The organism is Pseudoalteromonas sp. Cn5-37 (genome assembly GCF_021532495.1).
Taxonomy (GTDB): domain Bacteria; phylum Pseudomonadota; class Gammaproteobacteria; order Enterobacterales; family Alteromonadaceae; genus Pseudoalteromonas; species Pseudoalteromonas simplex.
On record NZ_JAKGBA010000011.1, the window covers coordinates 1 to 104,695 of the forward strand.

The 104,695-nt window shown below is 42.2% G+C and carries 81 protein-coding genes, 2 pseudogenes and 1 riboswitch; of the genes and pseudogenes, 46 read left to right on the forward strand and 37 right to left on the reverse strand.

From position 1 onward, the window contains the following. On the forward strand, window positions 1–200 hold a 200-nt coding region (locus tag L1266_RS13565; protein ID WP_235377705.1), incomplete at its 5' end, for a transposase. Between the two features lie 182 nt (window positions 201–382). On the opposite strand, the gene L1266_RS13570 is transcribed toward L1266_RS13565, so the two are convergent. The 5 genes from L1266_RS13570 to L1266_RS13590 all read right to left on the reverse strand — a co-directional run bounded on the left by L1266_RS13570 (window position 383) and on the right by L1266_RS13590 (window position 5,908). Next, the gene (locus L1266_RS13570) at window positions 383–1,084 is read right to left on the reverse strand and encodes a hypothetical protein (RefSeq protein WP_235377706.1); all 702 of its coding nucleotides are present in this window, start codon (window positions 1,082–1,084) and stop codon (window positions 383–385) included. Window positions 1,085–1,175: 91 nt separating this feature from the next. Continuing rightward, entirely contained in the window at window positions 1,176–2,453 is a 1,278-nt protein-coding gene (locus L1266_RS13575; protein ID WP_054552242.1) for a LysM peptidoglycan-binding domain-containing protein, read from the reverse strand. Window positions 2,454–2,571: 118 nt separating this feature from the next. After that, window positions 2,572–3,111: a hypothetical protein gene (locus L1266_RS13580; RefSeq protein ID WP_235377707.1), complete on the reverse strand. Its 540-nt coding sequence runs from the start codon at window positions 3,109–3,111 to the stop codon at window positions 2,572–2,574. Window positions 3,112–3,196: 85 nt separating this feature from the next. Next, a complete protein-coding gene (locus tag L1266_RS13585) occupies window positions 3,197–4,501 on the reverse strand; it encodes a sensor histidine kinase (protein WP_235377708.1) in 1,305 nt (434 codons plus the stop codon). Window positions 4,502–4,504: 3 nt separating this feature from the next. After that, window positions 4,505–5,908: a sigma-54-dependent transcriptional regulator gene (locus tag L1266_RS13590; protein WP_235377709.1), complete on the reverse strand. Its 1,404-nt coding sequence runs from the start codon at window positions 5,906–5,908 to the stop codon at window positions 4,505–4,507. Window positions 5,909–6,138: 230 nt separating this feature from the next. On the opposite strand from L1266_RS13590, the gene L1266_RS13595 reads away from it, so the two are divergent. The 4 genes from L1266_RS13595 (at window position 6,139) to L1266_RS13610 (ending at window position 11,319) form a co-directional block, all read left to right on the forward strand. After that, window positions 6,139–7,392: an efflux RND transporter periplasmic adaptor subunit gene (locus tag L1266_RS13595; RefSeq protein WP_054552245.1), complete on the forward strand. Its 1,254-nt coding sequence runs from the start codon at window positions 6,139–6,141 to the stop codon at window positions 7,390–7,392. Window positions 7,393–7,403: 11 nt separating this feature from the next. Then, window positions 7,404–8,105 carry an ABC transporter ATP-binding protein gene (locus L1266_RS13600; protein WP_054552246.1) on the forward strand — a complete coding sequence of 234 codons (702 nt, stop codon included), beginning with the start codon at window positions 7,404–7,406 and terminating at the stop codon, window positions 8,103–8,105. A 1-nt stretch (window position 8,106) separates the two neighbouring features. Then, a complete protein-coding gene (locus L1266_RS13605; protein ID WP_235377710.1) occupies window positions 8,107–10,503 on the forward strand; it encodes an ABC transporter permease in 2,397 nt (798 codons plus the stop codon). 369 nt (window positions 10,504–10,872) lie between these two features. Next, window positions 10,873–11,319, forward strand: a complete 447-nt coding sequence (locus L1266_RS13610; RefSeq protein WP_194442506.1) for an REP-associated tyrosine transposase — start codon at window positions 10,873–10,875, stop codon at window positions 11,317–11,319. Between the two features lie 293 nt (window positions 11,320–11,612). On the opposite strand, the gene L1266_RS13615 is transcribed toward L1266_RS13610, so the two are convergent. Next, the gene (locus tag L1266_RS13615) at window positions 11,613–12,140 is read right to left on the reverse strand and encodes a sugar O-acetyltransferase (RefSeq protein ID WP_235377711.1); all 528 of its coding nucleotides are present in this window, start codon (window positions 12,138–12,140) and stop codon (window positions 11,613–11,615) included. Window positions 12,141–12,295: 155 nt separating this feature from the next. Here L1266_RS13615 and L1266_RS13620 point away from each other — a divergent pair, with 155 nt between their 5' ends. The 3 genes from L1266_RS13620 to L1266_RS13630 all read left to right on the forward strand — a co-directional run bounded on the left by L1266_RS13620 (window position 12,296) and on the right by L1266_RS13630 (window position 16,257). Beyond that, window positions 12,296–13,066: a DeoR/GlpR family DNA-binding transcription regulator gene (locus L1266_RS13620; RefSeq protein WP_188729327.1), complete on the forward strand. Its 771-nt coding sequence runs from the start codon at window positions 12,296–12,298 to the stop codon at window positions 13,064–13,066. A 95-nt stretch (window positions 13,067–13,161) separates the two neighbouring features. Continuing rightward, the gene (glmS, locus tag L1266_RS13625) at window positions 13,162–14,982 is read left to right on the forward strand and encodes a glutamine--fructose-6-phosphate transaminase (isomerizing) (RefSeq protein ID WP_235377712.1); all 1,821 of its coding nucleotides are present in this window, start codon (window positions 13,162–13,164) and stop codon (window positions 14,980–14,982) included. Between the two features lie 99 nt (window positions 14,983–15,081). Next, complete coding sequence (locus L1266_RS13630) at window positions 15,082–16,257, forward strand: alpha/beta hydrolase-fold protein (protein WP_442960604.1); 1,176 nt, start codon at window positions 15,082–15,084, stop codon at window positions 16,255–16,257. Between the two features lie 19 nt (window positions 16,258–16,276). Here L1266_RS13630 and L1266_RS13635 read toward each other — a convergent pair whose 3' ends face one another. The 4 genes from L1266_RS13635 to L1266_RS13650 all read right to left on the reverse strand — a co-directional run bounded on the left by L1266_RS13635 (window position 16,277) and on the right by L1266_RS13650 (window position 23,939). After that, complete coding sequence (locus L1266_RS13635) at window positions 16,277–16,495, reverse strand: hypothetical protein (RefSeq protein ID WP_138619583.1); 219 nt, start codon at window positions 16,493–16,495, stop codon at window positions 16,277–16,279. Between the two features lie 239 nt (window positions 16,496–16,734). Next, window positions 16,735–19,950, reverse strand: a complete 3,216-nt coding sequence (locus L1266_RS13640; protein ID WP_235377713.1) for a S41 family peptidase — start codon at window positions 19,948–19,950, stop codon at window positions 16,735–16,737. Between the two features lie 157 nt (window positions 19,951–20,107). After that, window positions 20,108–21,481 carry a 5-methyltetrahydrofolate--homocysteine methyltransferase gene (locus L1266_RS13645; RefSeq protein ID WP_235377714.1) on the reverse strand — a complete coding sequence of 458 codons (1,374 nt, stop codon included), beginning with the start codon at window positions 21,479–21,481 and terminating at the stop codon, window positions 20,108–20,110. A 28-nt stretch (window positions 21,482–21,509) separates the two neighbouring features. Next, window positions 21,510–23,939 (reverse strand): TonB-dependent receptor, encoded by a 2,430-nt coding sequence (locus tag L1266_RS13650; RefSeq protein WP_235377715.1) that lies wholly within the window; start codon window positions 23,937–23,939, stop codon window positions 21,510–21,512. Window positions 23,940–24,079: 140 nt separating this feature from the next. Between L1266_RS13650 and L1266_RS13655 the strand changes: the two genes are divergently transcribed. The 4 genes from L1266_RS13655 to L1266_RS13670 are packed head-to-tail and all read left to right on the forward strand — an operon-like array spanning window position 24,080 to window position 25,686. After that, window positions 24,080–24,583: a ZrgA family zinc uptake protein gene (locus L1266_RS13655; protein ID WP_194442499.1), complete on the forward strand. Its 504-nt coding sequence runs from the start codon at window positions 24,080–24,082 to the stop codon at window positions 24,581–24,583. Beyond that, a complete protein-coding gene (locus L1266_RS13660; protein ID WP_194442498.1) occupies window positions 24,580–25,047 on the forward strand; it encodes a Fur family transcriptional regulator in 468 nt (155 codons plus the stop codon). The genes L1266_RS13655 and L1266_RS13660 overlap by 4 nt, the downstream gene beginning before the upstream one ends. Before the next feature lie 45 nt (window positions 25,048–25,092). Further along, window positions 25,093–25,506 carry a MerC domain-containing protein gene (locus tag L1266_RS13665; protein ID WP_235377716.1) on the forward strand — a complete coding sequence of 138 codons (414 nt, stop codon included), beginning with the start codon at window positions 25,093–25,095 and terminating at the stop codon, window positions 25,504–25,506. Between the two features lie 36 nt (window positions 25,507–25,542). Continuing rightward, a complete protein-coding gene (locus tag L1266_RS13670) occupies window positions 25,543–25,686 on the forward strand; it encodes a hypothetical protein (RefSeq protein WP_235374010.1) in 144 nt (47 codons plus the stop codon). A 31-nt stretch (window positions 25,687–25,717) separates the two neighbouring features. Here L1266_RS13670 and L1266_RS13675 read toward each other — a convergent pair whose 3' ends face one another. Next, complete coding sequence (locus L1266_RS13675; protein ID WP_171040424.1) at window positions 25,718–25,963, reverse strand: DUF3297 family protein; 246 nt, start codon at window positions 25,961–25,963, stop codon at window positions 25,718–25,720. Between the two features lie 279 nt (window positions 25,964–26,242). On the opposite strand from L1266_RS13675, the gene L1266_RS13680 reads away from it, so the two are divergent. Together L1266_RS13680 and L1266_RS13685 are read left to right on the forward strand one after the other, a co-directional pair. Continuing rightward, a complete protein-coding gene (locus tag L1266_RS13680; protein ID WP_235377717.1) occupies window positions 26,243–28,327 on the forward strand; it encodes a TonB-dependent siderophore receptor in 2,085 nt (694 codons plus the stop codon). Next, the gene (locus tag L1266_RS13685) at window positions 28,317–29,462 is read left to right on the forward strand and encodes a DUF1624 domain-containing protein (RefSeq protein WP_235377718.1); all 1,146 of its coding nucleotides are present in this window, start codon (window positions 28,317–28,319) and stop codon (window positions 29,460–29,462) included. The genes L1266_RS13680 and L1266_RS13685 overlap by 11 nt, the downstream gene beginning before the upstream one ends. A 60-nt stretch (window positions 29,463–29,522) precedes the next feature. Here L1266_RS13685 and L1266_RS22420 read toward each other — a convergent pair whose 3' ends face one another. The 5 genes from L1266_RS22420 to L1266_RS13720 all read right to left on the reverse strand — a co-directional run bounded on the left by L1266_RS22420 (window position 29,523) and on the right by L1266_RS13720 (window position 37,795). Continuing rightward, complete coding sequence (locus L1266_RS22420) at window positions 29,523–34,463, reverse strand: S8 family serine peptidase (RefSeq protein ID WP_328260426.1); 4,941 nt, start codon at window positions 34,461–34,463, stop codon at window positions 29,523–29,525. Window positions 34,464–34,623: 160 nt separating this feature from the next. Next, entirely contained in the window at window positions 34,624–35,808 is a 1,185-nt protein-coding gene (locus L1266_RS13705) for an ATP-binding protein (protein WP_235377719.1), read from the reverse strand. A gap of 6 nt (window positions 35,809–35,814) precedes the next feature. Then, complete coding sequence (locus L1266_RS13710; RefSeq protein WP_054552263.1) at window positions 35,815–36,525, reverse strand: response regulator transcription factor; 711 nt, start codon at window positions 36,523–36,525, stop codon at window positions 35,815–35,817. Beyond that, window positions 36,525–36,908, reverse strand: a complete 384-nt coding sequence (locus L1266_RS13715; protein ID WP_054552264.1) for a DUF3019 domain-containing protein — start codon at window positions 36,906–36,908, stop codon at window positions 36,525–36,527. The genes L1266_RS13710 and L1266_RS13715 overlap by 1 nt, the downstream gene beginning before the upstream one ends. Continuing rightward, on the reverse strand, window positions 36,908–37,795 hold the full coding sequence (locus L1266_RS13720) for a MipA/OmpV family protein (protein ID WP_235377720.1): 888 nt from the start codon (window positions 37,793–37,795) through the stop codon (window positions 36,908–36,910). Before L1266_RS13720 ends, L1266_RS13715 begins: the two co-directional genes overlap by 1 nt. 217 nt (window positions 37,796–38,012) lie before the next feature. Between L1266_RS13720 and L1266_RS13725 the strand changes: the two genes are divergently transcribed. Together L1266_RS13725 and tkt are read left to right on the forward strand one after the other, a co-directional pair. After that, window positions 38,013–38,375: a hypothetical protein gene (locus L1266_RS13725; protein ID WP_054552266.1), complete on the forward strand. Its 363-nt coding sequence runs from the start codon at window positions 38,013–38,015 to the stop codon at window positions 38,373–38,375. A gap of 276 nt (window positions 38,376–38,651) precedes the next feature. Continuing rightward, window positions 38,652–40,652, forward strand: a complete 2,001-nt coding sequence (gene tkt, locus L1266_RS13730; RefSeq protein WP_235377721.1) for a transketolase — start codon at window positions 38,652–38,654, stop codon at window positions 40,650–40,652. Between the two features lie 119 nt (window positions 40,653–40,771). On the opposite strand, the gene tal is transcribed toward tkt, so the two are convergent. After that, the gene (gene tal, locus L1266_RS13735) at window positions 40,772–41,725 is read right to left on the reverse strand and encodes a transaldolase (protein ID WP_235377722.1); all 954 of its coding nucleotides are present in this window, start codon (window positions 41,723–41,725) and stop codon (window positions 40,772–40,774) included. A gap of 231 nt (window positions 41,726–41,956) precedes the next feature. Here tal and L1266_RS13740 point away from each other — a divergent pair, with 231 nt between their 5' ends. The 6 genes from L1266_RS13740 to L1266_RS13765 all read left to right on the forward strand — a co-directional run bounded on the left by L1266_RS13740 (window position 41,957) and on the right by L1266_RS13765 (window position 49,787). Beyond that, a complete protein-coding gene (locus L1266_RS13740) occupies window positions 41,957–43,609 on the forward strand; it encodes a ribulokinase (protein ID WP_235377723.1) in 1,653 nt (550 codons plus the stop codon). Further along, on the forward strand, window positions 43,606–44,301 hold the full coding sequence (locus L1266_RS13745) for an L-ribulose-5-phosphate 4-epimerase (protein WP_054552270.1): 696 nt from the start codon (window positions 43,606–43,608) through the stop codon (window positions 44,299–44,301). The genes L1266_RS13740 and L1266_RS13745 overlap by 4 nt, the downstream gene beginning before the upstream one ends. A 23-nt stretch (window positions 44,302–44,324) precedes the next feature. Beyond that, the gene (gene araA / locus L1266_RS13750) at window positions 44,325–45,824 is read left to right on the forward strand and encodes an L-arabinose isomerase (protein ID WP_235377724.1); all 1,500 of its coding nucleotides are present in this window, start codon (window positions 44,325–44,327) and stop codon (window positions 45,822–45,824) included. A gap of 136 nt (window positions 45,825–45,960) precedes the next feature. After that, the gene (locus L1266_RS13755; protein WP_235377725.1) at window positions 45,961–46,545 is read left to right on the forward strand and encodes an HAD family hydrolase; all 585 of its coding nucleotides are present in this window, start codon (window positions 45,961–45,963) and stop codon (window positions 46,543–46,545) included. Between the two features lie 71 nt (window positions 46,546–46,616). After that, complete coding sequence (locus L1266_RS13760) at window positions 46,617–47,828, forward strand: aldose epimerase family protein (protein WP_063700834.1); 1,212 nt, start codon at window positions 46,617–46,619, stop codon at window positions 47,826–47,828. A gap of 12 nt (window positions 47,829–47,840) precedes the next feature. Then, window positions 47,841–49,787, forward strand: coding sequence for a family 43 glycosylhydrolase (locus L1266_RS13765; protein ID WP_235377726.1), 1,947 nt, complete (start codon window positions 47,841–47,843; stop codon window positions 49,785–49,787). Between the two features lie 258 nt (window positions 49,788–50,045). Here the strand turns inward: L1266_RS13765 and L1266_RS13770 are convergent, their stop codons facing one another. From L1266_RS13770 to L1266_RS13785, 4 genes are all read right to left on the reverse strand, one after another. Then, window positions 50,046–50,480, reverse strand: coding sequence for a DUF4019 domain-containing protein (locus tag L1266_RS13770; RefSeq protein WP_235372521.1), 435 nt, complete (start codon window positions 50,478–50,480; stop codon window positions 50,046–50,048). 406 nt (window positions 50,481–50,886) lie between these two features. Beyond that, a complete protein-coding gene (locus L1266_RS13775; RefSeq protein ID WP_235372522.1) occupies window positions 50,887–51,384 on the reverse strand; it encodes a hypothetical protein in 498 nt (165 codons plus the stop codon). A gap of 52 nt (window positions 51,385–51,436) precedes the next feature. Next, window positions 51,437–54,856, reverse strand: coding sequence for a LamG-like jellyroll fold domain-containing protein (locus L1266_RS13780; protein WP_235377727.1), 3,420 nt, complete (start codon window positions 54,854–54,856; stop codon window positions 51,437–51,439). A 354-nt stretch (window positions 54,857–55,210) separates the two neighbouring features. Continuing rightward, entirely contained in the window at window positions 55,211–56,173 is a 963-nt protein-coding gene (locus L1266_RS13785) for a glycoside hydrolase family 43 protein (RefSeq protein WP_235377728.1), read from the reverse strand. A 599-nt stretch (window positions 56,174–56,772) separates the two neighbouring features. Here L1266_RS13785 and L1266_RS13790 point away from each other — a divergent pair. From L1266_RS13790 to L1266_RS13805, 4 genes are all read left to right on the forward strand, one after another. Then, window positions 56,773–59,589, forward strand: coding sequence for a TonB-dependent receptor (locus tag L1266_RS13790; RefSeq protein ID WP_235377729.1), 2,817 nt, complete (start codon window positions 56,773–56,775; stop codon window positions 59,587–59,589). Window positions 59,590–59,861: 272 nt separating this feature from the next. Further along, the gene (locus tag L1266_RS13795) at window positions 59,862–61,199 is read left to right on the forward strand and encodes an MFS transporter (RefSeq protein WP_054552279.1); all 1,338 of its coding nucleotides are present in this window, start codon (window positions 59,862–59,864) and stop codon (window positions 61,197–61,199) included. Between the two features lie 77 nt (window positions 61,200–61,276). Beyond that, the gene (locus L1266_RS13800) at window positions 61,277–63,721 is read left to right on the forward strand and encodes a glycoside hydrolase family 127 protein (protein ID WP_235377730.1); all 2,445 of its coding nucleotides are present in this window, start codon (window positions 61,277–61,279) and stop codon (window positions 63,719–63,721) included. Window positions 63,722–63,731: 10 nt separating this feature from the next. Further along, window positions 63,732–64,157: an FKBP-type peptidyl-prolyl cis-trans isomerase gene (locus L1266_RS13805; protein WP_194442490.1), complete on the forward strand. Its 426-nt coding sequence runs from the start codon at window positions 63,732–63,734 to the stop codon at window positions 64,155–64,157. Between the two features lie 83 nt (window positions 64,158–64,240). Here L1266_RS13805 and L1266_RS13810 read toward each other — a convergent pair whose 3' ends face one another. Further along, window positions 64,241–65,215 carry an arabinan endo-1,5-alpha-L-arabinosidase gene (locus L1266_RS13810; RefSeq protein ID WP_442960605.1) on the reverse strand — a complete coding sequence of 325 codons (975 nt, stop codon included), beginning with the start codon at window positions 65,213–65,215 and terminating at the stop codon, window positions 64,241–64,243. 133 nt (window positions 65,216–65,348) lie between these two features. Here L1266_RS13810 and L1266_RS13815 point away from each other — a divergent pair, with 133 nt between their 5' ends. Then, window positions 65,349–66,377, forward strand: a complete 1,029-nt coding sequence (locus L1266_RS13815) for a glycoside hydrolase family 43 protein (protein WP_235377732.1) — start codon at window positions 65,349–65,351, stop codon at window positions 66,375–66,377. A 43-nt stretch (window positions 66,378–66,420) separates the two neighbouring features. Here L1266_RS13815 and L1266_RS13820 read toward each other — a convergent pair whose 3' ends face one another. Continuing rightward, window positions 66,421–68,049 carry a sodium:solute symporter gene (locus tag L1266_RS13820; RefSeq protein WP_235377733.1) on the reverse strand — a complete coding sequence of 543 codons (1,629 nt, stop codon included), beginning with the start codon at window positions 68,047–68,049 and terminating at the stop codon, window positions 66,421–66,423. Window positions 68,050–68,310: 261 nt separating this feature from the next. Here L1266_RS13820 and L1266_RS13825 point away from each other — a divergent pair, with 261 nt between their 5' ends. The 4 genes from L1266_RS13825 (at window position 68,311) to L1266_RS13840 (ending at window position 71,606) form a co-directional block, all read left to right on the forward strand. Then, complete coding sequence (locus L1266_RS13825) at window positions 68,311–69,033, forward strand: FadR/GntR family transcriptional regulator (protein WP_054552285.1); 723 nt, start codon at window positions 68,311–68,313, stop codon at window positions 69,031–69,033. Window positions 69,034–69,078: 45 nt separating this feature from the next. Beyond that, window positions 69,079–69,858: an SDR family NAD(P)-dependent oxidoreductase gene (locus L1266_RS13830; protein WP_054552286.1), complete on the forward strand. Its 780-nt coding sequence runs from the start codon at window positions 69,079–69,081 to the stop codon at window positions 69,856–69,858. Between the two features lie 128 nt (window positions 69,859–69,986). Beyond that, window positions 69,987–70,694: a sulfite exporter TauE/SafE family protein gene (locus tag L1266_RS13835; RefSeq protein WP_235377734.1), complete on the forward strand. Its 708-nt coding sequence runs from the start codon at window positions 69,987–69,989 to the stop codon at window positions 70,692–70,694. Between the two features lie 36 nt (window positions 70,695–70,730). After that, window positions 70,731–71,606, forward strand: coding sequence for an SMP-30/gluconolactonase/LRE family protein (locus L1266_RS13840; protein WP_187490523.1), 876 nt, complete (start codon window positions 70,731–70,733; stop codon window positions 71,604–71,606). Here the strand turns inward: L1266_RS13840 and L1266_RS13845 are convergent. From L1266_RS13845 to L1266_RS13855, 3 genes are read right to left on the reverse strand one after another with little or no spacing between them, the layout of a single operon-like run. Continuing rightward, window positions 71,601–72,488: a LysR family transcriptional regulator gene (locus L1266_RS13845; RefSeq protein WP_054552289.1), complete on the reverse strand. Its 888-nt coding sequence runs from the start codon at window positions 72,486–72,488 to the stop codon at window positions 71,601–71,603. The two genes, L1266_RS13840 and L1266_RS13845, sit on opposite strands and share 6 nt — an antisense overlap. A 54-nt stretch (window positions 72,489–72,542) precedes the next feature. Then, window positions 72,543–73,409 (reverse strand): pirin family protein, encoded by an 867-nt coding sequence (locus L1266_RS13850; protein ID WP_235377735.1) that lies wholly within the window; start codon window positions 73,407–73,409, stop codon window positions 72,543–72,545. Window positions 73,410–73,469: 60 nt separating this feature from the next. Continuing rightward, window positions 73,470–73,895 (reverse strand): DoxX family protein, encoded by a 426-nt coding sequence (locus L1266_RS13855; RefSeq protein ID WP_054552291.1) that lies wholly within the window; start codon window positions 73,893–73,895, stop codon window positions 73,470–73,472. A 128-nt stretch (window positions 73,896–74,023) separates the two neighbouring features. Between L1266_RS13855 and L1266_RS13860 the strand changes: the two genes are divergently transcribed. Continuing rightward, the gene (locus L1266_RS13860) at window positions 74,024–74,560 is read left to right on the forward strand and encodes a hypothetical protein (protein ID WP_209327552.1); all 537 of its coding nucleotides are present in this window, start codon (window positions 74,024–74,026) and stop codon (window positions 74,558–74,560) included. 26 nt (window positions 74,561–74,586) lie between these two features. Here L1266_RS13860 and L1266_RS13865 read toward each other — a convergent pair whose 3' ends face one another. From L1266_RS13865 to L1266_RS13890, 6 genes and pseudogenes are all read right to left on the reverse strand, one after another. Next, on the reverse strand, window positions 74,587–75,429 hold the full coding sequence (locus tag L1266_RS13865; RefSeq protein WP_235377736.1) for a DUF4198 domain-containing protein: 843 nt from the start codon (window positions 75,427–75,429) through the stop codon (window positions 74,587–74,589). 9 nt (window positions 75,430–75,438) lie between these two features. Continuing rightward, window positions 75,439–75,939: a DUF2271 domain-containing protein gene (locus L1266_RS13870; RefSeq protein ID WP_138599107.1), complete on the reverse strand. Its 501-nt coding sequence runs from the start codon at window positions 75,937–75,939 to the stop codon at window positions 75,439–75,441. Beyond that, a complete protein-coding gene (locus L1266_RS13875) occupies window positions 75,939–76,571 on the reverse strand; it encodes a PepSY-associated TM helix domain-containing protein (RefSeq protein ID WP_138599106.1) in 633 nt (210 codons plus the stop codon). The genes L1266_RS13870 and L1266_RS13875 overlap by 1 nt, the downstream gene beginning before the upstream one ends. 196 nt (window positions 76,572–76,767) lie before the next feature. Next, window positions 76,768–77,157 (reverse strand): annotated as a pseudogene (locus L1266_RS13880) (YbaN family protein); the annotation flags it as partial. Window positions 77,158–77,381: 224 nt separating this feature from the next. Continuing rightward, on the reverse strand, window positions 77,382–78,701 hold the full coding sequence (locus L1266_RS13885) for a porin (protein WP_054552296.1): 1,320 nt from the start codon (window positions 78,699–78,701) through the stop codon (window positions 77,382–77,384). 105 nt (window positions 78,702–78,806) lie between these two features. Beyond that, window positions 78,807–79,292: a MarR family winged helix-turn-helix transcriptional regulator gene (locus L1266_RS13890; RefSeq protein ID WP_054552297.1), complete on the reverse strand. Its 486-nt coding sequence runs from the start codon at window positions 79,290–79,292 to the stop codon at window positions 78,807–78,809. Window positions 79,293–79,621: 329 nt separating this feature from the next. Between L1266_RS13890 and L1266_RS13895 the strand changes: the two genes are divergently transcribed. The 5 genes from L1266_RS13895 to L1266_RS13915 all read left to right on the forward strand — a co-directional run bounded on the left by L1266_RS13895 (window position 79,622) and on the right by L1266_RS13915 (window position 85,820). Further along, window positions 79,622–80,473 (forward strand): D-hexose-6-phosphate mutarotase, encoded by an 852-nt coding sequence (locus tag L1266_RS13895; protein WP_105173877.1) that lies wholly within the window; start codon window positions 79,622–79,624, stop codon window positions 80,471–80,473. A gap of 58 nt (window positions 80,474–80,531) precedes the next feature. Then, the gene (locus tag L1266_RS13900) at window positions 80,532–81,065 is read left to right on the forward strand and encodes a PH domain-containing protein (protein WP_235377737.1); all 534 of its coding nucleotides are present in this window, start codon (window positions 80,532–80,534) and stop codon (window positions 81,063–81,065) included. After that, on the forward strand, window positions 81,028–82,590 hold the full coding sequence (locus L1266_RS13905; RefSeq protein ID WP_235377738.1) for a PH domain-containing protein: 1,563 nt from the start codon (window positions 81,028–81,030) through the stop codon (window positions 82,588–82,590). Before L1266_RS13900 ends, L1266_RS13905 begins: the two co-directional genes overlap by 38 nt. A gap of 79 nt (window positions 82,591–82,669) precedes the next feature. After that, complete coding sequence (locus L1266_RS13910) at window positions 82,670–82,912, forward strand: hypothetical protein (RefSeq protein ID WP_054552301.1); 243 nt, start codon at window positions 82,670–82,672, stop codon at window positions 82,910–82,912. A gap of 85 nt (window positions 82,913–82,997) precedes the next feature. Further along, window positions 82,998–85,820 carry a TolB family protein gene (locus L1266_RS13915; RefSeq protein WP_235377739.1) on the forward strand — a complete coding sequence of 941 codons (2,823 nt, stop codon included), beginning with the start codon at window positions 82,998–83,000 and terminating at the stop codon, window positions 85,818–85,820. Between the two features lies 1 nt (window position 85,821). On the opposite strand, the gene L1266_RS13920 is transcribed toward L1266_RS13915, so the two are convergent. Beyond that, window positions 85,822–86,961 carry a tetratricopeptide repeat protein gene (locus L1266_RS13920; RefSeq protein ID WP_054552303.1) on the reverse strand — a complete coding sequence of 380 codons (1,140 nt, stop codon included), beginning with the start codon at window positions 86,959–86,961 and terminating at the stop codon, window positions 85,822–85,824. 271 nt (window positions 86,962–87,232) lie between these two features. Here L1266_RS13920 and L1266_RS13925 point away from each other — a divergent pair, with 271 nt between their 5' ends. Next, window positions 87,233–87,847, forward strand: coding sequence for a PQ-loop domain-containing transporter (locus tag L1266_RS13925; RefSeq protein WP_054552304.1), 615 nt, complete (start codon window positions 87,233–87,235; stop codon window positions 87,845–87,847). Between the two features lie 47 nt (window positions 87,848–87,894). On the opposite strand, the gene L1266_RS13930 is transcribed toward L1266_RS13925, so the two are convergent. Then, window positions 87,895–90,405, reverse strand: a complete 2,511-nt coding sequence (locus tag L1266_RS13930; RefSeq protein ID WP_235377740.1) for a zinc-dependent metalloprotease — start codon at window positions 90,403–90,405, stop codon at window positions 87,895–87,897. 265 nt (window positions 90,406–90,670) lie between these two features. On the opposite strand from L1266_RS13930, the gene L1266_RS13935 reads away from it, so the two are divergent. The 5 genes from L1266_RS13935 (at window position 90,671) to L1266_RS13955 (ending at window position 98,709) form a co-directional block, all read left to right on the forward strand. Continuing rightward, window positions 90,671–91,843: an efflux RND transporter periplasmic adaptor subunit gene (locus L1266_RS13935; RefSeq protein WP_166341241.1), complete on the forward strand. Its 1,173-nt coding sequence runs from the start codon at window positions 90,671–90,673 to the stop codon at window positions 91,841–91,843. A 9-nt stretch (window positions 91,844–91,852) separates the two neighbouring features. Next, window positions 91,853–94,990, forward strand: a complete 3,138-nt coding sequence (locus tag L1266_RS13940; RefSeq protein ID WP_235377741.1) for an efflux RND transporter permease subunit — start codon at window positions 91,853–91,855, stop codon at window positions 94,988–94,990. A 135-nt stretch (window positions 94,991–95,125) separates the two neighbouring features. Beyond that, window positions 95,126–95,209, forward strand: a riboswitch (cyclic di-GMP riboswitch). A gap of 108 nt (window positions 95,210–95,317) precedes the next feature. Beyond that, the gene (locus tag L1266_RS13945) at window positions 95,318–95,887 is read left to right on the forward strand and encodes a hypothetical protein (RefSeq protein ID WP_054552308.1); all 570 of its coding nucleotides are present in this window, start codon (window positions 95,318–95,320) and stop codon (window positions 95,885–95,887) included. Window positions 95,888–96,162: 275 nt separating this feature from the next. Further along, window positions 96,163–98,256: a S9 family peptidase gene (locus tag L1266_RS13950; protein ID WP_235377742.1), complete on the forward strand. Its 2,094-nt coding sequence runs from the start codon at window positions 96,163–96,165 to the stop codon at window positions 98,254–98,256. A gap of 51 nt (window positions 98,257–98,307) precedes the next feature. Then, entirely contained in the window at window positions 98,308–98,709 is a 402-nt protein-coding gene (locus tag L1266_RS13955) for a hypothetical protein (protein WP_054552309.1), read from the forward strand. A gap of 58 nt (window positions 98,710–98,767) precedes the next feature. On the opposite strand, the gene L1266_RS13960 is transcribed toward L1266_RS13955, so the two are convergent. Beyond that, the gene (locus L1266_RS13960; protein WP_054552310.1) at window positions 98,768–99,241 is read right to left on the reverse strand and encodes a Dps family protein; all 474 of its coding nucleotides are present in this window, start codon (window positions 99,239–99,241) and stop codon (window positions 98,768–98,770) included. Between the two features lie 364 nt (window positions 99,242–99,605). Here L1266_RS13960 and L1266_RS13965 point away from each other — a divergent pair, with 364 nt between their 5' ends. Next, window positions 99,606–99,815 (forward strand): hypothetical protein, encoded by a 210-nt coding sequence (locus L1266_RS13965; RefSeq protein ID WP_054552311.1) that lies wholly within the window; start codon window positions 99,606–99,608, stop codon window positions 99,813–99,815. A 4-nt stretch (window positions 99,816–99,819) separates the two neighbouring features. Here L1266_RS13965 and L1266_RS13970 read toward each other — a convergent pair whose 3' ends face one another. Further along, window positions 99,820–100,425, reverse strand: a complete 606-nt coding sequence (locus L1266_RS13970) for a PGAP1-like alpha/beta domain-containing protein (RefSeq protein WP_235377743.1) — start codon at window positions 100,423–100,425, stop codon at window positions 99,820–99,822. Window positions 100,426–100,433: 8 nt separating this feature from the next. Beyond that, complete coding sequence (locus tag L1266_RS13975) at window positions 100,434–100,970, reverse strand: YaeQ family protein (protein ID WP_054552313.1); 537 nt, start codon at window positions 100,968–100,970, stop codon at window positions 100,434–100,436. A gap of 91 nt (window positions 100,971–101,061) precedes the next feature. Here L1266_RS13975 and ylqF point away from each other — a divergent pair, with 91 nt between their 5' ends. Both ylqF and L1266_RS13985 read left to right on the forward strand, forming a co-directional pair. Continuing rightward, on the forward strand, window positions 101,062–102,006 hold the full coding sequence (gene ylqF / locus L1266_RS13980) for a ribosome biogenesis GTPase YlqF (protein ID WP_054552314.1): 945 nt from the start codon (window positions 101,062–101,064) through the stop codon (window positions 102,004–102,006). Window positions 102,007–102,739: 733 nt separating this feature from the next. Beyond that, a pseudogene (locus L1266_RS13985) lies at window positions 102,740–104,569 on the forward strand (PAS domain-containing hybrid sensor histidine kinase/response regulator); the annotation flags it as partial. Between the last annotated feature and the right edge of the window lie 126 nt (window positions 104,570–104,695).

Sequence of the window (104,695 nt, forward strand, 5' to 3'; positions counted from 1 at the left end):
TAAAGCTCCCATCTTATTCACCAGAGCTAAATCCAATAGAGCAAGTATGGAGCTGGATACGACAGCATTGTTTATCCAATAGAGTGTTTTCGGGCTATGACGAAATTGTCGATGAAGTTTCAAAGGCATGGAATCACTTTATTTCGATACCGGATCGAGTGAAGAAAATGTGCAATCGGGAATGGATTAAATTGATTTAATCTTTATACGGAATGGTATTACTTCACCTTGCGCTAATTCGTCTGTTATTAATGAGCTTTACCTCTTCATTGTGCATGACGAATTACCACGCTGTTGGGTTTCGCTTCGCTCTACCCAACCTACGCCAGATTTCCAAACTTTACTCTTGCAACTTTCCCCTCGCTAACTTTATTCTCGCAACTCACTCACAATGCTGTATTTCTCTCACATCGCCGCGGCCATCGCTTAGGTAGCATTGTTCTAGCAACGAGCAGTAGCAGATCTCTGTTTTGATATTAAAGCGTTGGTCATTTACTTTGTCCCATTGAGTTTCATTAAATCCCGTTTGCTTGAAACCAAAAAGTTTAAGTTTGCTGCCAGATGCCAGCAACCGGTTATCACTAGCACTCGTCATAATCCAGCCAAATGCTTCGAAAATATTTATATCGGGAGAATTATCTTGCAGAGTTTGTAGCTGTGTTTCATATGCTTGTGTATCAAAACAGCATGCAGAAATTACTTTATAGATATCTAAATATGATTGGTCGTTATAATGATACTTCACATACTTTACTATCGCAGGTCCTGAGCCTGAATTAGTGAGTACAAAGGTGATTTCAGATTGATTTTTTTCTTCATTAAAATTCCCCGTCATCACTTCGAGCCATGGCCAGGTTGCGGCTTTTACTTGTCGTTCTGCGGCGCTGGCTTGCAAGTAAGTGGCATAAAAGGAGGCTGCGGAGATAATAATGGCGCAGAGTGCGAGAAATAGGTTTAGCCGCTCGTTGGTAAACCATCCATTGCGCTGAGTGTTTTGCTGGGTGGTCTTTGTTTGCTCTTCAACGTTGGAGTCTTGCTCTGATTTAACGGTTGAACAGCTTGCGTCCTGTTGCTGATTATCCATAATTTTTAATTGTTGTTTTTATAGACTAATAAAGATACAACTTTAATTGGATAGATAAAAGAGACAGGGAGTAAAACTCCCTGATTTGGTATTAACTATTTGAGATAAATACGGTGAGCTTTTCACCCACTCTTAAGCTATCTCTTGAAAGGTTATTCCATTGTTTGAGTTTAGTGATACTGACTTTGTATTGCTTTGCTATCTTCCAAAGGCTATCGCCAGATTTCACCTTATATTCGATTTGCTGATCAGCCAATTGTGGCAATATCAGTTTTTGACCAATACGGATAGTGTTTGTTTTTAGGTTATTGAAGGTTTTCAGTTGGCTAACTGTTACTTTATAGTTTTTTGCAATCACACTTAAGCTATCACCGCGTTTAACAGTGTAATGTTGCCACTGGCTATAATCATTGCTCTTTTGATTAGCTAATAGAGTTTGATAACTTGCTTGCTGATCTTTGGGAACCACAATATGTGGCGCATCAATCACTGCTGGGTATCGGATAACACCATGGTTTAGCTCTTCAAGCTCTTGCCATTTCGCTTTGTCTGCCAAGATCACTGCACCAGTTACTGGTAAGGTCGCAATAGCCTGCTCATTCTTAATGGCAGGGAATATCATTTTTTGGTGCTTTAATAATTGTGCTGCGGCCAGTAACTTAGGCACGTATTGTTTGGTTTGCGATGGTAGTTTTAAGTTAAAGAAGTCCGTCGACTTACCTTGTTTTTTATTACGAGCAATTGCCTGTAATACACGCCCTTCACCAATATTGTAGGCAGCAATAGCATGATACCAATCGCCATCAAAGCGTTTATAAAGGTATTCCATAAAATCCAAAGCAGCGCGGGTGCTGTCGATCACATCTTGGCGACCATCATACCAAGGGGTAATTTTTACTTTAAAGTATTTGGCGATTGAGGGGGTGAGTTGCCATAAACCCGATGCATGTTTGTGCGAATAGGCACTGGCATCAAAATCGCTCTCTATAAGCGGCATTAGAGCGAGTTCTATTGGTAAGTCACGGTTTTCTACTTCTGTGACGATATGATACAAATACGGCGCTGCACGGCGGCTTATTTCTTCCATGTAATTAGGATGAGTAAGGTACCAAGCAATGCGCTTTTGCACATCTGGGTGACTTGAATCGCTAAACTGTAGTTGAATGCGAATACGCTGCCATACGTCATCAAGTTCACTTGGTTTGAGCGGTGTCACCGCGTCTACTTGTGCTGTTTTAGCTTCTGCAACCACAGTGCCTGGATTGGCTTTGATGATGGGCTTCTTTTCGGGAAGTGACTCAGGGGCAGTCTGACAGCCTGTTACAATAAAAGAAACAACAACAAGGCCTAAAAATCGATTTAAAAACACGTATTAAAATACTCCGTTAACTTAGGTGCGGGTAAACTAAAGCGCCTAAGCTTAACATAGGGTGAGCTAAAAATGACCATTAGATTAACAGCTCGCTAACTTACTCACCCAATTGAAATTAAAACGAAATACTAACTTGTAACCCAGCATAACCATGGTTTTGCGCTTCCCAATAGCGGCTGTCTATTTCTCGGGCTCTGGCATAAATCTCTATTCTGAATGGCTTTGAGTCCACGCCCATGCCCACACCAACATAGCCATCAATATTATTGTGGCCGTCATCATAGCGGTCTCTGTAGTCGTGGTCATCTCGGTCGTCGTATACAGCAAGCTCAATTAAATCTAACCCCACTTCGCCATAGACAAAAAAGTCACTGAAATAGCCAAATTTGATGCCGCTATCTAAGGTGAGAAATGTCTCCCGATCACCTTTTTTAGTAAATACTTCTGCTGAGCCCAGTGCCGTTGTAAATGCTGCGCCGAAATTACTGTAGTTATTTTTAGCCATAACTTCGATGCCGGCTGAGGTGATTGAATCAGTACTATTATGCTCTGACTTAACAAACAGGTTCATATTAGGGCTGTCATAAATACCAGCAAAGCTTGTAGCAGGAATGAAGGCAAGTGAAGAAAACAGTGCTAAGGCAAGGTATCGCATATTGGTTAGTCCATTAAACGTTAATGGGTTGATGATACCAAACAGCGCCTTAGCAAATTGTAAGTAAGTGTTCTAACTATGTAAGTTAGCCGAACACGCAGCGGAAGCAGGCTCCTTGCTGGCGTTTGATATATACCAGATCGCCGCCATGATTGAGCATGATCTGGCGTGATAAACTTAAGCCTATTCCTGAGCCTTGTTGCTTGGTGGTAAAAAATGGCACAAAAATCATCTCAATCACATGATCGCTGATACCTGTACCATTGTCACTGACCTCTAAATACAGTTGCTGATTAGCATTTTGTGCAATGCTTACCTCAATGCACTTTGCTGACTTTGAAGTATTTAACTGCTTAAGGACATCAAGGGCATTGGTAAGCAGGTTTATTATTACTTGTTCAACTTGGCCTCTATCTATCATTACTAACTGTTGGCTTTGCACCGATAAATTCAACGTAATATTAAGTTGCTTAGCTTGTTGTGAGTGCAGAGCGACAACTTGCTTGGCAAGATCTGCCAGAATATGTGGCTGTAAGTGTGGGGCGGGTAAGCTACTAACCTTTTTAAATTGCGCTATAAATTCCCCTAAATGCTCGGTTCGTGATGCGAGTGTTGTTAGGGCGAGTTGCAAGTCTTGTTTATCTTCCTGATCATCAAAACTAAGCTCAGTTGGCAGCAGCGCCGTACAAGTTTGTGCTAAAGAAGAGAGTGGCGTAATCGAATTAGCAATTTCATGGGTTAGTACTTTGGTAAGGCGCTTATAAGCTTGTTGCTCTTTTAATTGCAGCTGATCATGAATCGATTGCAAACTGATCACTTTACGAACTTTACCTTGGATTTCGGCAATACTGATCTGCACAGATAACGTATCGTGCTGCTCACCATTTTGCCATGGCACGGTATTACGGCTATTTTGTTTTGCGTCTTGAACGAGGTTTGCGATTACACCTAAATCATCGATGTGCTTTACAGCCTGCCCAAGCAAGCGACTGACCGCAGGGTTACTTTCAATAATATTGCCTTGTTCATCACATACTAATACTGCTAAATCGATATGAATTAATAGTGCTTGTAAGAACTGGGCTTGTTGCTCTGCATTAAAACGCGCAGCCTGAATTTGTTGTTTAACCTGCTCAAATTGCTGCTGCATAGGGTGTTGGTCGCCAAAGCCTAATGTGCTGTCTCCATTCGCTAAAGCGCGAAAAACCATATCTGCACGCCTTGTTTGGCGTTTAAATAAATTAAAAATTTGCGCGGCACATACTAAATTTAAAATAGCTAAAAGTGCCGAAATTGCAGAAAACCCGCTTTGCTCTACTTGCCAAAACAAAGTAATTGATAAACCTATTAGTGCAGCTAATAGGCTGGCTAAGATAATAAAGTTTCGCATCGATTAAAGTCCGTATTTTTCTAAACGACGATACATGGCTCCGCGTGTTAGGCCGAGCGCTTTTGCTGCATGACTCACGTTCCCTTGAAAATGCTTTAAAGCTGCACGAACGGTTCTTTGCTCGATGATTTCGAGATCAAAAGTGTCGTAGTCAGTGGCGTTTGAAGAGAGCTCACTTGTATTAACAGCAGCACTTGGTGAGCTTATCACTGAGCTTATATCGAGCTCTGAGCCTTCTGATAGGATGACAGCTCGCTCAATTGCATGGGCAAGTTCACGGACATTGCCAGGCCAATGATACTGGCTTAAACGTGTCATATCAGATGCAGCAATCGAGAGCTCACGTTTGTATTTATGTGCAAAGTGCTGCAAGTAGTAGTTACACAGTAATGGAATGTCTTCACTGCGCTCACGCAGAGCTGGCAAACGGATCTCTACGGTATTAACACGGTACAGTAAGTCTTGCCTAAACTTGCCTTCAGTAACTGCTTGTTCGAGGTTTTCATTGGTTGCACAGATCAAACGAATATCAATATCGATGACTTTTGAACCACCAACCGGTGTTATTTGCCTGTTTTGCAGTGCCGCAAGTAGCTTAACTTGTTGGTTAAGCGGTAAATTACCTAGCTCGTCTAAAAATAAACTACCACCATGGGCCAGCTCAAATCGACCAATACGATCTTCTTTGGCACCGGTAAACGCCCCTTTTTTATGGCCAAATAGTTCGCTTTCAAACAGGCTTTCGGCCAGTGAGCCCATGTCTAGGCTTATGAAGGGTTGGCTTTGGCGCTGGCTTGCATTGTGGATTGCATGTGCGGTGAGTTCTTTACCTGTGCCACTTTCGCCACTAATCAATATGTTGGCATCTGTGTTGGCTGCTTTGTCGATAACCGAAAAAACCTGCTGCATGGCATCACTTTGGCCTAAAAACTCAAATGGTTGATTGCCGATTGACTGCTGCAAGGCTTGTTTTTGCTTTGTGAGTTTACCAACTTGCTGTTTGTCTTTAGCGTGTGAAAATGCCGCTGCAACAGCACCGAGTAATTGCTCATTTTGCCAAGGCTTGGCAATAAAGTCAGAGGCACCGGCCTTAATTGCTTCGACCGCTAGCTGAATATCGCTGTAGGCCGTCATAAGCAGTACCGCAATGTTAGCGTCTTGGCTCATGATTTTTTTTAGCCAGTAGAATCCTTCTTTGCCACTAATTGAGTCTTGCGTGAAGTTCATATCGAGTAACACTACATCTATGGCCTGATCCGCCTCATGCTGTGCGTTAATGATAGCTTCGATATCAAAGGGGTTATCTGTGGTTTTTACAACCTGATAATGCTGCTTTAAAAGTAATCGTGCGGCGATAAGTACGTCGGGGTTATCATCGACGATAAGAATTGATCCTGCTTGTTTCATAGCTATTTATTATTATTCCTTTATGGGAACACTAAGACTAATTGAAAATAGTAACAGTGTCCATTTATGGACGATATATGGGTTTTGAAGTGTTCTATAAACGGACACTTGATTATATGCATGTTTATTGGTTTTTATATAAGTTATTGTAATTTAATAAAAATAAAAGTTGGCACAAGAGTTGTTTTATCTATAGGTAATTAGCACCTAGATAACTTAAAGGCGTCAACATGGATAAGAAAATTACACGCTCAAATAACAAAGCATTTTTTAAGAAATCAGTAATAGCAGCGGCATGCTTAGCTGTTGCGGCTGCAGCTTATGGTTTCACACAAACAGAGCAAACAGGTCGTAGTCAGCAAGTAACCGCGACAAGCTTAACGATTAGCACAGTACAACAAGGTGAATTTGTTGATGCTTTAAGTCTTCGTGGTCAGGTTATGCCTCGCACGACTATTTACCTCGATACCATTGCCGGAGGCCAAGTCGAAGAGCGACTTGTTGAGCAAGGTGAGTTTGTTAAAAAAGGCCAACCACTTGTGCGTTTAAGCAATACCAATTTGCAGCTTGATGTAATGAGCCGTGAAGCACAGGTGACTGAGCAGCTTAACTTTTTACGTAACACGCAAATGAATATGGAAACCAGCCGTTTAAACTTACGCCGTGATTTGCTTGAAATTGATCTTAAAATTACGCATTTATCGCGTCGCTTAAAACAAACTCAGCCGCTAGTGAAAACGGGTGTGTTAGCACAAGAGCAATTATCTGAAATTCAAGAAGACTTAGCGTATTACAAAGCGCGTAAAGAACTAACTCTTGAGCGTCAAAAGCAAGAAAACAGTATTCGTGAAGTTCAGGTAGCTCAGTTAAAAGACAGTGCCGACATGTTAGAGAAAAACCTACAGTTTGCACGTAAGAACCTTGAAAACCTACTCGTAACAGCACCTGCTGATGGTTATTTAAGTGAACTTGATGTGGAAATTGGTGAATCAAAAGGCCGTGGTGCTCGCCTAGGGCAGATTGATATTCCTAATGAATACAAGCTAGTTGTGAGACTAGATGAGTTTTACCTGAGCCAAGTTCAAACAGGTATGCAAGTGCTTATTGAGCATGAACAAGGCGAAATTGCGGCAACAGTTAGCAAAATTGATAGTCGTGTTCAGCAATCACAGTTTCAGGTTGAAGTCGATTTACCCAATGGTACGAGCAACATAAAACGCGGACAAAGCCTTGATGTGCAGCTGATGCTAGGTGATAGCAAAGGCACTGCCTTATTACTTGAACGCGGCGCATTTTTTACCAGCTCAGGAGGTAACTGGGTTTATGTCATGGAAAAAGATGGCAATCGTGCAGTACGAAAAGACATTCGTCTTGGCAAAAAGAATCAAAACTATTATGAAGTGTTAAGTGGCCTAAGCGCCGGAGATCGCGTGATCACCTCTAGCTACAGCAACTTTGATAAAGCACAACAACTACAATTTTAAGGATAAAAACAATGATTAAATTAACTAACTTATCACGCGTGTTCCGTACTCAAGATGTTGAAACAACAGCGCTTAACAACATTAACTTACATGTAAACGAAGGCGAGTTTCTTGCCATTATGGGGCCATCTGGCTGTGGTAAATCAACATTACTCTCTATTTTAGGTATGTTGGATTCGCCATCAGCAGGCAGTTTTGAGTTTTTAGGCGAAGACATCGCAGGGTTTGGTGAAAAACAATTAGCGGCACTTAGAAAAGCGTCGATTGGTTTTGTTTTCCAAAGCTTTAATTTAATTGATGAATTAACAGTATTTGAAAACGTTGAGCTGCCATTACAGTATCAAAATATCTCAAAAAGTGAACGTAAACAGCGAGTAGAAGAAATTTTAAAACGTGTTGCAATCGACCATAGAGCAGATCACTTACCGCAACAGCTATCGGGCGGTCAGCAGCAACGTGTAGCGGTAGCCCGAGCTCTTGTGATTAATCCAAAACTTATCTTAGCGGATGAGCCTACGGGTAACCTTGATTCAAAAAATGGTGATGAAGTCATGGCGATGCTGCGTGAGCTAAATCGCGAAGGTACCACGGTAATTGTGGTTACTCACTCAGAAAAAGAAGGCAATTATGCTGACCGTTTAGTGCGCTTACTTGATGGCCAAGTGATGGTTGATAAAGCTAACCGTGTTCAACAAACAGCAGAGGTGGCATAACATGATTTTAAGTTATTTGATCACCGCGCTGCGTGCGTTTAAAAACCAAAAGCAGCACTTTATTTTAAATGTTCTGGGTTTAAGTGTGGGCTTAGCTGCGGCAATTCTAGTTGCTTTATTTGCAAAAAATGAGCTTTCGTACGATAGCCAACAGCCTCATGCTGAGCGTGTTTATCGCGTTGGCCAGGACTTCTCAAAACTTGGTTTAGCTGTGGTGCCTATTTTTAATTATGTGCAGTCAAAGCAGGCTGAAGATTACAGCCAAGTTGAAGAAGTGTTCGGATTAACTATGGTCGAGTTGACTCGTGAAGCCATGGTTGATGTGAGTTACCGCAATCAAGGCTATAAGTTAAATGCCTTATATGGTGCTACAGCAAATATTGAAAACTTTATTGCTCTGAAAACGCTGGCGGGTGATTTAACAACAGCAATGAGTACACCAGACAGCCTAGCTTTAAGTGAATCAGAAGCACTGCGCATTTTTGGTCGCACCGATGTGATTGGCGAAACACTAACGCATGAACAAGGACAGTACACGGTGCGTGCCGTGTTTGCAGACTTAAAAGACAACACTCACTTTGCCTTTAAAAACCTTGTTTATGTTAAGCATGATCCAAGCAAAATAGACATCAACAGTAGTTATGTTTATATGCGTGTAGCAGAGGGCACCGATACCGATGCATTAGCTAAAACCTTAACAAAGCGCTTTTTTAGCAATTCGATGCTGGAGCAAGTTAGTTTAGAGCTACACCCATTACTTGATTTGCACCTAACTGCAAAATCACCGTTTGAGATGAAAGCAGGTGGTGCTAAACAAGTGGTGATGATCTGTGTTGGTTTAAGCGTGTTACTTATTCTTATTGCAGGTTTTAACTTTATTAATATGACCGTCGCTCAATCGACGAAACGTGCAAAAGAAGTGGGTGTGCGTAAAGCGCTTGGCGCAAGTAAAGGCCAGTTAGTAACGCAGTTTTTATCTGAATCTGTGTTGGTATCAATGCTTTCAATGGTGATTGCATGTGCTTTAGTGGAGCTACTTTTACCAAGCTTTAATCAACTAGTAGACCGCGAATTGGTCGTGAATTATGCCTCTGAATTTGGCATTGCAATTATTGTGGTCGCAATTGCTGTGGGCATATTAGCTGGGCTTTATCCTGCATTCTTTATTTCGTCATTCAGTGCAAAACGCGTTTTAAGTGGAGACTTACAACGAGGTAATACTGCAATATGGGTTCGTAAGAGCTTACTAACCTTACAGGCTTCGCTAGCAATAGGTTTAATTATTGCCTCTATTACTTTGTTAAAGCAATTAACTTACTTACAAAGCTTACCTTTAGGCTATGAAACAACACAAAGATTGGTTATTTCAGAGCTACCTGTAGGCGAAGTATTCACAAAAGAAAAAAATGCCTTAGTTAACCGTATTAGTGCAATTCAAGGCGTACAGCAAACAACAGTTATTGATACCCGTTTAACTGTTTCAATCAATAATACACTTATGCCAACGTGGCCAAATGGTGAAGCATCTGGCAGCTTAACGCCTGTTGTAGGTGCAAGCTACGATGTTGTAAAAACACTAGGATTAAAACTGGTTGCTGGTCGTGACTTTAGCCGTGAGTTTGCCGGTGACTGGGCAAGCCGCGAAAATGGAGTAACAAGTACGGGCACCATTGTGACTGAATCTGTCGCAAGGCAAGCGGGTTACACTAACATGAGTGACATTATTGGTAAGGTTATTAAAGACTCAGGTCGCGGCATAGATATGCGTGTTGTAGGTGTGGTTGAAGATGTAAAAGTAGGCAATGCTAAAGATGCCAACTCAAATATTATGTTCTTATGTGGCTTTAACTTTTTATCACCAGTATCAGAACTAATTTTAACGATTGATCAGCAAAACTTGCCTTATATTAAAGCCCAGATCGCTGAAGTATTAGCAAGCTCAGCCAATATCTTTGAGCCAAAAATCAACTTACTCGCAGACAACTACAAAACTCTGTTAAAAGGTGATGAGCGAATTTCGAATGTCGTTTTAATTTTTACCGGTCTTGCTGTGTTCTTAACTTGTTTAGGTACCTTTGGTTTGGCTTCGTTTGCAACAGTGCGTCGTCAAAAAGAAGTGGCCGTTCGAAAAGTGCTAGGTGCATCACGCATCAGTATCGTAAATATCATTGCTAAAGAGTTCTTAGTGCTGGTGGCGGTAAGTATTGCTATTGCGTATCCAGTGACTTACTTGTTAGTTGGTGATTGGTTAGCAAACTTTAATGACCGTATTGAACAAGCTGTATGGGTGTATTTAGTTGCCGCCGCCGCGGTGGCAGCGATTACCTGGGTTACCGTTGCAAGTTTAGCCTTTAAGGCCGCAAGCACCAGACCATCACTTATCTTGCGATATGAATAACAGTTAACTAACTCCTAATTATAAGCCCTGCAATACAGCTGGGCTTTTTTAGTTTTAAATGCTTATTGAGGATGGCTGTCACCTACGTAGGGCTATTTTTTGTCGCCATAAATGACGACCTACGGTAGGACGTGCTTTAGCGCGTTAGTATGTATTCTTTGCTACTATAAATGACAACCTACGTAGGGCGTGCTTTAGCGCGTTAGCATGTATTTTTTGTCGCCATAAATGGCAACCTACGGTAGGACGTGCTTTAGCGCGTTAGCATGTATTCTTTGTCGCCATAAATGACGACCTACGGTAGGACGTGCTTTAGCGCGTTAATCTACTATATTTAATGTTCTACAATTTTATGAAAAAGGATTTTTCATGAGCTGGAGTCATTTAAAGAAAGGACGAGTTTCAATTCAATCAGGTGAATATTTCATAACATTCAACTGCCATAACCGAAAAGCATTGTTCACTGATCATAACTTAGCAAAAGTATTTTGTAGGTGTATTGAAATAAATGAACTATTGCATCAATGCTGCTGGTTAACTTGGGTGCTTATGCCCGATCATTTTCATGGTTTATTAAGGCTTAGCGATAGTAGCTTGGGTAAAACAGTTGGTCATCTAAAAGGTATTTCTGCTAGAGAGATAAACAAGATACGTAGTTTTTCTCAAACGGTGTGGCAACCTGCTTACTATGACCATGCACTACGTGAAGAAGAAAGTAGAATAGCTGTAGCCAGATATATCGCAGCAAACCCTTTGCGAAAAAAGCTTGTAGATAATTTAGGTAGTTATCCATATTGGAATTCTGTTTTCTTGTGATTGGTTGTCGCCATAAATGACGACCTACGGTAGGATGTGCTTTAGCGCGTTAATATGTATTCTTTGTCGCCAAAAATGACGACCTACGTAGGACGTGCTTTAGCGCGTTGGTATGTATTCTTTGTCGCTATAAATGACGACCTACGTAGGACGTGCTTTAGCGCGTAAATATGTATTCTGTGTCGCCATAAATGACGACTTACGTAGGACGTGCTTTAGCGCGTAAATATGTATTTTGTGTCGCCATAAATGACGACCTACGTAGGACGTGCTTTAGCGCGTTGGTATGAGAGTTAAAGGTCTTTAACCTTCACCGCGGGGTTACCTGCTACTAGGGTATTTGCCGCGACATCTTTGGTAACTATTGCCCCTGCGCCAATCACGGCATTATCAGCAACTTTAATACCCGCAAGTATAATAGCGCCTGCACCAATCCATACATTGTTTCCAATGCTAATGGGCGCTGCAAAATTAGCTTTTGCTAAACGCTCGGTTGGGTTTACAGCATGCGATACCGCGAGTATTTGCACATTAGGGCCTATTAAGCAGTCATCGCCTATCGTAATTTGCGCATCAGATAGCGGTGCATCGAGCATAGTACAGTTAATATTTATGAAGGTTCGATCACCTATTTTAATACCACTGCCATAATCACAATGAAAACCCGCTTCTATAACAACCTGCTCGCCACAGTGAGCAAACATGCCTCTTAGACGTTTTAAATTGCCTTTACTTGGGCTTTTGGCAAATAAACGGCAAACTTCATGGGCATTTTTTCGTTGTTCGAGTAAGGACTTATCGAGGCTATTAAACTCTTTCATGGGGCATGCTCATGGTTATATTTGCCAATAGCTTAGCGTGTTGGTCATGAAGATCAAAATTAAAGCTGTGTAGGTTAACGAGTATTCACTTGCCATTTATATTGTTTCGTTTAAAATCTCACAACTTTCGAAACGAAACTTATGTAATTCACTTTATGACAAAACGAAACACTCAACAACGTCGCCATACTATCTTAAGCCAAGTGAATGAACTTGGTGAAGTTGCTGTTGAAGCGTTAGCAGAGCAGTTTCAAACTTCTGAAGTGACGATACGTAAAGATCTGACAGCCCTTGAAAAAAGTGGCTTGTTGCTACGCCGTTATGGTGGTGCTATTGCCTTGCCGCAAGAAATCGTTGCAAATAGCAACGAGAAAAGCGACTCGCTTCGCAAAATGGCAATCGCACAGGCGGCTGCAAAGCTTATTAAAGATCATAACCGCATCATCATTGATAGCGGTCGCACTACAGCGGCGATGATCCCTGAGCTTGCTAGTAAGCGCGGTTTAGTGGTGATGACAAATGCTATTAATGTCGCTAACCGGCTGCTTTCATTAGAAAATGAGCCAACACTTTTGATGACCGGCGGAACTTGGGATCCACATTCAGAATCGTTTCAGGGCCAAGTTGCGGAGAATGTTCTACGCTCTTACGACTTTGACCAACTGTTTATTGGTGCCGATGGCATTGATATTGATAGAGGTACTACAACCTTCAATGAATTAGTGGGGCTTAGCCAAGTGATGGCTGAAGCTGCCCGTGAGGTCGTGGTGCTGGTTGAGTCAGAAAAAATTGGCCGAAAAATACCGAATTTAGAACTGCCTTGGCAGCGTGTTACCACAGTTATCACAGACAACAACCTAAGCGCAGATAAGCGCGAGGCGATAACAGCATGTGGTGTACAGCTGATCTGTGCAGAAATTGAATAACCCGTAATAAGACCGACAACACCTTATTACGCATCATTTATGACAACACATACCGCCCAAAGTAGAACGCTTTGGCATGTGCAAAAGGAGAAATTATGTGTGGAATCGTTGGGGCTATTGCAGAACGCCCAGTAAATAAAATTCTTGTTGAAGGCCTTAAACGCCTTGAATACCGTGGCTATGACTCAGCTGGTGTGGCTTTACTTAAAGGTACTGAGCTTAACACTGTAAAAGCAGTGGGTAAGGTTGCTAACCTTGAAGCGGCACTTAACGATGCAGCAGTTAATGGTACTACTGGTATCGCGCATACGCGCTGGGCAACTCATGGTGGCGTAACTGAAGCGAATGCTCACCCACATGTTTCGAATAGCGAAATTGCCCTTGTTCATAACGGTATTATCGAAAATCATGCCAGCCTACGTGATGCGCTTAAAGGCGACGGTTATGAGTTTTTATCAGAAACAGACACTGAAGTTATGGTGCACCTTATTCACCAACTTCGCCAACAACACGATACGCTTTTAGCTGCAGTACAGGCTGCTGTGAAGCAGTTTGAAGGTGCATTTGGTACGGTTGTTTTTGATAAAGCGAACGACAACGAAATCATCGTAGCGCGCTCAGGTAGCCCACTGGTGATTGGTTTAGGTCTTGGCGAAAACTTTATTGCCTCTGACCAACTTGCTCTATTACCTGTTACACGTACGTTTATTTACCTTGAAGAAGGTGATGTTGCTCGTATTACCCGTGACAGTGTAGAAATCTTTGATGCAAATGGTGATGCAGTTGAACGCGAAGTGATTGAATCAAACATTACGCAAGATGCATCAGGTAAAGGCGAATATCGTCACTACATGCTGAAAGAAATTTACGAGCAGCCGCTTGCTGTACGTAACACCCTTGATGGCCGTTTAGTTAATGACACTGTAGCGATTGATGCCTTTGGCGACAGCGCTCAGCAAATCTTTAAAGACGTAAAACACGTGCAAATTATTGCCTGTGGTACTTCATACCACTCAGGTATGGTTGCTCGTTACTGGCTTGAACAATTTGCTGGCGTGAGCTGTAATGTTGAGATTGCTTCTGAGTTCCGTTACCGCGAATCATTTGTACATGAAAACAGCTTACTTGTGACCATTTCACAGTCTGGTGAAACAGCTGATACGCTTGCTGCACTTCGTCTTGCAAAACAGCAAGGTTACATGGCATCAATGACTATTTGTAACGTACCGGGTTCATCGTTAGTACGTGAATCTGATTTAGCCTTTATGACTAAAGCCGGTGCTGAAATTGGTGTTGCATCAACTAAAGCCTTCACCACACAACTTGTTGGCTTGTTAATGCTAACAGCATCTATTGCGCAAGAAAAAGGCTTAGAGCAAGGTGCGATTGTAAATGCAATTAAAACACTTCCTAACAAGTTAGAAGAAGCATTATTGCTTGCAGAAGGGATTGAAGATTTAGCTGAAGAGTTTGCTGATAAGCACCACTCATTGTTCTTAGGTCGTGGTTCACAATACCCAATCGCGATGGAAGGTGCGCTTAAGCTGAAAGAAATTTCATACATTCATGCCGAAGCATATGCAGCGGGTGAGCTTAAGCATGGCCCTCTTGCGTTGATTGATGCCGACATGCCAATCATTGTTGTGGCACCAAACAATGAGCTACTTGAAAAGCTTAAATCAAACGTAGAAGAAGTACGTGCCCGTGGCGGTATTATCTATGTATTCGCAGACAAAGACTCAGCGTTTGAATCTGACGAAACAATGCGTGTAATCAACGTAAATCATGTAGATGACGTGATTGCTCCAGTTGTATATACAATACCGTTACAGCTGCTTTCATACTATGTTGCGGTTATTAAAGGCACCGACGTAGACCAACCTCGAAACCTAGCAAAATCGGTAACGGTTGAGTAAGTTAAGAGTTTTATTTTTATTAAGGCGCAATATGCGCCTTTTTTTGTACCTGCAATTCTGTTAGCTTAAAAAATTACCAATATTTCTTAAGGATAAGTCGTGCGACTATTTAAGTTACTCTGTATTAGTGGTTTTTTACTCTGTACTAGTCATGTAATGGCTCAACCCGCTGCAGATGATGCGGTTACAAATTACAGCCAACATATACATACTATCGAATCAAGTAATCTTAGTGAGCAACGCACTGTCGTTGTGCAATTGCCAAAAAGCTATCAAACACATCCAAACAAAAGGTATTCCGTTATTTACCGTTTAGATGGGGCCGGTAATTTACCATTGATTAATGCTGTGCTAGAGCGCTTACAAGAAAATGATCAAGCGCCAGAGGTGATTGTAGTTGCGATTGAAAGCACTAATCGACTTAGAGATTTTTATCCGACAGTGAACAAAGAACCACAAGGGCCTGTTGGCGAAGGCGGTGGTGCAGCAAAGTTTTTAGCTTTCGTAGAGCAAGAACTGATGCCTTTGGTTAATAAACAGTATCGTACTCATGATTATAGAGTTATTGCCGGAGCCTCAGCTGCGGGTGTATTTGCTCTTTACGCTATGCAGGCTAACCCTGAGTTATTTCAAGCGCACATTGCTTATAGCCCTGCGGTATGGTGGAACTATGGCGCTCCGGCTAAGAGTCAAAATACTTTTGTTACTAAAGCCAAAAGTATTAACAGCTATGTATATATGAATATCGGCGAAGAAGCCGGCATTATGCGCGAAAGATACGATGATATGCAGCAAACAATGCAAAATAGTAAGGTGCAAAATCTGCGCTTTAAGAGCGATGCCTTTGCAGGCGTTTCGCATAACCTAACCTCAGCCGCTGGGGCATTTAATGCGTACCATGGCTTATTTTTATCTAAACATATGCCTTTGAGTGCATTGGGCGATGATGTTTCATCAATTGATGCCTATTATCAACGTTTATCTCAGCAATGGGGCGAGCAAATAGCGCCACCAGACCGCGCTGTTAGGATGCTGGGTTACAGCTTAACGGATAACCAGCAATTTGAGCGGGCTATTGAGGTGTTTAAGTACAATATCAAAAACTACCCTAAATCAGCGTATGCACTGTCAGCTTTGTCATATGGCTATGAAATGCAAGGTAATGTTCGCCAAGCATTAGTTCAAATTGAGGCTGCAATCGCTGTTGCAGATGACTCGTATCCCTACCCAGATTACTTAAAAGAGACAAAAACGAGGTTACAAGGGCAGCTATAATTAAGCTGCCTTAAACAAATCAATGGTCTTGGTGATAATAGCTTAGGGTTTGTAGGGCAAGCGCAAATACATCTGCGCTGTTATCACCATTAACGTTTTTAACCACAGTCACCGCGACAGTAATGCCCGGCACAGTTTTCGCACTCACCGCAGATTGAAAGGCGGCATCAATCGCTTTTGGTAGTTCAGCTGCGCTGCTAACATGAGCTGTATCCTTTTTGAGTAACCTTGCAGTCACTCTTGTTATTATTTTTAAGGTATTTTTGATTGCTCAAATTTTCTCTAGATGACAACCCATAGGCGCTTAATTGCACACTTTTCACGTTGTGTTAGTTTGGATAAATATTAAACTGCACCAAAAATTTAGAACAAGTAATGTGTATTAGTTTGTATATACAAGTTTGAATATTAGATATTTAGTAAAAATAAACCCCGCATTGCTGCGGGGTTTTTTGCTTTTTAACAACCAGTTAAGAATTAAAAGTCAGTCGGTGCTGGTGGCACGGTGAGTGGCTTTTTCGGGTTGGATTTTAGCTCTTTTAATAGCTCTTCTACGGCACGTTCAATCGATGGATCTTTACCTTGGTAGATTAACTCTGGGCGATCAACCACCTTGATATCTGGGGTGACACCTTCGTTTTCGATGATCCAGTTGCCATCGTTATCTAAAATGCGGAATGTTGCCGCGATAACTTGGCCGCCATCTACTAGGCTTGGGTTACCTGAAATACCAATTAATCCACCCCAAGTACGGGTACCAATGAGCTTACCTAACCCAGCTTGACGGAAGTAGTAAGGAATAGCATCACCGCCAGAACTTGAGTAACCATTGATCAGCATGGCTTTTGGACCATCATGAGCAAATTGTGGTGTTTTCGTAGGCTCAACACCGCGGCGCTTCCAGTAGTTAAGCGGTTTACGAGCAAGCCAAGTGATCATGTGCTCAGGAATAAAGCCACCGCCATTGTATCGGTCATCAATAATCATGGCGTCTTTGGTAGTTTGCGGCATGTAGTTTTTGAACATGGCGCGGTTACCTTCGTAGGCTGTATTTGGTAAGTGAACATAACCAATTCGGCCATTTGATAGCTTATCAACGTAAGCTGCACGAGAGTTAACCCAGTCTAAATAACGCAAACCTTGCTCGCTGGCGACAGGCTTAACGGTTACTTGCCATGCACCTTTGCTGCGCGGTTTACTGTTAAGGACTAGCTCAACTTGCTCACCTTGAGTGTTCTCTAGTAATTCGTAGAAGTTAGCGACGTCTTTTACTGAGCGGCCATTTACGGCAATGATGTAGTCGCCGTTATGTGCTTTTACCCCTGTTGTGCCAAGTGGTGAGCGGAAGTCTTCATGCCAGTTTTCACCTTGGAAGATTTGCTCAATTTTTACGTATCCAGATGGATCGCTGGCAAGTTTTGCACCCAATAAGCCGTGCTTTTTACGCTCTGCTTTTGGCATATCACCCGACTGCACATAAATGTGGCCTGAGTTAATTTCACCTGCGATTTCACTGAGAATGTAATCTAGGTCACTACGGTGTGAGATAGCATCAGCCATAGGTTGATACTTGGCTAAAATAGCATCCCAATCTTGGCCGTGATGGTTTTCGTCGTAGAACCAATCACGTAATGTACGCCAGCCTTCAACATACATTTGCTGCCATTCAATTTGTGGCTCAATTTTTAAGGTCATGTTACTAAGATCAAGCTTATTCGCTGCTAGGTCTTGTTTTGCTTTAGGCTCAATTAAGCTGTAATCGTTACCCGCATGCACTAACAGGTGCTCACCGTTGCTCGAAATAGTATAACTACGAACCCCTTTCGCCACGGTTTCAAGCTCGCTGTCGTGAGCTGTGCCTATCAATTGTAGGCCACCATTAGCCAGTGTTAGCACGCCACCTTTTACTGCCGTTAAACCACGATAATCTCCAGCTGGCGCATTTAAAGCGGTTACACGCTGCATAAAGTCACTGCTTTGCAGGGTATTTTTAGCTTTCTTGTCGTCATCTTTTTGTTTATCGCTGACGATCGCTGTTTCATCACTTTGTAGTGCGATAAGTGGTTTGATGCTGTCATTTACGGCTGCGGCATAAATACGCGTTGCACGATTAAACATGTAGTCAAACTCGTAGCTGCTAAAGGCTAAGTTAAAGTCGCGCTCAGAACTAAAATAAAGGTATTGACCATCAGGAGAGAAAGTTGGGTTTTGCTCATTGGTCATTTCATCCGTTAAGCGAGTCACTTTCTTTTTATCAACATTGTAGTGCCACAGTGAGGCATAGCGGTTTTCATTGTTTTTCACATACACAATGTCTTCGCTATTTGGCGACCAAGCATATTGGCGAATGCCTTCTTCATCGTAGATGCTGGTATCAATTTTGTGTTGTTTTCCTGACTTTGCATCTATCCACCACAGAGTATGGTTTTTATCTGCAAATAACAGTTTTGAGCTATCTGGTGACCAAATAGGTGTAAAACGCCAAATAGTGCCGTTGCTGGTTAGCTGCTTGGTGGCATTATTTTTACTGCGGTCTTTTAAGTAAATTTCGTATTCGCCACTTTCATCGCTCATATAAGCAATATAACGGCCATTTGGCGACCAACTTGCGTCAATTTCGCGGCCTTTTGCTGTGTAAGATAAGTTACGTGTTGGGCCTTGTTTAACCGGTACGCTAAATAGCTCACCGCGGGCAGTAAAGAGTGCACGCTTACCATCATGAGAAATCGACATTGAGTCGATAAAGTCACTCACATTTTTTGTGTACGGCATTGCGTATTGACGCACACCAGCAATGTTAATGCTCAGCTTGCTGCTTTTTTGAGTTTTTGGATCAAAGCGGTAAAGGTAACCACCGTTTTCATAAACAACGGCATTTGGGCCAGCTGATGGCCACAGTACGTCAAAGTCTTTATGGTTGGTCAGCTTCTTAGGCTCAGCGCCTTTTTGGTATTGATACAAGTTAAGGGTGTAATCACGGTCAGATACAAAGTAAATGTTGTCGCCAACCCAAGTTGGTTGCTGATCGGTAGCGCGGTTACTGGTTAGCTGCTCTGAGGTATTGTTTTTTAGATCGTAAACCCAGACATCTTGTGCACGACCGCCACGGGTGCGCTTCCAAGTACGAAATTCACGGTCAATTGGCGTGTAAACATATTTACTACCATCTGGCGAAAGCATGCCGCCACCGGTTTCTGGAATAGCCAGAGGTTGCTCAAGGCCACCGTCAGCAGGCACCATGTATGGACGACCCATACGTTTACCCCACGGTGTACGGTTAGCACGAAATACCACATTTTTGCCATCAGGTGTCCAATCGAGAACACGATAATCAAAACCGCCGCGTGGTGGCATTGGGCCAACATCGTTGTAGTAGGTCAGTTGTTTTAAGCCAGAACCATCGCTGTTAATGACATAAATTTGGCGGCTGCCATTGTACTCGGCTGCAAAGGCAATGCGTTTACCATCAGGTGAAAACTTAGGGAAGGTTTCAAAGCCAATATGGTCGGTTAAGCGTTTGCTTTCGCCTGTTTGTGTATTAGCAATGTAAATATCACCACCGTACACAAAGGTAACGCTTTGGTTATGAATATCTGGAAAGCGCAGTAAGCGCGTGTCTTTAGTTTCGTAAGCTGATGCCCAAGGTGCCAGTGTCGCAGCCATGGCCAGTGCCAACGTTGTTAGTTTTTTCATGGGATTACATCCTATTTTGGGAACTGTTACATCATAACTATTCAGTTTTAAATAGCGATGCTGATGCGATGAAAGTCTGTTACAAAATATGAATAAAAAAAGGTTGGCAGTAAATGCCAACCTTTGCGAGCTATGTCATACCATAAAACATAACTTCTTAGTGGTCGTGATCGTCAGTTTCTTCTGCAATACCTAACCAAGTGATAGCGCTTGGTGCAAAAGTCAGTTCAAGATCACCTTCAATTTCAAGATCTTCGATATGTACTTTTAGTACGTGCTGAGCGATAGGGTCAGCAACGTAAGCAAACTCACTATTTTGTGACACAGTCATGCTGAAGTTCATGCCTTCTGGCATCGTTGTTACGTCTTCTTCAGTGATATCTACTTTACCGGCAAGTTCCCAGTGCATGTGGCCGTCGTGCTCATGGGCTTCAAGCACGTTTAAAAAGCCTAAGCTATCAAGTACTAAAAAGTGCTCACCGCTTGCTGAGAATGAGTAAGATACAGCACTTGCGCCTTCATCAAGTTGCCACTCAAGTACTTCCATTTCAGCTTCACTTGGGTTGATACTTACAAATACACCCGATGCAATTGCAATAAAGCTTTCACTACCTTCATGGCCATATAATGTGCCAATACGTGTATCACCTAGCGCATCTATATTGGCGATTTTTTCTGCATGATATTCATCATCATGCTGGTGGGCTACCAGTACACCGTCACCACAACCAAATGCTACATAATCATGGTTTTGCGCTGCACCGTGTAAATCTGGGCAAGTAACTTCAAATGTTTGTTCAAGCTCATATTCACCGTCATGAAGGTGGAAAACACCCACTTGATCCGGCAGGATTTTAGCGTTTGAAGTGCTTTCGCTATCAGCACGACGTAATGTTGCAACTAGGTGCTCGCCACGAGGCTCTGCAACACCGTGCATATTGATGTCGTACTGAATACCTGCAAGCGTCTCTGTTTCGTTTGTAATATCGTTATCAGTTAACACTTCTACTGAGGCAACTGTACCTGCGTCGGCATTACCATCGTAAAACACGGCCATTTGGCCATCATGTTTAACGATGTGAGTAGGGCGGCTGCCCGTTGTTAGCTCGTAGTCACTAAATGCAGGGCCTTGTTTATAGTCATGTAAATGCTCGCCATGATCTTCACGCCATAAACCGCCATCGATAAAACCTAAGTAATCTTGGTTACGGTTAGCAATAACCGCATAACGGTAGCTTGGTGAAACATTTAGTGAGCTTGATTCATGAGTAAGCGAAAACGTTTCTAGTAACGAGTCGTCATCTAAATCAAAAATATTCGCTTCGTTGCTATCTGCTGCTAAAACCGCTAAACGACCCATTGAGTCAATGGTATAGCCATCGTCATGATCGTGATCATGGTCATCACCACCGTCGTCTGGAACCTCGATAGGGTCTTTCTCAACAATATTTGTTTCTGCATCACCACATGCGGTGATCAGGGTGCTACTAATTGCCAGTGCCAATAGTTTTAATCTAAATAAGTGTGTCATGTAGGTTTCCTTTATTTGTAATTTTGTTTTAGAAGTAGCCGCGAACACCAAGCGCAAAACTGCGCCCAGGACGTGGTGCAATATCTTTTAAGAATGAGCTATGAACGCGGGCTTCTGTGTCCGTTAAATTTGTGCCTTTTAAATAAAGCGATAGGTCTTGGTTCAATACCGATAAGTCATAAGAAATACTGGCATCAACAAGGGTATAGCCGTCTGTTGTGGTTTCTTGTTGTGCTATGCGGTCTTGCTCTTGGTAGCGCGTAACGTGAATATTTGCCGTTAAGTTTTCGGTTTGATAGCTAAACTCAGTACCAAAACGCAGTGGTGGAGTACGCGGTAAATCTCCGCCGTCTTTCAGACGCGCGCGGACATAATCAGAGAATAAGTCGACTTTAAATTCGTCGGTTAACTGCCAAGCAACTTGCGCTTCAAAACCATGTAAAACCACGTCGTCTGTTTTAAATAAATAAACCGGTAGTTCAGATGAATGATCGTGCTCATCTTCGTGAGCATGTTCATCGCCATGGTCGTGATCATGGCCACTTTCTGCGTATAGGCCTGTGTTGACCTGGTAATAATAGTTATCTACTTGGTTGTAAAAGGCATTGAAGATAAAGCCAATATCACCTTCGGTTTTACGGAATGTCAGGTCGATATTATTTGCTGTTTCTAAGTCGATAGCCTCTTCTGATAGCTCAAAATGACCATCATGAGTATCGAATAGCGCACCAACTTCATAAGTTGCAGTACCAATGTGTGGGCCGAAAGATAACAGCTCAGAAGCAGATGGAGCACGTTCAGAACGCGATACCGATAAACCTAGGTTATAACCCGGTGTAAAATCCCATACCACCCCTGTTGATAAACTTACTGGTGTAAACTCTTGGGCGACATCAAATACACGTGTGTAGTTTGATTCTTCGTGTCCATGATCATGACCGTGGTCGTGCTCATCACCGTCTTCATCATGTGCATGGGCGCCAATGTCTGGTAAAAGCACATTGTTAGCATCAATAGTAACTCGCTCAACACGGCCACCTAATTGCACTAAAAAATCGCCAAAATGCTTTTCTTCCATAATTGCAAAAGCAATACTTTCAGTAACCGACGGAGGAGTGAAGGCTTCAGAGCCTTGTGCTTCTACATCACTTTTTTTGTAATGAAAGCTAACGCCACCATTCCACTCATCAAATTGGCTATGCAGAATGTCAACGCGCAGCTCATTGGTTTCGTTTTTGAAGGTTGTGCCTACTACGCCGTGTTCTATTTCAGCGTGTTCGTAGTCAGTGTGGCCCGCACGTAAGTTAATTTTGCTTAGCCATTCACTGTCGATATTGTATTCACCAAGCAGCTGAACTTTGGTTTGTTCAAGATCAGCAAAAACGGCTTCTTCTTCGCTGTGCTCCTCTTCATGGTCATGTCCTTCATGCTCTTCTTCTTCACCATGAGTATGGCCAGGAATACCGTATTGGCGGTTAAACTGCTCAACCGCAACACCAAGGTAACCTTGCTCAAATAAATAGCTAGTGCCTAAAGTAAAGCCATCTGAGTCTTCATTACTGTTTTCTACTACGTACTTTGAGCTGCGCTCTGTTTCGTCAATATCGGCGGCAACAGGTACTTCGTAATCGTCTGATTCACGCCAGAATGCATCAGCATAAAAGGCAAATGACTCTGTCCCTGTGGTGGCATTAAACGAAGCAACTTTTTGCTCATCTACAGAGTTATGTTCTAGGTTCCATTCACCACGTGTTGTGCTGTCTGTTGGTACTCGACTATCAACTACGTTGACGACACCACCAATTGCACCGCTGCCATAAAAAAGAGTTGCTGGGCCACGTAATACTTCAATTTGCTGCGCTGTTGATGCTTCCGATGCCACTGAGTGATCAGGGCCAACACGTGACACATCACTTACATCTAAGCCATTTTGCGTAATTAAAACACGTGGGCCGCTCAAACCACGGATCACAGGCGTACTGGCAACCTTGGCATGAAAGTTTGTGTTAACGCCCGGTAGTTTTTCGAGGCTATCGCCAAGCGTTGATGCTTGTTGGCGTCTTAATTGTTCGCCAGATAACACACTAACAGGTGAGGCAGATTCCATTGCCGACATATGAATCGGCGTTGCTTCAACATCAATCACTTCAATCGGTGAGCGCTTTAGATTAAAGGTTGCGCTGTGGTCTTGGTCATTGGCAAGTGTGATATCTCGATGTAAGTGAGCATAACCTGGCGCTGAAATATGCAGCTCTTTTAAGCCGTTATTTAAGCCGCTGATTTCAAACTCACCTTTGTCGTTAGTTGTTACTTTTTGATCAGAGCCTTCAAGGTCAACTGTGGCATTTGCAACCGCTTTACCTTGGTTATTTAACACAACGCCTTTGATTGATTGCGCCAAGACACTGGCTGGTAATAACGTCGCTATGACGACAGCTATTTTTGATATGTTATTCATTAGTTACCACTCTTTTAGTACGTTATAATGTATCAATTGTGCTTTAATTGTTATAATGTATCAAGTGTGAATCGATGAATGAGTTTTATTCTTTTTTGTAACAGCATATTTATAGTGAGGTAAATGGAGTGGTTCGGGTTATGAAAGCAGCAAAGTTGGCAGTGATATGCTTTATGGTTGGATGTATTTTTTCAGCTCAAGGGCATCAACACCATCATCATTCACATGGTGAGGGAGTGCTTTTTGTGGTTCATGATCAAGACAAATGGCAGGTTAAGTTCATTTTACCGGCTGGAGATATTTTTGGCTTTGAGCATCAGCCCGAGACAGCTGAGCAAAAGCAAACTATTAAAAAAACATTAGCCAAATTAGAAAATTCACAGCAGCTAGTGACATTTAACGGCGAATGTAAGCTTATTCATGCTAAATTTGAAAACCCATTTGAGCATCACACTCATCATTCACATCAAGACCTTGAAGTTGAATACTCGTTTAGCTGCGATAAGCCCGTTTCTAAAGTCACTGTGACTTTATTTACATGGGCTGAAGCCATATCTGTTATCGAAGCGCAGTGGATCACAGAGCAAGCGCAAGGGATAGCAGAGCTGACAGCTACAAAACCTTATATTGAGTGGCCGCTATGAATAAACAGCGATTAACCAGCACACTTAATAAAGCAAAGCAGGTTTGCCTTGAGCATGGCAGAAAATTCACCATTCAGCGCAAGCAAATACTGCAAATTTTACTAACCACAGACGTGCCGCTATCAGCATACGAGTTGGCCAGTTGCTACAAGCTGCGCACAAGCTCTAGTGTATCTGTTATGTCTGTTTATCGAATCTTGAGCTTTTTGGAGTCGATAAACCTTGTTCGCAGGCTTAATAGTGCTAACAAATATATTGCTTACGGTACCGACAGTGAGGTTTTTAAGCGTGAGATTTCTTTGTTTTTGATTTGCCGTCATTGCCAAAAAGTTGAGACTTTAGCGGTTTCACAAAGTGATGTTGCAAAGCTTTTCCCTCACTTTGCTGATGTGGGCTTTACCTCACAAACAAAGCAATTTGAAATGATGGGGGTATGTAGTGAGTGCCAAGCTAAACTTGCTTGATGCACTTTTTATAATTCATGTGTTCTATTTTTTAGGAATTTTTCAGTGAAATTACAATTAATGATGGATAAGTTTGCCATCGGGTTATCAGCTATGTGTGCGATTCACTGCTTAGCTGTGCCAGTATTATTAGTTTTATTACCAAGTGCCGCTGCACTGGGTTTAGGTAACGAGCAATTTCATTTTTGGATGTTGGCAGCAGTGTTGCCAAGTAGCTTATTAGCGCTATTTTTAGGGTGTAAAAAACATAAACGATATCAATTATTTATACTGGGGGTTGTGGGTCTTGCTCTATTATTGTCGGCTGTAGTATTAGGCGAAAATATCATTGGTGAAGCTGGTGAGAAAGTGCTGACCTTATTAGGGTCGTTATTTGTAATTGCAGGGCATTGGCTTAACTTTCGCTTATGTAATACAAAAGTAGATGAACACTGCCCTTGTCCTAGCGAACAGCGATAGGTTGCAGAATAAAATTGAGTAATGAGTGTTTAACTGATGACTTTAATTGGAGAGCTTTTTAATAGTCAGATACTTGAATTAGTGTTGATGATAACGATTGCAGCGGTGATCACCGCCTTTATTCCCGCAATAGAAGCTTATAAGCAGGCCCTACATACAAGCTTGTCGGCCAATAAGTGATTGACCAACACGCTTGTTCAGTAAAACTGATTTACTTGTAGAATACTTCTACAGTCCCTTTTACTTTTAATAGTAAAGGTTGGCCGCGGCGATCAAGCGCTTTTGGTGAAGCGATTTTGATCCAGCCTTCGCTGATATTGTATTCTTCAACGTCAAAACGCTCTTTGCCGTTAAGTTTTACACCAATTTCATGCTCGAAAACTTCTTCCACATAAAATTTACTACGTGGGTTGATAGAAAGTTGGTTTGGTAATTCTGGTTTTTGTGTATCAGTCATAGTCGCGATCTGCATTGAATAAATTGTGCGCCATTGTAGGCAATAGCTGGCATTGGCTCAAGTATCTACATGGCAATTTTATTGTTTACTCGCAGGCTTGTTCTGAATGCTCTTCACGCATGGCTATGGCTTCACTCTTTTGTCGAAGTCGTGTGTTAAGCAGTAGTCAAAATGACGGGTTAAAAATTAGCAATAAAATGCATTGTTATACTATAACCCATTTTTTATTTATGTTATTTTATAACAAATCATTTTGCTTAATTTCTACAATCAGACCTTATGAAGTACTCAACACTAAGTTTAGCTTTAGCTGCGACGTTTGCAGCGAATACCCATGCAGCTGATAACAGCGATATCGAAACAATCACCATTGAACACAAACAGGCGTTTCGTGGTGATATTCCAACAAAAGATTTACCGCAGTCGATCACCACATTAAGTAAAGACATGATGACTGATAACGGTATTACTAAGTTTCGTGATGCACTGGATTTTTCTGCCAGCATTACTCGCAAGAATAATGGTGGCGCGCTGTGGGATAGCTATTCAATCCGTGGTTTATCAGGTAACGAAAATATGCCGTCTGGGTATTTAGTTAACGGCTTTAGTGGTGGTCGCGGTTTTGCAGGTCCGCGTGATGTATCAAATATTGAATACATTGAAGTATTAAAAGGACCTGGCTCAGCACTCTATGGCCGCTCAGAGCCGGGCGGTACCGTAAACATTATTACTAAAAAGCCACAGTTTTATCAGCAAGGGCAACTTCAAGCTGAGTTCGGTAGCGATGATCACAAGCGTATTCAAGGTGATTTCACTAACGGTCTAAGCGATGATTTAGCGTTTCGTATTAATGGTGCATGGCAAGATAGCGACAGCTTCAGAGACTATGTACACCACGACAAGTTCGTGATTACGCCTTCGCTTTATTATCAAATCAACGATAACTCATCGCTGACTTATGAGTTTGAGTATGTTGACCAACAGCAAATGTATGACCGCGGTATTGTGGTGCTAAATGGTGATTTTGATACCGTACCTGAGTCACGCTTTTTAGGTAACCCAAATGATGCTCCAACCAAGGTGCATTCACGTGGTCATCAATTAAATTACAGCAATGATCTAAACCAAGATTGGAGCTTGTTATTAGGTGCGAGTTACCGTACTGCAACGTTAACGGGTTATTCGTCAGATGCTGAGCTGTCACCATCGCGCCAGTCATTATTTGATGATGGCAGAACCTTAACTCGCCAACACAGATACCGTGACTATGAATCTGATGATTTATCGTTGCGCTTTGAATTAAGCGGTCACTTTGATGTTGCCGGTATTACTAACCATGTACTGATTGGTGTTGATGGTTACGACTATGAGCTGCGCACTGGGCTTTATCGCTACCGTGGTGGTAATGGCACTTACACCATTGATATTTATGAGCCAGAGTACAGCACTACTGAAGGCCCTGAAGTGGGCATGCAGTACGAAAATAACGAACAGCAAAATGCGTACGGTATTTATCTGCAAGATCAGCTCGATCTAACCGATAACTTAAAAGTGATGTTAGGTCTGCGTTTTGATGAAATTGAACAAGATATTTTTGAAACTAAGTCTGGTGTTGCATCAAACAGCAAAGAAAATCGCATTAGTCCACGTTTTGGTGTGGTTTACGCACTTAATGACGACGTTAACCTTTACTCAAGCTATTCAGAAGGCTTTTTACCACTGAGCGGCACCGATGCCGAAGGTAATCCATTCGGTTTTGAAGAAAGTGACTCGTTTGAAGTGGGTATTAAATTTAGCTACGCCAATATCAGCGGTACGCTTGCTTATTTTGATGCGAGCAAGAGCAACATGCTGGTGGCAGATCCAGTAAATGTGGGTTATTCAACACCTGTAGGTAAAGCAAATAGCACAGGCTTTGAGTTAGATTTAACAGGTTCATTGGGTGACAATACCGAGTACACCCTATCTTATGCCTATGTGGATGCCGAGACTGCAACAGACAGCCTAAATGTTGATTGGTTAGTGCCAATTCCTAAGGGCAGTCCACTTGTGAACGTACCAAAGAATAACCTTTCGATTGGCTTAAACCATGATCTGAGTGTATTCGCACAAGAAATAAAGATTGGTGGTCATTATCAATATGTGTCTGACCGTTTAGGCGACCCAGCTGATCTCACCTTCCGATTACCGAGTTACCAAACGGTTGGTTTATTTGCTAAATGGCGAGCGACAGAACGTACGACAGTATCACTGAATGTCGATAACGTGTTTGATGAGCAGTATATTGCCAGTTCTTACAATGCATTGTGGGCCTACCCGGGTGCGCCGACGCAATTTAAACTTGGCGTAAGTTATGACTTCTGAGCAAGTTAAAAGCCGTATTCATAGTATCGACATCATGCGTGGTGTCGTTATTCTGCTGATGTTACTTGATCATGTGCGAGAGCGGTTTTTCTTGCACATGCAGGTGGCCGATCCCATGGTGGTTGATACCACTTCGCCAGGGCTTTTTTGGAGCCGCTTTGCTGCACACTTTTGTGCGCCAACCTTTATCTTCTTAACTGGTTTGTCGGCGTGGCTTTATAGTCATCCCGCAAGTGGCGTAGCGCGCTCAGCACGCAGCTTTTTAATCAAGCGAGGGCTTTTTTTAATCGCCCTTGAAGTGACCCTAATTTGTTTTTCGTGGATGGGTTACTACCACACCATTTGGCTACAAGTGATGTGGGCGATAGGTCTTTGTATGCTGGTGTTAGCAGCATTGATTAAGCTGCCACGCAACCTATTGCTGGTGCTTGGTTTAGTTATTGTATTTGGCCATAACTTACTGACGCCAATCAGCTTTACGCCCGATGAGTTTGGTTACTCGCTGTGGACGATTTTGCATGATCGAGGCTATCTATCACAAGGTGGTTTAATCGACGTCAAAATTAGCTACCCAGTGCTGCCTTGGATTGGCGTAATTTTGTTGGGTTACTGTGCAGGTCCTTTATATGCGCATACTCAATCGGCGGATTCACGTAAACGAGCATTGCTGCTGTTAGCGCTGTTATGTGTGGGGTTATTTGCGCTGCTGCGTGGGTTTAATATCTATGGTGAAACCTTGCCATGGCAAACGTTTAGCACCACAACCGAAACCATGATGTCGGTGTTTAATGTGACTAAGTACCCACCGTCACTGAGCTTTTTGTTGATCACGTTAGCAGGCATGTTTGTAGGCTTGTGGTTATTTGAAAGACCACTCAACCGCTTTACTAATGCGCTACGTGTATATGGCTCTGTGCCTATGTTCTTTTATATTTTCCACCTCTATGTACTGCTATTTATGTATCAAATAGGCATGCTGATCTGGGGGGCAAATCAAGGACAATATTTAGGAGTCAGTGATATATCCGGTATTTGGTTTATTACTTTATTGTTGGCAATAGGGCTATATTGGCCAACCAAGAAGTTTAGTGAATACAAGCGTAAGGCTAACAAGCCTTGGTTAAAGTATTTATAACGAAAAATGCCGATATGTTAAACATATCGGCATTACTTAACTATCCTAATTAACTCGTCCTTAGTTAATCTGAGATCTTTTACGACGAAGTGCCATCAGTGGTGCAACTGCTAGTAGTAACCAGCCGAATGAACCGCTTGATGATTTCTTGTCTTTTTCAATTTCTGTCTCTGGGATTACTGCCTCAGGGAAAGTACAGCTACCATTGTCAGTATTGGCGTTTTCATCATAGTTAGTTGCTGAGCTGTCAGTACAGCCAAGCTCTTCACCATCAGACATCACTGATAATACAAATGAGCTCATTGCTGCATCAGTTGGGTTAACGTTGTCGCTAACCTTTACTGTTACATCAATATCACCATGGAAGTGCGCCGCAGGTGTAATAGTCACAGTGCTACCTGAAGTGTGACCAGATACTTCATAAGTGAAGTTTTCACCTAACACCTCGATTTGGTTGCTCACTTGGTTTTCGTCAGCATAAAGCACGTCAAAACTAATCGTTTCGTTCTCTGCCACCGACATATCAGTTAAGCCTGCCATTTCTAGGTTACCGATAACTTCAAGCTCAAGGGTGATGGTTTCATCATCTGCACCTTCTAAGCCGTTCACTAAGGTTAGTTGGTGAGTTTGGTTTGCTGCTTGCTCACCAATATAAGCCTGGAATTTTACGTCAAACTTAGAGATTTCAGGGCCTGTGTAGTCAAGACATACAACTAGGTCGTCGTGTAAGACTTCATCCATATTATTAAAGCCTAGCTTGTTACCGATATTTAAATCGATGGGTATGTCACCACTTATGAAGGCTCTGCCATCAGCGGCTTTTAGGCCAATAGAGCCCTGAGCATCGGCTAGATTAATATTGTCATACGCAAATAGTAGCTCATACTCACCTGGTTCATAATCAATCCCCATTCGCATAAACATCTCTACATCAATAAGTTGACCTTCGGTGTTGCTGCGTTGAATGTTATCCCATTCAAGTACTAACCACTCACGTGAAACTGTGTAAGTAGGGGTGATACCCGCATTGGCATCATAATTACCATAACCACCGTCCACACGCTCTGGGATCATGTTGTCACCAACCCAGAAAGGAGCGATAAGGTATGGCGGCGGAGGCGGCTGAGTGTAACCTTCTGGTAGGTCAACATGAAATGGTGATGTGCGACCTTGCGAACCAAATGTTACTAAGCCTGCGGGGTTGAGCTTTATAGCATCAAAGTGATACTTATTAAAAAATGGAAATGACACATCTAGATCTGTGTTCATTAGTTCTTTAAACGAGTACTCAAACTCATTGTAATATTGACCTTCAACTCCCACAAGTGTTCGCCAGCCAAGTTCTCTTAGCTCTAAATAGTGAGGATCAGGCGAATGAGCCGCGGTTAATGAGCACATTTCATCGGTGATATTGGTAGTGATATTATAATTTCGGCCTACATCTTTTGTGGTTTCTTGTATGCCTACTAACGAAAGCATATTGTTATCTAACACTGGTTCAACAGGCGTTGAGTGGGTTGCAACAAGGCTATCAGGTATAATATTGATCCCATTAGGGAATCCTGTATTGAGCGCAAATTGACGTGCTTCATCCTCATTATTGGCAATGACACTAATTTCAAAGTCGACTAAATCACCGACAAATGTTTTTTCTTTGCTCGCCGTAAAAGTAACGTCCTTATCAACTTGCTCGATGATCACAGGTACAAAACCAAGATTGCCAATATCTTCTGGATTACTACCGATATCAAAGCCACCGAAGTAGATATCTCCTACTTCCATGTCAGGTAAATTGTATGCAAGGTCAAGCTCAAAGTTATCGTAACCTGCTACGCTACTTGGTCCTGTCACAGTAAGTGAGCCATTGTCAGAGGTTGTAATTGCGGTTGCAAATGAAACTTCTATTCCTTCATCTACTTCATCGTAATCGTAATTTTGCAAGTTCATATACAGAGTAAAATATTCACCTGCTTCAGGGTCTACAATGTTACAGAAGTTAGTTAGGGTGTAGCTAGTTGACATACATAGCGTTTCTTCAAAAGACGCAATGCCATCACCATTACTATCTTTACCCATAAATACCAATACGCGAGATTGTTCATTCATAACACTGGCGCTCAGCATTTTTGCGTCTTCTGGTACAGTGGTCCACTGAATGTGGTTGTTGTTTACAGCTTCACCGTCGACATCAACACTATCAAATGGGTCGCCTGGTGTGGTGTCGTTGAATAGGTGTACTGTTTCAACCTGACCTTTTACTAAGCCGTATGACTGTGTTGTTAAGTTGCTTATTTCACCCGTGTTGAAAGGTCCTACTTTCATTGTCGCAGAGCGTCGGTGTGCGTCAATTTGAATAAATTCAGGTAAACCGGTGTCACCAGTGAAAGTCCATACAGGCATTTCTAAAATTGGTGATTCAGGGTTGCTTGAGGTCATTACGATTTGACCTTGGTTACCTGTGTAATCAACAAGTTCTTGTGGCGTTGCTTGTTGGTTTGCTTCAACTGTAACCACAATGCTTTGTGTTTCGCCTGCTTTAATATCAAAGTTGCTTGGCTCAACACTAATTTTACTATTACCAATCCAGTTTTCTGTATGAAGTGTCCAGCTTGCGTCTTCTGTCGCTGTAAAGGTTCTGATAAACGTACACTTAAAGCCACAGTCATTATCAACCATGTAAGCTGTGTTTAGTGCTTTTTCACGGCCACCTAGGCTTGGGTTTGCTGCATTCATGTTAGCAATGGTTTCATCAAGCAATAGGCCTGCTTTATCAGCACGCTCAACTTGCATTTTACCCGAACCCATTTCAGCAAGTGCTGCATCAAAGCCATCGTCTGCATAGTTGTTTAAGTATTGAGCAACTCCTAGCTGATTATTTGCAGTTAACATCAATGCAGATTGAATTTGCATTGGCGACCAGTCAGGATGAGATTGTTTTAACAATGCTGCCGCGCCTGCAACGTGTGGGCTCGCCATTGATGTACCAGACATAGATTGCCAATCTGAAGTTGCAGGATTATTTGTAAACGGTTGATCGTCTGATGATGGTGCGTAAATATCGACCCCAGGGGCTGCTACATCAACGAGTAAAGTATCAAAGCCAAAGTATGATGGACCACGACCAGAGAAATAAGCAATGCGGTCTTTATCCACTGCGTCTACGGTGCCCTCGGTTGCTTCAATGGTGCCTACGTGGCTGTCGCCTACGCTCAACCATTCTAGTAAGCTTGTACCATCAACATTTTTAATATGTATTGTAGGGATTGGGTAGGAAATAGAAGGAATAGTATAGCGATCATAAAAGGCACTTTGGTTATACACGATGAGGCCTTCAGCACCGCCTGCTTGTACATTTAATGATTTAGAATATAACGGATAAGAGCTGCGCTTACATACCACAATGACATCTTGTGCGCTTTCGTCAATAGCGGTTGCAGGATCATCAACTAAATCAAATGTACCTTCAGGGAATGGTTTGTCACAGTTAGCAAGTGCATAGCTAGAACTTTCATTCGGATTTTCAAAATCAGTCGCAGCAACAATTAAACCTGTTAACTCGTTAAAGTTGACACCAGCACCTTCAAAAGAACCAGGCGCTGAATTATCACCACCAGTTAAGTTTTTAAGTTGTTTATTGCCAAAGTTAACTTTGCTTGCAGGACTATATGCTGCAACAGTGGTAACCCAAGGAGAAGAGTGATCGGCTGTTGAATACTCAGGGCCGCTGTTACCTGCCGCTACAGCGACAAATACACCACTTTCGGCTGCATTCATGAATGCTTGCTCAATTGGATCGCTCCATGGATCTTCTTCAAGACCGCCTAATGAAGCATTAAGTACATCAACATTATCAATAGCAGCTTGTTCAACGGCGGCTAAAATAGCGCTTGTTGGACAACCTGCATAAGGGTCGCCAGAATTACCCGGCCAACATACTTGATATGAAATGATATTGGCATGGGGTGCCATACCTGATACTTGCGGGAAAGTTACATTGGTTTCTAAACCTGGTGATTGGCTTTCATACTCAGTCAGTTTGTAAGGAATATCGTATAGGATATTACCCGCTGCTGTACCAGCAACGTGTGAGCCATGGCTATGATAGTCTTCACCATTTTCTGGGCGAGTCTCTTCAAATACCGAATCCACATAAGCTGCGGTGATCTCGGGATAAGAATAAACACCAATTAGCTTGTCGTTACACAGATCAGCAAATTCAGCGGTTGCACAGTCACCTAGGTACTTGTCGCCTAGTGGGTTGGTGTGAGTGTAGCCATCGCCGCCTACTGCTGCGAATGATGGGTGATCGGTATTGATACCTGTATCTATGATACCTACAACCGTGCCTTCACCTTTGTTGCTGCTAGGATTGCTAGCACTTGCGCTCCAAAGTGCAGAAGCACCTGTTTGTTCAATGGTATTAAAGGTATTTAGGCTGTAGATTTTTGAGCGAGTGATTTTCTTCACGCCAGCCACTTTAGCTAGGCGCTTCGCTTCATCTTGTGTCATTTTGGTGGTGAAACCGTTTAATGTCACATTGAATGTGCGCTCAATATTTAGGCTTAAGCCTTGCTGGCTCATCGCAGTACTCAGTACTGACTGGCGCTTACTTGCTAGGTGATTTGCATACATTGCAATGGCAGACTGTGCCATATTCAACGTTGAGCGCGTATTTGCTTGTTGCGTCTGCATTACCACATCTTTAGTGCTCGCAAGCCCTTTAACACCACCTTGGTAAGTCGAAATAGGTGCATCGTCCAGTTGCACGATATAAGTTTGAATACCACTAATATCTTTCTCTGGTGTGAAAACGCGGCTTTGTTTTTTAACTGTGTTGTTAACCTTGTCTTCCCACAAAAATTCATTGCTAACGGTTTGCTTTGGCGCATAGCCTGCAGGCTTTTCTGGCCATGCTTGGTCATTTAGCGCAGCAGCAGACGTACCTACACCTAAGTAAAGTGCAGATGCGACCATCACTGATACTTTTTTCATATTGAACATGTGATCTAACTTCCCTCGAAGGATTATAATTATGAGCTCGCGCTAGCGGCGAACGGTTGTAATCAGTAGGGATAGTGTTGAGTTGTGACTATAACATCAATGAAATGTAAATAATTGGCACACACTGTTACAGCTTGGTACATTTTTACCGAAAAACTGCTTATCGAAACAGAATACTTGCTCTTGCTCCGCTTAAGGTTTGCGCGTTATCTAGGCTAAACTTTGCGTTATTCCACAGGCATAGCTGCTTAACGATTGATAAGCCAAGGCCAACACCTTGATAGCCTGTTTGGTGCACTGAAGCGGTTTTTGAAAATGGCTGCATAAGGCTGACGCGCTTGTGTTCTGGGATCCCCGGACCATCATCTTCAATCACTAACAAAGTGCCGTTTTTGCATTGTGAAAGCCTGATAAGAATTTGCGTTTTAGCAAAGCGAACCGCATTCCCGAGTAAGTTTTGCAATAAGCGTTGAAAGCTTTGTTTATCAACGTAAATGGCTGTTAATTCGCAGTCAAGACGAATAGCCAAAGGACAATAGCTTTGGAACTTAGTAATGCAGGGCTGTAATAGTTCGTCTGGGCAGTAGTCTTTCACTAGCAAGGCGGGTTCACATTGTTCAAGCTCGGCATAGGTTAAAAACTCTTCGACTAATAGCTCAAGTTCAATAATGTCTTGCAACACACTGTGCCGATAAGCATTGTTATCAACGACTGCTTCGAGGGCGAATTTAGCCCGTGATATAGGCGTTAAAAAGTCATGGGAAACAGCATTGATTAATTCGCGTTGGCTTTGATTCCGGTTATGAAGCGCTAATGCCATGTTATCAAAGGTATCGCCAATGCTCTTTAGCAGGCTAAAACGTGTGAAGTGCACTTGTGCTGTAAAGTCGGCGTTAGATATTTTACTACTGGCTTTGCGTAGCTTATTTAAGTCAAACAGCAGTGGACCTGTAAAAATCACCACAGCTAAGGCAAGGCTAGAGTAAAACAGTAGGCTCACTAAAGACTGATAACCCTGATCAGCAGGCTGGCTGTAGGGGCCAATGCTTAATAAGGTGTGCCTGTCATCAGCTAACTTATGAAAGTAAAGGTTGCTATTGGCATCGTTAACACTAATTACCTGACCTGCTAAAAGTGATGCCTGTAGTTGTTCACCAAGGTAAAAGTTTGCAAGAGGTGAGTGTTTAATAGCAGGATTATTGGGCGTAAGGATTAAGATGCTTTCTGCTAATTGCTGTTCTGTACTGTAGCTTGGTGGGCTTGGGAAATAGGTTTCTAGTAACCAAGCGGCACTCCCTAGACAAACTGCTAGCGTTAAATACAAATAGCAAAATAGGCGTAGCAAACTGCATTACCCCCATGCTTGTGGAGAAAAAATATATCCTTTGCCCCAAACGGTTACAATTTTTTGTGCTGGCACCGCTTCGTCACCGAGCTTTTTGCGTAAGCGGCTAATGCGGCCATCGATAGTGCGGCTTTGACCATCGTATTTACGGCCAATGGTGCCATCAAATAATTGGTCTCGACTGACCAACTGACCCGCTGATTGAGCTAGTTGGATCAGTATTTCGAACTCTGCACTGGTTAGTTCAAGTGGTTGGCTATACAAGTAAGCTTCGCGCTGAATGGTATTAATGCTTAAAGAACCAAAGCGAATGTTATGGGCGTTGTGAGTGGTACTTGTTGGCTTTACAGCTAGGCTGCGGCGAATGGTATTGTTAATTCGCGCTAATAAAATTGACGGGGAAACGGGTTTGGTTAGGTAATCATCGGCGCCTAGTTCAAGGCCAGTGATATGATCGACTTGGCTCTGCCTTGCAGTCATAAAAATAATGGGTGTATCTTGGGCTTGTTTTAGCTCTTTAAATACCTCAAAACCATCTTCTGAACCTAATCCGATATCTAGCAAAATTAAGTCGTACTTCTTGCTACTTGCTTGGTAACAAGCATGGCAACCACTGTCAAAATGTTCAATGATATAACCATGATTACTTAAATAATTAGAAACTAGCTGGGCAAGTTTTAAATCATCTTCAATGTATAAAATAGTATGCTGGCTCATCAAAAAATACTCCATGCGATATCACGACGACGTTTTTTTACGTGCTGGTGGAATAAACTAATTTCTGTGCTTTCTAAGGGTTCGAGCTGTTCGCTGAGTAGCTCTAACACAATGTTGCGATTGTTTTGCACTGTGATTGCAAAGTTCTGTCCTTGGCTTGGTTTATGGCAGAATAGTCTAATTTGTTGATCAGTAACGCGAATGCACACTGTTTTGCTGACTTCGGTGTACCAATTAATCGATACATCCATCACACAGTCTTGCTCTACCGTCACACAGTTTTCTGGTGATACTTCAATGTAGCCTGCTTTTGCGAATGTGCTGTCGATATATACGAGGCTACAGATAAGTAAAAATGAGAGAAGCTTGCTAAGTAACATCATTAGAAATTCCATGCAAAGCCAGCATAAAAAGACAGTAAGTTGCTGTCATTGATAAGGGGGCTATCGGCGATACCTGATGATAAGCGTTGGTATTTTATATCGCTTATAAATTGCCATTGTTGATTAAACTGATATTGGTAACCGGCTTTTAGATTGTATTTTTGACTAGAGTGACCTAAAAAAGGGCTAAATCCAGCGCCCATTTCTTGCAAAGCACTACCATAGTAGTAATCCACTAAACCAGCACTTAAATGCTGTAACTCTACGCCGAGCAAAACCAGATGTTGATCAAATAAAAACAAGCGCTGTGCAGACAATGCGCCTTGTAACCCTTTGTGATAGTTGGTGAGTTCCATTGACCAATACGCGCTAAAACGCCAGTTTTGCCAGTCAACGATTGCTTCAATACCGCTCATGGCCGACAGTTTACGTTTTGATATTTTAGTAATATCACCGCGGCGTTTTATCACCACTGGTGTTTCGACACCTGAACCGGGTGGTGGTGGCGTCATTGAGGGGCGACCGCTAGCTGTTCTAACCGCGGCTAATATAGCTGAATGCTTAGTAAAATATAGGCCATCCTCATTAAGTTGGGTGAATAACGACACTTGATAGTTATCGCCCCACACGGGGGTCCAAGCAAACTGAGTATTTGCAAATGAAAAGTCACCGGCAAATACCTCAATACGCGGTAGGGCATAAAGAGGAATATCGTCTTTTTTATAAACTGGGTTGGCGAGCTGACCATAGCCTAAGCTTACTCCAAGGCTTACTCCTTCATCTGCTAAATACGCAGAATCAGTGCTACTTGCCGTTGGTGAAAGGAAAAATGCACTAATTAGAAATAAAACTCGTAGCCCAAGCGAGCAACTACCTAGAACAGTCACAAATAAACAACCTAAATGAAAAGAGTATTTAACATTAAGGTGTTAATGCAGGCTTGAACAATGAAATAATGTACCAAATTGTAGCAAGGTGAAACTCGAACAAGTGTAAATTAAATGTTCTAAAATAGTTAAGTTGATATTAATTTCGTATTTTTAATGCGACTTTATTCCTGTAAGTTGTTTGTACCACTTTTGGTTAATAAATAAGGATAAATATATGAAAAAGGTATTAACAGCATTAGGTTTATTGCTTTCAGGCGCATTCTCTGTTCATGCAAGTGCGGATTCAATGGAGTGTTATGTCGATACGCAAGCGTATGACAAATATACACCAAACCGTTGTTTTGCATTGGTTTATGGGCAAACAAATGCAACAGCTGTATTTCGTGTAGTTGGCGATGGTTCAGCAATTGATAGTGTTATTTGGTCTAATGCGGCATCATCATGTGGTACATCAGGAACATCATGCTCATTCCAAATTCGAGCATTTAGATCTTATAAAGCTGAAGCGACTATTTTATATACGGATGGTCGCTGGAGTAAGGTCGCTGCAACTGCTTCATTCGAAGATGGTCGATAGCTTTTAATATTCGGCAATATCAATCCCGCAATAATAATTAATCATTTCGATAGGTTTAAGTAGTCGCTATCTGCGTTAAAAATGTGTTATTTACAACTGCATGGATGCAGAGTAATTGCCTAGAAATAGATCACTTAATTAAGCGAATTGATATAAAAAGGTTGGTTATTGGCCAACCTTTTCGTTTTTACAGTCTGCATAACATTTATTGAGTTGCCATTTTAGCTTCTTTTTGCGATATTATTTATATTATAATATTAACAGGAAGCTAATAAGATGACTCTGCCTAGTTCTCAATCTGCAAATGCTATTCGCATACTTGCTGTCGATGCCGTTCAACAAGCTAACTCTGGCCACCCAGGTGCGCCTATGGGTATGGCTGATATTGCAGCTGTATTGTGGCAAAACTTTCACCGTCATAACCCATTAAACCCAGACTGGTCTAACCGTGACCGCTTTGTGTTATCAAATGGCCATGGTTCAATGCTTCAATATGCATTGTTACACCTTAGCGGTTACGACGTAAGTATTGAAGATATTAAGCAATTCCGTCAGCTTCACTCTAAAACACCGGGTCACCCAGAATATGGTTATACGCCGGGTGTTGAAACAACGACAGGCCCATTAGGTTCTGGTATTGCTAACGCAGTTGGTATGGCAATCGCTGAAAAAACCTTAGCAGCGCAATTCAATAAGCCAAAGTTTGATATTGTTGATCACTTCACTTACTGCTTCATGGGTGACGGCTGTTTAATGGAAGGTATCTCGCACGAAGCATGTTCGCTGGCAGGTACGTTAGGTCTAGGCAAGCTAATCGCATTTTGGGATGACAATGGCATCTCAATCGATGGTGAAGTAGAAGGTTGGTTCACCGACGATACGCCTGCACGTTTTGAATCTTACGGCTGGCAAGTTATCCGTGATGTTGATGGTCACGATATGAATGCAATTGCGGGTGCAATCGAAGCGGCACAAAGCAACACTGCGCAACCAACACTAATCTGTTGTAAAACAGTGATTGGTTTTGGCTCGCCAAACAAATCAGGCAGCCACGACTGTCACGGTGCACCACTGGGTCACGACGAAATCGCTGCAGTACGTGAGCAGCTAAACTGGCCGCACCCTGCATTTGAAGTTCCTCAAGAGGTTTATAACGAGTGGAATACCCAAGCAAAAGGCCAAGAGCTTGAAGGTGCATGGCAGCAAAAGTTTGCAGCTTATAGCAAAGCACATCCTGAACTTGCAAAAGAATATACACGTCGTGTTCTTGAAAAAGCATTACCAGCTAACTTCGCTGAATTAGCTGATGAGTACATTGCTAAATGCCAAGCCGACATGCAAAACATTGCGACACGTAAAGCATCACAAAATGCAATCACCTTCTTTGCTAACCAGCTTCCTGAACTAATGGGTGGCTCTGCCGACCTTGCTGGTTCTAACTTAACCTTATGGCCAGAAGCAAAAGGTTTACAAGATGCTGCTGATGGTAACTACGTGTTCTATGGCGTACGTGAGTTTGGTATGAGCGCAATCATGAATGGTATTGCATTACATGGTGGTTTCATTCCATTTGGCGCAACCTTCTTAATGTTTATGGAATACGCACGTAATGCTGTACGTATGGCAGCATTAATGAAAGCACAGAGCATTTTTGTGTATACCCATGATTCAATCGGTCAAGGTGAAGATGGCCCAACTCACCAACCAATCGAGCAAATCGCTAACCTTCGCATGACACCAAATATGACTGCATGGCGTCCATGTGATGAAACTGAAACAGCGGTAGCTTGGCGCCAAGCGTTATTAAAAGAAACAGGCCCAAGTTCACTGATCTTCAGCCGTCAGGGTACCAGAGCAATGGCACGTGATGCACAGCAAGTTGCTGACATTGCAAAAGGGGGCTATGTACTTGTTGATAGCGAACAAGCTGCAGAGCTTATTCTTATTGCAACGGGTTCTGAGGTAGAGTTAGCTGTGAATGCTGCTGCTGAGCTAAAAGCACAAGGCAAACAAGTTCGCGTGGTATCTATGCCATCAACGAATCAGTTTGATAGCCAAGATAAAGCATACCGTCAAAGCGTGTTACCAGCGGGTACACCTAAGATTGCTGTTGAAGCTGCACACCGTGACTTCTGGTTCAAGTATGTTGGCCAAGATGGTGATGTACTAGGCATGGACACATTTGGTGAGTCAGCGCCTGGCGCAGTATTGCTTGAGCACTTTGGTTTCACAGTGGCAAATCTAGTTGCAAAAGCAAACGCATTACTTGCTGAATAAAATGACTGGTAAAAAATTATCGTAATCGCAACACGATAAGCCTGCTTTTACTAAAAGGCAGACAATAAAAAAGCCCGCAAACTTTGGTTTGCGGGCTTTTTGCTGCTTAAACAATCGGTTTAAACTAACTCGCTTAAGATTGACTCTAGTTTCTCTTGGTCAATTGCGAACTGACGAATACCTTGGCTTAGCTTTTCAGTTGCCATAGCATCTTCATTCATTTCCCAGCGGAAAGCTTGCTCAGTCATGGCTGCTGGCGCTTCAGCTTTTTCTGTTGCTGGTAATAGCTTTTGAGTTAACGGTGTCTCAGTTGCAGCTAGTTCAGCAAGTAACTTAGGGCTGATAGTTAAGCGGTCACAACCTGCTAATTCTTGGATTTCACCGATGTTACGGAAGCTTGCGCCCATTACAATCGTTTCGTAGCCGTGCTTTTTGAAGTAGTTGTAGATATGCGTTACTGACTTAACGCCCGGATCGTTAGCACCGTCGAAATCAGCGCTTGAATCTTGTGCTTTGTACCAGTCAAGAATACGACCAACGAATGGTGAAATTAGGTAAGCACCCACTTCGGCACAAGCACGTGCTTGAGCAAATGCAAATACCAGCGTTAGGTTACAACGGATACCTTGCGCTTCAAGTACTTTAGCCGCTTGAATACCTTCCCATGTTGAAGCAATTTTGATTAACACGCGCGATGTGTCGATACCTTGCTCTTTATATAGAGCAACAAGCTCAAGTGCTTTATCAACAGTTGCTTGAGTATCAAATGATAAACGCGCATCCACTTCTGTTGAAATTAAACCCGGCACTTGCTCCATTAATTTAGAGCCAATTAATACCGCTAGCTTATCAGCTGCTTTTGTTACAACTTCAGCTGCGTCACTGCTTTGTGCTTTTGCCCATGATACGACTTCGGTAGCAAGTGGGCGATATTTCTCAATTTGAATCGCGTTTAAGATTAGTGATGGGTTTGTTGTTGCATCTTGCGGTTTATATTCGTTGATTGCTTCAAAATCACCCGTGTCAGCAACAACGGTTGTCACTGCTTTAAGTTGTTCTAATTGACTAGACATAGTTATCCCATTCTTATCATACAAAAGTTAATGTAGTGGCTTTAACCTATTATTTGTGCTGAAAAAACAATCTAATCTTCCAGAGAAACTGCGCAATAAATCGCCCGCCAGCAGCAAATAATCCTGTTAATAATATTTTTATAATACCTTTACAATCTGGTATTGTTGATATTATCATACAAATAAAGATAATGACTAACAATGTTAGTAAGCAATTAGTGAAAGGTAATTATGTCTCGTTATACGTTGGGATTAGACTACGGGTCAGACTCGGTAAGAGCATTACTCGTTGATGTTGCGACTGGTGAAGAACTTGCCAGCCATTTAGTAAACTACCCGCGCTGGGCACAAGGCTTATATTGTGACCCAAGTAAGGATCAGTTTCGTCAGCATCCACAAGACTATATTGATAGCCTTGTAGAAGTAGTTAATGGTCTATGGTCACAAGTTCCAGCGGGTACTGCAGACAAAGTAGTGGGTATGAGCTTTGATACAACTGGCTCAACGCCTGTGGCAATTAATAGCCAAGGTACACCACTGGCATTAACGGAAGAATTTGCAGAAAACCCAAATGCAATGTTCATTTTGTGGAAAGACCACACGTCTATTAAAGAAGCAAATGAAATCACTGCAGCTGCCACTAACAACGATGTGAACTACCTTTCACATATGGGTGGTATTTACTCTTCTGAGTGGTACTGGGCCAAAGCATTACATATTTTCCGCGTTGATAGCAGTGTAAAAGCAGCCACTTATTCATGGGTTGAACACTGCGATTGGATGACCGCGCTAATGTGTGGCACAACTCACCCTGAAGTATTAAAGCTAGGGCGTTGTGCAACGGGCCACAAACAAATGTGGAACGAGCAGTGGGGCGGTTTCCCACCAAACAGTTTCTTCAGCAATATCGATCCACTATTAGATGGTGTTGTTGATACGTTAAATGCAACGACAGAGCCAAGCGACCAAGTTGCTGGCAACTTAACTGCTGAGTGGGCCGAGAAGCTAGGTTTACCACAAGGTATGGTAATTGGTTACGGTGCATTTGACTGTCACATGGGCGCAGTAGCAGCCAATGTTCGTCCTGGCGTTCTAACTAAAGTAATGGGTACCTCAACCTGTGACATCACAGTAACGTCTATAGAGCAACTAGGTGATACTTGCGTTAAAGGTATTTGTGGTCAAGTTGATGGCTCAGTGATCCCTGGAATGGTTGGCTTAGAAGCCGGTCAATCTGCGTTTGGTGATTTATACGCATGGTTCAAAAACCTAGTACTTTGGCCAACTCGCCAACTTACAAATCTATCTGACGCTGAACAAGCGTTAGTTAACAAGCTAGAAGATTCAATCTTAGTTGATCTATCAAAAGCGGCGGCAGCACTGCCTGTAACAAGCAACGATGTAACTGCGCTTGATTGGGTAAATGGTCGTCGTACGCCAGATGCTGACCAAAGCGTTGCCATGGCATTAACAGGCTTAAAAATGGGCACTGATGCACCTAAGTTCTTCAAAGCGCTTGTTGAAGCAACAGCCTTTGGCGCACGTGCTATCACTGAGCGTTTCCGTAGCGAAGGCGTGCCAATCGAGTCTGTGGTTGTTATCGGCGGTATTTCTAAAAAATCAGACTACGTAATGCAAACCTGTGCTGATGTTTGGAACTGTCCAATCGACGTTTTAGAAAGTGAGCAAAGCTGTGCATTGGGTGCGGCAATTATGGCTGCGGTTGCTGCAGGTGAGCACGCAACAGTGGCAGATGCTCAAAAAGTAATGGCGTCGTCAGTATGTCATCAGTACTTACCAAACCCTGAGCGCGTTGCTGTGTATGACGAGCTTTATGCTAACTACCAAGCACTTGCAAGCTATGTAAACGGAGACAAAGCATGAGTTTTACTGAACTAAAACGTGAAGTCTATGAAGCGAACATGGAGCTGCAACGTCGTGGCTTAGTGATTTATACCTTTGGTAACGTATCGCAAATCGACCGCGACAAAGGCGTAATTGCGATTAAACCAAGTGGTGTATCGTACGACCAAATGAAAGCCGACGACATGGTGATCGTCGACCTTGAAAACAACATTGTTGAAGGGTCTATGCGTCCGTCTTCTGACACTAAAACGCATGTTCATTTATATCGCCACTTCGATGCAATTGGCGGTGTAACACACACGCATTCGACCTATGCAACTGCATGGGCGCAAGCAAAACAAAGCATTCCTTGCCTTGGCACAACTCACGCTGACTATGTACACGGTGACATCACCTGCACTCGTGAGCTAACCGATGAGCAAGTGAATGGCGATTATGAATTAGAAACCGGTATTCAAATTACTGATGCGTATCAAGACCGCGATCCGAAAGCTGCACCTATGGTGATTGTTGCGGGTCATGCGCCTTTCACGTGGGGTAAAGATGCCGCTCAGTCTGTATACCATGCCGCGCTACTCGAAGAGATTGCACGCATGGCGTATTTAACACGCACTTTAGATCCACACGCAGCTGAACTTAAAAAAGCTGTGATGGATAAACATTATCTACGTAAGCACGGTAAAAACGCGTATTACGGTCAGAGCAAATAGCAAGAATTTAGAGGATTATTGACATGACGACGATGACGAAAGAAGTCTGGTTTGTTACCGGCTCACAACATCTTTATGGTCCTAAGGTGTTAGAAACGGTTGCCAAAGACAGCGAAGCAATTGTAGCGGGCTTAAACAGCGAAGCTAATCTACCAGTAAACTTGGTATGTAAGCCTACCGTTAAGTCACCTGAAGAAATTCACGCTGTTTGCCAAGCGGCAAATACGGATCCTAACTGTGTTGGCTTAGTATTATGGATGCACACTTTCTCACCTGCGAAAATGTGGATTGCTGGCCTAAGCGAATTACGTAAGCCTTGGTTACACCTTCATACTCAGTTCAATGCAGCCCTTCCTTGGTCTGAAATCAACATGAACTACATGAATACGCACCAAAGTGCACACGGTGACCGTGAGTTCGGTTTCATCGGTACTGTAATGCGTAAAGAGCGTAAAGTTGTTGCAGGTCACTGGCAACGTGCTGACGTACAACAGCAGTTAGATGACTGGTGTCGTGCGGCAAAAGGTTGGGCAGAAAGCCAAACACTTAAAGTTGCGCGTTTTGGCGACAACATGCGTCAAGTTGCAGTGACTGAAGGTAACAAAGTTTCAGCGCAAATTACGTTTGGTTATGAAGTACATGCGTTTGGTGTCGCTGAGCTTGTAAAAGTGGTTGATACTATCACAGAAGACGAAATCGATGCACAATTAGAGCTTTATAAGCAAGACTACGTGATCGCTGACGAAACTCTACAAGACGATTACGCAGTGAAAATGCTACGCAACGAAGCTCGCTTAGAGCTTGGTATGGAGCGTTTCTTAGAGAAAGGCGGCTTTAAAGCATTCACAAACTGTTTTGAAGACTTATCAGGTCTTTCTGGTCTTCCGGGTCTTGCTACACAGCGCCTAATGTCGAAAGGCTATGGTTACGGTGGTGAGGGTGACTGGAAAACAGCTGCTATGGTTCGCATCATGAAAGTAATGGGTGAAGGCCGTGAAGGTGGTTGTTCATTCATGGAAGACTACACTTACAACATGGGTGAGACTGACCAAGTACTTGGCGCACACATGTTAGAAGTGTGTCCTTCAATTGCAGCGCAAAAACCACGTCTTGAAGTTCACCAGCACACTATTGGTGTGAAATGTGATGTAGGTCGTTTATTGTTTACTGCAAAACCAGGTGCTGCAATCAACGTATCACCAATTGATATGGGTAACCGTTTCCGTATTCTAATTAACGAAGTAGACACAGTGGCTCCGCCAGCTGATTTACCTCACTTACCTGTTGCTTCAGCGCTTTGGGAACCAAAACCAAATCTATCTGTAGCATCAGCTGCATGGATCCACGCCGGTGGTGCACACCACACTGCATACAGCCAAGCAGTAACAACCGATATGATTATCGATTTTGCTGAAATGGCTGGCGTTGAAACGATGATCATCGATAACGATACGACGATCCGTGGTTTCAAAACAGAGCTTCGTCATAACGCAGCTTACTACATGCTAAAACGTGGCCTGTAAGAATTAGTACTTTATGTACTAGAACGTGCTGTGTGTGAGCACGTTCACCCCAAATTTTGTTGTCGATTAAGCCAGTGATGAGCCACGCTCTTCGCTGGCTTATGCTATTGTGAAGCGAAACTTTTTAGGAGTAGATATGATCGATTTAAGCGCCTACCAAGGCATTATTTTTGATATGGATGGCACCTTAATTGACTCAATGGGCAGTCACTTACAGGCATGGCAGAAAGCTTGCGAAGCCTATGGGTATCCATTCGATTACGACTACATGTATAGCTTAGGCGGCATTCCGACCGTTAAAACAATTGAAATGCTTAACGAAAAATTTGGTTTAGATCATGACCCTATGGTTGTGGCAAAAGATAAACACCAGTTTTGGGTTGATTTACAGCACCAACCGCTGGTGATTGACGAAACCGTCGCAGTACTTGAAAAGTACCATGGTGTATTGCCAATGGGCGTGGGTACGGGGGCTGATCGCAAACATGCAATTGATCATCTAACGGATACGAATTTAATTAATAAAATTGGTGCCTTAGTGACTGCCAGTGATGTTAGTAAAGGCAAGCCGAACCCAGAAACATTCTTAAAAGTGGCAGCGCTTTTAGGTGTTGAACCAAGTCAATGTGTGGTGTTTGAAGACACGCAAATTGGCTACCAAGCCGCCAAAAGTGCGGGGATGGATTGCATCATGGTGAAAGACGGCAAAATCCAACTTTAGCGATTAAATTTGCAATGACACCTGTATTTGTATTATAAAACTATAAATACAATTACAAAAAGGTTATTCATATGTCATTGCAATGTGTTTTCCAAGGTTTAAAAACAACTCATCAAACAGCCAGTTCGAACACGAAAAAGTCGCGCGGGCTTTATGCATTGTTGGTGACATGTGGGATTGCCCTTACACCAGCGTGTGCTCATCAAGGAGACAATATGACGACTTCCCCTTCAGCATCAATGACGGCCTATGGCGTACTTGCTGATCAGACCCCAGTTAATCAAGTAACGTTGACTAACAGCAATGGTATTAGCGTTGATGTGATTAACTACGGCGGCATTATCACGCGTATTGAAACGCCAGATGCAAAAGGCGAAATGGGTAATATTGTACTGGGTTTAGATAACCTAGAAGCGTACACAAAAGCGACAACTTACTACGGTGCAATCATCGGTCGTTTTGGTAACCGTATCGCAAACGGTAAATTCACCTTAAATGGCACTGAATACCAATTAGCGACTAACGATGGTGACAACCATTTACATGGTGGTGTGCAAGGCTTTGATAAGAAAGTATGGAACATGACACCGTTCACGACGCAAAACAGCGCAGGTGTTACCTTAAGTTTAGTGAGCCCTGATGGTGACCAAGGTTACCCGGGTGAAGTGACGACAGAAGTGACTTACACGCTAACGAACAACAACACGCTAGATATGCAGTTTATTGCTACAACAAGCAAGCCGACCATCATCAATATGACGCAGCACAGCTACTTTAACCTAGCGGGTAAAGGCGACATTCTTGATCACCAAATGCAAATTAACGCAAAAGCAATTACGCCTGTGGATGGCGGCTTGATCCCAACTGGTGAGTTGATGGATGTGGCTGGCACACCGTTTGACTTCCGTACTGCTAAAGCAATTGGTCAAGATATCAAAGCAAGCAACGAACAACTGAAACTTGGTAAAGGTTATGACCATAACTTTGTGCTTAAAGACACGCCAAGCAATGAACTTGTAGAAGCTGCTACGGTTTACGAAGCAAACTCTGGCCGTACGTTAACAGTTTACACAGAAGAGCCTGCAGTACAGTTTTATTCAGGTAACTTCTTAGACGGTAGTACTCAGCAAGCGTCTGGCTTAGTGCATAATTTTAGAAGTGGTTTTTGTTTAGAGCCACAGCATTTCCCTGATGCACCTAATCAGCCAACGTTCCCAAGCACAACATTACTGCCAGGTGACGTGTATTCAACACGCATCGTGTACGAATTTGGTACAAAATAAAGGAACACAAACGTGAAAACAACAAAGCTTAAAAACGCAATGCAAAAGGCTGGTTTAGCTAGCCTATTTGCCTTGTCGTTTGGCGCTCTGACGGGCTGTCAGACTACGGCTGAAGACAACACAGCCAAAGCAGATGTCGCAGCCACAACAAAAGCGCCAATCCAAGATAATGGTATTTTTACTAATCCTCTTTTCCCAAATGGCGCCGATCCATGGCTTGAGTATTGGGATGGTAACTATTACCTAACTACAACAACGTGGACTTCTGAGTTAGTGATGCGTAAATCACCAACATTAGCGGGCCTTGCTGATGCAACACCTATCAATGTTTGGTCTGATTCGAACCCTGAGCGTTGCTGTAACTTCTGGGCGTTTGAATTCCATCGTCTAAAAGGGCCAAACGGCTACCGTTGGTACATGATGTACACAGCTGGTACTGATGGCACTTTAGATAACCAACACTTAAACGTATTAGAAAGTGCCGGTGACGATCCTATGGGTCCATATGAATACAAGGGCGCATTAATGCCTAACGTATGGAACATCGACGGTAACTACCTAACGTACAAAGACAAGCTATATGTGATCTACTCACAATGGCAGGGTGATCAGCAATTAAACATTATTGCTGAAATGGAAGATCCGTGGACACTGAAAGAGAACTCACCGCATACGGTGATTACCCGCCCTGAGCTAGATTGGGAAATCAGTGGTCGTAAAGTAACTGAAGGTGCTGAAATTTTACAGCACAATGGTCGTACGTTTATGACGTACTCAGCAAGCTTCTGTAATACCCCAGATTACAAACTAGGTATGCTTGAGCTTGTTGGTGACGATCCGCTTAAAGCGAGCAGCTGGAAAAAATACGACAAGCCAGTATTTGAGCGTACAGAAGAAGTGTTTGGCCCAGGTCACAACGGCTTTTTCACATCGCCAGACGGTACAGAAGACTGGTTAGTTTATCACGGTAATGATTCGGTAGAGCACGGTTGTAGTGCGACTCGTTCATTACGTGCGCAAAAATTTACTTGGAACGACGATGGCACGCCAAGCTTTGGTAAACCATTAACACCAGGCGTTGAAGTAGCTCCGCCATCAGGTGAATACGGTCCACTGGTAACGCGAGTACAAGGTCAGCGCTATCAATTAGTGAATGCAACAAGTGGCTTATGTTTAGACATCGCAGCTGATCCACAAGATGCACGTGCTGTGCAACGTCAGTGTGCAAGCACCAATGGTCAATGGGTTATTGATGCAACAACAGATGGTTTTGTTCGTTTAGCTAACCGTGAAGACAGCAAGTTCTTAGAGCTTGAAAGCTGTAATGACGCAGATAACGCTAAAGTACAATCTGCAGCATGGCGTAATAACTTCTGCCAGCAATGGAAAGTAGCACCAAGTACAGATGGTAATGTCTCTATTACCAACCGTTACACAGGCAAGCCATTAGCGGTTGCTGGTTGTTCTGCTGCACAAAACCAAGCGGTTTTACAGCAAAGCGACGCTACAGCGTGTGGCGACTGGCAATTACGCCCTATGGGCAGTGTTGTAGTATTAAGCCAACAAAGTGGTAAAGCACTTAGCGTGGCTGGTACGGTTAAAGCGGGTACCAATGTTGAGCAACAAGCTTACACGCATAAAGATGCACAGCAATGGTTCTTCACACCAACAGATACAGGCTATGTAAGCCTTAAACAAAGCGCTGACAGCGATTTCTGTGCTGTGGTGGCTGATAACGCCTTAGTACCAGGTGCCAACGTAGAGATGGCTTCTTGTGCGGCGAAAACAGCACAGTGGCGCATTGCTCCAGTAGAAGGTGGTGGTGTGATGCTTATCAACCGCTACACAAAACAAGCGCTTGGCTTAAGTAACTGTGGTTTAGCTGAAAACACTAACTTCGCACAACAACCTGATTTAGGTAATAAGTGCCAAGTGTTCCATTTGCGTGAACCAAATTAAGTTATAAGTAAAAAATCGACTCAACCAAAGCCACTTCATTTATGAGTGGCTTTTTTGTGGCTGTCAGCCTTCAGCTGTCAGTTTTTAGCTGAGCGGTGGGGTATGTTGGCGATATGTCTGTCTGCTCGTAGAGTGTTGATTTCATGACGTGCCAAGCAAGCGTGACGCCTACCATATTACTTGCCCTACTCATTCTTCGGGTAGGTTGGTTTGAGCGAAGCGAAACCCAACATAATCCATCTCAACCTTTACAAACTCCTAATTAATAAAATAACCTAAAGGTTGCCACTGGCCATTATTTTTACTCAAACTGATTGTTTCCATGGCACTGTCTTGATTAATGAATTCGGTTTTAAATTTAATAACTAAATACTCGCCATCAGGTAATCCCGAAAGTGATGAATACTCTGAAGTGGAAAAGTAAGTTCTAGACATCACTCTACCAAGAGGAACTCGCGCGTAATCTAATGCTTTAAGCCATTTTGTTTGTGGAGTCTTTGCTTTAAATTGTGGATCAGTTTGTTCCCAGCTTTTTATATATTCAGCATTGTCCACTAAAGTTAACCATGATCTTGCGGTAAGAATTGGGTTTGTTTCATCGGCTGTGGCAAAAAAGCACACCCAAAGACATGTCATTAATAAAAACCTTTGTAGCGTAAATCCATTTACAGAAAGTAATAAAATTTGACGCATAACACGCCCTCACTTCGTTGATAGGGGGAGTCCATAGTACGATTGAGTTGGCTAATTTCTATACTAATAAAGTATTGCTCAGCGGGGTTTTGATAAGGTTAAGCTTTGATTTAATTCTAGGAGAGCTTTAATTTCGAACTTATTAGAAGGTTAAATCTTTTGTTTTCTTAATGTTATGGCTTTGATTTTAAAGTTAAATGTTTAACTTTTCTCTATTGTGGTAGTGTGCCTGGATGACAGATGAGATAACTGATTTTAGCCGCAAAGGAAGTTTCGTATTTCCGCACTCGATATTTCAGAGCCCGCATATTCACTGGGTTTTGACTCACTTTTGGGTGTTATATGAGGAGTGAGCTAGGGGAAAGTTGCAAGAGCAAATCTTGAGACTTAAAGCTCAAAGCCTTCATCAAACTAACACACTCATTAGCACTCCGGGATCGCTAATACCAGCTTCTTTTAGCGCATCGCTAATTGATTGGCTAAGAGACATTATTTGCGTTTGGATTTCCATAACCATCTTGGTCTGTGTTTCAACTTGCACTTTTACAGTTTCATCTTCTTGGTTTTTGAGTGCTTGCAGTTTGGCTAATTGCTCTTTGGCAAGTTCGAGTTGTTCTTTGAGCTTTTCAAGTTGTTCAACCATTTTGCGAATATGTGCGGGGAGTTCGCTAGATACTTCTTCTTTTTGAGCGGGCTCTACTTCACGACCAGAGAGCTTATTCATTTCTTGGTTGCTGAGTTTGTAGCCTACTTTTGAGTTGGTATTACTGCTTGCTGTATCTGCGTTTGAGTTAGTTAACGCACTTGCTAATGAGTTAATAGCCATAATGAGAGCGATGAAAGTGAATGATATGTATGTATCGGCAAAAGGTACTAAAGCTTTAGAAAAAAGCCGGGTTTTCACCCGGCCTTTCCAGACAACAAATAGTTGAGGTGAGGCAGCTCACCTCACTTTGTTACTCTTGTGCAGCAGCTGCATCAAAGAGTGCTTTTATTTCTTCAGCGCTAATCGCACCGTTGAAAATTTTCAGTTCATCGATAGCACCGTGGTATGGCGTATCCCAGTAGTTAACACCTAGAGCAAACTCATTTGTTTCACCAGGAACCGTGAATACACGTGGGAAGCCATCGGTTTCTAGCTGTAGTTCACCATTAACATACATCTTCAGTACATCACCGTTCGTACCATCAACAGTGAATGCAACATGTGTCCATTCTTTTGCTGGAATACGGCTATCTAGTTCTGCATTATCGAAGAAGGCACCGTTATTTGCCCATAAACGCGTTAGCGCTGAGCCTGCCATCGATGGTACATAACTTAACCATGCGTTTGCACTTGCGCCGGCAAAGAACGCTGTTGTGTAATCTGTGAAGCTTTCTGGTTTAAGCCACATAGATACAGAGTAGTCATTAGTCGTGATTAGGTTATCCGGTAAACGAACACCTGAACCTTCTAGGAATACTGCTTGACCAATTACACCGTCAACATAGCTTACGCTACCGCCTGTATTATTGATGAAACCACCCGTTGATTTACCCGCTGCATACGCACCGTTTAATGCACTTAGGTCACCTTCGAAGCTGTATTCAGCAGGTGCAAGTGATTTTAAGGTTACATCGAATGACTTAGTATCCGTAAAGTCTTTGTACTTAATGGTTGCAGTTAATGTTACAACTTGGTCGCCAGCAGATGCGCTAGGTTGTGTAACAACAGCTGTGCCATTAACCGGTTTTAAGTACTCTTCGTTGTTTGACGTCCAGCTAATACCAGATACAAATGGACCTACTCGTGGTAATTCAAAGCTATCACGTACTGCAGAAACATCACCTAAATCAAGCGCATCAGTAATGAAGCTCTCGAATTTAGTTGGATCTGTCAGGTTATTGATAGCCGCACCATTAATATCTAGGCCGTTTAGCGCGTAGTCATAGACGATAAACTCATCAATTTGACCTTGGAAAGGTAAGTCCCAACCGTAGTTCACACCCAGCGCAAAGTTACCTGTTTGTGTGCTAAAAAAATCAGGGCGAGGCATAGTACCAGAAAGGACACCATCACGATAAAGTGTTGCTGTGCCATTAGCATAAGTGATGGCAATATGATTCCAATCCATTACCGCTGGTGAGTCAGAGATGATTTGGTTCCACATATCTGTGCCATCATCAGCTAAATAGCGGCTCCAAAGCATTGGTGTTGTTGTAAAGTGTGTACTACCTGGGATCAAGCTCATCCAACGTGCATCAGACGTTGATGCGAAGAATGTAGGCGTGAAGTTAGTCAGTACTGTTGGCTTAAACCAGTACGAAATAGTGTACTCATCACCTGTTACTAACTCATCAGGTAAACGTACGCCCGTTGCACCGTCAAAGTTAAATGCTTTACCTGTTTTACCTTCTGCGTATGCAGCTGTACCAGCACCCACATTTAATAGGTTGTTATCTGTTACACCCGCATCATCCAGGTTACCTAAACCATCACTGAGTGAATCTTCAAATGCATAGTGTGCAATCGCATTTTTAAATTCTGGGCGCGCTTCTAGGTTTACATTAAATGTTTTGGTTGTGCTCTCGCCGTTTAAAGAGATATTAGCCGTTAAAGTAACCGCTTTATCACCGCGATCTGGGGTTGGAATGAATACTGAGCCTTCACTGGTGATGTAGTATTCATCACTACTTTCCCAGTTAATTGCAGCACCGTCTTTACCTTTGGTTGGTAATGAGTAGCCTTCGTCAGCGATTGATAATTCAGTTTTGATATCAAGTGCTTCTTGAACAGTGCCCAGAACGTTTGCTGTATCTGTGATTTCATCTCGTTTACTTGCCCAAATGGTAGCGCCTTCGCTTGATGTAGCTGATACAGTAACAGCTATTGCTTTAGTTGCATCATCCCATTGCCATTTAGCCACGCCAAAGTAAGTACCTGAATCTAACTCAAGTTTAATATTTGAGTCATCAATCATGTACCAGATGCCTGGATCATCACCGGTTACTGAGTGATCTTCGTTTAAAGCAATATGCATTGAACGAATAGCATCTGTATTTACATCGTTACCATGGTTGATAAATTTGTAATAACCATAAAGTTCATCCGCCACAACCATGTTGTCGCCTTCAAGCGGCACATAGCGCTGCGGTGAAGCCATAGGCCAACCTAATGAGTTTATAAACATTTCATGTACGCGAACTTGGTGCGCTTCTGAAATGGTTGGGAACTCAGTCGATGTTTGCGGGAAGCGCGTATGCGTAACTAAGATATGACGACCTGTCGCTTCATCGTAGTAAGCTGAGTTATGACCTGGTGATTGGTAGCCCCATGCTGGTGCTGTTTCGCCAAGTTCTTGCGTGTACTCAAAGCCGCCCATTAGTTTTTCACCAACTTCTAAGCCGCCCAATGTTGAAATATCGTTGCTTGCGTTATCTAGGTAAGGACCATCTGGTGTTTTAGAACGAGCAACACGAATGTTGTAACCATCATTTAGCGCAAAACCAGCTACTGAGTAGAATAAGTAGTAGTATTCACTTTCTGGGCTGTACATAACAAATGCACCTTCCATTGCACGGAAGTCGCCGCCTACTAGCTTTTTACCATAGCCTTGACCAGCTTCTGGCATACCCGTTTCTTCGTCCATTGCTAGCACGAAAATACCGCCAGAGTATGAACCGTAAACCATCCAAAGTTTGCCGTCAGCATCATAGAATGCGGCTGGATCGATTGCGTTAGGATCAACGGCACCATTCCATGTTGTTTGGCCGTTATCAAGTGGGTAAGCTGTAAATTCAGCTTCTGAGCGATAGCCACTGCGTAAGAAAATACCTTTGTTTTTATATGGGCCTTCAATATTGTCAGCTTCAGCTAAACCAAGGTAAGAGCGGTTCCAGCACACTTCATCAACCACATCTGCGGTATCTGGGTTATCTTGTGCGCAGTGGTTATAGTAGAACCAAAATTTACCATTTGGCGCTTTGATTACATCGGCAGCCCAGTTTCCTGTAAAACCGTCTGTCCATTCAATACCTTCGGCAATTTCACCTGTGTAGTTGTAATCGAATAATGGGCTTTCATTAACGGCTGCGTTAGCTGAAAGGCTCGAAATCATTTCCCAGTTCAAGAGATCAGTTGATTTAGCGGCAGCAAGGTGTGAACCAAAAATATAATATGTGTCGTCAACTTTAACGACAGAAGGATCGTGCACGCTTACATTGGTAACCATTACGCTACCAGATTCAGTGTATTCAACACTGCTGCTTACTGTCGGTTTCGCACTTTGCGGGTCGGCAACCGCTGGTGCTGTGTCAAGCTTAGTACCATCTTCTTTGCCACAACCTGTAACAGCCAAAGAGCAGGCTATGACCATGGCTAATTTATTTAATTTCATTTTATGTGTCCTCTTGAAACTGGGATTCATTTTTTTATTCGATTGTTGTCAATAAAATTGCCGCGTGCCTATATCAAACTAATAAGAACGTAGTATTGTAATTTTATAGTATGATTTAAAATGTGCAAATACTTTTGCAAAGGTAATTGGTATGTAAACATGAAGTATCAGTGTTTACAATATGTACAGTGTGATTTTAATTTTCTCAAGTTGTCATTTTTGGCGTTTTTTTCGGTATTTTTGCGCTATTAGGGAAGTTTTTTACTTATCTGAAAGAGAGGATTTTCCGTTAAATTTGTTTATTTGTATTACATTTGAACATTAAAAAGGGCTCTTAAAGAGCCCTTTTTGATATTACTTGTCTTGTTTACTTAGACCTTCAGTGGTCATGATAATACGTTTAAGTGTGCCATCTTCGTTGTAGTAAAGTGGCTCAATCGCCACTGAGCGACGAAAACGCCCGCCACTTGGTTTGCCATCAATCGGTGGTACAGCACCAGTATGGTAAATAAAGTAGTCTTTACCTTTGTACTCGATGATTGATTGGTGGTTGGTTTCGCTGTTACCTGCGATTTCATTCAAAATACCTTTATATTCCCACGGCCCATGAATGCTTTTACTCATGGCATAACAGATCTTCTCAGGGAACTCACATGCGTACGATACATAGTAGTTGTCGTTTTTCTTATGAACCCATAACGCTTCGGTAAAGTTAGGCAAGTCTAGCGTTTTAATTTCACCATCAAGAGACAGTAAGTTGTCGCTTAGCTTTACGTATTTTGGCATTAGGTTACCAAAGAACATGTAAGTATCGCCGTTTTCTTCTGTATAAATAGCAGGGTCGATGTCGTCCCAATCATTTGGCGTATGCTTGGTCATATCATCGGTAACCAATGCATGGCCAATCGCGTCTTTAAATGGACCTGTTGGTGATTTAGACGTCGCAACACCAATTGCAAAACCTGGTTTTGTGTCGTTGTGACGAACGGTTGTAAAGAAATAGAAAGTGCCATCACGCTCAATCATGTGTGAAGCCCATGCTTCGCCCTTAGCCCACTTAAAGTCGGTTGCTTTCATGATTGGGCCGTGTTTTTTCCAGTTCACCATGTCTGTTGATGAAAAGACTAACCAGTCGTGCATTTCAAAAAACACATCATTATTAGGTGCTTCATCATGACCTGTATAAAGGTATACGGTGTCATTGTGAACAAGTGCTGCTGGATCTGCAGTAAATACATCGGTGAATAATGGGTTTTGTGCAACGGCTAAGCTGCTCGAAAAAAGCAATGGCAGCGCTAACGCTTTCAATTTCTTCATGAGTGTCCTCTGTGACTAATAATTGTTGTTCGAACTGCAGCTTTTGTACTTAGAGCTCGCTCTAAATGACCAGATAATACACAGTGTATGCCTGATTATACTGAGTAACTGATTGTTTACATCGAAACAAACCAGTAAAAGTGCAGCAAAAAATAACTCTATATTGTATTATTGTATTTTTATCATAGTAGCATCAAAAAACGCCAGGTAAATAACTTGTTAGCCTTTTTTTGTTGCTCTGGATAAACAAAAGACAAATAAAACAAGCAAACAAATAAATGCTAAGTGACTGATAATAATGGGTCTACATAAATTCCCAAGATAAAAACGCAGCCCTTTTTTAGTTTGTAACGTGTTATAATTACAACGTTTTTTGTAAACACTATGGCACTAATTTTAATTTGGCTTTTTGAGTTGACTGTTAAATAATCATACAATATGATTAAATTTCAGGCAGCAATGTATTAACATAATAAAATGTAGACACACTCGCGCACCGTTTTGACAACACACGATGCACAATGCAGTGGTCACTCTTCGGTAACTGAATGGGGAAAGTTCAGCGGACCGATATAACTATAATTTGGAGAACACCGCTTATGTTTAAAAGAACACACATAGCCAGTGCTGTAGTTATGGCATTTACCTGTCAATTTGCTTTTGCACAGGAGGAAGCACCAAAAACTCCTGAGAATAACGTCGATGAGATGGAAGTTATTCAAGTATCAGGTATTCGCGGCAGTTTAAACAAAGCGCTAGATGAAAAACGTGCAAGCGTTCAAATCGTGGATGCAATTGTTGCTGAAGATATTGGTAAATTCCCTGATAACAACGTAGTTGAAGCACTACAACGTGTGACAGGTGTACAAACAACAGGCCGTGGTGCTGGTGAAGTAAGTGCGGTTTCAATCCGTGGTCTTACTGATGTTAATACCACAGTGAATGGCCGTGCTATCTTTACAGGTGCGGGTCGTGATGTGGCGCTGCAAGACATACCTGCAAGTTTACTTTCAGGCGTAACAGTTTATAAAACTCGTTCGGCGGACCAAATCGAACGCGGCATCGCAGGTGCGATTGATATTAAAACTCACCGCCCTTTCAACTTCGAAGGTGAAAAAGTTGTTTTAGCGGCACGTGCGATTTACTCAGATCAACCAGATGAAGTTGATCCAAATATTAGTGCGTTACTTTCTAACCGTTGGGAAATCGACGGTGCTGGTGAGTTTGGCGCACTTTTCAATATTTCTTATGCTGAAACACATTACCGCGATGACACCATCACTGCAGGTGCTGTATTCCCATTCTTTACTGATAAACCACATTATAACTACTCGCCATACTCTAGAATTCCAAATCGTGACTCGCAAGATAACCTAATCTGGCAAGGTGGTTTAGAAAATGGCTTACCTACGTCGCCAGGCTCTACCCTTGATATTGAAGGAGTTCCAACGGAATATTTATTAGCACGTGATGCAATTTTTGGTACTTCATTTACAGGTCTTCGAAAGCGTCCTGCTGCATCTGTATCTTTACAGTGGGCACCAGATGAAACTCTAGAAATCACAGCTGAAGGCTTCTATACAGGTTACGAAAACGAATCGCAAAATGCGATGTGGTTCTCAAATACGTTTGAAAACGGTAACGGCTTTATTGAAACCCCAACTGTGTTTGATGGCACTAACGTTATTAAAGAAAAGCAAGCGATTGGTGCTGGTGGTTTCCAAAGCGGTGACTTTTCATATGGTAAAACAGATAGCTACTTATATGCGCTAGGTGCCGAGTGGCAAGCAAGCGATTACCTAACTATTAATACTGAAGTTGTTTATCAAGACAGTGAGTATAAAACAGATTTCTTCGCAATGCGTTTTGACCGTGTATCAACAGGACTTGATGTAGATTTCAACGACAAAGACGGCGTACCAGGCATCGCGTTTTGGGATGATCCAAACACTGCGGTAAACGAAGCAGATATGGCCGCTATCGAAAACTGGAATGCAGGTACTATTTATGACAATGGTGGCGGAAACAGCGGCGATTCGATTAGTTTTACAGTAGATAGTGAGTATCTCCTTGGTGGTACTTTCATAGATAAAGTTAAATTCGGTGGCCGTTTCGAAAACCGCTCCGCACAAGAGTTTACTAGAACTGATGATGAAGGTATTGGAAACACTTCAGTTGCTAGCCTTATAGAGCAGTTAGTTGCTGCAGGGGCGTCTGGAGACGGAAGTGGCTTAATTTTTCAAGTAGATGATTACTTTGATGGTCGCGCCGATGTATTTAATAGCTTTATTACAGCTGATGGCAGTTATTTACTGAAAAATGCAGATGTTGTTCGCCAGGTCTATGGTGCTGAAGTCGAGGATTTAGCGACAACTTTTGATATTGACGAAACTTCGTATGCATTTTATGCAACAACTAATTTCTTTATAACAGAGGATATTAGTGGTGAATTCGGTTTACGTTACGTGAACTATGAGCAAGATATGAAGTTTTATGATCCAGAAAAAAATGGTGAACTTACAACAGGCAAGAATAAAACAGATAAGATTTTGCCTAGCTTAGTACTTAACTGGAACATCACGGATGACGTAGTGGGTCGTGTAGCATATACAGAAACACTGCGTATGCCTAACTTTGCTGACCTGAACACGGTTGTAAGATTACAAGACCCATTAACTGACAATCCTTATGGTACAGGAACGGGTGGTAATTCTAATTTACAACCGACAGAGTCAAAGAACTATGATTTATCACTTGAGTGGTACTTCGCAGATACAAGCTCTATTTACGCTGCTTACTTTAAGCGTGAAATCGAAGGTTTAGTGTTACCAGGGCGTAAGACAGAAGTTCTTGAAGGTAATGATGGTCAAACAAGACCGTACGTTATCAGTACATCTGTAAATGCTTCAAGCGGAGAGCTTTCGGGTTTTGAGCTTGGTGCAGTTTATTTTCCTGAAAACTTACCTGAGCTGTTAAATGGTTTTGGTGTACAAGCTAGTTTTACCATGCTTGATTCATCACAAGAAACTCCAGACTTTAACGAAGCAGGAGAAGTAACCGAATATGTTAAATCGCAAATGTCAGGTGTTTCTGATGAATCATACAGCATCGTAGGTATCTACGAGCGTGACTCATTCGACATGCGTTTATCATATGTATGGCGTTCTGAGTTCTACACAGGTAACGAAGCGGCAATCTTTGCTAACCCGATTCAATTCTGGAATCGCCCTGAGCAAAGCTTAGATTTCCAATTTAGCTACAATGTGAATGATGACTTTGTCGTAACCTTTGATGCAACGAACATCCTAGATGACGTATATCAAAGCTACTACGGTGAAGGTAACGACAACCTATTTAACTTTGGTAACGGTATCTACTCACGTACATTCGCACTAGGCGCACGTTACTCTTTCTAAATTTCTTTTATAGACCTAAAAACCCCGGCTTTGCTGGGGTTTTTTATTGGTTTTTATAAACCAAACCATCGGTCGAAAAGAGTTGCGATTTAATAAGTATGATAATACTATTAATTAGATTAGCATTAAATTTACAAAAATAACGAACGCAATGGCCAAGCTGTGTAATATCTAAGGCTGTAAATTTATTTGATACGCAGTGTTGAAAACTTTTTAGCATTGCTTGAAATAGTGAGCGGCGGCTCATTATTGACCAATTAAGGTGTTGTTGTATGGAATCTCAAAAGTTATCCGTTGTAGAAAAGGTCGGCTTTGGTGCCGGCGACATGGCAGTAAATGTCATGGTTGCAGCGTTATTCTATTTTATGTCTTTCTTTTACACCGATATCTACGGGCTTGATCCGGTTGATATGGGTGTGTTGTTCTTAGTGGCGCGTTTTGTTGATGCCTTTACCGACCCTTTAATGGGGGTGATCACCGATAAAGTGAAAACCCGTTGGGGTCAGTTCCGTCACTGGTTCTTATTTTTATCTGTGCCATATGGTTTATCGGTCGTACTGTTATTTACCACGCCTGATTTCGACTACAACATGAAGTTAGCGTGGGCTTATGCCACATACTTGTTTGCGACCTTGATGTTTACCGGTGTTGCTATCCCTTATATCTCTTACATTGGTGTATTAACTGCCGATCCTAAAGAGCGTTTGTCAGCTAATGGCTACCGTATGTTCTTCGCTAAGATTGCCAATGTGGTGATCGTATTTTCAGTACCGCTGCTTGCCTCATATTGGGGAGATGGCAGCTTGTCGTATGGTTATAAACTGGCAATGGCATTAGTATCGGCTTGTGCCGTAGCTCTATTTTTGTTTTGCTTTTTTACTACTCGCGAACGTATTACCCATGAGCCACAAACCGAAGGTGTACTTACACAATTAAAAGTACTTATTAAAAACGACCAATGGTTACTCCTGTGTGCAGCATGTGTGCTTGGTACGCTTGGCTATGCGATTCGTGGCAGTGTTGCTATGTATTACGCAACCTATTACTTAGGTGTACCAGATTTAGCGGGTGCCTTTACCAGTGCGGGTATTGCAGCATCTATTGTCTCTATGGTGGCAAGTACGTGGATCACCCAGCGTTACTGTAAAATGAAGTTATTCCGTCAATCACAAATCGCCGTGCTATTCATCTCATTGCTAATGTATTTTGTGGTGCAACCGGGTGATGTAATGATGGCGTTTGTGCTTTATATCATCTTGTCATTTGTTGTTGATTTACATGCACCAGTGTTCTGGTCTGCCATTGCTGAAGCCGTAGATTACGGTGAAATTAAAGACGGCGTTCGTGCATCGGGCTTATCGTTTGGTGGTATTTCATTCTGCCAAAAAGCAGGGGGTGGCTTAGCTGGCTTAGCAGGTGGTTTATTACTGGCATTCTTTGAGTACAAGCCTAACGTTGAGCAAACTGAATTTACCCTTATGGGCTTAGCACTGATGCTAACTATCATTCCGGGTGTATTCCACGCCTTACTTGGTTTGATTTTGAAAAAATACAAAATTACCGATGAGTACTATACGGATATGGTTATTCATAAACGCCTACCAAAATAACCCCCCTTTAAACGCACACACTAACTAAGTGTGTGCGTTTTGCTCTTTAAAATAACAATTCGCTGGGAGACAACAGTATGAACACATTCAAAGTTAGCTATTTAGCAAGCGTTTGCGCTGCAATTTTAACTGTGACCGGTTGCAGTGAGCTGCCAACAGACAGTAAACAAACTGCTGCTGTGGAGTATGCTGAACATACCAGCGAACAACATTTATTTGCCCTAAACCAAGTAAGTTTAAGCGCCAGCCCGTTTTTACATGCGCAGCAAACGAATGTGCGTTATTTATTAGCACTTCATCCAGATCAGCTGCTTGCTCCTTATCTGCGTGAAGCTGGCCTTGAGCCAAAAGCGCCTAACTATGGCAACTGGGAAAGCACAGGCCTTGATGGGCATATTGGCGGTCATTATCTTTCAGCCTTGAGCCTTGCATGGGCAGCCACAGGTGACGAAGAATTAAAGCAGCGTTTAGATTATATGCTAAGCGAGTTGGATCGCGCCCAGCAAGCTACAGGTGGTTACTTAGGCGGTATCCCAAATGGCGATGAAATGTGGCAGCAGATTGAAAAGGGTGAAATCAAAGCCGACTTATTCAGTTTAAACGACCGCTGGGTACCGCTTTATAACATAGATAAAATTTTCCATGGCTTGCGTGATGCATACGACGTAGCCGGCAGTGATAAAGCCAAACAAATGCTATTTAAGCTAGGCGAATGGTTTTTAGCGACCACTGCTAAGCTAACTGATGAACAAGTTCAACAAATGCTGTATTCAGAGCATGGTGGCTTAAATGATGTGTTTGCTGATATGTACTTTATTAGTGATGATGAGCGCTACTTAAAACTAGCCCGTCAGTTCTCTCATAACATCATTATTGAACCCTTATTACACAAAGAAGATAAGTTAACGGGCCTGCATGCCAATACGCAAATTCCAAAAATTATTGGTATGTTGAAGGTCGCAAATGCCAGCGATGACAAAGCATGGCAGCAAGGTGCTGACTTTTTCTGGAAAACAGTCAGCCAAGAGCGCTCAGTATCAATTGGCGGTAACTCGGTACGTGAGCATTTTCATGATAAAAGTGACTTCACGCCAATGGTTGAAGATGTTGAAGGCCCAGAAACCTGCAACACTTACAACATGATGAAACTGAGTAAGTTATTATTCTTAAAAACCGGTGATACGCGTTATTTAGACTATTATGAGCGCGCCACATATAACCATATTTTATCGTCACAACACCCAGAGCATGGTGGTCTTGTTTACTTTACCTCAATGCGCCCTGGGCATTACCGCATGTATTCGTCAGTGCAAGATTCAATGTGGTGTTGTGTAGGCTCAGGTATTGAGAATCACAGCAAATATGGTGAGCTGATTTATAGCAATACCGGTAAAGAGCTATGGGTAAACTTGTTTATTCCAAGCACGTTAAATTGGCAACAGCAGGGTTTGCAGATCACGCAAGACAGCCAATTTCCAGATGATAACAAGGTTTCACTGACCGTGAATCGTTTGTCTGAGGGGCAAAGCACTGAGTCGGTAATTCATATTCGTAAACCGTCTTGGCAGCAAGGTGAGCTGAGCTTTACTTTAAATGGACAAGCTGTAAGCGCAACCGAAAAAGACGGTTACTACAGCATCAGCCATGCATGGCAAAGCGGTGATAAGCTTGCCTTTGAGCTTAGTCCTAAGCTTTATACTGAACAGCTACCTGATGGTCAGCATTATTACTCTGTGATGTATGGGCCTGTTGTAATGGCCACTAAAGTACAAGCATTTGCAAATGAAAAGCTTAACTTTGTTGCTGATAATAGCCGCATGGGCCACATCGCCGCAGGGCCGACCTGTCCGCCAGAAGCTCTGCCAATCATGCTGAGTGAGCCAGAAAAATTTATTGCCGATCTCACTCGTAAACCGGGCCAAGAGCTCGCATTTATCGCCGATAAAAATGTGGCAATTGCCAAGCAAGGTATCGATAACACGAAGAGCACAGAGCTAATTCCGTTCTTCCGCTTACACGATAGTCGCTATCAAGTGTATTGGCCGCAGCAAAGCGAAGCTGAGTTCACGCAATTTGTTGCCGATGCAAAAGCGGCTGAGCAAGCGAAAGAGCAGCTTCGTTTATTAACCGTTGATCAAATTACACCGGGTGAGCAACAACCTGAAGTCGAACACGACTTTAAAGGTGAGGGAACCCGCGCAGGTGTTAATAATGGTCATCACTGGCGTGATGCGACAGGTTGGTTTGAGTATCAGCTTAGTAACCCAGAACAAAAAGCGGTTGCTTTGCGTATTCGCTATTTTATTGGCGATGTGAACCGTCATTTCTCAATTAATTTAAATGGTGAGCAATTAGCTGGAGTTAGTTTGCCTGTAGGTAAACCAACGGATGAGTTCTACACCATTGATTACCCATTAACAGAAGCAATGAAAAAGTCGAAAACACTTACTTTACGTTTTGCTGCCGATAAAGACTCTGTTGCCGGTGGTATCTATGGTATTCGTTTAATCAACGCACAATAAAGAGTTGGCTATGTTAAGCAACAATGTGTTTGCGACGGCTAAAGAGCATGTTTTACCGTCGCTTTTAGATAACAGCGCTGAGCAACACAGTTTTTACCAAACACCCACAGGGCTTGGTTATCGAGTGATTGAGCAAGGTCAGGGGGATAAACCTAGTTGGGATGCTACTGTGACTGTGCATCAACGCGTTACCCTTACAAATGGTCGGGTGTTATTTGATACTCGCAAGCAAGGCGTCGCTGTAGAGTACGAAATTGCAGAGGCGATAGTGGGCTTGCAAGAAGCGTTGCAATTAATGAATAAAGGCAGTCGCTTTGAAGTGCTTGTACCTGCACATCTGGCGCGTGATGTGTACAGCGCATTTATTGAAGAAAAGCATCAGCAAGGTTGTCAAAGCCCCATGCTTGTTGATATTACCTTGGTTGATTTTAGTTGATAACACCTACTTTCAACCTCAAACGAGGTCATTAAAGCAAATAAAAAACCTGCAATTTTGCAGGTTTTTTGTATGTTGAATAATTACTTCTTAAGCTTGGTTTTGAGCTTATTTAGGTCGGCTGGGTTAACAACCGGCCAATTGTTTTTCCAACTCATAGGTAAAATACGTAGCTTTTGCACGCCGTTATCGGCTGTTTCGTAGGCGTGTAATACTAAATAGTCTTTGCCATCAAAGGTGTACGCAGCATTATGACCAAGGGCTGCCCAATCTTTATTACCTTCAATAACTAAACTACCACCGCCATCAACCATAGAGCGACCTTGTTGATCTAAGTATGGGCCTTCGATGTTTTTACTGCGGCCTACGCGCACGTTGTAAGTACTCTCTACGCCACGGCAGCATTTATCAAACGAAACAAATAGGTAGTAATAGTCGTTCTTTTTAAAGATATAAGGTGCTTCAATTGGGCCATGTTCCGTGTTTGGGCGACTCGCAATGTGATGCCATTTTTCAGGTTTTGCTAAGCGCACCATGTCATCATCAAGTTGTACTAGTTTAAGACCACCCCAGAACGAACCAAAGCTCATCCACGGTGTACCATTGTCATCTTCGATAATGGCAGGGTCGATAGCGTTCCAATCGTCACGCTCAGGCACAGATTCAACCACAATGCCGTAATCAATCCACTTGTAATCAGGTGATGATGGGTCAAGGGTTTCGTTAACCGTTACACCAATTGCTGAGGTGTTTTTGCCAAATGCAGAGACTGAGTAATAAAGATAAAACTTACCGTTTTTCTCGTACACATCGGGTGCCCATAAGTGGCCATCAAAACTTGGTGAAATACGCTTTGCCCAACTTGGCTCATCTTTAAAAACGCGGCCAGTGAGTTTCCAGTTGGTTAAATCTTTCGATTCATAATAGGTAATACCAGGGCCTGTGCTAAATACATAGTACGTGTCGCCTTCTTTGGTCATTACCGGATCGTGTACTTCAACTTGCTTTGCAGATACGGCTGCGGTAGAAAAAAGTAGCCCTGTTGAAAGCCACTTCATTGCGTGTGTCACCTTACTTACGGGTCTCATGCTTGAATACCTTTTGTTGTTTTAACTCTTGTGTTCATTCAGCTACTATATAATATGTAATACAATATTAACAATAAAATCGAGACGAAATACAGGACACATTATGCTCAAAAAATTATCTCGGCTAACGCTTCTTAGTGCGTTAAGCGCCTCGTCATTGTCAGCCCTTGCTGATGCTAATAGTAGCAAGACTTTAGCGCCAATTGATAACCCCATTGTACTCAAACGTGCTGATCCTTGGTTAGTTCGTGATGATAAAAGTGGCTGTTACACGTTTATAGGTAGTTCGCCGAAATTTGATGAAATTGAGCTACGCCAAGCTTGTCGTTTAAATGACTTAAAATTAGCTGAGCCGAAGGTTATTTGGCAAAAGCGTGATAAAGGCCCTATGAGTGTCAATATTTGGGCCCCTGAGCTGCATCAGATTGATGGCAGTTGGTATATCTACTTCGCTGCAGGTGATATCGAAAAACCGTTCAGTATTCGCATGTATGCACTTAAAAACGACAGTGCTAATCCGATGCAAGGTGAGTGGCAAGAAATGGGGCAAGTAACTAGCCACCTTGATAGTTTTTCGCTTGATGCCACAAGTTTTACGCACAAGGGGAAGCGTTACATGATTTGGGCGCAGCAGAACCAGCCTGCAACTTATAACTCAGCTTTATGGTTAGCTGAAATGGACTCACCAACATCAATTAAAGAACCCATTATCGCGATTACTGAGCCAACCCTTGATTGGGAAGTGCAAGGCTACAAGGTGAACGAAGGTGCTGCAGTCATTACCCATGGCGATAAAATATTTGTCACTTATTCAGCCAGTGCCACCGATCATCGATATGCGATGGGCTTGCTATGGGCAGATGTGAATGCTGATTTACTTGATCCTGCTAGTTGGCATAAAAAGGCTGAGCCGGTGTTCACCACCAATGTTGAGCTAGGTCGTTTTGGCCCTGGGCATAACAGTTTTGTAAAAGCTGAAGATGGTGTAACCGATTTAATGATTTATCACAGTCGTGACTATAAAGAGTTGAAAGGCACACCGCTTACAGATCCAAATCGCCATGCGCGAGCACGCATTATTACGTGGGATAAAAACGGTTTTCCTGTGTTTTCACCAGAACTCGCTGATTAAAAAAGGGCGCCAATTGGCGCCCTACAACTTTGGGAACGAACGATTACCAGAAGCGGTAGTAAATAAAGGCAGTAATACCAATAATACCCGCGGTATGAATGTAATCCCACTTATCTAAGCCGGCAGCTACTTCTTTCATAGTTGCTTTATCTAGGCTTGAGAAAGTAAGACCTTTCAATTGTTCTTCGTCTGCTTGTTTGGTGAAAATACTTACCACAATCATAATCGCAACGACCACGACAAATAGCAGAATACAGTAATATAACCAGTTCATTGTGGTGATCCACGCAAATGATGAACCTGTTAAATCATCTTTAAATGGCAGTAATACTAAGCGGATCATACCAAGCACAAAACCTGATACTAAGCCCACAAAACCCGCTGTTGGAGTGATGCGTTTACTACATAAACCGAGTAAAAATACCGCAGCAATACCTGGTGCAATAAGAGACTGCACACTTTGCAGATATTCATAAAGCACATCGGCAATTAAGCTCATGACGGGTATCCACAGAAGACCTAATACAACAATCACGATAGTGGCAATACGGCCTACTTTCAGAAGGTGCTTCTCAGATGATTCAGGTTTGAATTTCTTATAAAAATCAATGGTAAATAAGGTTGCTGATGAGTTAAATAATGATGCTAAAGAGCTCATAAGAGCCGCTACTAAACCACCAATTACAATCCCCTTAACGCCGGCTGGTAATAGCTCAGCAACTAAAGTTGGGAAAGCTTGGTCAGCACTTTCATAGCTAATAATACCTTTAACATTCAATGCGTATGCAATCATGCCTGGTACTAAGAAGATAAATACAGGAAGTAATTTTAAGTAACCAGCAAACATGGTACCGCGACGCGCTTCTTTAATGCCTTTTGCAGATAAAACACGTTGTACGATGTATTGGTCGGTACACCAATACCAAAAACCAATAATGAATGAACCAAATACAATGCCAGGCCATGGGAACTCAGCATCTGAAGCACTGCGAATAAGATGCATATTAGCATCATTAATACGCTCAACTTCTTCCCAGCCACCTACTTTATCTAAACCAACAACTAATATGACTAAGGAGCCAATAATGAGCACCGGAGTTTGCAACACGGAGGTCCACATAATGGCTTTCATACCGCCAAGCACCGTATAAATACCGGTGATCACGACAAGGCCAATTGCTGAAATCCAGAAGAAGTCGATACCCCAAATGCTCTCGATACCTAAGATTGTTTTAAATGCGATACCGCCGGCATAAACCGTTACTGCAACCTTGGTTAATACATAACTAATCAATGAGATAACAGATAAGAAGGTACGTGATTTAGAGTTAAAACGGCGCTCTAAGAATTCAGGCATGGTGTAGACTTTACTACTCCAATAGAAAGGCACGAAAATCCAACCGAGTAGTAGAATGATCCACGATTGCATTTCCCAGTGAGCCAGTGCCATACCCGATTGTGCGCCTGAACCTGAAAGGCCCACTAAATGTTCCGAGCCAATGTTCGATGCGAAAATAGAGGCACCAATCACTAACCAACTTGCATTACGACCCGCTAAAAAGTAATCAGCGGTGTCTTCTTCTTTTTGTCGCATAGACATCACGACAACGCCTAGTAACAGGACAAAAAATCCTGCTAGCACTGCCCAGTCTAAGGTACTTAGTTCGACCATCGTGTGTTCCACCTAATTTTGAAAGAGAATTTTGCTTTTTTAGTTGTTGAATAAAAATATTATATTATAAATAAGGTAAGTGAAAGAGATTTGTTAAAATAAGGTGACAGTCTGTAGGTAAAATGGTGACTGTATTGTTTGAAATATAGACACTTGTATTAGGCTGTTTTTTGCTTGTTGTTGATTTTAATCAATTATTTCCAGGATGACGGAATAGCTTTATAGATGTATCATATTACTCAGATCTTTTGAGGAACACACATGGCGCGTTTAGAAAATTTAAACCTATCACAACAAGTTACCAATGAGCTTGGTAAAGCAATAATTGTTGGTGATTATAACACTGAAACGGGGCTACCAACCGAAGCACAACTTTGTGAAGTGTATGGTATTAGCCGCACAGCTGTTCGTGAAGCAGTGAAAATGCTTGCTGCAAAAGGACTGATTTCTTCTCGTCCACGACAAGGTATTCGTGTTGAGTCGGCGGAGAACTGGAACTTATACGACACAAGCGTATTAAAATGGTTGTTAGAAAGCAGCCCATCACTTTACGTACTTAAAGAATTTCTACAAGTGCGCTTGGCGATTGAGCCACAAGCAGCAGCACTTGCAGCAAGAAAAGGCGACCAAGCAGCCATTGCAGAAATTAAAATGGCACTCGATAAAATGCAAGCGGCAGCAGAAGAGCCAGAAGGCGTAATGCATGAGCCAGATCTTGCCTTCCACACAGCAATTTTACATGCCAGTGGTAACCGTTTTTTCTATCAATTACGTGACTTTATTCGCACCGCATTACACGTAAGTATTCAACATACTACACCTGCTAAGGGTAATAAAAAGGCGATCGCTGAAGAGCACTTTAAAGTGTATAACGCGATTGCAAGCGGCGATCCTGAACGTGCTAAAAACATGATGACGTACATGATTGATGAAGCAATGGCGTTTATTGAAAAAGAAATCGCTGATAAAGAAGCGGCTCAATAAGTATCGCTTCTTGACGTTGTAATTACTTTAAAACAAAAGGTTATCATGCCAAATTCAAACGAGCTAAAAACAGTTTACCCAAGCCTTGCTGGTAAGAGTGTGTTTATTACTGGTGGTGCATCGGGAATTGGTGAAGTAATGGTAACGCGGTTCTGCGAGCAGGGCGCGAAAGTCACCTTTGTTGATATTGCAACTGATCAAAGCGATGCGTTATGCGCTAAATTAGCGGGTAAATATGAGTTTGACCCGCAGTTTATCCATTGCGATATTCGTGATGTAGAAGCCTTAAAAGCGGCCATTGAGCAAACGCGTCAGCAACAGGGTGACATAGGTGTGTTAATTAATAACGCAGCCGATGACACCCGCCATGCCGCTGAGAATATGGATGTGAAATATTGGGAAGATAAGTTTGCTGTTAACTTGCGCCCGTGTTTCTTTTCATCGCAAGCTGTAGTTGAACACATGCAGCGCTTGGGCGGCGGTAGCATTATCAATATGGGGTCGGTAAGTTGGCGTATTAAGCAAACAGGCATGCCAGCCTACACAACCGCAAAAGCGGGAATTGAAGGTTTAACCCGTTCATTAGCTGCTTCATACGGTAAAGACAATATTCGTGTGAATTCACTGGTTCCGGGTTGGGTGATGACAGAGCGCCAAATGACTCATTGGCTAACCCCAGAAATGATTGAAGATGTTCGTTTAAGTCAGTGTATTAACGAAACAATACAACCAGACCATATAGTGAATGCCGCGTTATTTTTAGCTGCTGATGACAGCCGCATGATGACAGCACAATCACTGATAGTGGATGCAGGTTGGACTTAATTAAATTGTTAGTTGCTTTAAGTTAAATTAAACCAAAGAAAAAATTTTACACGATCAAAATAGTACTATAATAATAAATAATTATTTTAAACATTTGAATCTAATAGTTAGGAAGGTGGTAAGAAAGTTTGACCGACTTTGTACTTGTTTATTTAATTCTGATTATTGGCGCTTGCCTGCAAAGTGTTATTGGCTTTGGTTTAGGCATGCTATGTGTGCCTGTGCTTTACTGGCTTATGCCAGAGCTGGTGCCTGGGCCAATGATTTTGAATGCGCTGTTTTTAACGTCGGTGTTAATGATTAAACACCGCGGTGCGATAGACATGAAACAGACGGGCATTTCCATTATTGGTGGTGCAGTGGGAGTTATTCTTGCTGCTGTGGTGATGTGGTATGTCAATGCGAAGCAGTATCAACTCTTGCTAGGAGTGAGTATTTTGATAGTGGTGGCATTGTCTATCATAGGTATGAAACCAAAAATTTCTACCATTACAAGCTTACTTGCGTCAATGTCGTCGGGCTTCTTAGGCACCACAACGTCTGCCGGTGGGGCACCGATGGGGCTTCTCTATCAAGCTGAAGATAAAGACAAAATTAAAGCAAACCTGAGTGCCTTTTTTGTATTTATAAACTTGTTTGGCATAATTGTATTGATGCTAACAGGCTCTGCCGATATGGCCGATGTAAAGCTGTTCTTTTTTTGCTTACCCGCCATTTTAATTGGCTGGGGCTTATCGTTTGTGGTCAACAATAACCTCAATGAAAAGGCCATTCGCGGTATCATCTTGCTGGTTGCGGGTTTATCTGGTCTAGCACTTATTTTCATACACAGATAGAATGAGAATAGTTCAGCTTTTTGTGTAGTGAAGAAAATGCTCGATGACACCATTAAAATAATCATTTCTAGCCAATGCCAATTGGGCGAAGGTGCCTATTTTGCTAAGGCACATAACTGTTTATTTTGGGTCGATATTTTAGGGCAGCGTTTGTTTCGTTTACAGTGTCAATCGATGCGCGTTAGCCAGTTTACTATGCCAGAACCGATTTGCTGGGTGATGGAAACCGAGCAAGCTGAATTAATCGCAGGCTTTGCCAAAGGCATTTATAAACTAAATAGTGAAGACTTTAGCCGCGAACTTCTTTACTCAATCGACCACGAACCCTCACAAAACCGCTTAAACGATGGTAAAACGTCTCGCCAAGGCTTTGGCTTTTTTGGCTCAATGGACTCTCAAGAGCAAACCGATAGTGGCAAGTTATACCGTTTTGGTCATGGTCAGGCTCCGACAGCGGTTGATCATGACTACACAATTAGTAATGGCCCTGCGGTAAGTAAAAATGGTCAGTTTTTATATTCTACAGACTCAGATAAACAAACAATCTACCGCTTTACTCTGAATGAGCATGGCGAGCTTGCTGATAAACACGAGTTTATTCGCTTTACTGACAATATGGGTTTTCCTGATGGCATGACTGTTGATAGCGAAGATCATCTGTGGGTTGCTGCATGGAATGGTTATGGCGTGTATCGTTTTGCTCCAAACGGTGAGCAAGTACAGTTTATTCGCTTACCCGCACCGCGTGTTACGAGTGTCGCATTTGTAGGTGAAGAGCTCACGCATCTGGCGGTGACAACAGCGGCAGTAGGGCTCGAAGACTCAGTACTCGCTGATTACCCGCACAGTGGTGGCGTGTTTATTCTTGAGCCGGGCGTTAAAGGTATTGCTGAAACGCCCTTGAAGCTATAGGTTTTCCATTACTTGATAACGCAACTCGCCAATAAACGAGCGTGCTGCCGGGCCAAGCTTGTCACCGTCTTTAAAGAGTAAATGTAACTTAGCGCTGCGACTGCTGTTATGAGTTAAATTAAGTGCTTTCATTTGCCCTGTCGCAAGTTGTTTTTCTATCGCGACTTTTGGTAACCATGCAAAGCCCAATCCATTACTGATCATATCAATCGAAGTGCGCATATGAGTGACGGTCCAGCGCTGATCGGCACCTAACCAGCCACCATCTTGTTTGTGCTTATTCGCTGAATCGCGAACTACAATTTGGCGGTGTGATTTTAAATCTTCGAGGGTAATTTCACGCTCTATCGCATGCAAGGGATGATCTGGGTGGGCGACGGCAATAAACTCGATATCACATAACTCTTCGTGAAAGCTTGCCGCAATTGGAAAGCCGGTAATAGCAATATCAACCTGATCGTTTTCGAGCAGTTCATTGCCCCCCATTAGTACAGACTCATGCAGCTCAATACGCAGCTGCGGGTATTGCGATGAAGTGTCGTTAAGTACCTTATAAAGCAGTTGCTGTGGGAAAATAGCATCAACGGCAATGCGTAACTTACTTTCGATACCTTCACCCAAAGTCTGCCCAATGGCCTCAACTTTAGCGGCTTCATCAAGTAAGTAATTAGCACGGCGCAGCATCATCTCGCCGGCTTCAGTGAGCACGGTTTTACGGCCTTGAATGCTGAATAATTTTACATCGAGCGCAGATTCAATTTTGCCAACGGCATTATGAATACTCGATTGGCTTTTATGAATACCTTGTGAGGCTTGGTTAAAGCCTCCAAATTCAACAACAGCACGAAACATGCGCCACTGTTCTAGCGTAATTCTTAGCATGATGTTCCTTTGCTTACTTAACTACCTAATAGTACCTGTAAATGCTGAAAAAGTTTACTTTTTAGGTGAGGGCAACTCAATATACTCAAGATCATCACCGGGGATTTTAGCAAAACGCTGTGCTTGCCAATCTTGTTTTGCTTGCTCGATGCGCTCTTTGCTGTAAGCAACAAAATTCCAGTGTAAATACGGGACTTTATTGAATTTACTGCCACCGAGTAAAATAAAGCGGCTGTGCAGCAAAGTCGTTATTTCGTGTTCGCTGTCATCAAGTAGCACAAAATCGCCTTGGGTATAGCGAGTATCACCCACACTAATTTCACCGTAAATAACATACACGGCGGTTTCATGATGAGGATGCGGTTTAGTAATATGGCTGCCTTGCTCTGCTACTGTATCGACATAAAACATCGGAGAGTAGCTTTTCACTGGGGAGCTTAAGCCATAGGCATCACCGACAATGAGTCGCATCAGCACGCCTTTTTCGATTTTCTCAGGCAGCTGCTGTTTTTTGATATGTTCAAAACGCGGTGCTATTTCGGTCATACTCTCAGGTAAAGCAACCCAGCATTGCAGACCATTAATGTCGTGCTCGCTCGCCCGCACTTCAAGGCTTTCTCTTTCTGAGTGCACTATACCGCGACCTGCGGTCATCCAGTTAACATCGCCGGGTTCTATTTGCAGGCTATTACCTAGCGAATCGCGATGGTAAATACTGCCAGTAAATAAATAAGTGAGCGTTGATAGGCCAATATGAGGGTGAGGCCTCACATTTATGCCTTCACCGCGAGGAAAGTGGTTTGGCCCCATGTGGTCAAAAAAGATAAATGGGCCAACCATTTTTTTGTCAAAATGCGGCAAGATGCGTTTTACATCGAGCCCACCAATATCGTGGCTGGTTGCTGTTAATAACGTTGCCATTTTCGCGCTCCCTTAAAAACAAATTCAGCCAACAACCTAGGTCATTGGCTGGTAGAAATATTACGCCTGACTACGTTTTAACACTAGTTGATCTAGGCTGATTTTGCCTGCACCAACACTGGCTAATGCTAAAAAGCCGCCTGCCATCGCAATGTTTTTGTAGAACATTAAAAATTGCATTTGATCATCAAGTTGAAAGTGGAATAGCAAAGCGCTGACTAAGCTGAAACCAGCAAAAGCGATAGCGGTTAGTTGTGTTAAAAACCCTAGTAAAATAAATAACCCGCCAACAATTTCAAAAGCAATCACAAACGGCAGTAAGAACTCTGGTAAACCTACTGATGCCATGTACTGTGCAGTTGCATCAAAGAATTCTATTTTGCTAAAGCCAGTTAGTAAAAAGATGGCCGATAAACCAATACGCGCCAATAAAGTGCTAATATTTTGTAAGTGTGGTTGAGCTGAGATTAAAGTAAAAAGTTTCATAGTAGGTATCCTGTTTAGTTGAGCAGTGTGTCTGCGATGGAGTAACTATAGGTTCACTTTAAAAGAATTAAAAATTGTAAAAATAGCGTTTATCATTCTTTAAAAAAGAATTTAAAAGGAGGTAAAATATGAAGTTGTTGTTATTAATAGGGTTTTGTTTTTCGGTGGCTAAAAGTAGTTTGGTGTTTGCTGAACAAAATTTACCAAATAGTCGTCATTATGAGTTGCTAGCTTCAGATATTGCTGTGCAGCAAAGCTGGCAAGTTAAAGATGCAATTAAAGGTTATGAGTTGCTGGAATATCAAATTAACCTTAATAAAGGCACTACTTTAACGGTTGATTTTGCTCCATCAAATTCAAGCAACTACTTTAATATTTTACCACAAGGCAACCCAACAGCTTTGTTTGTAGGCCCGGCAAAAGGTGATCATGCCGAGGTTACAATTCCTGATAATGGCGATTATGTGATTCGGGTTTTTTTGATGCGCAATGCAGCGCGCCGTGATGAGCAAAGTGAATTTACTGTCGATATCAGCGTCGTAAAAAGTACATTAAAAGGCATGCACCCAAGCTGGGATGTCGATGGTGATGGGGTAAATGATTGCGAGAAAGACGGTAGCTGCGATCACACGGTTGACTACAGTCTTCCTCGAAAGTTGAATTAGGCCTTTATTGAGGTCTAATCAGCTCATTATTCAGGTGCTACTTCAAGTGTTGTGAATAATGAGTAGCGTACGTTATCGATATCGGCCTCTGTTGGTTTTTGATCAACTGATGCTTCAATTAGATACATATCGGCGTGAGCGAATGTCACCGTAAAGAAGCCTTTTTTATCGGTTGTTACTTTCACTTCGTCACGCTCGTTGCGGTAGCGTGCACTACCACGAACAATCGCAAGCTCAACGTCGGCAGCTGGTTTGCCATCCATTAATAATTGGAACTTAGCTTCTTCACCAGCAAATAGATCGTTCGGGTGAGTAGGGCCTGAAATTTCTAAGCCTTGACCAAGTAATGTTGGCTTAGAAGTACCATTACGGCTGACAAAAGTATCAACAGTTGCGATTGATTTTACAGTGCGCACGTCGGTTGCGCCTGCTGGTAGGTCTGCTTCTTTTTTACCTGCGAACACACGGCCACGGTTGCCATCTTTGTCTTTATAGAAAGTCATTAGCATTGGCTTTTGCTGCATCGCAATGTGGTAAGTACCGTCTTGCGTTAAGCTCACTGCCGCTGAGTTTTTGCGTTTTAAATAGTATGCGCGAATCGTTTCTTCGACCGGCTTACCATTTGGTGCAAGGGCAACTAATAAGTTGTCGTCATACTCTGCGCCTTTTTCTTTCGGGCGGTATGCTTTATCTGGGCTAAATAACTCATTAGAAATACTGGCATCGATCATCACGTAGTGAGTTTTCTCACCAGATAAAGAAGTGTGAGATGGCATTAACCAACGGGCATGTGCTTGTGCGTAGCCAGATGCAAGTGCTGTGAAGGTCACAGCGCCGATCAGCGCTGTTTTTAATAATTTTAATTTCATTGTTTGTCCTTAATTACTGGTAATGGTAACAAAGCTAGTCGCGAACTCTTTTTCGCCTTTAATTGTGACTTTGCCGTCTTTTGTTAAGTCGATTTCAACGCGGGTGTAATCTCGGCCACCTTCTTCACGTACAACTTCAACATTAAGTAGGTAGCTGCCAGGTTTAACTGGATTACCTTTTAAATCTTTACCTTGCCATTCAATCGTATAAGTACCTGGGCGTTTTGTTGCACCTGTCACACCATCAAAGTTGTCGTTGCTACGACCGGCTTTTCGCCACCACTGACGTAAGTCTTTAAACCATTCAGCTTTTTCGACCCAAAGTGCAATCGTGGTAACGTGTTTACGTTCAGGTGTTTCTAGCCATAACGCCACGTAAGGGCGATGATATGGAGAAACATCTAGCTCAGGTAAGGTAAATTCAACGGTGAGGTTGGGATCTTTTGCAAAGCTCAGAGGGCTGAATAAACAGCTAATTAGTAGAGCAACGAGTAAGTGGGCTTGTTTCATTAAGATACTCCTTTAAGTTGAGGCACCCAAACTAGATAAATAACCAAAGGCGTGGCAACACCAAGAAGCGTTAACCATAGACCTGCGGCACGTTTTTTACGGTTTTGAAAGAGGATAAATAATCCGGTAATAGCAAACAGAATCATCAAAACAGCTGAAATATCAATCACCCAGCTCCATGCTTCACCTGTATGACGGCCCTTGTGTAAGTCGCCGATCAGACTCATAAAGCCACCGGTTTGATAATCAATATTAAGTTCACCGGTTTGAAAATCGATTTCGGCGTAGGCAAAGCCAGCCGGAAGCGGGTAGTCGAGCATTACCAAGGCATCTTCTTTTTCCCACTCAATACTTTTTACATTGCTGAGTGAAAACTGCTGTTGCATGTATTGCTCTATTTCAGGGTAAAGGCTTGGCAATGTGTCGAGGTTTGTTTGCGCTTTTTCAAATAACTCTGCAGAAACAAGTAGTTGGTTCTGACCATTATGTTTATCATTTTCGAGCCAACTAACGTGGTTAAGGATGATGCCGCTGACACAAAATAAAATAAGTAAAAAGAATAAGGCCGTTGAAAGGTATATATGTAAGGCACGGCTAACGCTATAAAAGTTGCGTTTGTTAAATGAGAACATAATGCGGTTTATTCGTTAAAGATACAAATATGATAATGATTTGTATTACTGATAACAAGCGGGTTTACGTTCTTTACATTTCTTTGTGCTAGAAATGAATAGCGAGATAAGCCATAACTGCTAGCTGCGAGCTGAGAAAACAGGCAAGCAACATCAAGCGCATCTGTGTGGTTATATTAACTTGAATTAGGGTTGGTTTATTGGGCGCAGATGGGCGGTTAATTAAATAGGCTAATACGCTTAATTCAATCACTGCCACAAGATACATCACCCAAATGGGTGCGGCACTTTGTAGTAAAAAAGCATATCCGATAGCCATACCAAAACCTGCTAAAAACTTAGCACGGGTAGGAACAACCTTATGCTCTTGCCAAAACCTTAACGGTTGGCCGTATCTAGGGTGGTTTAGCAGCCAGGCCGAGAGTTTGGGTGATGAGCGGGTAAAGCACGCCAATGCTAGTATAAAAAAGATAGTCGTAGGCATCACAGGTAATGCAATACCTATGATACCTAAACCCACCATCAATAACCCGAGTAATTGATAGCAGCCATTTTTATAGGCGTTAAACGCCGCTCTCACATTCATCAATAAAGTTGGGCCTGATAAAACTTAAATCGTTGTAGTGCTTGTTCGATACCTATGATCAAGGTGGTTTGTATTTATTGGTTTTAGCAACATAGTCTACACCATGTTGTTTATTTAACTTTAGCTCAGCTTAATATTATTAGCTAACACTATAGGTAAACTTACTTTAAACAAATGAAAAGCCCAGTTTAAACTGGGCTTGTAGGTCTTATTTTTGGCTATTTCTAGAAATAATAACCAATATTGATATTGAAGCGAGTTTCGGTGTCGTCGCTGTCGCCAGCAATTGAACCGCCAACAAATGGTTGGTTTTTCGCTTGTACAAAATCAAAATAAGTGAATAAGCCACCTGCGGCAACAGATACCCCTGTTACATTCATCCATGTATCTTCGCTGTTATCTGACTTGTCATAAATAATGCCGTAGTCATTATAAAACTGCAGGTTTGTTACCGGACCCCACTCTACAGGTAGGCTGTAAGCGATATTGGCATTAGTCATGGTTGCTTCTGCGGCAATGCTATCGTAAAAAGCATAAGCACCCACAGCCATACGGTCGACGTTGTCGATATCGTAGTTATACTCACCATGCTGAAGCTGGAAATTCCATGGGCCAATAGTACTGTTTAAGTGCAGTGCCCAAGCGTAGTAATCGCCGGCTTTGTCTTCGCCGTCATGCAAACCACCTGATAACGCAGAAACACCTAGCTCGGTGGTGCCGCCGTCATGCTCAAAATGATAGCCATAACGGCCAGAGAAGGTATTGTACTCACCAATCGGATTGGTTGGTTCGGCATAAACACCTTCATCAGCAGAGCGGAAACCGACAACATCATATGAGTAGCGGTCGCTTCTATCGTCTACATAGCCGTCAACACCACCTAGCTCATCATTTTTGAAAAAGCCGAGATCAATTTGCCAGTTATCAGCAATTTTGCGCTTGAATAGAACACCTAAATCATGATCATCTTCAAGACCTATATAATAAGTAGTGCCAAAGAAATAGTTGTGCGAGTTGTAAGGCCAGTTACCAAAAGGCACTTTGGTAATACCTGCCTGCACCTGCCAGTCTTCAGCAAAGTCATAGGCTGCATAGGCATATTTAACTGCAGTCATGTAATCGAAAAAACGGATCTCAGCGTTAAGCTGTACATCACCGACATCGCCTGCAAAATTTAGCCTGAAGATGTCAAAGTCGAAGTCGCCACCGCGGTTTTTATTACCATCGTCATAGGATGTATGGCTGAAGTTGGTACGTACTGCACCCCCAACCTTAATGCCAGATTCTTTTTTAGGAGCTTCAACAGCCGCTGTTTGCTGCTCAAGTTGCTTTTGTTGCTTTGCTACTTGTGCATCAATTTGCGCTTGTTTCTCGGCTTGTTGCTGTGATTTTTCTTCTGCAGCATCAAGTTTGCTTTGCAGTTGCTGCATTTGCTGTTTCAGTAACTGCAGCTGTTTTTGAAGGTCATCAATTTCAGATGCCTGACTAAGACTTGAAGTTGTGCCCAAGGCTATTGCGAGGGCTAACTTTGATAGTTTAAGCATGAATTTTCGCTAGTGTTGGAATGGGTACTACTAAGCATAGTTGATATTCATGCTGAACCCAAGACTAGCCACAGAAAATTAATATTAATCAATCAGTTTTAATTTTTACTGTGGTTCTAATGTCTTGGTGATTGCGCCAACTTCAAGTAGTGGTGAAGCATCAAGCTGATCTGCATCCATCATTGCGGCAATACGTTGCATTGATGAAAGTAATAAGCTTTGTTCCCACTCTTCGAGTGCTGAGAACTTTTCGATGAAGTGCTCTTGCAGAGGTTGAGGTGCTTGTTCTAATAGCTGTTTACCTGCTTCTGTGAGATGCAAACTAACTCGGCGTTTATCTAATTGGCTACGTACACGGGTGATCAGGTTACGGTTTTCTATACGGTCTAAGATATTGGTAACCGTCGCCGGGCTTAAATTTACATTTTGTGCAATGCGACTAGCGGTTATGCCATCGGTTTGTGCAACCTCGTTCATAATCAGTAATTGTGGGCCTGTTAAGCCTGAGGTTTTATTGAGCTGTTTTGAATGAAGGTCGATGGCTCTGATCACTTTGCGCAGCGACACTAGTAGCTCGTCATACTTTTGCATGTTTCTGTCTCTTAAATAAGGCGGCGTGGAACAACCGCAATCGCAAAATATTACACATCTAATAAATTGAGTTCAAATAAATAATAACTATGTGGCTTATAATTTGCGGCCATAAAGGTTGTTATCGTGTTTATTTATTAATTAGAGTAGAAATTAAAACATAAAAGTTGAAATTTAGATGGAGTAATTGTTGTTAACACTTAAAATGCACCTACGAGGTGACACCATCACTTTGTAGTAAAACAATTTATACAAATAACTAAATATTATTTACTAAAAGCCACTGCATTGGGTAAGGTGGATTTTTCTTTCATTAAATGGGACGAATTATGAAGTTATCGCCATCAGTTACGATTGAGCAAAGTGAAACCGGGCTTGAATTTATTAAAGTTGCTAGTGAGTTTTGTAGCGCAACTATTTTTCTGCAAGGTGCGCAGATCACTGAGTTCACGCCAACCGATAAAAAGCCATTATTATGGGTCTCAGAACTAGAAGATTACCAAGAAGGCAAAGGTGTGCGAGGTGGTATTCCGATTTGTTGGCCATGGTTCGGGGTAAGTCAACATGAAGGCTGGCCTGCTCATGGTGTTGCTCGCACAAGTTTATGGCGCGCAGAAGAAGTGAAAGAACAAGACGATTCGATTTATATCAGCTTGTCATTGCCGATGACGCAAGTTGATGAAAAATATTGGCCTTATAAAACTAAGCTGTTAGCAGAATTTATTTTAACCTCTGGTTTAGAACTACGTTTAACAACCACAAACTTAGATAACCAAACTGTACAGTTCACTCAAGCACTGCACACCTATTTCCCAACGCCAGCCATTGAAGAAACAAAAGTAGATGGTCTGCAAGGCGCGAAATACATTGAATTTGCTGAAGGTCCTTTTGAGCAAAATGAGTTAGTGTCGTTCGCGCGTGAAACAGACATGGTTTACACCGAAGCAAAAGACACTCAGCGTATCATTACACCTGATGGCATTATTGAAGTAGGCCGTGAAAATTCAACTTCGTGTGTTCTTTGGAATCCATGGATTGATAAATCAAAACGCCTTTCTAATTTTGCTGATGACGAATACCACGTCATGCTGTGTTTAGAAGCGGCTAATGTCCTTGATGATAGTGTTGAACTTGCACCTGGAGCAAGCCATACACTTGCAACAAAACTACGCTGGGTATAATTTATAACTCAGTGTTAGCACGTAAGGCCGGCACCGCTGGCCTTTACAAGGAATTACCGTGTTTAGTAATCAACAAATAGAAACCCTACCAAAGCATCAAACGATTCAATTCCAACCACTTGCAGATAATGCGATATGGCATGTACAACTAAATTGGTTGTTGTTTTATGTGCCTTTAATGGCCGTGATCATTACAGTACGGCACTTTAATCCAGCCATTAGCGAAGCCATTGCTACACCTTGGCTTTTGGTTTTGCCGTTATTGGTAATACTGTCGATGGTTTACATCCTTTACAGCGTTCGCGCTAAAGGGGTGGCAGTAAGAGAGCATGATATTGCCTTTAAGCGAGGTTTAATTTGGCAACAAATCACTTTATTGCCTATTTCTCGCGTGCAACACACCGAAATTCATCGCGGCCCAATTGAGCGACAGTTAGGACTCGCAACACTCAGGCTTTACAGTGCGGGTGGCATGAGTGCTGATTTACATATCAGCGGGTTAACGGACGAGCAATGCAATGATGTTCGCCAGTTCGTGCAAAGTTATGGTGATAATGCAGCAACTCAAGAAAATGAGCTTGCCGATGAGTGATCAACAATGGCAACGTGTGTCGCCATGGGCGCTACTGTATTTTATTGTTCACTTTGCACTGCGCTTCATAAAAGATGGGCTGCTTAATTTACTGCCTATTTTGGTGTTATTTGTTACGCAAGTTGAGCAAAAGCTGTTTTGGGGGCAAATAGCTGTTGCCGTGGCCTCTTTAGTTTTAGTGCTGTATGCCTTTGCTTATTATCGTAATTTTAAATACCGCATAACGGATGGTCACGAAATACTGCTCAATAAAGGGGTATTTAAAAAAGAGCGGCTAACCCTAAAATTTGCTCGAGTACAGAACGTAAACATTGCCGAACCTTTTTATTTTCAGCCAGTTAATTTAGTTAATTGTATTTTCGATGCCGCCGGTAGTAGTGCTCAAGAAGCTGTGATCCCGGGAGTTAAGCTTAGCTATGCCGAGCAAGTTCGTGAACAAGTTATGGAATTTAAGGCTCAGTTACAACAGCAAGAACAGCCGTCTATTGAGCAGAGCGAAGCAACAGATAAACCGAAAACCTTAACGATCAGCAATGCTGAAATTGCTAAGTTTGGTTTGATGTCGAACATGGCAATATTGGCATTGGCTGCACTTGCTCCATTTATGAATGTGATTTTTGAGTACCTCGAAAAAACCATCATAAATCGCCTAGAGGCCATACTGAATGAGCAAGCTGCGTTCGTTGGTAGTGCCGCTGCAATCGCTGTGTTAATCATGGTTGTTGCCATTGTTTTATGTGCTATTTTACTTTCTGTTGTCATGGCCTTGGTGCGCTTTTTTAACTTTCAGCTGTATTTTCAGGACGATAAGTTTAAGCGTGTGGCTGGTTTATTTGAGCGCCAGCAACTCTCGATCAGCGTGTCGAAAATTCAAAGTGTGCAAATCAAGCAAAATATTATTGCTCGGCTGCTTAATCGCTATACCTTAATTTGTCCACAAGTGAGTAGTGGTGGTATGGCTGCTGGGGTTGCGGCACATAAAAATAAACAAACGTTAGTGATGCCAGTAATCACCAAAGAGCAAGTGCAAGCCGTGTGTGGCTGGTTATTTCCATGGTTTGTTGATTTAACAGAGCTTAACTTTGTTAAGCCTGAGCGCGCTTTACTTTATAAGAATACGTTTTTATATGTGGTCCTACCTACTATATTTTCTGCTTTAATTTTCAATGTCTTATTTGATGCTGCTACGATGCTGTGGAGCATTGTCGTGGGCTTAGTTTTGATGATCGGTGTGTTTTTGAATTATCAAAAAACGGGTGTGGCTATGTATCAACATGACGGCCGCTTTTTTGCCGTATTTAAAACCGGCATGCTGGGTGTGCAGTATCGTGTTTTTGAAATCTATAAAGCACAAAGTGTCACCACAATAAGCACTTATTTAATGCGCCGATCACAGCTTAAAAGCTTGTATATACAACTAGCTTCTGGTTCAGTATCAATGCCTTATTTAAAAGCAGAGCTGGCTGAGCAGTTTGCTGATTTCGCCCTATATGAAATAGAAGGCGTCGAGCGGAATTGGTTTTAAATGAAAATAATTCTCAATATCATTGACCTACTTGGGTTTTTGAGTATACTTTCTCAAAAGCTACAGATGGAGGTTCGCAATGATTTATTTACTACCTATTTTAGCTATTTCAGGTGTTGTCGGATTACTTTGCTATGCTCGCAATAAGAAGGAGTGTAAAGGTCTTTGCGTAAGTTGTGCAGTGACTTGTATTGCTTTGCTTGTGACTGGCGCGATGGCTCTTGCGGGTCTTGGTGCATTGAGAAGCAGTATTATGTTTGCAGCAACAATATTTATTGTTTATCAATTACTAGGCTTGGTTCGCCCACTTAAAATCGAGTAATTTCTTACACTTTTTAACTTCAGCCTTTTTAAAAAGCATCGCATACTAATCCTTAAATTAAGTAACTTGCTAATCAAGGATTGTGATGAAAAAAGCCCTGTTAACTGCGGCACTACTTGCTGCTAGCCACGCTTCAAGCCAAGAAACTTGGCAAACCATTCATACCGAACACTTTAACGTGCATTTTAGTACTGAGAATCAGCAATGGGCCCGTTCAGCAGCAACAGAGCTTGAAATTGTTCGTGATAAGGTTTTAAAACAGCAAAACCGTGCCCTTGATGAAGTGGTCGATGTACTGGTTTTCGACCCGTTTAACGCCTCCAATGGCTTTGCTTTGCCTGTAACTAATAAGCCTTTAATGGCCTTGTTTACTACGCCCCCGCAATCCGACACGATGATTTCTAACACTGATGGCTGGCAGCAGTTATTGATTTTGCATGAATATATTCATTTAGTGCATCTTGCTCAGCCTACTCGAAGCGACGTACGTCAGGTTATTCGTAATAGTTGGGATATTTACGATTTAGTTGATGGCGAAATGCCGCGCTGGGCTGCCGAAGGCTATGCAACGCTGCTTGAGTCGAAAATGACAGGCCGAGGCCGTTTATACGATAACCTTTCAGAAGCAATACTGGTTGAATTTGCCCAGCAAGGTGCGCTGCCACAATATAACCAATTGAGTAGTACCGAAGGAGGCTATTTAGCTGGCTCAATGGCGTATTTAATGGGTTCTCGCTTTCTTGCATGGCTCGAAGAGAACTATTCAGCGCAAACTCTTGATGCAGTTTGGACACGCATGCAAGCGGTTAAAGCACGTGATTTTGATGAGGCCTTTAGCGGGGTATTTGGCGACTCACCTGAGCGCCTATATCGTCGTTTTATTGCCGAATATACTTATAAAGCAATGGCTAAAGAGGTAAGTGAGCAAACACTTACAAGCAAGCTTTGGTTAGAGCTTGATTTATACGCCTCGAACCCTGTTTTAAGTTTAGATAACAGTAAACTTGCTATTGTTGAGCGCAACAAAGATGACGAAACCCGTTTAGTCATTTATAGCACTGATGACAATCAACAGGCTGCCGATGATTTTGCAAAGCAGCAACTAGCGTTACTTGATGATGATCCTGTCGATATCGCAGATAAAGCCCCCAATGTCTTTAAGCGTAAGCAAAAACATGTGCTTCAACAAATTAATAGGCAGGGTATAAAAAACCCGCAGTGGTTAGACGAAAATACTTTGTTTTTCACTGCCACAACAACAGTTGCTAAAGGCTCCATTCAAGGTATTTCTGATTTATACCGCTATGATATCGACACTGGTAAAGTGAGCGCTTTGACTCATCATGCAGGGCTGCGCCGCTTTAGTATTAGTGATAACGGGCAAACTGTTTATGCTGAGCAAACTCAGCATGGTTTCTCTGAGCTAGTGCGCCTTGACCTCAATACGGGTGTTTCTACCCCTTTATTTGAGAAAAGCCTAGAAACGGTTTATGACTATCCATTACTAAGCCCTAATAAAGCTCAACTTGCTTATTTAAAAGCGACATTGAATGCCAATTGGCTGTTGTATATACAAGACTTAAGCTCTCAAAAATCACTTACTGTGCCAATGCCTGAGGGCTATCAGTATCTGTCACAACCTAATTGGCAAGCAGATGGCAAAGGGCTATATTTTGTTGCCGGTAAAAAGAAAGCTCTCGATTTATATCATTATGATCTCCAAAGCAATTCACTACGCCAATTAACGCAAGGCCAAGAAGCTGTTGCACACCCAATGGCAATGAATAATGGTGAACTTTTGTATTTATCGATCACTGCTGAAGGGCCGAATATCAAGCATTTTGCTGAGCAACCACAAGGATTAGAGGTTGTTGAATTTGCTAAAAGTGCGGCGCCACCACGAGGGCAAGTAACGAGCGAAGTATTACCTGAGGCGAAAATCTACCCGCAAAGCCCAACTGAGCCAGCCGATTATGATATTTGGCAGCAAAAACCAACCTTTTCGTTGGCATCTCAGTACTATTCGGCTTCATCTTCACTGCTTACCCTTGGAGTAAAAAGCAATGACTTTTTAAAGCAGCTTAATTTACAGGCAGGCTATAGTGCTGATTTACATGACAAAGCATTAGAAGGGGTATTCGCGGCCGCTAAGTACTCAGCGTTTGATCTAAAATTTAAAGCACTGCTATTTGATTACGACCTTGAATCAGAAAAACAGTACCATTCACAAATGCCGGTAAACCTAAGTAACACAGGGGCGCATTTAGCCATGAGCTACCCGTTGCAGTTTCAGCAGCTTAGTATTACACCGAGTTTGAGCTATAACTACAGTGATTTTAGTAACGGGGATGATCAATGGTTAACCCTTGGACTTGAACAAAAATGGCAATATGATAGACAGCAATATGGTTTTTCTCAGTCCGTAAGTGCCCAGTGGCTATCCGGTGATGCTGACTCGAATAATTGGCAGGGCTATAACTTTGCTACCGTATTGAGCGGTTATGCCTATGATATTCCAGTTTATGTTAATTTTGCTCAGCAATATCGCGATGACAGTAGCCTTGCGCTTGGCGGTTATGAGTCAAACTTAATTAATAATGACACGCAAAGTGGCTTTGTTGTTGCCCCTGAGCTGCCGTTTATTAGTCAAGCAGGTAACCGCTATAAAGGCTATGGCGGGGGTATTAGTTACAAAGATTCATTACCTTGGCTTTATTACCGACAGCATCAGGTCGATAACCGAGTTTATGCACAAAGTTACGGTCTCAAATGGCAAGGAGACTTTAGCTTTGGCATGGGGCCTGCAGGTTTAAATGATGTAAACCTTGATTTTGGCGTCGCCCGAGTAGAAGGCGACGACTTTGAAAATGATTTACGCGCTTGGCTAAGCTTTTATTACTCGTTATAAACTAGTGTTGACCTTTTAAGGCGAAAAGCTTGGCGTGATAAAGTGCTAGTTTTTCGTCTTTATTTTCTATCTCAATGGCTTTTTCTAGCCATTCTTTGCTGCTTTGTTCATTACCTTGCTGATAACTTACAATCGCTAACTCTATATATGGTTCAGATAAATACGGAGCTAATGCGATAGCCTCCTCGAGTTGTTGTTTTGCTTTGTAAAATTGGCCATTGTTACGAGCGTTAATCGCTGTAGCGAGTAACTCGAACGGGTCTTGTCTAAGCATAGCAAGTTGTGAATTGAGCTGCTCTGCCAAAACCTGATCATTCAGTTGCTCGGCCAGCACTGCGTAATTATGTAGTAAATTCGTATCTTTAAAGCCATGCTGCATCGCTGTTTGATAAATATGTTTTGCTCCAGCTAAATCACCCGATTGACGATGTAATACGGCAGCTAAATTGTAAAGCGCAGCAGAATTTGGTGTATATTCATTGGCTTTTAAAATATAGCTGTAGCTCAAATCAAATTGGTTAGCAATAAGTGCGTCGCTTGCTAAGTTGCTGTAATAACGGCTAATTAAATCTTTTAGTTCAGCGCGGCCGGAATAAAAACTACCACGAGCAGGAAAGTAGTCAATGACAGTACCTGGCGGTACCAAATAATTATCTTCTTCACTTAAAGGGGCATAGACTTTGGTGCGAAAATGGCCTGACACATACACTATATTATTTTGCTTACTATAAACAGGCTCACTTGAGACCGCTTGGAAACCAGTTTTGAGCCCGACTAGTTGCGCGTATGCGTGAGTTAAAATTGCTAAACTGATGCAATTGCCTTGCTCATTTTGTAATGCCTGTTGGGCATTTAAGGTGGCGCTAAAATAATTAAAATTACTGAGCTTATTTTCTAAGTATTGATAAAGAACTTGATCATCTCTTAAATAGTCACCTTGGTGTCTTGTGAAATAGTTAAGGAAGCGTTTTTGTTCCTCGGCTGGTAAGGTAAAAAGTTCAGGGTCTTTTAGTTCAACTTGTTGAAAATGTTCATTGTTTAGTAAGCTGGCAACGCTAGGAGGGGGGGCTGACTGTTGGCTTGTACTCTCGCATCCAGCCAAAAAGGAAAATAAAACAATTACATATAAAATTGGCTTCATAGCTTTTCTCTCCTGAATACTATCCGCTCAATGTACCCATATTGCAGTGACTATTCAAGTCAGTCGTTAGTGTCATCAGCTGTAAACAGCTTGTACGGATATCTTGCCAATAGTCAGTTGTATATTTTTTATTCTTTATTGCATTCTAATACTCTCTCATTACAATGCCGCGCTCTTTTAAATCGCTTTAAAAACAGTTGTTTACTGCACTTTCATGGGCGATTTATAAATTGCTAACTTATTAACTAAATTGTAACGAGAGAGGTCTGTTTTGGCGCACTTTTTGCCGATTATTTCATGCTTTATTTTAGCGTTTAGCTTTTATCCGCTTTTAAATAAGATCCGTAAAAATCGCAGTGTGTCGGGCGTTTCGCTGTTAATGATGAGCTTTGGTGTTGCGCAAAGTGTGTATTTCATCACCTTTAATCTGTTTTTTCAGCGTTTTTACATGGTTTTGCCGTTTGTTGTTACCGGCATGCTAAGTGGTGTGATTCTTTACTACTTTGTTCGTTACAATGCTGAACGAAAGCAACGCATGCAGCTAGCTGGGTTATTAGCTATCTCGGTCGTGCCTTTTGGTTTGTTGCTTAACCCTCATTATGAAACAGCAACGGTGCTTAACTGGCTCACCTATGTAGGTTTAGTCATGAGCTCTATTCGTGTTATGCCGCAGACTTATAAAACTATTAAAAGTGGTGATATTAGTAATTTAAGTGCGCGCTACTTCAGCCTACAGTTTGTTGCTGGAAGTTGTGGCCTTGCTGCCGAGCTTGCTATGGCGACACCAAGTGTGTCTCACATACTAACCTTTGTGATGATATTACTGACTAATGCAGCGCAATTAGGATGTATTCAGTATTATAAATCACGCCCTGCAATGGCTTAAACTAAAAAAAAGGCTGCCAAGTGGCAGCCTTTTTTGTGTTGCTAAGATTATGCTTCGAGGGCTTTACTAATTAAGCGATCGATATATTGCTTATGCGCTTTAGCTGCGGTGTCTGCACCCCAAGGCACGCTCATATCAGCAATTTGATTTAACTGATAAAGTGCGGCAGCTTTGGCTAGGTTATCGTGCTTGCTCGCTTTGCCTAAACCAGCGATCGCGATTAGCTGATTCACATATTCAACTTGTAGATTGTGACTTAGGGTGTTTGCTTTTTTGCTGTCTACAAAAATGCTTGCAGTTAAGTCATTCATAAATTGGTTAAGTGAATACTCGTTGCCATACATTGCGCTGTCTGAAATACGCAGCATGACAGCCGGGTGTAATAACTGAGCAAGTACCAGCTTTTGCATACCTAAAATCATGCCATGTGGTTTAGGGTCTTCGTTCTTACCGTAATGATTAAAACCACGACGTTGCTGTAGCAGGTAGTTATACAGTGGCTGCATACTAGCAAGCACATTTGGCGAGAATACTTTGTCGGCTAATACTTGCATTGCATGTTGCTGGCGCTCAAGTGGCACTGGCGTAAATGGTGCGCCATTTTTGTCATCACCCACCACATTACGTTCTACATAAACACCACCAATTTGACGAGATACCACACCTGCTTGTGTTCTGTAGCTTCTAAATAAAATGTTCGCTGAGGTAACCAGCTGTTGGTATGACTCGCCATTAACCGTGGCTTTGTCTTTAAGTTCAGTAAACAACTTATTGATAAGCTCCATACGATCATCAGCATAAGCGGCAGGGTTAGATGACATATCGCCAATCATTACACGTGGGTCGATATGGCGGCCTGGGGCACGCATATCATCAGCATCATTACCAAACGCTAAAGCATGCTCAGATGAGCGTGCGAGAATTTTTTCAAGGCGCTTCTGCTCAGCTGCTTTATCAGCCAATGCTTGGCTGTAGCCGTACTCAATCGCCCAATCATCGTAAGGGCCAGGTTTGGTTTGGAAGATATCACCTTGCTGCATACCAATAGGGGCAATGTTTGCTGGTGCATAGTCCATAACAGAACCCGTTACGATACCTTGCGTTTTACTCTTATCGTGAACTTCTTTTTCATCCCACAAGATAGATGATTTCATATTGTGGTTAAGACCAAGGGTATGGCCCACTTCGTGTAAAACAAGCTGAGTTAAGCCTTGGCGTAAAATCTCTTTGTTTTCAATGCTCGCACCTGTGCCTAAGCCTTTAGCAAATAGCATGTTTTCTTGAATGCTGTGGCCCAATGAGCAATGTAAATCGGTGCTGTTTTGGCTAGTTTCAAGCGTGGCTGCACCTTGAGTATATAAAGTGTCGTACATCCAACGGTTTTTCATGAAAACATACTCTAACATGATGTCAGAGCCTAATATTTCACCGGTTAATGGGTTTGCAAGGGCAGGGCCATAACCGCCAAATGGAGGGCGTGGTGATGCAGTCCAACGTAACACGTTGTAGTTAATATCGCCCGCATCCCAATCAGCGTCATCAGGTTGTACTTTTACTTCGATGGCATTTTTAAAGCCTGCTTTTTCAAATGAGCTATTCCATGCTAGTACTGCATCACGAATAGTGTCTCGCCACTCAACTGGCGTGGTATTTTCAATCCACCAAGTAATTGGTTTAACTGGCTCAGACAGTGCCGCTGTTGGGTCTTTCTTTTGTAAGTCCCAGCGCTTGATGACATCTTCATATGGTGCCCAATCTGCTGATGTCATATTGTCGAATTCGTTAGTGAAATAACCAATACGCGCGTCATCTTGGCGAGCTTGATAATCATTTTTCGGTAACGCGACAAATGAATGCTGTACTTTAATTGAAACGTTACGAGGATCGCTTACGGCTTTTGAACCTCGTACTGTTGGGTTAGCATTAGAAAATACATAATCCACCACAACATCTAGGTTATTTGGGTAAGGGCGCTGTTTAACGATTCGCGATTTTTTGTCGTTTAACTTACCAAGTTTAAAGCGCTTGCTGGCATTTTTATCTTTTGGGTTCGCCCAAGGTGACACTTTATGCAGTGCTTCACTTAAAAAGAGCTTATCAACTTTAAAAGCAATTTTACCGTCTTCTTCTTTTTCGATTTTAATACTCGCAAGCACCGCTTCGCTGATGTTGGCATCGGCAGAGCGTGCTAGGGCTGAGTTTTCATCAAATTTATAGCGCGGTGTTTTGCTAATAATATCAATGCGGTCAAAATATTTACGAAACTCAATTAGTTTTGTCTCACGGTATGCCCCTCTGAAGTGACCTGCATCAGTAACACCATCAACAGTGTGAGCAAAATACACAAATGGTGTATCAAGTTGAGATTGGTCGATCACCATTAAGTTATCGCCGGTTTTCGCATCTTGGTAAATGCTGAAAACACCGGCAAATTCGCTTTTATCTTTGATCATTTCAGCCAGTGTTTTTGGCTTCTTTTCTTCTTTTTTTGTTTCGGCGGCGTGGCCATTCATGGCAAACGCTAAGCTTAGTGCCAGCGCAATGTTTGTTATTTTCATTGTTAACTCGTTCCTTTAATAATTTCTCAATCAAGTTTAATGAATTAACCTCTTGATAAAAGGCTGTTTGTTAACAAGTGTGAAGGTGGTTTTGTAAGCTTTTGATATTAGGTAACTTTTGTTTGTAACAAATTGTTCTTAGATAAGTTTTGGTTTTTGTGTTGCCAATTTATCTTTTTTTGTAACAGTTCCTTACAAATGTCACATTAATGTTTCTGTCAGCTTTGGTATGATAGGGCCAGTGAAAATATTATAGGTGTAAGTTATGCGCACAAGTTTATTAAAATGGATCTTACCGTTTGTTGCATTAATCGTTGGTGTTGCTGGTTTTATGGCAATTAACGCGATTGCTCAAGAGCCTAAAGACAAGGATGTAGTTGATGTGCGTCCTTTAGTACAGGTTGAGCCAGTAGCAAGTGATGATCATCAAGTGATTATTAATAGTTACGGCGAAGTGAAACCGCTTGAAAGTACCTTACTTGCCTCGCAAGTGGCAGGTGAAGTTACAAGCTGGCATCCAAACTTTGTTGCTGGTGGCATCGTAGCGCGTGGTGAAGTGTTATTTACCATCGAAAAAGATAACTACGAAGCAGCTGTACTACAAGCTGAAGCGTCACTTGCCAGTGCTCAAGCGGCACTGATCGAAGAGCAAGCACAAGCTAAAGTGGCAGAGGATGAAGCAAGACGTTACCCAGAGCGTGAGCGCACCGACTTATTCCTACGTAAACCTCAAGTTTTAAGTGCACAAGCAGCTGTTAAATCAGCGCAAGCGGCATTAAAACGTGCCGAGCGTGACCTTGCTCGCTGTGAGGTGAAAGCACCTTACGATGCACTGGTGATCAGCCGTGAAATTGGTGTTGGTCAATACATTAATGTAGGCAGCCAAGTTGCTGAAATTAATAATATTGAAAGTGCAGAAATCATTGTACCAATTGCTGGTTTCGATAGTGTATTTTTACCAAAACGCTTAAAAGGCGTTAAAGCGACCATTATCAATAAAGGCTTAAACAGCTTTACTCGTGAAGCCGAAATTGACCGTGACCTAGGCGTTGTTGATAACGCGACGCGTATGAGCAACTTAGTTGTTCGTGTTGATGACCCATACGGCTTAAAGCACGACGTACAACCTATTAAATTTGGTGCTTACGTTCAAGTGAACTTTGCCGGTGCAACATTACAAAACATCTACCGTTTACCGCAGTCTTTAGTGAATAACCAAACGGTGTGGATTGTGAACGGCGAGAATAAACTTGAACCACGTAAAGTAACCGTAGTGCGTGAAGAAGGTGAGTACTTCTATATCAGTGATGGCCTTGAAGTGAATGACCAGTTGGTTCTAACGCTACCGGAGTATCCGCAAGAGGGTATGGAAGTGAAGATTGCTGGAATGAAAGAAATGACAAGCGATGCAGAAACTGCAGCGGTTGAAAAGCTTTAAGGTAGCACTATGACTGATACAAACACAGAAAAACAGTCTGGCCTTATTGCCTATTTTGCCAATAACTCGGTCGCTGCTAACTTAATGATGGTGTTTATCATCATCATGGGGATCATTAGTTATTTCACTATTCAGCGTCAAATGTTCCCGAATATTGAAATTAACTATATCGAGGTACAGGCCAATTATCCGGGTGCCTCACCACAGGAAATTGAAGAAAGTATTTTGATCAAAATTGAAGAGTCACTAAAAGGTGTCACCGAAATTAAACGTGGTGTATATCGTTCGTTCCGAAATAGTGGCACTGCAAGTTTAGAGATCAACACAGATGCAGAGCTCACGGATGTACTCGATAAAGTGAAACTACGAGTAGACAGTATTGCGACTTTCCCTGCCGGCATGGAGCCGGTGACAATTAGCCAAGTTGAGTTTCGCCAAGACGTGATTGGTATGACGCTAGTGGGTGATATTCCACTGACTGAGTTAAAGCCTGTTGCAAACAAAATTGAAGATGAATTATTGCAGTTATCTAATGTGTCGCTGGTGCAAAACGATGTACCACTTGATGAGATTGCGATTGAAATCGACCCAGATTCACTTCGTCAATACAACCTTACTTTAAGTGAGGTGGCCAGTGCTGTACGTCGTTACTCTGCAAATATTTCAGCAGGTCAATTACGTACTGACGCAGGTATTATCTCGGTACGTGTTGAAAATCAATATTACAGCGGTGATGAGTTCCGCCAGATCCCAGTAAAAATTGGTGCTAATGGCGCGAAAGTGCTTTTAAACGACATTGCTGTGATCAAAGACCAATTCACTGAAGGTGAACGCTACTTTAAATTTAATGGTGAAAATGCCGTTTATTTATCAGTAAAAGCAACCAAAGAGCAAAATATGATCCCGGTTGCTGATTCAGTTAAAGCCTTTATTGAACAAAAGAATAAAGAGCTACCAGCCGGTCTTCGTCTTGTGCCACTGATGGACATGACTTATTACCTCAATGCCCGTTTAGACATGATGAAAACCAACCTTTTCCAAGGGGCTATCTTGGTGGCCATTATGTTGTCTATTTTCTTACGCTTTAAGCTGGCACTTTGGGTAATGATTGGTTTACCTGTGTGTTTCTTAGGTGCAATGATGATGATGCCATTATTTGGTATCAGTATTAATATCGTGTCGTTATTTGCCTTTATTATGGTACTCGGGATCGTGGTCGACGATGCCATAGTCATAGGGGAGAGCGCCTACACCGAAATTGAGAAAAAAGGCGGTGGTGTTGTAAATGTGGTAAATGGCGCAAAGCGCGTTGCTACCCCAGCAACATTTGGTGTCTTAACAACGATTGCTGTATTTGCACCGTTTACATTATCAAGTGGTCCAGAGAGCGCATTCTTCTTTGGTATCGCAGTGGTGGTAATTCTGTGTTTGATATTTAGTTTGATTGAATCGAAACTTATTTTACCAGCGCACATTGCCCATACTAAGTTTCCGCCAATTAATCCTAATAGCTGGCGAGCGCGTTTTAACAAACGTTTCTTTGAGTTTGTAAATGGTCCATATAAGCGTTTTATTGAGCTGTGTGTTGAATGGCGCTGGTTTGTACTATTTGCGTTTATCGGTTTATTGATTTTGACGTTTGGCTTAATTTCTTCAAACCAAGTGCGTGTGGTACCAACACCAAAAGTACCTCAGGACTTTCCGCAAATTCGTTTAGAAATGAATGAAAATGCCTCGGATATGCAAACAATTAATGCTATTCGCGAAATCGAAGCCATGGTTAACAAGGTAGACCAAGAAACAGAACGTGAATTTGGCCAAAAGCTAATTCGCGATATCTTAGTGTTCAACCAAGGTCGTACTGAAGCACAATTACTTGCTCCGCTGGTAGATGAAGAGCTTCGCCCTTATAACGCATTCGAACTATCTCGTCGTTGGCGTGAACAAATGCCAAGCATCCCAGGTGTGAAATCACTGCAAATTTATGATGATGTAAATGGCGGTGGTATGGATGGTGAGTTTGGTTACTTACTTTATGGCCCAGATATCGATACCTTAAATGAGGCAGGTCGTCGTTTCATCCAACTATTACAACAGCAAAAAGGCTTGTTTGATATTAGCTCGACTATCGATCCGGCGAGTAAAGAAGTGCAATTAAGCTTAAAACCAGTGGCATATGATCTAGGTTTAGACCTTGCCAACATTGCTAACCAAGTAGGTGCAAGTTTCTACGGTGGTGAAGCTCAGCGTGTTATTCGTCGCGGTGAAGAAGTGCGTGTTATGGTTCGTTACCCGAAACTAACACGTGAAGCGTTTGCATCATTAAAGCATGCTGTTATCACAACGCCTGCAGGTCAAGAGGTGATGCTGGGTGATGTTGTTGAACTGAACGAAAAACCAGGTATTAGCTATATTCGCCGTGAAGGTGGCTATCGTACTGTGTATATCTACGGCAGTATCGATGAAGAAGCGATTGAACCGGGTGAAGTGGTTAAGCAAGTTGATGAGAACTTGTTGCCACAGTTAAAAGAAGAGTACCCGTCAGTTAAAACTGAGCTAGGCGGTTCAATTGAAGAGCAGCAGGCGCAAGCTAATGAGCAAATCATGTTCTTCATCGGCGGTATGATTTTAGTGTATATCTTGCTTGCTGTACCGCTTAAGAGCTATTCGCAGCCTCTAATTGTTATGTCGGTTATTCCATTTAGCTTAACCGGTGCTATTTGGGGTCACTTCTGGTTTGGTTTAGATATTAGCTTGATGTCGGGCTTTGGCTTGATTGCTGCGGCCGGTGTTGTAATTAATGACTCGTTAGTTATGACCGACTTTGTAAACCAAGCACGCCGCGAAGGTATTTCAACTCGCCAAGCGGTTATTGAAGCAGGTTGTGCGCGCTTTAGAGCAATCACCCTGACATCAATTACAACCTTTGCCGGTGTACTACCGATTATGTTCGAAACCAGCTTGCAAGCTAAGTTTGTAATTCCAATGGCGGTTGCACTTGGTTTTGCGGTTATGTTTGCAACTCTAATCACTTTAGTGCTAGTACCTTGTTTGTACATTATCATGAGTGATGTAGGTAATGGCTTTTTGAATATATTCCGTTCTGGTCACCGAGTAACGACCAGAAGAAAGCTGGTGAAAGACTAAAGCTCTTTCTGTTTTAAAGCCAACCGAGCGGTTGGCTTTTTTGTTTCTGCATCTTTTGCTAGTAACTATTTGCTATATAAGACCTTTGGTTACATTCTTTTGTTTGATTTGTGATTCGGTCGCGATTATACTCAGTCTTGTTTTTGGCAAACTAACTGAAAAGTTAGGACGCAAAGTTTCCGGTCTAAGGTTTTAAACTATGATAGCGGGACCGCTGATAAGCACATAATCTAGTGCTTTGGATCTTTTGCCTCAAACTAAAAAGTATTTATTTTGTACGGTTGTTAGATAATGCCTATTAGTTGTTCTTAGGGTGATACTTTGTTTATGCATACGTCAATGGCCTCCGGGAAGTGGTTGCCGATTGGTTGCTTGAATCATCATACCCAACTATTTGTTGGTGATAGGGTGATTGTGACCTTTTATGACATGCAAGGAGAGCTAGTCGATTTATCATTCGAATATCCAATAGTCAGTACGGATCAAGGTGAGCCTCATAATTGGCCGCGCTCCGTTGCTGAGCATATTAATGTGCATATTCCGCTAGTAAAAGCTGGAAAAATGACTGATCAAGGTTTAGTGGTAGCCTATCGCTCAAACCAAATTTATGCCCTAGAAGGCTCGGGTATTACGCATGTAAAAGTGGCGTTTAATTGTATCGCCAAGTGTGAAGAGCGAGTAAAAGATAGTCTGCAAGATTATGACTATGTTTATCCTCAAGCATGCAACGATTACAGTGCAGGAATTAAGGTTTTACAACCTAAAACAGGCCATATTTATATGTGTAAACCATGGCCATTTAGCGAGTTTTGTCGTGTTAAAGATTCACACAATCCGCTATTTGAACCAGGTGTAGGAAAAAGCTGGGCTATGGCTTGGCAGCAAGTTTCACATTAAGAGTTTCCCCCTAAATGCTATTTTAGCATTGCTTAGCCCACTCAATTTGAGTGGGCTTTTTTAATACCAACCCGCAATAATACTTAATCATTTTGAGGGATTAAACCTGTCGTTAACTGCGTTAAAAATTTCTCATTTAGAACAACTAAATAACGAAATTTTTGCCTTGTTATCAACGAGGTTTTATTGCCTCAAAATAGACTACTTAATTAAGCTGATTGGTATAATTCTGTGATAAACTGCCAGCAATTCGTTTTTTATTTTGGTTTTTTCTTGTGTCGTCAAATTCGTATTCTTTGTCTTTATTAGCGCATCCTCCTGTTGCAAAAAAACAGCCTCATCCATTAACTACTCATCAACTAACTCGCACCGATAACTATTATTGGATGCGTGATGATGAGCGTGAAAATAAAGATGTATTAGCGCACTTAAACGCCGAAAACGATTATTGCGATGAGCAACTCGCCGATATAAAACCACTGCGCGAACAATTATTTAATGAACTAAAAGACCGCATTGTAAAAGACGACAACACGGTACCCGTGAAAGATGGCCAATATTGGTATCACTCAGAAGTACGTGGCGACGATGAATATGCACGCCATTATCGCAGTAGCTCAATAGAGGCACGCGACAAGCACTTGCTGTTAGATGTAAATCAATTAGCTGGCGATTACGAATTTTATGAATTAGGCGAAGTTGCAATTAGCCCTGACGAGCAGCTACTTGCATACTCTGAAGACACTGAAGGTCGTCGTATTTATACCGTGCGTTTTAAAAATATTGCCAGCGGCGAGATGTTTAGTGATGTGCTGGAAAACACCGAAGGCCAAGTGGTGTGGGCTAATGATAATAAAACGGTGTTTTATGTGAAAAAAGACCTGCAAACCTTATTGGGTTTTCAGGTTTACCGCCATGTTTTAGGCACCCCGCAAGCTGATGACGTACTGGTTTATGAAGAGCAAGATAAAAGCTTCTTTATGGGGCTTGGCAAAAGCCGCGATGAAAGCCTGATCATAATTGACCTTGCGACCACAGAAACAAACGATACTTGGGTGCTTGATGCCAATAATCCAGAAGGTGGATTTAGCGCCTTAATGCCACGCGAAGAAGGCCATGAGTTTGATGTCGATAAGCTAGGTGATACCTTTTACATTGTGACCAACTGGCAAGCGAAAAACTTTCGTTTAATGACCGCGACGCAAAGCACCATTGCCGATAAACATCGTTGGCAAGAGCATACAGCACATCGCGAGAACGTATTGTTAGAAGGGGTCGAGATTTTCGATGACTACCTTATCCTCACCGAGCGAGAGCTTGGCCAAACACGTTTTGTAGTGGTGGATCAGCAAGCCGAGCGTCTTACTTTAGAGTTTGATGACCCTTGTTATTATGCTGCAATTGCCATGAATCCAGAGCCGAATGTGAGCTCTGCGCGTATTTACTATTCAAGCTTAACTACGCCAGGTTCTTTGTATGATGTTGATTTAAAAACAGGTAACAAAACCTTATTAAAACAACAGCAAGTATTGGGTGATTTTAACCCAGAGCATTATCGCTCAGAACGTTTAATGGTTACTGCAAGGGATGGCGAACAAGTGCCGGTTTCTTTGGTTTATCGCATTGATAAATTTAATAAAGATGGCACTAACCCAGTACTGCAATACGGCTATGGCGCGTACGGCATTACCATCGATCCAAGCTTTTCAAGCAGCTCACTAAGCTTGCTTGACCGAGGCTTTGTTTATGCGATTGCACATATTCGTGGTGGTGAAATGCTAGGGCGTCACTGGTATGAGCAAGGTAAAAAGCAATTTAAGCAAAATAGCTTTAGCGATTTTATTGATGTTACTCATGCGCTTACTGAGCAAGGCTATGCACACTCAGAAAAAGTATTTGCGTCTGGTGGCAGTGCTGGCGGTTTATTAATGGGTGCTGTGGTTAACCAAGCACCTGAGCTTTATTTAGGTATCGGTTGTCATGTGCCATTTTTAGATGTGCTAACCACTATGCTTGATGAGAGTATTCCACTGACGACCAATGAATACGACGAGTGGGGTAACCCAAATGATCCTGCGTTTTATGATGTGATTCAGGCTTACTCGCCGTACGATAATATTAAGCCGCAGGCTTACCCTAATATTCTCGTTACCACCGGGTTCCATGACTCTCAAGTGCAATACTGGGAGCCAATGAAGTGGGTTGCTAAGCTACGTGAGCTTAAAACCGATGACAACATTTTGGTATTTAAAACCGACATGGATGCAGGCCATGGTGGTGCATCGGGTCGCTTTAAAAGCCTTGAAGAAAAGGCATTAGAAATGGCCTTTTTTATTGCTTTATTATCGAATAAAGGCTTAGATAAATAGGTAAATAAATTTTATAAGCGTAAACTTAAGTTGTATTTCAAAGGGGTAAGCATGTTTAAAGCCCATGGTGATTGGCGTTATTTTGTTGAGCCGCCGGTGATTTATGTGGAAATGAGTGGCAGTTTTAATAAAGAAGCCGTTGCTTCATTTAGTATTGAAGTTGCTCAAGAAATCATGAAGTACCCAGAGTTTTCAATTCAGTATGCTGTGGTTAATTTGGAACAATTTGAATTAGCAACTGCCGATAGTATTGAAACTGCTAAGGTATACTTTCAGGCTGTCAAAGCACGAGGCTACAAACGCGTTGATTACATCAAAGCGAATATCATTGCCCGCAATTTATTAGAAACAGTTTGGTCTGGTGTCGAAATGGATATTAACTTTCACCAAGACGCTGAAAGCTTTTTTCAAATAAGACCCGAGTACGATAATTTAAGAAAGTGGTTAAAATAATACCTTCTGAATATAAAAAAGCCCTCAAGAGAGGGCTTTTTCGTGTCAATTCTGAATATTAACCTAGGTAAGCTTTTAACATCCAAACAAGTTTCTCTTGTTCTTTAATGTAGTCGCCCATTAATGATGCTGTACCTTCGTCATCTGCATCACCAGCTTGTGCTAAGATTTCACGCTGCATTTGAATAAGCGTGCTGTAACCTGCTAAAAGGTTTTCTACTGCAGCAGTGCCTTCAGTGATATTTTTAGCTTCACTGATCTTACTTGCTTCAATGTATTCAGAGAATGCATGTACCGGTGTACCACCTAACGTTAAAATACGCTCTGCAATCTCGTCTACTTTCTCAAGTAGTAAGTTATAAATTTCTTCAAATTTAAGGTGTAATTCAAAAAAGTTACGACCTTTGATATTCCAATGAAAGCCGCGTGCGTTCATATATTGAATTTGGTAGCAGCTTAGTAAAGAGTTTAGTGAATTTACGATATCTTCACTTTTTGCGCTGTTTAAACCAATTGCATTTACCTGTGACATAGATTGCTCCTCAAAAAAACCGTTAAGTGTTTACTTGCTAGTGCTTGGTGTTAAGTATTAGCCATCTTGGTTAATCTGTAAAATGGTTTAATTCGAACACAGTGATAGGTTTTACCTATCAAAGGTTGGTGTTGTCCATTTATGCACTATCAATATAACTTTGAATTACTTTTAATAGACTTGGGGCAACTGAGCAAAAAATCGACCTTATTTTACGAATATTTTAAAATTAGGCAGAAAGTATGATCTAAAACAAGGTTTGCACCTGCTGAGAAACACGCTGATTTAGAACTTGATTTAGGTCAAAAAAACAACGAACCAGAAGCGCATAATGACTTTACCGCATTTAACCAGGAGAAGAAAAATGGACGGTAAAACAGTTAAAGAAAACAAAGCTGAAATAGTCGTTGTCGTGATCGCATTACTTGCATTTGTTATCGGTTTGGTAGGTCATCTAGCAGGTGCTAGCTTCGCAAACTTTGATACCTTTGGCTATATTGCAGCACCTGTACCATTGATCTTAGGGATCATTGTTTTAATCTCATATAAAGTGGCTGCAAGTGCTGAAGATTAAAGTATCACTCACTTTGATTTATAAGCTTAATAATGTAATCCATCACTTGGCGTGAGTAGATCATACTGGTGTGACTCAAATGAAACACCTTATGTTCTGCCATGCCATTGAGCTTGGTTTCATCTATCAAAACTGTACCATCAGAGACGCTGCCTTTAGCAATCAGTGGCATTAGCCCAATTGGTAAGTCACCAGCAATACTATAAAGCTTGGCATCAAACGGCCAATCGCCATTCTCAGGTAATAAAAACTCCACGCTATTTTTTAACAGCATTTCAAAGCCCTTTTGCTGCATTTGCTTAGCAATATGACTGCCTTTATGCGGGGTGCCTAAGGTGATCACCTTTTCAACGTGGCGACTTTGAAGAGAATTGGCCTCTAAGTAAGCGCGAGCAACCAAGCCGCCCATAGAGTGGCAAACTAAGGCGGTAGGTTTACCACCGATAAAGCGATCAATCTTATCGAATATTGCCGCTCTATCGGGAGAGAGCGTGTTATAGGTCAAATTGAGTATTTTTAAACCTGACTTTTCAAGACGCGCGCACAGTGGGCGCATCACAAAGCCTGACATATAAAGTCCGTGTAATACTACAACTTGCCTAATTGCCATCGCATTCCTTACATTAACTGTTGCGGTTTAATTTCGATATTTGCTGTATCTGAGCTAACCCATACTTCACCATCTTGAATGGTAATAGTGAGCTTAATATTACGATCAGCTAAGTCGGCTAATGCCTGAGTCGCGGCATAATCGAGACTAAAAATACTTAAGTTTTTAAAATCATACAACTTAGGTTGATGTTTTTGCCACCAAATCGCTTGGTTATTTTCGCCGTAGGTATATAAAACAACTTGCTTCGACTTATTGCAGGCTTTTTTCAGGCGTTTTTCGTCTGGTAGTCCAAGCTCAACCCATAATTCAATTTCTTCGCTATAGTTAATGTGCCAAAGCTCAGGCTCATCATCGGCGCATAAGCCTTTAGTAAACTCTAGGCCTTCACGGGCATTTAGTGCAAAAGCCAACAAGCGGATCATCAAGCGTTGTTCGGTTTCTGATGGGTGTTGTGCCAGAGTTAAATTGAAATCTTGATAAATGTGGCGGTCCATATCGCTTAACGATAATTGCGCTTTAATAATGGTTGATTTAAGAGCCATAACTGCTTACTTGAAAAAATTTGCGTCATTATAGCGCAATTCGTTGCCGAGCCAGTTAAAATACCGTGAAATTATCTTGTAGGAGTTAAAAATGGCCATCCAGTGGTTCCCGGGTCACATGAACAAAGCCCGAAACGAAATTAAAGAAATCATGCCACAGATGGATGTGATCATTGAGGTACTTGATGCCCGTATTCCTTACAGTAGTGAAAACCCAATGGTTACTGCGCTGCGTGGCGACAAGCCGGTGATCAAAATCATGAATAAGGCGGACTTGGCAGATCCTAAATTAACGCAAGCTTGGAAAGACTACTTTGAGCAGCAAAGTGGTGTGAAAGCGATTGATTTTGGTAATGATAAAGCAGGTGAAGTGCACCGTATTAATGAGCTTTGTAAAAAATTAGTACCGCATAAAGTAGGCGCTGATAAACAAATTAAAGCCATGATCATGGGTATTCCAAACGTTGGTAAATCAACTCTTATTAATACCTTGGCCGGCCGTATCGTGGCAAAAACAGGTAATGAACCTGCGGTAACCAAAGCGCAGCAACGTATTAAGCTTGACGATGGCATTATGCTTTACGACACGCCGGGAATGTTATGGCCTAAAGTAGAGAACGAAAACTCTGGTTATCGTTTAGGGGCAACCGGTGCTATTCGTGATACCGCTATCGACTACGAAGAAGTGGCAAGTTACACCGCTGAATATTTACTGCATGCATACCCAGAGCTTTTAAAAAGCCGCTATAAAATTGATGAGCTACCAGAGTCTGACTGGGAGTTTGTTGAAATGGCAGGTAAAAAGCGTGGTTGTATCCGCGGTGGCAATCAAATCGACACTTACAAAATGTCTGAAATTCTTATCAACGAATTACGCGATGGCATTATTGGTCGTATTACCATGGAAACACCGGCCATGCGTGAAGAAGAAGAGCAAATGGTTGCACAGCTTCGCGCTGCTGCAGAGGCGAAAAAAGCCGCTAAAGAAGAAGAGAAAAAACAACGCCGTGCACGTGCACGTAAGAACCGTCGATAAAGTTAACGCATTAACTTTTAGACATAAAAAAAGCCCTGCAAGGGCTTTTTTAGTTTCATATCTACCGTCACCGATATGAGCAATGTAGCAAGTAAAATAAGTAGGGTCGCTTATATGTCGCCAATATCAAGGGGCGTTGCGATTAGCAACATATAAGCTAAAGCTTTAACGTGGCGACACGCGTTTCTGGGGAGAAACAAATTCAATCTCAACAAGTCATCATACTTCGCTTGGCTTGTTGAGATTAATTATCAATTAGGTTTGTGATGCTGTCAATACTTTTTTGAAAATAATTCTCATTTAGTTTTGTGGCAGGTTTTGTACATATTTCAGACATAAAAAAAGCCCTGTAAGGGCTTTTTGAGTTTCATATCTACCGTCACCGATATGAGCAATGTAGCAAGTAAAATAGTAGGGCGATCACCTGTTGCCAATATCAAGGGGCGTTGCGATTAGCAACAGGCGATCTTAGCTTTATCGTGGGCCACACGTGTTTCAGGGTCGAGAAACAAATCAGTTTATTCCGAACAAGTCATAACACTTTATTGTCTTGTTGATAGTGATTATCAATTAGATTTACGTATCTGTCAATACTCAATTGAAAATAATTCTCATTTCTTTGTGTTTGTTTTTTAAACTTCCGTAATACAATGCATTAGCACTAAAGTTAGGCTGTAAATTACGTGCAATAAAAACTATGCTGGGGCTATAACAATTAAAATAATCACATGCGATGTTCTCAATTTGGTCAATAAGCCTTCTTGCAATTGTATACCTGGCAATTTTATTTGCGGTTGCAGGCTGGGCTGATAAAAGAAAAGTATTGCCTTTTAAAGGCTTAACCTATGGTTTATCACTTGGGGTGTATTGCACCTCTTGGGCGTTTTTTGGTACCACAGCACAAGCTGCATACAACGGCTGGTGGTTGGCTCCGACCTATGCTGGCACTATTTTGCTATTCATTTTTGGCTGGCAAGTCTATTGCCGCATAGCGCATATTTGTCGGCAGCAAAAAATAACCTCAATGGCAGATTTTATTGCGACCCGATATGGTCAGTCGTCCAGTTTGTCTGGGCTCATTTCATTGATTTCAGTGATTGCCATTGTGCCCTATATCTCTTTACAGCTAAGTGCAACTGCACAAAGTATCAACTTACTTACCGACCGTGCTGCCACACAAAGCCATGAAGTATGGGCCGATAGTACTTTTTACATCACGATTGTATTGGCTCTGTTTGCTATTTTATTCGGCGCGAGGCGGTTAAAACCCAGTGAGCATAACCCAGGATTGATTGCCAGTATTGCCTTTGAATCTGTGGTTAAGTTGTTGGCGTTTTTAGCGGTGGGTTTGTATGTGTGCTTTGCTCTATTCGACAGCCCAGTGGCGCTGTTTGACAAAGCGCATGACCTAAATATTGATCAGCAAGTGGCTGCAACGCAAAGTCCAACTTATGTGTATGTTGCTCATACTTTGCTTGGTATTTTGGCGACCTTATGTTTGCCAAGACAATTCCACATGAGCTTTATCGAAAAAAATAACGATAAAGAGCTGGCTTCGGCACGTTGGCTATTTCCGATTTACCTATTACTTATTAACCTGTTTATTCTACCGATAGCATATGCCGGATTAATTTACTTTCAAGGTCAAGAAGTCGGCTACGACACCTTTGTATTGGCTTTACCTATGGCGGCTGATGATGCTTTTGTGGCGTTATTAGCCTTTTTAGGTGGCTTTTCAGCGGCAACCAGTATGGTGATTGTGTCTTCAATTGTGCTTTCAGTGATGATCACTAATGACTTTATTAACCAGTTTATTTTACGCCGCTCGCAACTTACATCGAGCAGTCGCGGGCTTGATAAAAATAATCTATTACATGCGCGAAAAATCGTTATCGTATTGATTTTATTGCTTAGTTACTTCACTCACCGAGTGCTGGGCGAAAGTACAACCCTTGCCAATGTGGGTTTGATGTCGTTCACCTTAGTCGCGCAATTTTCGCCGGCCATGATCATTGGCTTATGGTGGCGACAAGCATCGTGTCGCGGTGCGCAATTGGGGATTTTAAGCGGCTTTATTATTTGGGGATACACACTTTTACTGCCGAATATCGCCGGAGGTTTAGGAAGCGATAGTTTATGGCTTGTAAATGGACCGTGGGGAATAAGCTGGTTAGCGCCAACCGACTTATTCTCATTAGGCATGGAAAGCATTAGCCAAGCTTTATTGCTATCGCTAGGTGCGAACTGTTTAGTGTATTTCTTAGTACCGTTATTTAGTCGAGCAACCTTAGCTGAACGCTTGCAGAGCAATAAGTTTGTGTCGCAGCTGAATGATTCGAAGGTTAGTAATCATCTACAGCCTTTGAGTTACCATGACCTAGGTGCGCTAATGCAGCGATTTGCCGAAAAAGAAGCGGCGCAGTCTTTGGTAAATCATTACTTTCCAGATGATAAAAGTAAGTGGAAGCGCCCTGCCAATGTTGAGTTAGAACTATTAGTTGAGCGCGAGATGTCAGCGGTGATCGGCGGCGCATCGGCACGGCTTATTTTAGATGTGGCCAAAATGTATGGTACGCCCCGTTTTGCAAGTTAATAACTAAAAATAACGGAGATGGTTTGCGCTAATGTATTCAGAGTCTATTAGAGACTTTCATTAGTCCCAGCTCTACGATGAGATCTGCGCCAGATT

Excerpts from the sequence above, each read along its gene's own strand:
- L1266_RS13570 (WP_235377706.1), bottom strand. The coding sequence starts at position 1,084 with ATGGATAATCAGCAACAGGACGCAAGCTGTTCAACCGTTAAATCAGAG.
- L1266_RS13580 (WP_235377707.1), bottom strand. The coding sequence starts at position 3,111 with ATGCGATACCTTGCCTTAGCACTGTTTTCTTCACTTGCCTTCATTCCT.
- L1266_RS13585 (WP_235377708.1), bottom strand. The coding sequence starts at position 4,501 with ATGCGAAACTTTATTATCTTAGCCAGCCTATTAGCTGCACTAATAGGT.
- L1266_RS13590 (WP_235377709.1), bottom strand. The coding sequence starts at position 5,908 with ATGAAACAAGCAGGATCAATTCTTATCGTCGATGATAACCCCGACGTA.
- L1266_RS13595 (WP_054552245.1), top strand. The coding sequence starts at position 6,139 with ATGGATAAGAAAATTACACGCTCAAATAACAAAGCATTTTTTAAGAAA.
- L1266_RS13600 (WP_054552246.1), top strand. The coding sequence starts at position 7,404 with ATGATTAAATTAACTAACTTATCACGCGTGTTCCGTACTCAAGATGTT.
- L1266_RS13605 (WP_235377710.1), top strand. The coding sequence starts at position 8,107 with ATGATTTTAAGTTATTTGATCACCGCGCTGCGTGCGTTTAAAAACCAA.
- L1266_RS13610 (WP_194442506.1), top strand. The coding sequence starts at position 10,873 with ATGAGCTGGAGTCATTTAAAGAAAGGACGAGTTTCAATTCAATCAGGT.
- L1266_RS13615 (WP_235377711.1), bottom strand. The coding sequence starts at position 12,140 with ATGAAAGAGTTTAATAGCCTCGATAAGTCCTTACTCGAACAACGAAAA.
- L1266_RS13620 (WP_188729327.1), top strand. The coding sequence starts at position 12,296 with ATGACAAAACGAAACACTCAACAACGTCGCCATACTATCTTAAGCCAA.
- glmS (WP_235377712.1), top strand. The coding sequence starts at position 13,162 with ATGTGTGGAATCGTTGGGGCTATTGCAGAACGCCCAGTAAATAAAATT.
- L1266_RS13640 (WP_235377713.1), bottom strand. The coding sequence starts at position 19,950 with ATGAAAAAACTAACAACGTTGGCACTGGCCATGGCTGCGACACTGGCA.
- L1266_RS13645 (WP_235377714.1), bottom strand. The coding sequence starts at position 21,481 with ATGACACACTTATTTAGATTAAAACTATTGGCACTGGCAATTAGTAGC.
- L1266_RS13650 (WP_235377715.1), bottom strand. The coding sequence starts at position 23,939 with ATGAATAACATATCAAAAATAGCTGTCGTCATAGCGACGTTATTACCA.
- L1266_RS13655 (WP_194442499.1), top strand. The coding sequence starts at position 24,080 with ATGAAAGCAGCAAAGTTGGCAGTGATATGCTTTATGGTTGGATGTATT.
- L1266_RS13660 (WP_194442498.1), top strand. The coding sequence starts at position 24,580 with ATGAATAAACAGCGATTAACCAGCACACTTAATAAAGCAAAGCAGGTT.
- L1266_RS13670 (WP_235374010.1), top strand. The coding sequence starts at position 25,543 with ATGACTTTAATTGGAGAGCTTTTTAATAGTCAGATACTTGAATTAGTG.
- L1266_RS13675 (WP_171040424.1), bottom strand. The coding sequence starts at position 25,963 with ATGACTGATACACAAAAACCAGAATTACCAAACCAACTTTCTATCAAC.
- L1266_RS13680 (WP_235377717.1), top strand. The coding sequence starts at position 26,243 with ATGAAGTACTCAACACTAAGTTTAGCTTTAGCTGCGACGTTTGCAGCG.
- L1266_RS13685 (WP_235377718.1), top strand. The coding sequence starts at position 28,317 with ATGACTTCTGAGCAAGTTAAAAGCCGTATTCATAGTATCGACATCATG.
- L1266_RS22420 (WP_328260426.1), bottom strand. The coding sequence starts at position 34,463 with ATGTTCAATATGAAAAAAGTATCAGTGATGGTCGCATCTGCACTTTAC.
- L1266_RS13710 (WP_054552263.1), bottom strand. The coding sequence starts at position 36,525 with ATGAGCCAGCATACTATTTTATACATTGAAGATGATTTAAAACTTGCC.
- L1266_RS13715 (WP_054552264.1), bottom strand. The coding sequence starts at position 36,908 with ATGATGTTACTTAGCAAGCTTCTCTCATTTTTACTTATCTGTAGCCTC.
- L1266_RS13725 (WP_054552266.1), top strand. The coding sequence starts at position 38,013 with ATGAAAAAGGTATTAACAGCATTAGGTTTATTGCTTTCAGGCGCATTC.
- tkt (WP_235377721.1), top strand. The coding sequence starts at position 38,652 with ATGACTCTGCCTAGTTCTCAATCTGCAAATGCTATTCGCATACTTGCT.
- tal (WP_235377722.1), bottom strand. The coding sequence starts at position 41,725 with ATGTCTAGTCAATTAGAACAACTTAAAGCAGTGACAACCGTTGTTGCT.
- L1266_RS13740 (WP_235377723.1), top strand. The coding sequence starts at position 41,957 with ATGTCTCGTTATACGTTGGGATTAGACTACGGGTCAGACTCGGTAAGA.
- L1266_RS13745 (WP_054552270.1), top strand. The coding sequence starts at position 43,606 with ATGAGTTTTACTGAACTAAAACGTGAAGTCTATGAAGCGAACATGGAG.
- araA (WP_235377724.1), top strand. The coding sequence starts at position 44,325 with ATGACGACGATGACGAAAGAAGTCTGGTTTGTTACCGGCTCACAACAT.
- L1266_RS13755 (WP_235377725.1), top strand. The coding sequence starts at position 45,961 with ATGATCGATTTAAGCGCCTACCAAGGCATTATTTTTGATATGGATGGC.
- L1266_RS13760 (WP_063700834.1), top strand. The coding sequence starts at position 46,617 with ATGTCATTGCAATGTGTTTTCCAAGGTTTAAAAACAACTCATCAAACA.
- L1266_RS13770 (WP_235372521.1), bottom strand. The coding sequence starts at position 50,480 with ATGCGTCAAATTTTATTACTTTCTGTAAATGGATTTACGCTACAAAGG.
- L1266_RS13780 (WP_235377727.1), bottom strand. The coding sequence starts at position 54,856 with ATGAAATTAAATAAATTAGCCATGGTCATAGCCTGCTCTTTGGCTGTT.
- L1266_RS13785 (WP_235377728.1), bottom strand. The coding sequence starts at position 56,173 with ATGAAGAAATTGAAAGCGTTAGCGCTGCCATTGCTTTTTTCGAGCAGC.
- L1266_RS13790 (WP_235377729.1), top strand. The coding sequence starts at position 56,773 with ATGTTTAAAAGAACACACATAGCCAGTGCTGTAGTTATGGCATTTACC.
- L1266_RS13795 (WP_054552279.1), top strand. The coding sequence starts at position 59,862 with ATGGAATCTCAAAAGTTATCCGTTGTAGAAAAGGTCGGCTTTGGTGCC.
- L1266_RS13800 (WP_235377730.1), top strand. The coding sequence starts at position 61,277 with ATGAACACATTCAAAGTTAGCTATTTAGCAAGCGTTTGCGCTGCAATT.
- L1266_RS13805 (WP_194442490.1), top strand. The coding sequence starts at position 63,732 with ATGTTAAGCAACAATGTGTTTGCGACGGCTAAAGAGCATGTTTTACCG.
- L1266_RS13810 (WP_442960605.1), bottom strand. The coding sequence starts at position 65,215 with ATGAAGTGGCTTTCAACAGGGCTACTTTTTTCTACCGCAGCCGTATCT.
- L1266_RS13815 (WP_235377732.1), top strand. The coding sequence starts at position 65,349 with ATGCTCAAAAAATTATCTCGGCTAACGCTTCTTAGTGCGTTAAGCGCC.
- L1266_RS13820 (WP_235377733.1), bottom strand. The coding sequence starts at position 68,049 with ATGGTCGAACTAAGTACCTTAGACTGGGCAGTGCTAGCAGGATTTTTT.
- L1266_RS13825 (WP_054552285.1), top strand. The coding sequence starts at position 68,311 with ATGGCGCGTTTAGAAAATTTAAACCTATCACAACAAGTTACCAATGAG.
- L1266_RS13830 (WP_054552286.1), top strand. The coding sequence starts at position 69,079 with ATGCCAAATTCAAACGAGCTAAAAACAGTTTACCCAAGCCTTGCTGGT.
- L1266_RS13840 (WP_187490523.1), top strand. The coding sequence starts at position 70,731 with ATGCTCGATGACACCATTAAAATAATCATTTCTAGCCAATGCCAATTG.
- L1266_RS13845 (WP_054552289.1), bottom strand. The coding sequence starts at position 72,488 with ATGCTAAGAATTACGCTAGAACAGTGGCGCATGTTTCGTGCTGTTGTT.
- L1266_RS13850 (WP_235377735.1), bottom strand. The coding sequence starts at position 73,409 with ATGGCAACGTTATTAACAGCAACCAGCCACGATATTGGTGGGCTCGAT.
- L1266_RS13855 (WP_054552291.1), bottom strand. The coding sequence starts at position 73,895 with ATGAAACTTTTTACTTTAATCTCAGCTCAACCACACTTACAAAATATT.
- L1266_RS13860 (WP_209327552.1), top strand. The coding sequence starts at position 74,024 with ATGAAGTTGTTGTTATTAATAGGGTTTTGTTTTTCGGTGGCTAAAAGT.
- L1266_RS13865 (WP_235377736.1), bottom strand. The coding sequence starts at position 75,429 with ATGAAATTAAAATTATTAAAAACAGCGCTGATCGGCGCTGTGACCTTC.
- L1266_RS13870 (WP_138599107.1), bottom strand. The coding sequence starts at position 75,939 with ATGAAACAAGCCCACTTACTCGTTGCTCTACTAATTAGCTGTTTATTC.
- L1266_RS13875 (WP_138599106.1), bottom strand. The coding sequence starts at position 76,571 with ATGTTCTCATTTAACAAACGCAACTTTTATAGCGTTAGCCGTGCCTTA.
- L1266_RS13885 (WP_054552296.1), bottom strand. The coding sequence starts at position 78,701 with ATGCTTAAACTATCAAAGTTAGCCCTCGCAATAGCCTTGGGCACAACT.
- L1266_RS13890 (WP_054552297.1), bottom strand. The coding sequence starts at position 79,292 with ATGCAAAAGTATGACGAGCTACTAGTGTCGCTGCGCAAAGTGATCAGA.
- L1266_RS13895 (WP_105173877.1), top strand. The coding sequence starts at position 79,622 with ATGAAGTTATCGCCATCAGTTACGATTGAGCAAAGTGAAACCGGGCTT.
- L1266_RS13905 (WP_235377738.1), top strand. The coding sequence starts at position 81,028 with ATGCAGCAACTCAAGAAAATGAGCTTGCCGATGAGTGATCAACAATGG.
- L1266_RS13910 (WP_054552301.1), top strand. The coding sequence starts at position 82,670 with ATGATTTATTTACTACCTATTTTAGCTATTTCAGGTGTTGTCGGATTA.
- L1266_RS13915 (WP_235377739.1), top strand. The coding sequence starts at position 82,998 with ATGAAAAAAGCCCTGTTAACTGCGGCACTACTTGCTGCTAGCCACGCT.
- L1266_RS13920 (WP_054552303.1), bottom strand. The coding sequence starts at position 86,961 with ATGAAGCCAATTTTATATGTAATTGTTTTATTTTCCTTTTTGGCTGGA.
- L1266_RS13930 (WP_235377740.1), bottom strand. The coding sequence starts at position 90,405 with ATGAAAATAACAAACATTGCGCTGGCACTAAGCTTAGCGTTTGCCATG.
- L1266_RS13935 (WP_166341241.1), top strand. The coding sequence starts at position 90,671 with ATGCGCACAAGTTTATTAAAATGGATCTTACCGTTTGTTGCATTAATC.
- L1266_RS13940 (WP_235377741.1), top strand. The coding sequence starts at position 91,853 with ATGACTGATACAAACACAGAAAAACAGTCTGGCCTTATTGCCTATTTT.
- L1266_RS13945 (WP_054552308.1), top strand. The coding sequence starts at position 95,318 with ATGCATACGTCAATGGCCTCCGGGAAGTGGTTGCCGATTGGTTGCTTG.
- L1266_RS13955 (WP_054552309.1), top strand. The coding sequence starts at position 98,308 with ATGTTTAAAGCCCATGGTGATTGGCGTTATTTTGTTGAGCCGCCGGTG.
- L1266_RS13960 (WP_054552310.1), bottom strand. The coding sequence starts at position 99,241 with ATGTCACAGGTAAATGCAATTGGTTTAAACAGCGCAAAAAGTGAAGAT.
- L1266_RS13965 (WP_054552311.1), top strand. The coding sequence starts at position 99,606 with ATGGACGGTAAAACAGTTAAAGAAAACAAAGCTGAAATAGTCGTTGTC.
- L1266_RS13970 (WP_235377743.1), bottom strand. The coding sequence starts at position 100,425 with ATGGCAATTAGGCAAGTTGTAGTATTACACGGACTTTATATGTCAGGC.
- L1266_RS13975 (WP_054552313.1), bottom strand. The coding sequence starts at position 100,970 with ATGGCTCTTAAATCAACCATTATTAAAGCGCAATTATCGTTAAGCGAT.
- ylqF (WP_054552314.1), top strand. The coding sequence starts at position 101,062 with ATGGCCATCCAGTGGTTCCCGGGTCACATGAACAAAGCCCGAAACGAA.